This is a genomic window from Pseudomonas sp. Eth.TT006 (assembly GCF_054456575.1).
Genome location: NZ_JBTJEN010000006.1, coordinates 169,299 through 284,641, shown reverse-complemented (window position 1 = coordinate 284,641; position 115,343 = coordinate 169,299). Strand labels below are relative to the sequence as shown.

The following is a 115,343-nucleotide window of genomic DNA, read 5'->3' as shown; positions in this document are numbered from 1 at the left end:
TCTCACGCAAGAGGTAACACAAATACTCATGCGACACGCAAACATATCATCAACTCAAGTTTATTACAGGCTAGATATCGAAATAGCAAAAACCGAGTTAGAAAAAGGACAAAAAATACTTGCTGACTCCATACCTGATTTTTGCCAGGAAGCCTCACACTTACTGGGCAACGACAGATATGACCATTAAATCATACAAAGCTCCTATTTCAGGCAGAGTCACGTTCTTAAATACCGACACTCAAAACGTCGCTCTATTAGGCGATATTAGAAAGGATGAACTAACGGAGTTCGTCCACTTATACGAAGAAAAAAGAATAAGTGAATTTTGGCATGAGTTCATCCTCCAAATCGCACCTAGCGGAGATAAGTTAATCGGATTTGAGAGCCACGAAAGAACTCCCACTAGCGGCGCATCAAGCGGGCCGCGTTATCTTAAGACTGAATTCCTGCAAAACATACTAAACAGCACTTCAAGGGGAAAAAAATTACTTGCAGAGATGGCGAACATCAGCGTCAACCAGCAAAAGCAATTACTTACTACCAACATGCCCAAATCAAGAAACGAATTACTTAAGACCGTAAGACATATTAAAGGAGTTCTCGCACATAGCTTCTTGGACATTCTCAACAACAGCGTCTCCGCTGAGGATTTCATAAATAAAGTTTCATCAACCCTGACCAGCTCCAACAAAACCAATAGATCACACTACAGATGCTTCGAACTACTGACTTTCCTCTGGGACAATAATATTGTTCTTTTCCCTCCTGACTTGCGCCAATGGGTCAATAACAACAAATGGTTACTACTTTGCGACTCAGCCTACTGCGAGAATAAGCAGAACATAGCAAAATCGATATATATGCCTCCTGAAGCTCTAGGATATGCCGACAAAAGCTTATCTTTCGCCATAACAGCTTTGGCCTGCTCAAGCATTCGACTTCCAGAGGACATTAATCCTGATTTAGTTTACGACTTTGAAAACATTGTAGAAGCAAATCTTCGCGCCTTTTACTCTTCCGACTCTAAAGGCAGGTCATTGGTCAGCGATACAGGACGCCTTAGAACAACGACCCTTGCTTTTTTGAAAATGTATAATCGCCTAAACCCTGGAGCAGAGGTGGAGTTGGAGCGGAAAACAAGGAAGAGTCGGTGGGGTGATAACAGGAGCAGGACAGATGGGAATTTTTTATGGCTTTCTGAAGATCACCCTGAACTAACAGAGTGGGCTAAAACCTTTCACTTATTTACCAAGTCCCGAACGACTGCAAGGGTATCCACAGTCATAGATGTTCTTAACTATCTCGGTGATTTTCTTTGCACTCTTGAATCTCCGCCTTTGGCTCCTTGGCTGACTGACAGGCGCACTCACATTTACGACGCAACTCTCATCAACAATAATACGTATTTTGAATATTTACTAAAACAATCTACGAGCACAAAACGCAGCAACAGAAATATTTCCACCTTAAGGGGGTATTTTTCTTGGGTTCGGGACTATCTTGATGCAACTAATCGTCAGGACTTGAGCTTATTTCCAGAGCCGATTCTTTTGTCCGACTCCCTTGGAAAGCAAACGGCACCTGCCAAGACACATAGAGACTCGCTCCCACCCTACATTATCAACGAAATGAAGGGAGCACTGATCGAAAATGACTTCGAATTTCCTAAAACTTATGGCAGATCCCTAGCTCACGTTCTCGATAACGAAACAGGATACCATGTCAGAGTTTTCTATCCCGGCTTAGCCATTTGCATGTACACACTTTTGGACACGCCTATCAGGAGCCATCAAGCACGCTGGTTAGACTCAGGTCAGCTAGATGAATTTATATATAACCCTTCAAAAGAAAAATACGAGGTAAATACTAGCAAGTTCGCTATACACAGCCGAAACGAAGCAGTACTGCGCATGCAGAAAGATGGTCTGCGAGCTGAAGAAAGTTTGGTCATGTGGATAAACACCAACAAAACTGGTGCTTATGACAAGGCCAATAATGGCTATATCATACCTTATGTATCTCCAAAACTTTCAAAACTACTTCAAACCCAGCGCGAATGGCAGATACGTTATCTAGCGGAACCTGCCGAACCTATTTCCTATCGAATCTATCAAGATGATGTTCGTGAGCTCAGCAGGCAAAAAATAGTCGCTGGCCCAGATGTTTGCCCACTTTTTCGAGACCCTGGAAGAGCCGATTCTCGCCTTCCGCTTGACTACCAGAAGCTTGCCAGATTTTACTCAAAATTACTTGAAAAAACTCAGCAGCGAATATACTCAAAGTATGGGCAGCAGCTGAAACTTGTTTCAAAAGATGAAGACGGGAAACTCAAATGGGTTGTCGACCTTCACTCTCTCAGGGTGAGCGGAATAACCAATCTAATTGAAGCTGGCGTCCCACTAGAAGTTGTTCAAATGTTTGTAGTCGGCCACCAAGTTCTAGTCTCTACATTGCATTATCTAAAGTATTCTCCAGCAAAGCTAAGACAGTTTCTAGAGATAGCTCATGAACGAATGATTAACGACCAGGATTTTGTCGGCTCCGAAATTTTTGCCCAGTCACTTGAAGAGCTTGCTCCATTTTTGTTGACCCCAGAAGGCCCTGGCTTAGGGGCTGGCATTGATGCGTTGATGCTCGGTGATGGAATTTGGACGATCAATCCAGATGGAATCTGCCCAGGAACATCATGTAGCACGGGAGGAGTGCTTGAGGTGCCCGCGCAAAATAAATACGGGCCCGTACCCGGGGGTCAGCGTTGTGGTCTGTGTAGATACTGGGTTACGGGCCCTGCGCATATTCTTGGCCAAATCACGACTGTGAATAACTTGGCCTATGTTATCCGAAAGAAAGGACAAGAAGTCGCCAAGCTCAACGACCAATGTCTCGATGCGGAAGACAAGGGAGAGCAGAAGGAAGCTCGCCGTCTGCGTGATCGTGTGGATTTGCTCAATAGAGAATTGGAAATCGACATCAACGAATGGGCATCTCGGTATCAATTTGCTCAGCAATCTTTACTAATATTACAGGACTACATCGAAGCCAAGAGTAAAATCATTGCCACTGACAAGAACGTCCCTATTCCATTTCTTACTAGAAGTGACGCGCTTGAGTTGAAAATCACCATGCAGCAATCTCACGAATTTGCACTTCTCGACCAGATAACCCAGATGAGCAAATTCACTACGGGATTTTCCAATAGGGAAGCGGAGATCGACAAGCATCAAATATTGTCAAAGATGATGGTCGCCAATGGCATTCAGCCATTCTTGCTGACACTAAATGAAGCGCAAGCACACGAAGCCGGCAACCTCTTGTCTTCTCTAATTCTTCAGAAAGTTGACTCAAGCTGTCTTAATGACGTGCTGACTGGAACTAAACCGCTCAGTGAGTTTCCAGCTCTAGATAACGTTATTCAGAGACTTGCTCTGGAGGCCTCCTCTGAGAAATCCCTTCAAAAAGATAATTTGAATCAAATTGCACAACTATTGGACGAAAAAAATGTAGATGTTACCTCTTCAGGCGAACAACAGGGTGAGGACGAGGAATTGTTCGGATGACTACTCATGAGACCCTAGAAGCACTGTATGCCCACTTGATTGAGGGCTCCTCAAACCCTAGGCAGAAGGAGTCACTGGCACGCATCAAGAAGGCCGCTGACTATCTAGAAGAACAGCGTATGAAAATTTCACCCACAGCTATTGAGCGGTATTGTATTGATAGAGATTGGGGTGGGCCCAAGGCACAATCCATACGAAACTCTCAAGCGCTAAGCCACTACGTCAAAGCCCGAACTTCCGGCCAGACACTGCGGATCCAGAAACGAGTTGGAGACAAAAAGCCTCTCATTCCAGACGAGACTATCCGTGCATATGTCCAACTGCTGGAGGATGAGAGAGATCAGGCTATTGCCAGCCGCGTCAGAATCGAGGCGGGCCTACGTAAGCTGCCCGGCATACCCATCGATGAGCTAATCCGAGTAGGGTTTGGTGGGGTGCCGAATCCAAACGCAATGCCCGAACCTCAAATACACATCCCACCTGCAGCACGAGAAGCAATCGCTATTCTATTCAACGAAGTCGCATTGAATAACGTAGGGCTACAACTACATAAGGATCGGGTTCGCCAGAATGTCACTTTGAACGTCTTGCTGCATAAACACCATATGGTCGCGTTACGCTCGTTGATTTTATCGCCAGGTGTCAACAGTGATGCGATCGAAGCCGAAGAAACGATTTTCCCCAAAGGTGACTAAATGGCGAACTCCCAAGAAAACCTTGAGATTTTCCAAGCTTGGGTGTCTTCCAAAAGCCCTGAGGATTTCCAGTCAATCGTTCACCGGGGCGCACTGTCCAGAACTGAAATTGCTATCCAGTGCGGATTCGCTAAATCCGTTCTGGCTCAGAACCCCAGGATTAAACGCCTACTTGTAGAGCTGGAAGATCGTCTCCGTTCCGAGGGTGTACTACCTATCAAATCGGGGATACACGGAGCGGGTAACGGGCCAGATGTTCAGACTGGAACAAACCATCACCAACACCCCACGGCTTCAAGCGAAAACACCAATCTTGAGCCCACGTACACTTCAAATGGCGGCGGACAGGAGCCCACATCCCGCAAACTCGAAACAATTGTGCGCCGCCTCCAATCCGAAAACGCCAGTCAGCGTGCGGAGATCCAGGAGCTCCGACGACAACTAGCGAAACTGTCGGCGATACAGGAAGCCCTCGCCACGACCGGCAGGCTCCCTCGATGAACGCCAAGCCCTTCGTTCAAAGACGCATCCGAGTACTTTCAATCCGAAGCGTCAACCCGCTCGGCCATGGCGGCTACATTTTCTACGGCGCCGCCATCAATCAGGACGGGAGCACACAGAACAACGAGCACTACGTGGTTTCCGTTCCAAACCGCCTGCACATCACCACATCGGTGGAGGTTGGCCAGTGGTGGGACGTGACGGGCACACCCAGCAGTTATGTCCGCGAACACAACGGCTTCAAAATCCCGGAGCGACAGATCGATGCTCAAGACGTCAGGCTCGTTCTGCCCAGCGGACACCACATCGTTACCCTACTTGCTCATGGCGATCGATTCGCAGGAATCGGCATTTCTAAAGCGACTCGGCTGTGGGAGCACTTTGGTGAGCAGCTGTATGAACTGCTGAAGAAAGGTCGCGTTGATCTCATATCTTCCGTCCAAGGGGTCAGCGAAGCTGCCGCCTCTGCCCTCATTAGCGGATGGAAAAGCTATGGCGATTGCAGCATCGTCCAACTGCTGCACTCCCATGGCATCCCGCGCATGGTCACCGAGAATGCGCTGAGCCACTTCGAAGATAAGCTCGAAGAAGCACTACGTGACGATCCTTATCGCCTCCTGTCCTTCTGTGGTTCCTGGCGTAGCGTCGACTCGCTTGCCAGGGGCCATTACCGTATTGCGACAGATGACGAGCGCCGAGTAAGCGGCGCCGTAGAGGAAGTGCTTTACCGACTGTTCAATGAAGGTCATACAGCGCCGCCCGAGTATTTGGTATCGCAGCGCCTGCACCTTCTTCTGAACGAAGGCGGTGAATCATCGTCCATGTCCACAGAGTTTGCTCTGCTTCAGGCTCAACAGAGCGGCAGGTTGCTGCGCGTCCAAGGGGGCAGCCAATTGCAGCAGATGGGTGCCTGGGTAATGGAGTCCTCTATCGCACGCGTAATCGCTGAGCGCCTAGAGTCCACCCTCTTCGACCTGTTCCTGCCGCAACCTTCTGCACAAGCTTCCGATTGCACCGACAACTACCGAGACTCCCTGGACAACGACACACAAAACCGCCAGGACATCCAGCTCACTGATGAGCAACACCACGCGATTCAGACGATCGTGCACCATCGCATGGCGCTGATCAGTGGGGGCGCCGGCGTGGGGAAGACGACGTTACTCAAAGCTCTCTATCGTCATTTCGATGCAGCCGGTATCAGTGTGATTCAAGCTTCCATCGCTGGTCGCGCGGCGCAGCGAATGAAGGAAGCAACCCAACGGCCAGCCCGTACCCTGGCAAGCCTTCTGTACTCAAAGTCGCTGCAATTGACCGATGAGAAAAGCATTATCGTCATTGATGAAGCGAGCATGGTGGATGTCATCACCATGTACCGACTTTGCCTGGCCCTGCCGGATGGGGTTGGATTGTTGTTGGTAGGGGATCCTGATCAGCTCATGCCCGTGGGGCCAGGCTTGGTGTTCCATGATCTGGTGAATGACCCAAGGATTCCCCACGCTCGTCTGACTCAAATCATGCGACACGGCAATGACATCGCTGGGTTCGCCCAATCGATTCGCCAGGGGATCTGGCCTCACATCAGCCGGGAAGAAACAAGCACGGTCGCCTTTCTATCAGCCCCCTCGCTCGCGACCTCGTTCAACCAAGCCAACAACAACCTCCACCAACGCATCGCTAACGACATTGTCCGGTTGTTCATGAAGGCCCCGCAGTCCACGCAAATCCTGTGCTCTCTGCGCAATGGTGTGTTGGGGGTCAAGTTGCTCAACCTTGCATGCCAGGAAGCAATGGGCGCGAAAGCTCAAAGGCTGCGCGTTTGGAGCGCTGATGAAGAGAGTAATGTCGACACTGGCTTCAGACTGGGTGACCCCGTTGTATGCACAAAGAATCTGTGGGGTATAGGGATACTGAATGGCTCTCTGGGACACATCAGCGAGATTGAGGAACGACCTCGCAGGTTGCTGGATGAAAATGGCATCACCATAGGATTCGCCATTGCCTGGGTAGAGTGGGACGATGGAGAAAAGCGGCCCATCACCACTGAGCTTTTGCCATTTCTAGAGCTGGCGTATGCCCTGACCGTTCACAAGGCTCAAGGCTCACAATGGCCTATCGTGATCGTACCGATAACAGCAAGCAGGCTGCTGGATCGGAGCCTGCTCTACACCGCCGTCACTCGGGCTCAACACCAGCTACTTTTGCTAGGCGATGAACCCGCAGCGCGCATGGCCGTAAGTCGTCCCCCTAAGTCAAAGCGACGCCACACGGCCCTACGCCATCATCTCTCAGCGGAACAAACACTGCCCACCACACATCCGTCGTTACCACCTCAACCATAGTTCGGTAGGAATGCTCGAACCTACCCCGATATCCCGCGCAAACCGCTGGAAGCCCACGCCATGCTCCTTTGCAAATTGGTGGACGTAGTCTGAATTGAACTCAGTTTGATAGGCGATGAAATCGTATTTGGAAATGGTGTTTTGGGTGTAGTTGATCAGGTAGTAGCTCATCTTCAGCGAACATTGATCAGGCAAGTCATTGGAGAGCTGCATCGTGAGACCAATACCACCGTAGAGATGCATAGCTATCACTGCGGATAGCCTTCCGGTCGATGTCTGGCCGTAGGAGATGTTCACGCAATGGTGTCCCTCTGGCACGCTACCGAAAGTTTCAGCCTTAGTCTTTTCATCCAGGAAATTAGTGCGATGAGCTTCTGACTTCCCAAAAATGAAAGCTTTTACAGCATCCAGATCAGGATGCCTGGCCGCGTCCAAGCCGGCGTCTTTCGCCAAGAAATTGATCCCGATCTTTGCGACAACGCGATCGCAATCAGACGGCCACCCAAGGCATGTAGTGGACACGATGGGTTGCTGTATCGCTTGGTCTTGAGCGTTTTCTGCCTGCGCCACGATCCCAGGCAGCGTGCGCCGGATACTACCGAGTACCCCACTTATGGCTTGAGTAGACTTCGCCTTGATGGCCACCTGCTTGCCGGTTCGCTGATACAAGCATGCATCAGCATCGACCTTCTGGTTGATAGTCGCTTCGATCCAGATAACATCTTTTGGGGGCTTTTCGGCACCCTCCCTGGAGATGAAGTGATAGGCCTTTCCGTTAAAGCGATAACGAGAAACGAAAAATTTGTTTCGGGTGTTCGAGTTGTTTTTCTCTATGAGCTTCAACTCGTCTTTTGAAAGCAAAGCAGTTGCCCGCTTCAGAAAGCTGAGCAGGGCGTCTTTGGTGGGAGACGTGGTAGTAATCGTTTCGCCCAAAACAAAGATTTGAGGCAACACCTGCGCGTTGAAACCAGCCACGTACGCGGCCTCAAGAAGTCGCCCCTCCTCATCCAAAATATGGGACTCAACAGGATCAAACGTTGGGGGCTCACCATCACGATTTTTTGCTTGGTGAATGACCCGAGCGAGTCCTACTACCGACCGACGCTGAAAGGTGCTCTCAATCCCAGAAAATCCGTTATTGCAGTCACCACAAACACCGGCCTTGAGTAAATATCGGGAGTCATCCCCACCGAGTCCTGCCGGGAAAATGTGCTCATCTGTGAAATATTTGGGTTGATCGCAGTAAATGCATTTTTCTTCAAGTTCACTCATCAATCGGCAACCTTTTCGTCCTGATTAGAATGGCTGGAGCGATACAGCCTGCTCCCTTAGTCGCAACTGTTACCGGTTGCCGATGCTCATTCGCCGCCAATAAACTAGCTAATTGCTCGTCTAGCAGGTATGAATATTTCCGCGAGTCCCGCATCGAGCATGACGTTGAGCAAAGGTTGGCAGGACACAAACCGGCTGCCCTTACAACGCGGTCACTTGTTCAGGCTGACAATTCACTTTTGAAGGATCATCAATGATGCCGGCGTTACACCTGTTCATCGACACCAACATTTTCCTCAATTTCTACTCTTTTCCAGACGACAAGCTCGAAATTCTTGATGAACTCATCGAACTCACAGCACCGGGGCAGATGACTGTTCACCTACCTAAACAAGTCGAGAATGAGCTCAAACGCAACCGGGAGTCGAAACTGCAATTTGCAATGTCTGATTTCAAGAAGGCCCAGATTCAGACTGCCATACCACACCATATGCGCGGAACTGAAGCTGCAAGACAGTTCGACGAAGCGGTAAAGAGCGCGGAGCAGGCTAAGAAAGTCCTGATTGCGAATGCGACATCTCTCGCGTTACGTAACGAATTGGAGGTCGACCAGAAGCTCGCTCGGTTATTCGAAAAAGCCTCCCGCCACCCTGAAGACGATGCGCTGTACCAGAAAGCCCTCGTACGAATGAACAAAGGGAATCCACCTGGAAAAGCGCAGAGCATTGGAGATAGATATATCTGGGAAACGCTGCTTGCCCGCGTTCCGGACGGCGATCTGTTCATCATTTCGAAAGATGGCGACTATGCATCTCCACTGTCAATGGACAAAACCAGCCGCCCTCTCGCGTACCTCGCTGACGAATGGACTGAAACGAAGGGTGGCGGCAGCTTGACCATTTTCAGAACAATCAACGACGTCGTGGGCTATTACAAAAATCTTCAGACTCAACCTGATGCTGAGGATCTCCTACCTGCCGAAGTCCAGGAAGCTCCGCAGGCCCCGGAAGTGGTACAAGAAGAGCAAAGACCTATCCCTGAAGCACCTGCGCGTGAGATCGAAAATGTAGTAGCGCAACGGGAGGTTGTCCCTGCAGTACCACGGGACGAGGTTGAGGTCGCGATTATGGACTTGGTGGACAGTGGAGCCTTCTCCACCACCCACGATGCGGTCGCGAACTTGAATAGATATCTCCCGCACCTGACCAAACAGGATGCCGAACGGCTATTTCAAGCCGCCAGCGACAACAGCCAGATTCGGTGGATCCTCTCTGACGAAGACGTCAATGACCTCTATCTATCACTGGTCACTCGCTGGGTCACCGAAGTGGATCGGGAGCTTGCGGACAGCATCATCGACTTACTAGGGTTGTCTCCCGAGACGCCAGAGGAAGAGTCGACAGAGTGAAGTCGCGAGCTCCGGTCTATGAGCGCTGACTTGCCGTTACACTCAGAAAGCGAGATATCATGTAGCCATTACCAATACCCAGCAAGGATGGCTGGGTAGGCGCCTAACTGGGCGTCCCACTTCATCTGAAGAGCCGATGGCAAGCAAGGAGCACCACCGTGAAATCTCAAGTCAGAATCATCGACTCGACGCAGTTGCAAAGCGCCAACCCAGATCTTGCAGATCCTGTCGGTTATCGAAAAAGCGGGCTCAGTTTGAATCACATAGTGGGTTGCCCACTCGATTGCAGCTACTGCGTGCGCCACCTTTACGGAAATTTCGACCAGCGTACGCCGCAGGCGCTGATGAGCGACGAAGATGCCTTCCAGCGATTCATCACTCACCGATATTTCCAGGCTCACATCACGCCTATTCAGCTGTTCAATCGGGCCACCGACCCGATGCTGCCCGAGGTCAAACCTCACACCCACAAACTGCTAAGACTACTGGATGAGGCCGGCCTGACCAACAACGTGCTGGTGATCACGCGATGGCGTGTATCTCAGGACGACTGCGAGCGCTTCAACACACTCAGAAACATCAAGCTGACGGTACTCGTCACCTACTCGGGAATTGATGACGCCAAGGTCGAGCCCATCAAATCGTCGATCGCTGCCAACAGCCTTAAAATGCTCTACCGCCATGCCGAGCGCTATAAAGTGGTGCTGTACTGGCGCCCTATTGTTCCAGGGCTGAACGACTCCTCAGAGCACATAAAAAAAGCCGCGACACTGGCCAATCATGCCCATGCAACCGTATTCAGCGGGCTGTTCTATCGCAAGGAAATAGCCGAGTTTTACCAAAGCCAAGGAATCCCTGAACCGTACAAAATGACGGCCAGGCGAAAGCTTCTTCCTCTGGAGGATGAGCAGAGGTTGCTCAGGTTGTACGGGGAACAGAACCAAGCAACACCAATCTTCCACAAAACCTCTTGTGGAGTCGCCTTTGCACATCAGATACCCGATTACAATGGACACTTCGGCATTACCGAATTGTGCGACACCTGCCCAACCGCCCAGTACTCCATCTGCAAGTCGGCCTGGAAAAAACCTGATCAACAGGTTCTGAATCGAATGTGCTACGAATTGGGTGCTGTCGGCGACCCGCAGGTGAACGACCGTGCAATTGTCGTTCGTGGTCTGGATGAACAGCGTCGCTACTATCTGCAGCATTCTCTAGGCTTTCAGGTACATGACGCTGACAAACCCCATCACTACGCGCGCCATGGCCGTGCCGAGGCGACAAGGAATCTCTGATGCAGAACACAGACTTCGCATGGCCCCCTGAATCCATCATCATTGTCGACGTGGAAGGCAATGGGCATACGCCGCCCGACCTGGTCGAAGTGGGGATTTCCCCTTTTCCAGCCGTGGAAAACAGCGAGACTTTATCTTGGCTGATCAAACCTGCCAACCGGATTACCTGGCAGGCTCAGCGCATCCATGGCATTAAAAATGCGGAGTTGGAAAATTGCCCGTCCTGGGCAGAAATCATGGGCGAGGTTGGACAAAAGCTTCAGAACCGATGGTTCGTCGCCCACAATGCTTCGGTCGACTATGGCGTGATGAAACGTCATTTGCCCGGGTGGTCTCCAGTGGGGGTCATCGACACGCTTAAACTTGCGCGCCACGTTTACCCTAACGCCAAGAGCCATCGCCTTGAATCATTACTCATCGAAACAGGGCTGCGCGATAAGGTCGCCGACCAACTCCATCGCGCTGCTGATGATGCTTACGCGACAGCCTTGTTACTCGATCATCTCATTGAAAAGTCAACTGCCAGAACTTGGCAGGACATCTGCAAAATTGCGCAGCTCAAAACGCAAACAGAAGATCAGTCGCCGCCACCGGAGCAAGGAAACCTATGGTGAAGCCTGTTCTCGTCGGTGTCACAGGCACCCACTCCACTGGAAAATCCACATTTTGTGATGAACTGAAAGTAACGCTTGAGTGCAAAGGTATCTGTGTTGCCACCATCCCCTCGTTTGGGAAGCTGGCAGTACAACAAGGTATCCCGCTGCTCACTCAACATACCTACGATTCCACAATGTGGTTTATTGACCGTACTCTCGAAGCGCAACGCACAGCCGTTAAAAATGCTGAAGTGATACTGGTCGATCGTCCGATCATGGATGCTGTGGCGTACTGGAATGCCGCCATCGAACATCGAGGTACACCTGCACCCGCACATCAAGTCGATGCGATTAGTGCGCTGCTCTCCCGCCAGCTTCCCGACTACACCACAATCGTTGCAACCAGGCTCGACAGTTCCATCGCTCTTGGCCCTGGGCGCGATACCGATTTGGCATTCAGGCAGTCAGTCGACACCCATCTGCATCAGCTTCTGAGCTGCTTCCAGATCCAGCATCAAATGCTTTTTCCGCACGTGCGAGAAGCCCTTCTCAATACCTTGCATAACGACATTCTTCACGCGTTGGGGCGATCATGACTATTTCCCGTACAGGGCTATTGGCAGGAAAGCAGATACGGCGCCTGGGCTTCGGCACAATGAGGCTCACGGGCCCAGGCACATGGGGCCCACCTGCATCCGAATCTGCAGCCATTCAGCTCCTGCGCAAGGCCGTGGATTTAGGTGTGCAACACATCGACACCGCCGACGCATATGGGCCAAATGTGGCCGAGGGACTCATTCGCAAAGCGCTATTCCCTTATGCAGATGACTTGGTCATTGCTACCAAAGGGGGCTTCACTCGCCAAGGCCCGAACCGGTGGACACCATGCGGGTTCCCAGCGTATTTACGCCAGTGCGTTGAACTGAGTCTGAGGGAGCTCAACGTCGAAGCAATAGACCTGTACTACCTGCATCGTGTCGACCCGAACTTTCCTTTGGCTGACCAAGTCGGGGAACTTGAACAAATGCGCCGGGAAGGAAAGATCAAAGCTTTAGGCCTTTCAAAAGTCGATATCCCCCAGCTCAAGCAGGCGATGACGATTGCTCCGATCTCAGCTGTACAAAATTCATTTAGCATTCTGGATCAGCAGTCCGAGAGCGTTATCAATTGGTGCGAACAGAACGAGATAGCGTTCGTTCCATACGCCCCCTTGGGCGCTGGAAAGTATTTTGATACCAGCAGGATGTCAGACGATCCCTCCTCGGCAACGCACGCTTTGAAATGGCTTTTGGACTACTCGCCGGTTATGTTCCCAATTCCAGGGACATCCAGAATCGAGCATCTGGTGGAAAATCTCAGATCGGATATCGAGAGCTAATGCCGCCGCGTTCCCATCATATGTACGCAGCACCCACCTGGCCCACGTGCCAAACGGACAGGATCCTGCCATCAGGCGCATCGGCACTGTAGGTACTCATTGAAGGAGATTTGCTTTGAGTAACCGTATCGCCCCCTTCACTTCGCAGCACCTAGAAGCTGCCTGTCGCGTTCTCGCTGATACCGATCGCGGCTTGAGTGGCACTCAAATTGGGTATCTCCTGCAGGACATTCGTGTACCGGACATTGATTCCAGCAACACGAAGTGGAAACGCCTGTTTAATGCTTTGGCGCAAATGCAGAACCAACACCAAGTTGGCAACCATCTCATCCTTTTCATTAACCGCGCGATGAATCCAGTGAGTTACACACGAGATCGTGCGGCTTTCACTTGGCGTCGGGATGAGCTCAATGTTGTTCTCGCCCTCGCTGGATTCTACGTACGCGATGACGGACGAGTTGGCAGTGTGGATAAGGCAACCACCCTGGACATGGCTCGCGCCCGTGTAGGCCGACTCAAGGCTGCTCTTGAGGCCCGAGCCGTGCATGAAGAGGTACTGAACTATTGTCGGGCTGAACTGCTGACCGAAAACTACTTCCATGCAGTTTTTGAAGCTACCAAGGGGATCGCAGAAAGGATTCGCAGCCTGTCAGGATTGAATGGTGATGGTGCTGACCTGGTAACGAAGGCATTCCTTGGACAGAGCCCGATGTTGGCCTTAGGGCCCTTGATCACTGAATCTGAGAAAAGTGAACAAAAGGGATTCGCGAATCTGCTGATCGGGCTGTTCGGAGCAGTGCGTAATCCTTTGGCCCATGCGACAAAAATAAACTGGCCCATGTCTGAGCAGGACGCCTTGGACATCCTCACGATGGTGTCGCTGATGCATCGCAAGCTCGATGTCACTCGAAAGGTAACCTCATGAATCTGTATGCCACACAGGCAAACCTGATTGATTGTCGGAACACGCTGGCTGGCAGACTACATTGAGCTAAAAAAATATCAGCGGCCATCGACTGAGTAAGCGATTTACAGTTTCTGAATTCCGGACTGTCCAATACCCACAAACATACGGCCAACCCTGTCTACACTCAAACTGTCAAAATCACGAATAATCCCGTTCTGGAAGCTTATCGCCAGCTTAAATCTTGGAGGTAACCATCATGGCGCAGCTTAGCGAGTTGCTGATGGACGAATCCCCTTACAAGCGGCATCGGGAAACACTACTCAGTGGGCGTTCCCCTACCGCCTGCTGCTTGCAGGAGTTTGCGATTTCCATGTTCGCCAGCTACCGCTTTAAGTTCAGCTCTAGCTGTCTTCGTATATTCAATGCTGAGCAGTTAGGTATTTTTGAGGACATGGCCGCTTCATTCCAACGACATGGTCACAACGACCCAGACTTCGTTGACGTCTGCCAGAAAATAATTGCAAAAAGGACGAAGGCGGCGCAGGACAATCTCGCGCTGCTCATGAGTTATCAGGCTTTACAAAAAAGCGGCCTACCTCTAAGTGAGTACCTGGTACCGCTGAAAACCTACCGAATGCAGCACAGGGTGAATCGAGAGAAGGGCTACATCGATACAGATCATCTGACGCACCCCTCTATCGATTCCGAAGCTGATCTTGGTAGCTGGTACTTCGAAATACTGTAGGGCGGAATGGGGCAATCGGTCATAAGATGTCCGAAGCGCGAAGCACTGACTACCAGACCATCAACTACCACTATGTCGCGTGAAAACTGGGTGCGACCTATCCGTATGAACAAGGAATGTGCATGGGCATCAAGATGAGCTCCGCCTGTGATCAGAACAAGCAAGAGTGGGAAGCCGATACCTACCAAAAAGGTTTGGGCGCCGAACCTCTACAATGTAAGCATTGCGGTACACACGTCACCCATAATCCCCCGCACACCAGGGAGATGCACGATAAGTCGGTCTTCGTACAGGGGTATTTCCGTTTGTTGCCCAAAGGCGCACACGCTGCAAACTGCCCTTTCGGTGTAGATGAAGAGATCAACAAGATCGCGAAGACATCTGAAGGGTTGATCGAGAGCATCCAGCAGGACAAATACCGGATGCGGCTGGTGATGATCAAGGAAGCCCTAGAGGGGGCAGGTGCCCCGAAGAACCCGGGCGGAGGGGACAGAGCAAAAACGGGCAGGACTTATACCTCCAATCCCGGGCTACTGCCGGCCTACATCAACTCGGCCAACCGAGCCTTGAAACTCCGAACGCTCTGCGCGAGTAACCAGGATATCGAACAGCATCTGGAGCTGGTCTTCGAAGGGAATGTGAAGGTCGCTTGGAACCAGTTTTACTTTGAGTCGGAAAAGCATATGGCCGGTTTTCATGCCGTTTCACAGAACACCGTACAGCACCCCATCGCCATCCAAGGGCAAGTAAGTAGTGTGCGCTGCGAGATCAAGGGAAAACCGAACTCGAACGTAATCAACCTTCAGATGAACAAATTCCGTCAGGATCCTGAAGACCCTGAGAACGGTATAGGCCTGGAGGTGAGTATCTGGTCACCCCAATCCGCATGGTTTAAAGGCATCAAAAGTGGGGATGAGATCGTGGTGCTTGGCATGTGGAAACCAACCACTCTCCCTCCAGAAACGACACAACGAGAAGGTCGCTACAAGACGCTTACCAAACGTCGTCTGAGCTTAAATTTGGTACTGAAAGCACAGATCACCAAGGTACGGGGAGACTAACCTTCATACTCCTCCACCAATGATCTAAATCCACCCTCGCTTTACCCTTGATTGGTCAGCTCCACCGCAACCCCTTAAAACAAGAGGCTGCGGTGCGTTGATTGAACGTAAGTCGCCCCGTGATGCCATCACAAGTCAAGTTGCGCTTGGTGTCATGAGTGATCCGCCGATCATCCATATCATATTTCCAAAATTGACCAGCCAGCCTGCTCAATGGCGGCTCTTCTCTTGACTTCAGTCTTCCCCTCTCCCAGCGAGCTTTTGCGCATGGCTAAACACAGCATGTGTGTTGGCCGGGTCATCCCGACGTACATGAGCATCATGTTCTTTTTCGCGCTCTCGTTGGGACGCTTCGCAGCTGAGGCCTTACCCTCAAGCCATGGCAGAAGCCTGTTAACAAAGTGGGTGCGATTGAAGGTTTCGAGAATCAGCGTGGCAGAATGGGTTTTGCCTTTCTCGGCATGGATGGAGGACAATCGAATGTGAACATTGTCATTCCCTTCTTCAAATTTGTACGTATTGAGAAGTGCGCCTCCATTGTCGCCAGGATCTGCCGCAACGGGAGCAGGTGTCCATTCAAGGTAGGGATGAGCCTCAGCTGCAGCCAACGCTGAATCTGATCCCGTCATCTCCGCTACCAGCTCCAAAAGTGTGGGTGCCACATTCGAATCCCATACAGTTTTCGTTAGCTCAACCGAGTCGAAGAGGAGTCTTTGGAGGCATTCTCGGTAGAGAACAACCAAATCTGGCCTTCCGATCATCAATTGCTCGATCCATTGGTGATTGCGCGACCGGGCAGGAGTAAATTCTTTTGGAAATGCCAGTCGTACCAATGTGAGCAGACAGACCGCAACCAACTCCACGCCTGACGCCGCCGTCGCATCGCGCTCCAGATATCGGCGCGCAATATGCGCCCCCTCTGAGAACGTACGCGGCTTGAAGGACGCCTTATTCACTCCTGACTGATACGAAGGCCAGTAATGTTCCACAGCCTTGGGGTAATGCTCCGGCTTGAAACCTTCAAGCCGATGAACCGCACCCAGCGCGAAGACATCGGACTTGCGGACATCCACTGGCAGATGCTTGATCAGTAGGCGCCCATAGGCATCCAGTACCTGGCTGGCGTCGTGATCTGGAAACACAATGACTGTATTGGGAATGGGCTGGTTGGCTACGTCTTGACGCAGGCCTATCAAACCTCCGGTAATGGGCAGATAAGCGAATGGGTTTGCAATTGACGCAATCGCCTGGCTGAACCTGAAGCTGCTCGCGATTTCCATCGAGCACGCCACATCAGGGAAGGGCTCGGGAAGCTCGACCTTTTCCTCAAAGATCTCTTGGTTTGGATCTCCCACTCGGATGACACAAACATCCGGATCCCAGCGTGGAAATACCCTGCAGAGGATATTGGCTTGTTCATGTCGGGTGTCCTGCATCTCATCAACCAGAATGCAAGGGAAGCGCACGCGCAATGCGGTGGCTACCGCTGGCTCTTCATCAAGCAGAGCGTTGGCCAGGACAAACACCTCATCGAAGCAAAAGTGCCCCGTCTTTGCCGCATGGCTGAGAGCCTTGGATACGCTTTTGTAGGTTGCCGTGTGGGATGCAAAGTGAAATTCTCGGCCAGCGAGGGGATTGTCGAAGTCGACAGTCTTTATGCGCAGCTTCTCTATATTGAGACGTGCAGACTCAAACGCCGTCCTCATGACTCTGTATTCCCAAGGTGCCAGCGCTTTCCTGCGAGCGTTATGCGTTGCCTCATCATCAATCGCAGTCAGTGTGATGCCCTTCGACCGTAGCCATGGCGAGGCCAGGAATCGTGCAGTGAAACCGTGGATTGTGTCGATGTAGTGCGGATAACGAAGCAGGCGTTGCCCTACGTCCGAACCGCCAAGGCGCCGCTCGATTTCTTCACGAGCAGCATTGGTGTGTGATAGGACGCAGATACCCTGGGTTCGGCTTTTCCAGTGGCGTGCAAGTATCGCCAGTTTGGCGACCACAAGTGTGGTCTTCCCGCTTCCAGGGCAGGCAGAAACGTCCAGCGTGCTCATGGACTTCAGGAAGCTGCGGCGTGGCTCGTCCAATGCTTGCAGTCCCATGAGTTCGACGACCCATTCGACGTCATCATCAGTTATCGGAGAGATGAGCTGGTTGAGGTTCATTCCTTACTCTCCTCCATGGGCGTCGTGGAGCCAGGTTCGGCGACAACACCTGCGAGGATTGCAGCTGTGGTGCTTGCTACAGCAGGTATCGCTGAACCACTTGTTGCGTACTCGATGGCGTGAATCACGTATTCGGGCAACACGCCACGCAAGGTAGCAACGTCCAAGGTGCGATCAACGAATCGCTGCTCGATGAGATCGATCAGATGTTGTGCTGCAATGGCTTTGGAGGCTCTTTTGAACATTTTGTAGACCGAAGAGCATTGGGCTTCCTTGGTGGAATGCGTGGCCTCTATCGTTTTGAAAGCAGCATCCGCATCGGCCAGCAAAGTGGTTTTGGTCGCCTTTTTCTGGTCAATTTTCTCCTCGTTAATTGCAAGGTACGCAGCCGCATGCACCTCACGAGCGAGGCCTGCGAAAGCTAGGTCATATTCGAGAGTCCAATGATCCGCGACGAAGGTACGTACACATTGACCATCGCTTTCAGTGCGTTTCTTCCGATGCTCTTCCAAGGCTGCTTCCTGGTCTGCAGGCGTGCTTCCAAAATCACGAACTGCTCTCCATCGCCGCTTCGAAATGTTGCCCCACTTGGGGTCAGTGGGCCCCGTTACTAATTCATGTATTTCAGCGGCACAATCTGGCATGACATCCATGTCAGTGATGCACGCTGTTGGGATCGTTATCTCGCCGTTCGAGGGATCTCGGCGTTGCATGATTTTCGAGTAGCGTCTAAGCCCAACTCCGCCGACGTTGATAACGGACACGCCATGCTTTGTGAGATCTTTACCGAGCCTACGGGCGAGCGCTGGCAGAAGTATCGCTTCGGCATCTCCCTCCACCACCAGGAGACCTTTCGCGAAGAATAATCCGGCCTTCGTGACATCCAGGAAACGACTCAAAAACCTGTAGTCATCGGCGCCGAGACAAGTCTGATCTTCGGCAAGAGAAAACGCCTGTCCTCGGTGCATTATCACGAGATTTTGAATCGGAATCTTGGAGCTCAAGTTAGGGCTATGGGTGGTTAAGATCACCTGAACTGGCCTTAGCCCATCGCCAGGCTTCGCTGCTTTCTCAAGAAACTCCATTAACTGCAGTTGACGCTGTGGATGCAAATGGGCCTCCGGTTCCTCCACTAGAAGCAAAGGTAATCCGTCTGGCTCCTTACCAAGCAGTAGCAGCTCACAGGCCATGAACAACACGTTATTGGAGCCCAGGCCATAGACGCCACGAGACTGTCCCGACGCATGATCGAGCAAGCCAAGTTCAAGACGCTCAAGGATCTGCTTGAGTCTCGCTGCCTCCGTGCCCCCTTCCCCGAAACTAATACGACTTGTAAGTGGCTGGCCAGCGAGAGATAGAGGTGCCAGATAGTTATTGTTGATGGCCTGTTCGGCACTGACGATAGCGCTGTGCTTGTTCACCAGGTGACGCATGTAATCACCCATACCCGCGATGCTCAGTGTTTCTGCATCCAGAGTGGTGGCTGGCGGAGTTGCTGTGTCGAAGTCGTTGCCGGCATCGATATTGGGGAAGCTGCTCAGTACTTGGGATAACCGGGAATTACGCCCTGGTGACATCTCACGCTCTGCGTCCCGCAATGGCTTCAGGTACGCAGAGGCGAGTAGTTGCCGTACGCCCGCATCCAAGGATAGGCCTTCCCCTTTTTCTCCAGAACGAACACTGATGTCCGCCCACCTGCGAGTGAGATTGAAGCCATGCACACGCTTGGCTGACCAATGAATGTGCAGCCGCCCAATCTTGTTTTTGTAAGTTACATATTCTGCGAAAGCGCCCAGCTCAGCTTTGCTCAAGCCATCCAGAGTGCACATCAGTGTGATCGTGTCAGCCTGAGAGCCGCTATCATCGATATGAAAGTCTTCGAGTTGCAGCTTCAGGTATTCGGCATCACGAGTTTGGAGCACATAACGGATCGCATCGATAACGGCTGTCTTGCCTGCATCGTTTTCCCCTACCAGCGCAGTCACACCTTCGTTGAAGCTAATTTTCAGCCCATGCCCGGCGTGGCCAAACTGTCGAAAATTTTCAATCGTTAAGGCAGATAGGTACACAACGTCGCTCCCTGATGCGTATGTCGAGACAGGGATCGGCGTCTTGGCCATTCACGCCACTACGAGACTCATCCCTGAAAACTGATAACTGTATGACATGATCTTGCGTGGGAAACCAGTCCTGCTCAGAAACGTAAATCGAGGTGAGCGGCAATGGCCGCAAGCTTGGTCAGAGTGCGGCGCAGGGTGAGGTGAACCTCACCTTCAGCCCCCTTACAGCGCTATGACAAAACAGGACTCTTGTGAGCTAAGCCCTGACGGACTTTCACCTCATAGCATCTCGGTCTACCCAACAGACTGATCGTGGTGTTAGCTGTGTGGTGCCCTCCTTGAATTGCCAATTGCGTCTCCAAGAAGCGAAATGCTAGTCTCCCGGCCCAATGGTACTCGGTAGGTGCCTGCCGTCCACACGGGCGAAGCTTCAGCACTATCGTGATAGTTGATACACCTAACCTGATTCCATTCAGGTGACCTTGTAGTGGACGCCAGGCCCAGCCCTACGGGAGCTGAATATGCATCAGATTACCTCCACCGAAATCAAGCAGGTCAAACGCCTGGCCAGGCAGCTTGAATGCACTTCCCCTCACTTGAAACACGGTCAACGTCTAGACATGGCCGCCACCCAAGTCTTGGGCACCCGGAACTACCATGAAGCAACCCGCTTATACGAAAAGTGGATCATGCTCCATGTCCACACACCAGAAGACAGGTTGGCAGTCAGCAAGTGCAACTACTGTGGGTTCAGCTTCGCGGCAGATCTAAAAGAAGATCGCCAAGAGCACTGCGAACGGCATGAACAATTTCATGATGCCTGTGAGGCCTTGGACTACCACCCCGGCACTCATGTACAGCAAGAAATCATGAAGCGTGACGGGCACGAACTGGCCACATACGGCCAGACCATCGACGAGCGAATCAAAGGTGTCCTTCAACTGCTGCGGGGTTGGTTTGATCGCTCTCTGGCAAACGCTATTTATGGTAACTACTGGCGTAAGCATCCAACATTCGAAATCTACATGGCCATGGCTTTAGATATCCTAGGAGACAGGTACGCTGAGCTTCGGTTAACGTTGGCGACTCGCTATGGGCACATTCCCGGCGTAATAGAATCAACAAGCAATTGGTACCCGAAGAGCTGCTGATCATAACGAAAGGGTTTACTCGCAGTGAGTAGGCCCTGCTCTATCAAACATGGACAAACGCCCTACCGCCGATGGAAAAACGAGCGTGTATCGGTACCTCACGAGGGCCAGGCATGAATTATGTTGAGTTGATTCAGCGTCAAGCTGAGATGGTCTTTGGCAACAAAGAGAAAGCCGACACCTGGCTAAACCAGCCGAAAACCATCTTCGGCGGAAGCACACCTTCTCAAGCCGCTCATAGTGACGCGGGGTACGATCTCGTTAGGGCTGAACTTGAGCGAATCAGCCAAGGCTATGCCTGCTAGCTACCAAGCCCGGCTTTCCCGATACCTCCCGTCATACTCCTTCAAAGCTGATAAACCCGCCTGTCTATCAATCGAATATTCAGCAAACTATAGAGTGTAATTGCACCTCTTTTTTGAAGGCAAAGTGCCACTAAACATCAGCGATCAGACTCCGTAGCGTATGGCTGACATAGGGCTCGTACGTCCAAGCACGCTGACGGAACGGCGACTCATAAACCCGAGACCCAATCTGAAGAAGGAACCGATAGCGAGATGTTTGAAAGCCTACGCCGCAAGAAAAATGTGAACACTCTCAGTGGAATAAATTACAAGGAATTACCGGGCTACGGAGTGCCATCCGTTGATGACTTGCGGTTTGAAGCTATCGAATTCGAAAAGTCCATTATTAACTATGTCCACCGAAAGTCCGGGGCAGCCCCCCAAAAGCCACTCGGATACATCGTCCAGAAAATGCTGGGGGATTACCCCCTGCTTCCTGAAATTCCAGAGCATTGGTCTGCGTTTGTAGAAGAAGCCAAGAAGCTGAAAGACCTGAGGAATAACGTCGTCCACTCTGATTTCGTCGGACTTCCGCCTCTTGAAGCGCTTTACAAAAAATTCAAGAAAGCAAATGAAGTTTTGAGGCCCTTCAGGATTTGTAGTGCAGGAGGAGATAGGTTCACTGATATCCGGTGGCGTGGTGACACCCTGCTGCTGAAAATCGATGAGCATCGATATGAACTGGAAGTGGATGACATCAAAAACCTGATGATAAAGCTTCATCCTGCAAGCAGAGGTCAGGTGCACTTCCTCAAGGGCAAGCTCGTCGTCAGCAAGGTACTCGATTACCACTACGAAAAGATCACCTATTTCATCGAGAGCTATGACCCATTTGAACTGGATCTTGAAGAGTCAATGGTTCTTGAAGATTTGCTGGGATGCCTCCTGGGACAGCATTTTCACGCCAGTAAGTAGCTCAAATGCTCAAGGGTGGTAAGGAGGACAGGTCGGCCAGGGTTCAAGCATTCAGTGGGATTGAACCCTGGCCGACGCCCTCAGCTCCAATCGCGCACGAAGCCGCTATAACCTAGCGGCTCGTCGCTCACACTCGCTGTTTCCACTTCGAAACCAGAGCTTATTCCGGAGCCCCTCAGATCCCAGGTCACGCCAACGGGTTACGCGTGCAATCACGCATTTCAGCCATGTAGGTGCAGACCAGCATGAAGGCAGTCTGACAACTGTAGGGCTTAAGCATCTTCGGCATTTCTGCGAGAAGTGCAGTGCGCTCGACTCTGACTTCTGCATGGCCAGCAACATAGTCCATACGCAGGAACTGGGATTGTCCATCGTCTGCGTTGGTAGCGATGGAGAACAGTGCCGCCAGGTATGTCATCGCCTTGGTATCTATTGAGCGAAATGTTTGAGTTAGCTGTGCTTGATTCGCTTGCACCCCGAGCGCCAAATCTACACCTGCATTTCTCAATGCCTCTCGAAATGCCTTGTAAACCGGTACCTTTCCGTAGGTTTCTCCAGGAACGCTGATTTTTATGTTTTTACGCGTGAGGCGCAGGTGATTCAGTATCACTGCAGCTATCGCGACGTAGTGTGACACTTGGTTTTGCTCAAAATACTCGGCTCGCTTGGCGTCCATTGCTCCGATTTCGAACGGGCAGTGCTTGAGCCCGTAAAGCCAGATCAGACATTCAGCCTCAGCTATTAGACTGGCAGGAAGACGACCGGAATAGGCGTCGAATGCACGAGCCACTTTTTCAGGGATGTCTTCTCGCGACGTTGAAAGATCTAGCTTCCCAAGCTCGGGAGGAAGATCGCCTAAAACGGCTTTGTTGAGCTCATGGGTTTCCTTCCAATAAGAGCTTTCGGCATCAAGAAAGAAATCCTTTAGCAACCGAACGCGAGCCATATCTTTCTCTGCGTCAGGAGGGGTTAACTCCAACATCGAGATAAAAACATCTCTGGCAACATGAACAGACTCTGTCGCGCCGAACTCGGGCGAAACATCCATTGGCCAGAAATTATAGCCATTTACGGGGTGCACGCGGTCGTGCTGTTGATTCGATGCGACTAAAATCTCACGCTGATGCGCCAGGATAAAGTCGGAGGCGTACTTAGACATCAGCGCAGTGAGCTTCTCAAAATGCCCTCCCTCGAACTTCTCTCCCTCTGCGTTTGCTAGCAATGGCTGAGCTGAGTTCAATCGAGCGGCGGGGATACCACCTTTGAGTAAGGATATGTAGTACCGAAACAGCTCAATTTTTTCTTTCTGAGCCAAGCTGCCGGGTGCACTAGAGCCCAAAATTGCGCTCATTGTAGGTTTTGATCGGCTAACAATCGTGCGCCATTTGTTATTGCGCATGGACATTTTCCGCGCCAAAACCAGGAGTTTGGCCTGTTCGTACTGGAACAACTCTGCCTTGTTTTCCTCGTCCGGAAAGTCTGTGCCCAATATTTGATGGGGCTCAATGCAGTAGGTTGCCAGCAGGTCTTTCAATGGCTCATAAATCTTCTCCGAGACCTTGAACTTCCCCTCAATATAGGTAGCAAAATCTTCCTTGCTGAACGGTTCCAATGGCTCGATCGTGTCGACCGGAAGTGCCGGTTCATATCGCGCTTCGTCGCTTAATGGGTTCTGTTGCGCATTCATTTTATTCGTCCTTGTGCTCAATGAGCCGCACCTTTGAACTCATCAGCGCAGGATCACCGGCGAGTCGACCGAAGCCCGCGTTCGCCCTCATCTGCGAAAAAATCGGACTGCCCTGCTGCAGTTGATCAAGAATCTCGAACTGATCTGCTGCTGCCCTCACAGCCATGGGTGCTGATAGCTGATGGGTATGCAGTAGCCGTTGGGCCATCAGTCCAATGAGTTGCAGATCGCCGACCTCTTGGCGAAGCTGTGTGAAGTGATACATCTGCCGGCCTGGTGTAAATACGATATTGTTGCTCACGATCTGCTCCTTTGAGATACGTTCGTCATGTGTTGGACGATACCGAAACGCCTCTTTGGGTCACAGGATCGAATCTTACAAATCTAGGCACTCCCCAGCGGAGGGGATTACACGCGCCGTACGACATTTCGCGGTGCGACTGAAGACGTGCCCACAGCGGCTGGAGCCCCATCAATAGCTTTAGACTATCAAGATACAAAAACCCTATAGGTAGATACGTCATATCCAAAAGTGTAAGATTCGATCCGTAGGCGCTTGGAAGACATCCTCAGCAGGTTATGAGTACCACTGAAGATCCAAGGGCAATGAGAAACATTGAAAAAGCCACTCCTAAAGGGTGGCTTTTTTTTTCGCTGAAAAATCTGAAGCAAATAATCGACTAAAAACCTCAGCGACGGCCTACGGTGTAGGGTAGAAAACACCAATTACTTGCCCTTCGTGCATCAGCTCCATCGGTTGACGATCCTTCAATATCAGTTTTGCCCCCCAAGACTTCGTCAAGCTGCTCATCCGGAAGGTTTGAGTTGTCTCACCTCGCTTGTAGCGATCAAGCCCCTTCTGGGTCATCAAAAAGCAGGTCTTCAAGTGAAGCTCCGTGCCCCGATGATCAAGCGCGCGATCGGGTGACAACCAGTGCAACAGCTGCACCGTCCTGTCATAAAACATCTGCAAGCGATCAAGCGCTTCTACCTCATTCGTAGGCGCAGTGAATTCTATCCTTGGCGTTGAGCCTCGGGTGTTGCGTACCTCTTCGTCGATGTTTCTGATTTTCCAAAGCGGTTCAAAATGGGCTACCCGATTTCGTATATCTCTAACCCGATTTAGACGCTCATAGACCTGCCCAACATTCCTGGAGCTTTTCCAGTGATTAGCATTGGCGGCATACCTATGTTTAGGAAAAATCTGGGGAATCAAGATAGTCCAGGGCAGTTGCAGATCCAAAAGTGGCGCCCAGAATCCGAGCGTCATGTTTGAAACCACCTGGTTAGCAGTTGGCATCACCGCTTTTGGCGTAGAGACACGCTGATTCGTCTGAGGATTGAAACGGCTATCGTGGGTCAGATCCTGCACTTTTTTGAGACTTTTACCTCTTAACCCTACGTGGTTGTACCAGTCATTGGAATCGGGGGTTCCCACAAATGCCGCCCCTTGAACACCCGAGACATGTTGACTCAGGTAGTAGTGAAATTTGTTGCGCAGCGTGATCTCTACGTTACCGATCAGGCGCATGAAATTCGTCGAAAGGACTTCATTCCAGCAATAAATCCCATAGAGCTCCTGGTCAGACGCTGGGGAAAAAAACTGGCGATATGAAGACAGCCGCGCAGGCGACAAGGCATCCAAAGAGTTGATGAGGTTTACAGGCGTTGGCGTATACATTCATTGTCCACTACGGTTCGCTGCCGCTTTTATGATTTCGACCTTAAAGGTGACCTGTACAAGGTCTTCTTTACAGAATGCGGGGCAAGCCCTTTGACCGAGCCGACCCAATTCAAATCGAACGCGCCATTGAAACCTCATTCCTTTTCCAATTCAAAGGAAAACTCATTAGAAAATTACATGCGTTGAACTGGTGAAAATCAAAACGAGACTCGTGCAAGGCCCCATACTCGCGGGTCAATCGACAGTGCAGAGCGCCCAGCAATCAGCACTCCGCTGTAATCAACTGCTAGTACAGTTCGAAGCTGCCAGCATCCTTTCCACTCGTTTACACGGGGAACCTCGACTCGATCGCCCTCGCGGACTGTGCCCGACTATCGCACCATCCATAGAGATTTTTTCCCCTCAAACGACGAGAAAGCAGATCCTACGACAAGCAGGAACGACGCTTCAGTCGTGCCTGCCGGTAGTCAGGGCTAATCAAGAGCCACAGCAAGAAACAGAAGCACAGAGAACCTAATACATCCATGCTGAACTGATCAGCTTGAAAAGCTCCTGTCCGCTCCATCTGCTGAAGCTCCCAGTCAAGTGATCCCCCAATGTAAATCATTGCAATCACTACGGCCCACTGAGCGATGTAGACTGAGCGGAAGATATTCAGAATTCGTTTTCGAAGCTTGATGAACCAATGCTGGCGCAGCCAGGTTTTTTGGAAGGGCACCTTTTTCGATAACGCTGAAATGACCGCTACAAGAAAAACAAAAAGTGCCACTGCCGACATCGCCCCCAGCAAGTGCTCTATGAGGCTCTGCTGCCCAAGGCCTAGCTGCCTGAACAAATCACTGAGCTCAACATTCAAACGAAATCGACTCACGAGTGCTAGCAAACCGGCCCCTATACCTACGAACCCAGCAAAAGCAAAAAGCTTGATCGGAAATCCTGATCGCCCCATATCTTCCCCCCTTCATAATCCTGATTTTTTGTGGAGTGCATTTGCATCAGTGCGGATTTCAAAAAATCACTGCCCTTCTCGCAATGCGCTTCGAGCAGAATGATGCGTCCACCTAGAGCTTTGTGCGAGCGATTCGCGTGTATTTTCTACTGAGTCTCTCCTCAGTACTTCCTGGTGCCTGGGATATCGATTTAACTGGATCAAGAAGATGCACTGACAACACTGGTGTGCCCGCATCACTTTTGTTCGCATCAGAGCTAGGGCAAACAGACAGTGCAGCCAGTGAGTGGAACCCTTGCCTAGTCCAGCTAGACTTACATTTTTATATCCCAGGGGAAGACAATGATAAACGAGTCACCCTACATCACTCACCGAGATATCTTACTCCACGGCATGTACGGCACTGCTTATCTCTTGCAGGAGTTCATCCTGCATCAACTAAACCCCTATCGTTATCATTCTGACATCGATCAGCGCAACGGTGGATTCGACCGTCGTCATCAGCAGATCTACGAGGACTTGAAGCGGGCGGGCCCGAAGTCAGCTGGCTTCAATGAGGTTGCGAAGATAATTGAATCCCGTAGCCTTCAACAGGCTCAATCCAATCGTGAACATCTTCGTTGCCTGCTAGAAATGCGGCCCGAGGATTACCCTCATGAGCCAGGGGAAAACCAGTTGCAGAGTTATCGCAACGACGTCGAGAACCAAATGCGGTACCACCGGGAATATGTGGCCTTAGGTTACATTGACGAGCAGGCATCCAGTTCAGCAGACCAGCGTAGACTGGTAGATGGCACTTGGCCATTGTCTGCCCTCAAGCACCGAGACCTTTCGGGACGAACGTACCTCAGCGCCTTGATATCCGTTGTGAGTACGGGCGCACTTGAGAACCTGCTAAACCTCTAACAGGCAACCATTGGGATGCTTGCGGCGACAGCGAACCTGTTTCTGTTTCTGGTTAAAAACTCCCCATGCTTAGGCAGCTTCAGCGAGCTTGGCAAGCTCGACGCAAATGCCTCGGTTTTATATTCAATAAAAAGGGCCCTCTCAGGCCCTTTCATTATTCACCCTGTATTAACGGGTTAACCAGGACTCAACGGTCGAGGAACCGTGTTCTGCCTTCCACCCTTTGAGAGTTTTATGGTTGCCGCCTTTGGTTTCCACGACCTCACCGGTATGCGGGTTCTTGTAGACCTTGACCTGACGTGGCTTGCGCGAGCCCGCTTTGGCATCAGCAACAGCTGCCCGGCGACCCGCCTGAGGGTCGAGCAGGTTGATGACGTCTTTCAGAGTGCAGCCATACTCGCCCAGCAAAGCGCGTAGCTTGGTCTCAAATTCGATTTCTTTCTTCAACCCAGCATCACCTTTCAGTGCTTCGAGCGCCTGAAGCTGTTCAGCCAAGTGTTTTTCGAGTTGGCGAAACTCCGCAAGTTTTGACATGGATAACCTCTATTGAGTCACAGGTTCCCAACAATATAATAACGTAGCTCGCGTTACTAGAGCCCACCCGACCAACACTTCAATGCACTTTTTGGAAGCACAGCGAAATTCAAATTTTCGTGGACAAAACTAATCCGTATAGCTAGCGTTTAAACCAACATGGATACGTCATGCAGGATTGAGGTGAAATTTATGTTACAGACCGCGTATTTGATTCTAGAAACCACAATGATTACTGTGAGATGCTCGATCACAATAAAAACCTAAGTACACCCAACCTCAGTGAATACGAAGACTAAAGATCGCATAAAAAATCCGCCACCGCAGTAGGTTTTAACTAAAAAACCATTAGAAAAATTTTTAACTGAAACCATAAATTGAAGGCATGACAAATGAGTGATTTTGAGCCACTATTAAATTTCGGCGCCCTATCTATCGATAGCAATATATTACGCGGTCAGCGGTACAACTTCGACGGCGGAATATTAAAGCAGCTTGAGCAATTCAGCGGGACTATCATCCCGATCATTCAGCCAGAAGTTGTTCACAGGGAAGGTATTAAATACTTAACCGAGGAAATCAACCAAAATGTAAAATCAGTAAAAAGCAGCTTTCGATCATTAGCAAAATACATTCAAAGCCCAACCCCCCTCGACTCTTTTTTTGAACAGCTCAATACACAAAACTCTGCAAACACTTTAGCCACAGAACATCTGCATAGATTCTATTCAAAAATCAACTGCGAGGTAATTCCATCATCACCAGTGAGCGTCGATGAACTGATGGATCTTTACTTCAAGACTTTGCCACCTTTCGAAAACAAGGCAGAGAAAAAGAATGAGTTCCCCGATGCCGTGGCATTACTCTCTTTAGAACACTGGGCAAGAACCAATGACAAACCAATGTTGGTCGTAAGTAAGGACAAAGGCTGGCATGCTTACGCAAAAAATTCTAGTTGGCTACGTGTGGTAAGCGAGTTACCACACGCACTTTCCTTGTTTCAACCACATACTAAAATCAATAAGATCATTGACCGCTTACGTAGAGACGGCGCGTTTGACATGAGTGGCGAACTTTACGACAAAATAAAATCAGCGCTGGCTAACGCAACAGCTGACATGAAGCCAGAAATACAAGCGAGTTCATTTTTAAACTATGACTATGACGATGTACAACTGGAATACCTTGATCATCAGTTAGCCGTTTCTGGCGAACCACACAAGATTCTTGTTAACATTGTCTCCATCGAAGATGACATAGCCGTGATTGGGATAAAGGCCTTGGTATCCCTGATCGCAACCGCATCATTTAATTTCTCTCAATACGACTCTATTGACAAGGATTACATAAGCTTGGGAGGTGTAGTTGCTTCTGTCACCAGCGAATTTGAAACTGATGTCTTGATACATTTTAGAGGGGATTGGTCTGATCATGAGAAAAAAGTCACACACGGAGATATTGAAGTAATCGGCGAGCTGGAGGTATTGGATTTTGGTCACCTGCAACCAGATTATTCAAATGATCGAGAAGAGGAACATCTGTGGGAGTGGGAACAGTATAAAAGAAGCATAGAATAGCTAATAGGGCAGCCTGTTCAACTATCCTGCTGTAATTGAAACCCGGCTTAAAAATGCGATCCACTGCCTCCCTGGCTGCTTTTGTCGTCAGCCGGACATCGTCGGTAGGGTAGGCTTCTACATATGCGCGAGTGGCACTGATCACGATGATATCAAGTTCGATAGCACCATGGTGGGTCTCAGTGCGGGAATTGGTTTTGGCTATGGCAGGTATTCCGGCGACAAGCAGGCAACTCAATAGCCTATGTTCGTGCATGCACCTTCCTGGTGGGCAGCCGCGAGCACAGTATTCCTTAGGGCTTCAGCTGTCGTGCCTGCCGTAGGGCGACCGCTCACATCGAACGTGATCGGCTTGATGGCGAATGGGGATCCTGGTGAAAGAACTCTGAGCAATGGATCCTTATCAATATCCTTCGGCCAAGATGACATCTTGAAGATCTTCGCCTCCGAACAGACCATACGAAGAGGTGAGCCTTCGGCTGATCGGGGGGTTACTGGATCGAAACCATCAACAGGAACCTCGTCTTCATATACGAATGCGACGTACCAGGAGTCTCTATGCGAGGCGACGCTAGGCGTTGAATGCAGCTCGAATCGGATGGGTATGTCCGTGTCCTTCGGCAGTTGAACGAGCGCTGGTGTATTTGAGTCCATGTAACCGAAATCTGTTTCCTGTGAAAGCACAACCCAAACTCGTCGAGCGTCACGAAGACCACTGTTTCTTAACGTGATGGTGACTGCGTACACCTTCACCGTTTGATCTGAATAGTAGGTATCTGGCCTTTGCGAACTCAGAGACGTCTCCCCTGAAAGAACTGAAATCGAGGGACGACCCAGCGCTATTTGATCGACATAGATTTTCTGAGCGAAGGCCTGAGAAGCCTTTGCAACGCTGTTCGCACTCTCCGCCGCTTCCCACGTGAACCAGGCCGCTACCGCCGAAGCCACCGTGGCAATGTACGTGAACCCACCCAGAAAGCCCAATTTGCATGCAAGACGCCATACGGCCCGAAAAGAATCAAGAATACCTTCCCACAGCAGCTGCAGATTCCACAAAATGTCCACCTGAACGCCTTATCAATTAGTCCCGTCACGGTATCGGCCAAGGGCTCATCGGCATGAGCTCAAGGACCCTTCCACAGGTTCGCTCCCCTGGGAGTGAAAAATAATGGTTAACGACGCACTCTTCTGACGAACAATCCAAGGACTGGAACTGCATCATGATCAATCTCAACGCACACAACGTATGATTTCGACGCCGCCAATGAACTGCTTAAGAACAGCTGGCACGCGGATCGAACCGTCAGCCTGCTGATAGTTCTCCAGTACCGCCACCAGCGTACGACCGACTGTCAAGCCGGAACCGTTCAAGGTGTGCACCAGTTCCGGCTTGCCGGTTTCCGAGTTGCGCCAACGCGTTTGCATGCGGCGGGTTTGGAAGTCGCCACAGTTGGAGCACGAGGAGATTTTGCGGTATTTGTCCTGGCTCGGAATCCATACTTCCAGGTCATAACTCTTGAATGCGCTGAAGCCCAAGTCGCCGGTGCACAGCGCCAGGATGCGGTAAGGCAGGCCCAGCAGCTGCAGGACTCTCTCGGCGTTGGCAGTTAAGCTTTCCAGCGCCTCCATCGACTTCGACGGCTCGACGATCTGAACCAATTCGACCGTGTCGAATTGGTTCAGGCGGAGTATGGCAAGGGTGTCGCGGCCCGCCGCACCGGCTTCGCTACGGAAGCACGGGGTATGGGCAACAAACTTGAGAGGCAGCTGTTCTGCATCGAGAATCTGCCCTGCCGCCAAGTTGGCCAACGGGACTTCGGACGTAGGGATTAGGTAAAGATCGTCCTCACCTTCACGGGCGATCTTGAACAGATCTTCCTCGAACGTCGGCAGTTGACCGGTGCCTTGCAGCGCCGGGGCCCGCACCAGCAACGGGGTGTAGACCTCTTCGTATCCGTGCTTACTAATGTGTAGGTTGATCATGAACTGCGCCAGGGCGCGGTGCAGACGGGCAATCGGGCCACGGAGTAAAGTGAAGCGCGCGCCGGACAGCTTGGCGGCGGTTTCGAAGTCCACCCAACCGAACTTCTCGCCAAGCGCGGAGTGGTCTTTGATCTCAAAATCGAAGATTCGTGGAGCGCCCCATCGCCGCATTTCGACGTTACCGTCTTCGTCTTTGCCGACCGACACGGACTCGTGCGGCAGGTTCGGGATGCCGAGCAGGATCGAGTCCAGTTCGCTTTGTATTGCGTCGAGCTCGACTTTACCCGCGCTCAATTCGACCGCCATGCGCTCGACGTCCGCCATCAGCGCCGCAACGTTCTCGCCGCGCAGCTTGGCCTGACCGATGGATTTGGAGCGCGCATTACGTTCAGCCTGCAGCGCTTCTGCGTGGGTCTGGACGATTTTGCGCTGTTCTTCCAGAGCTACGATGCGCACGACATCTAGAATAAAGCCACGGGATGCCAGGCGATCCGCCACTTCCTGAAGGTTGCTACGTAACAGTTTAGGATCGAGCATATCGTTATCTCGCAGTGGTTAGTGCACGTCGCTTCGCATATGGCTGGATTGTTCGATGATTCAAACCTGATGTGAAACCGAGATCAGTTACCAGAAACAACCCTAGTTTGGTCAAGGCATCCATCTTCGTGGCGTCATGGACGTGTGCGTAATCCTGTGGCGTCCACGTCACAATTTCCGCCCGTAACACCTCCAAAGATCAAAATGGCATGGTGGTCACGGCATCGAGCATTCCGACGCGTTTGTTGCTCCACCGATCGACGTCGTTCAGGCGAAGAAAGTAGGCGTTGATATCTGGCGCATAAACCATTTCGGCATGAGCGCTCAGGCATAAAAACTCCCTCAGAAGTTGTGGAGCTGCCCCCTTTCCACGCACAGCCTCAACCGCTTGTATGTAGCGGCTGGCACACAAGAGGAGCTCGTTGCGTGGATCAAACATTCACGATGTCGAAGTGAGTAATGGGGAAGAATCTGGAGAGCGGTTCGCGAACCGAAGACACAGAAAGGCAGTTAAGATCAACGGGCTTTGCTGTATACATCCAGCGCTTGCCAAGCCGGCACGCTCACATGTTTACGAGCACCACGCCCAGCGAGGATGTACAGCGCATCTTCGCTTTCAAAAAAACATCCGTTGAAGTCTTTTTGAAATCCAGTGATGAAAATGTCCCGTGCTGCAATTCGGCCTTCGCTGTCGAATACTGCGTCGTGGACGAGCAGAACTGAAGGTTGCAGGCCTCGTTTTCTGACTTCCCTCTCTTCGAATTCAGGGAGCAAGATGTCCATGAGCATCCAGTTCCGGACGATACAAAACCGCTGCTCCGCAAACTCCTCCTGAGCCAATTTGATCAGCTCTTCATCACCTAGTCGCGCCCCCCCTATCATCCTTGCCGGGCCATAAAGTACATCTTCAATCAATTCGGTTTGCACACTGCTGCCTAGTTCTATGGAAATTTAAAGCTGCACGAAAGTCATCCAGGAGTCTGCAAGTGCTACATCGTTAGCTGCGCCTGCGGATCAAAAAGCCTGGCTTCGTCAGTGGATCATGTTGATCTCCGGCCTGGCGCCATTCTCATGCCACCAATGACAGATGACATAACAACTGCGGTTGAACGTCTCGCAAAGCTGATATCCCCGAAGCTCATACACTCTTTCGACAAGCGACGTACGGATTGTCTTCCCATCCGCAAAACGCCCTCTCGTTTCAGAAAAAACGACTCCAGTCATACATGGAAGCTGATATTCAGCGCAGCATAGGTACCCACTAATCGGCACACCGAAATCAATTTTCTGTGCATCCAGTACACATTGTGGAAGCCCCATTTTTTTGCCTTTTTTTGCCTGCAAACGCCATCAAATTTCAATAGTGAAATCCGGGATGAAGCCCGTGTCCTCCCGGGGATAACCTCTTGGATTTGAGATAAGTCGGCACCCATCCAGCTCGATATCCACTGAACGATGCGTATGGCCAAAAATCCAAACGTCCCCCTGCGGCAGAAGCGAGTGCCATCGATTTCTATAAGCCGCGTTCAGATGGCCATCGTGCTTGTTGCCTGCAACTTCCGGGATCGGACAATGGTGTGCCACACGACGGCTTTACCCTCGAAGAGTTTGGCGAGTTCATCGCTCAGAAACTCAAACGCAATCCGGTTTCGCTCAATCACATCTGCTGGGCGTAGCCGGCGAAATCTCTCTCCCGTACTAATCACCTGGAAGTCATTCATCCATTGACCACATGTCTTCGTCGCTGCACATCCGAGAAAATTTGGATTTTCATGTCGATCGCCAATCAAAAAATGCCGGCTTGGAAATAGTGAAAAAAAAGCGTGACTGCCCATATATGCGGGCCACGGCACATGCAAAACGCTTGCCCCTCGGATTAGATATATATTGAACTGACATTCCCTTTAGCGAGAATTGATCCAGTGGCTTACGGCGCAATCTTTGTGATGGTGCGCTTTCCTACTCCCTCGCTTTCGCCTGGGTGTGGAGATCTACGTAAACCCGAGTCGTTCGATGCGTATGACTATAAGCATTTGCATCGAACAACGCAATCCCGACATATCGTTCCGTTTAACAGGAACACCTGAATGTCGCTTCGCACCGCGTTTGCAGCAGCCTTGCAGTTTTTGAGAGCGCATCGAAAACTCTCGCAACAGGACATTGCAAAGCTTACTGACCAATCTCACATCAGCCGCCTTGAAGCCGGCACTAGGTCTGCGACCCTTGAAGTCAGCCAAGAGCTTGCCGAAGCACTTCAGGTAGACCCCCTGTCTTTTCTGACCATTGTCTACGCTGCGCAGCGCGGACAGTCCCCTCGTGCAATCCTCAGCAGCATTCAGGCCGACCTTGAGTCATCCGGACTTCTGGATGCCACAATTCCAACGACCCCCGCGCCCGTTGTGCATCCGGTTGTAGCGGATGCGGCTGAACTGAAATTCAAGATCATCAAAATGATGGACGAGGGGCTTACGCAAGCTGAGGTTGCTCGGCGTCTGAAGATTGCAAAGTCGACAGTTACCAGGCATCTGAAAAAGGCGGACAAAGAGTAGTTCGTTGGCAGATCAAGTGCTGGGCAGGCCGTCAACAACGTCCAGTTTTGACCGGAACCCAATCGTCTACCCGCAACTGAAAGCCCCCCATCCCTGCCATCCATTTTGCCGAAAATTGAACCCGCCTAACTGATCAACTTTGCCCTATCAGTTCGGTACACATACTCCGTCGTAGCGCTTACGCTGTTAAGATCCGTACGCCAAAGAGTCTGCTGTCAGCTTTCAGCGTCCTGGCTGAAGCTGTAGCGTTTTTCCGTCTACGTTCTGTGACATCGACGAAGATTAGGCATGCAACTTGTCCTTACCCACATCGTTCCGTCCAGTGACTCACCAGGTCTGTAAGTACATATGAGCAATCCATTCTCGTCGGGCCCCCGCCTGCTAGAGCCATCTGGAGATCCAAAGAGGCAGGCCGTAGATGCCCTTCGGGGATACGCGTATCAGCTCTATGTCAGCGCACTGGCGTGGATACGCTTGAATTCAAATGAGCGGCTTTATCTTGAGGTTGCCGAAGATTATGCGATCGCGGCTGAGGATTCTCTGAAGGGCGTCCAAGTCAAGGACACCTTCGGATCCGGAAGTATCACGATCAACTCCCAGGACGTACGGGACGCCCTGGACAACTTTGTCGACTTGGTCGAGCGTAATCCGGATACCCGAGTCACCCTTCGCTTTCTCTCCACCTCACCTATTGGCCGCGAGCGAGAAATCAGCCATCGGGTAAATGGCCTGGCAGTACTCGAATATTGGCAGCAAGCAGCACGCAACGCAGAGGTGAAACCACTACGTGATGCGATATTGAGAGCCGATATTTCTGACCGCGTGAGATCGTTTGTTGAAGCCCGTAGCGATGAAGAGCTACGAGTGGATTTACTGCAGAAGATATCTTGGGACTGCGGCGAGCCTGGACTCGCGGATGTGAAGCTGGAGTTGTCGTCTGCACTCGTATCGTATGGCAGTGACCGCCTTCGACTCCTTCCAAGTGATTCAGACCCCTTAACAGCCGTAGTGCTGCAGTCAGTTTTGGACTGTGTTCTTAGTACTGAACCGAAGACACGGTATGTGGATTCCGCCGCACTTCTGCATCTATGCGCAGATGCGGGTCGTACTTCACTGCCCAACAGCATGCTTGAAAGCTTCATGGCCCAGCAGTCGGGCCAGCAACCGTTGCAAGGGATAGCAGTGCCGTCGGTATTGGAAAGTTTGGACGACGTGCCAATGCCCACGCTGCTCTTGCCGCGCCATGACGTTGTCCAATCTGTAAGCAAAACGCTTGAGTCAACCTCAGTTGCGATCCTTTCCGCCGGTACTGGCATGGGTAAATCAGTCGTGGCCAGACTCTCCGCACGAGCCAGCGGCGGTAAATGGATGATGGTTGATCTGCGCGACGTGGCTGCAGAGGAGTGTGAGTTTCGGCTGAACAAGGCGCTGGGAGAGGCAGCTACAACGCCGCTGGCTGGCATCATCCTGGACGACCTCAACGAATTGAACGTATCGAAGGTTGCTGCGGCTCTTGCTCGGCTGCTCCGAAGTCTCAAAAGGCATAATTCGGCCTGCATCGTAACTTGCTACAAGGAGTTGTCATCGAGCGTACTTGAAAAGCTCGGGCTGGATGCTGGAGCAAGCCTTCGAATCCCCTCACTAAGTCAGCCGGAGGTTGCCTACCTCGTACAAATGAACGGAGGAGACGCCACTCAATGGACGTCATTTGTGCATTACGCAGGCGGGAACGGGCACCCACAGTTGGTTAGGGTTGTGCTCGCTGGACTGAAGCAAAGGGGGTGGCCAATCACTGATATTGGTGAGCCCACCAAAACCGAAATTGGTGCGGACATTGAGGAGGAGCGCGGGGCGATCCGACGTAACTTGATGAATGCTCTCGACACCGAGCCCAGGAATTTTTTGTATCGAGCAAGCTTGGCACTGGGCCGCTTCAAACGACAGATCGCATTGCAGCTGGGAGAAGTCGAACCTCGGATCCACTCTGCCGGCGATTATTTGGACATTTTGATAGGCCCTTGGATCGATAATCTTGGCTCTGGAATGTTGAGAGTATCCCCACTGATTGCAAACGCGGGCGAAAGCGCACTACTTCCCAGCGAGCAGGCCGCAGTTCATCGAATGTTTGCTGAGAGTCTTTTTCAAACAGGAAAGCTCGATGTGACAACTGTGGACGATTTGTTCATTCATAGTATTAAGGGAAAAAGTGAAGCGATTTTAATTCAGCTAGGCGGAGCGCTACTGAAAGCAAGACACGAAGAACTTAAGATCATCGCAGAGTGGTTCCCTAGCCTACGCTTTGCCCCTCTTGATTCGCTAATTGTCCCAAAAGACCCCGCAAAAGCAATCCTATTCAGGTTGAATCAATTTGCTATTGCCGCATCTCTTAATGACAAAACCTCACATCCGCTAAATGTGTGGAAAACTCTCGAATCCGAGATCAAGGCGTCTGATCCTCAAGGTGAGGATATGTTTCATACGATGGCTATGGGCAAAGCATTATGCCTCGTCAACCTCCCCGCAATACTTCCAGACTGGTTTAGTCTGCTGCGCAAATTTCGCGCATCCCTTACAAAAAAAATGCAGCTAACACCCGCCTTTGGCACAGCTAATCAACACAGTGGATTGTTTATTTCGCAGGCAATACACATTGGTAGCGTCAATGCCCAGTTGAGCCTATTTGAAGAGCTGCACCATCTAAACCGAGACGAACGTGAGGAATACCTTGAGTTTGCCCTCGAAACACGTGAGGGAACTGCCGCCCTGGTAAATGGCCCATGGCTTGAAGAAGTTCGTTCCGGCAAAGTCGATGGTCACAGCGCCTGCGAAGCGCACCTGAAGATGGCCGAGTTCACCCGTAGCTGGGGACACTCACAGCTCACCATTTTGCTCCTGGTCGCGGCGAGCATCATGCTCGATGAGTACTCAGCTGATCCGCACAGCGCGCTTGAACTAATCAAACAGGCAGAGGCTGAGTTCGGAACTGGTATAGATCTAGCCAGAGCACGATCAAAGATCTATCTCCGGCAGCGCAAGCACCATGACGTAATATCCATAGTGCGAGATATCGACTCTCAACTAGGTGAGCTCGAACCATTAGAGCGAATGTTTTTGCGTAGAGAGACAGCTATCAGCTTCGCTGAGACAGGCGACTGGAAGGCAGCGGCGTCCCAATTCTCGCAAGCCCACACAGATGCGTTGGCCGTGGCCAGTCAATCCTTCAACGCCATCGCACTAGGATTGAAAGCCGACTCTGCGCTTGCGTTTTACAGAGCCGGAGACCTCAACGCGGCTATCGAAATATATCGAGAAGTTCTTCAGCAGCTACCCGATATTGATTCTGAGGATTCACTACAGGCAGCCTACTGCAGCCGTGTTATTCGTCATGGACTGCTGTGGCTCCACGTGCAAGTCATCGGCGCGGAGAACCAACCCTTCATCAGCGGCGAACCCGCGTTCATGATCGCCGGAATGTGCAGTAACCCCAATCCACCTGAGGACATCGTAGATCTTCCACGAGCCAATTTAGACGCCACCTGGTACCTTTTTGCTACACCAGAGTCTGAGGCTGTGGGGCCGACACAGGCGCTCCACCGCTTAGAAACGAGATTAAACGGGAGGACTGCTCCAACCTTCGAGTTAACGTTCAGGTCTTACATCCTCAACAACTCTATAAAGAATCTGGTAGCAAATGGATTTGCCGATCAGCTTCATCGTTGGCTGGATTTTGTGGCGCATGCCTTCAATGGGGAAAAGTCCCAAATATCCGAAGTTCCTGTGTATGCCGTCGTGCCAAGAACTTCGAAAAATAATCTTCAGGCGGAACGGCTGGTAAGCTTACAGAAATCTGCAATCTACACTTTCGGCGTTTCTGCAGCACTATCCGGTAATATTTCAGCGTTAAAAGATTTGCGCGCAGACTTTGAAAATCATTTCAGCCTACATCACGCAGTCACTTGGATTGACAAAATGCTCGCGCCTGACCCTGACGATTTTGACTACAACCTTGCAGACTCAATTCATACAGTTCTTACACGACCTGAACTTTTTGTAACTCAATTATTTGGGGCAACACTACGTTTTTTGGAAGTGGCGATCCAGTCCGAATTCCGAGCTGCGCTGGAGGCACCGCTCACTCGGTGGAGCCATGAAAAGTGGAAACAACAAATTGAATCTAAATTAGCTTTCAACCGCGCCGACATCGTCATTCCGAACATTCAGTTATCGCTGCGACTCTCAGGAGTTGCAAGCGTCGCTGCTATAATATTAGCGGCTGAGCCAGGGATGCCCATCCAACTAAACTCGAAATTTCGCGATTTACTCACGAAAGTACTGGAAAATCCACCAGACACTTATTGACGACACTCAACAACTTACACACATGGATTGCATGTTAGTTAAGACATGCAATCCGTTGAGCGCTGGAAAGCCAAACTAAATGCCAGTTATCTTTTCCACAAGCCTGTAAATTTACCCATCTAACATAATTTAACCTCAAAACCTAAACCATCTAAGCAACGCTGACTAAACCACCTCTCTAGTATTTCAGGCACATATTGAAAATCCTCCAAAAACTGACACCCGAGTAGATCGCACTACTTTTAAAGTCTTGTCACGGAGGTAAAGTCATGCTTAGCAGGCACAAGAATTTAACTCAGGTTGTGGATATGATTCACAGGCTATGCCCCCCATAACTCCTGCACACCAGATAGTACACGCCACGCTTGCACCTGGAGCTTACTGAATGTTTGGGTGCAAAAAGGCGCTGCACCAGAACATTTGGAAGCGCTTCAACTGGAGCATGATCTGGCTTTGTGAGGCATTTTGTGTTTCGTGTGAACCGCTGGATAGTCGGCCTGCGTATGATGCCGGCCAGCACATTTGATGCCCTCGCCCTGCGTCTTTTCTTCCGCATTCTTCAGCTCTTTTATGGCTAGTTTTTTTGCGCTCGGAGCGCTGGCTGACGAACTATTTTGGTGGCGTTGAGGCTCCCGTCCGCGGGGTGTTCGGGTGCAGTTGGTAGGCTGACGCAGCAGCGGAATGCTTGAGGTGCGCGCCTCCAAATAGTTGGTCAACTATTCATACCCCCCTCACTCACTCACACGCAGGGTAATAGTTGGATTTTGGGGGGCATAACGATTGGCTGCATCCAGTCGCAAAGCTGTCACACCAACAAATGCCCGACCGGCGTCGCCACTCAGGACACTCTGCGCCAGCGCGCTCTGGTCGTCCCGGACAAGGCGCAACGGGTCTACAACTTCCACCGCAACACGCTCAAGGCGCTCGCGGAAATGCTCGCCGCGGCCGGTCTTGAGCATCCATCGCAACTGTCGGCCAAGCACCTGGTGCGACGCATGTCGGCGACCGAGATCAAACTGTTCTCGCAACTGCATGTGTTTCTGAAACCGGGGGAATTGCTCACCGGAGATGTGAACGGCGAGTTCTATTCGCGGATGTGGCAGATGGCGCGGGCGGACAGTTTTGAGCCGCAGGAAGTGGTGGCGGCCTGAAAACAGACGGGCGCCCCAGCAGGTAGATTTGGCTCTCGCCATCGAAATCATGCATTAACATACGGACAGGCGCAGCGGGCTCTTCAGGTCATGCGCCTTATTTACAATCTTTCGCACCGCTTGTTCTGTATAGCGCGAGCGAAGTTTCCTTAAATCTTGTCAACTCCACTTCCATGACACTTAAACGATCAGAGTACTCGGAAACCTGATCCACATCTATTACATAAAAGCAAGGCGACAATGTCCCTGCTTTCAGCTTGGCAATCAAGCTTTCATATTCCGCTACTTGAATCGAAGAACCCAGAATTTTCAAATAAGCCGAATAAATGGACCCTCCATAAACCGGAACATTTTCAGCTTGCTCAATCAGCTTCTTCACGGGAGACCGTAAATCATGCTCCATACGCAGTTTGCTATAGTCAGGATCCATAGAATAAAAAAATATCGACATTAAACAAACATACGACAACAACAAGCCCCGAACCAAGTCGTCACGCACCCTACTAAACCCGTAAGATACCATGATTAATATCATCGGCACGAAGACCGTCATATTCCTGAAGGATAGAATTGGCGTAAAACACAATGAACGAATCCACGCCACGGTAAATCCGAAGAACCACCAGAGCAATAGAATTTTCAAAGAGTCTCGTTTATCTGGCAAGGCAGATAGCGTGACCAGAGCAAGAATCAGGAACGTTCCGCAAATCACTGCCATTGAAGGGTTTCCAAACAGCAGGACAAAAAAATCTATTAAAAATAGCTCGTCCGGCTTTTGTATCCATGTATCACGACGTTGGAGATTGAGCAGCACATAAGACAAAACAGGAATTAACGAGCAGCAAACCAAGAACGCTGCCCCCACTCCTGCGGCAAGCAAACGCTTATCGACGCCCGAACGGATCGAAAAATAAAACAACAGCATGAACTGAGTCATTACTGGAAAAAATCCGAAATAATGAGTATTGAGCAACAACGATGCAAAAATCGCATAAATGAGAACCGCCAAAGTATTCTTTAGTTCGATCAACCGCAAGAACACAACAAATGACATGACAACCAAAAAAACCAGAAGACTGTAGGATCTTGTATCCCTAGCCAACGTAATTAAAACAAAATTTACCGCAGCCAACAGCGCTGCAATTGTGCCAACGCGCTCATTGAATAGTTTTTTCCCCAAGCAATATATCGCCGGAACAAGAGCAACGCCAAAAACGACCGAAAGCACTCGGCCCGCCCGCTCCCCGTAACCAACAAGATGATAAAAAGACCAGAGTAAAAGCTGATAAAATGGCGGATGAACGTCTTCAACCGTAAAATGAAAAACCTCACTTAAGCTATGACTTGGATCACTTACTGCCACACTAAAAACCTCGTCATACCACAAACTTCTTTCAAATAAATCATAGCCACGCAAAGCCGCTCCGAGGGCTACAGCAAGTAGCAGCAGGCTATATTTTTTTAACAACTTTTTATTATTGTTTAAAAACATGAACGATCTCCGCTGATCAAAATTAGCCACCGAGTGTGCAACCTCTACTGCTTGTTACAGGCAAGAACCATTGCGCCTAATCCCACCGCCAACCATAACGTCACCAGCCGCAACAAAACCGTCGCTGCAACGGCTCCCGGCAACTCGACACCGCCCGACACCAGCAAAGCCACCATCACCGCCTCTGCGCTGCCCAACCCGCCAGGCATGAAACTCAACGCCCCCGCCAACATGGCAGCCGCGTAAACGAATATCGCAAAAGTCAGGTCTACGGCTGCGCCCATAGCACTCAAAATCCAGTAAAACGCCAGCGCCTCAAGCCCCCAGGCCAACAGCCCCAACAGCGTCGCGCCCATCAGGCGGTATGGGGTATGACATCTGCGCGACTGGTGCAATACCTCAACGGCATGGCGCAGCAGTCGGGGCAGCCAGCCGTGCTTCTGATCCACATACCGATCAAGGGCATTGGCAAAGCCGGGACTGGACGCCAGCCGCAGACAGCAAACCAGTAACACCAGACAAGCAAGGCTCATCGATAGCCATTCGGGATGCGCACTCAAGCCTACAAGCGCCAACGCAAACATCGCGAGCAAGTCCGAAAGACGCTCACTGAACAACGCGGCAAAACTGTGCGCGTAAGGCATATCCCAACGCTTGAGCAACACCCCGCGCAACGCTTCACCGGCCTTGCCGGGAGTGGTGGTCAGGGCGAATCCTGCCAGATAGATTTTCAGACTTGGCCACCAGGGCAATGGATGGCGCAGGGCATTGAGGTAGATCTGCCAACGCAAAAAGCGCAGGCCATAGCCGCACAGCACCAATCCGAGAATCTGCCCGCTCTGCCACCAGCCCACTCGACTGACGGCCGCGCTCACGGCCGTCCAGCCACCCCACAGTGAAACAGCCAGATACGCGAGAGCGGAGCACACCACTGACCCGATCAGGATCCGGTAACGCCAACCGGATAGCATCGGCAGCCGATTCAGAGGTTCAGCCTCTTGAACAGCGGCCGCGGTATGGCCCGAATCATCCACATGATCCACGCCCAGTATCCCGGCACGTACAGCAGCGTCGCCTTGCGTTCGATGCCGGCAACCATTCGACGAGCGACCCTGTCCGGTTGCGCGACCAGCAGCGCCGGGATCTGCAACCCTTGGGTCATCGGTGTATCAACAAAGCCGGGTTTTATGGTGATGACATGCACACCGGACTTGAACAGGCGTGCATGCAAGCCTTCGCAAAATGTGGAAACCGCCGCCTTGGCCGCTCCATACAGGTAATTGGACGCCCGCCCGCGATCACCGGCAACTGAGGACATGACCGCCAGCGTACCGCCGTGCTGAGCACCCATTTGATTAGCCAGCAACGTCAACAGCGCAATCAACGAGCTGGCGTTGTTGGCAAAGGCATTCATGGCAGCGTCGACGCTTTGTTCGCACTCGTGTTGATTCGGCAAAGTGCCGTACGCGATCAGACAGATATCCAGCGTTTGCAACGTCGCCAGGCTTTGTTCAAGCATGACCGGGTGCGCCGCGACATCGGTGGCATCCATCACGTACGGGGTGACCGTTCTCGCCCCACGGATCTGCAGGTCAGCGCAGATTTCCTGCAGTTTGTGCCGGTCTCTCGCGACCAGGAAAAACTCGCTCCCCTGCTCCGCCCATAGCCTTGCGCACGCCACGGCGATGGCCGATGTAGCACCCACCACAAGTATTTTTCTCATCGGATGACTCGCTGCCAGAAACGGGAAATCAGGGCAGGATCGCGCATTGCTTCCAGCTGCTCCCATGCGGGATAGGCGCGGCGAAAATCACTGCCGCTCATGTGCGCATCCTTGGCCGGGTACAAGCGGCCACCGGCCTCATGGACGATGGCATCAAGGCGCGGCAGGAGTTTTTTTGTCAGGGCGCTGTTCTGTGGAAAATCCAGTGCCAGCGAGGTGCCCGACATCGGGAATGACAGCCAACCCACCGACGGGATGTCGCCACAACGCTTGAGTACGGCGAGGAACGAACCGGTGCCACTGCGCGCGATGGACTTGAGCAGATCGGCCAACGCCGCCTCTGCCACCGTCGTCGGCAATACACACTGAAACTGCTGAAAGCCTTTGCGTCCGTAGATGCGGTTCCAGTGCTCGATTCGATCCAGCGGATAGAAAAACGGGCTGTAGGCGACCGTCCGGGATTGTCTGTTGACGGATTGACGTCGCCAGTAATGCCAATTGAACAGTTTCAAAGTGACAGGATTGATCAGCGGCAGCGGAGACCGGATCGGTATGGACAGTGAATGCGGCAACGCAGCCGCACGCGGCCCCGTTTCGCAATGGTCGCCAACCGTGAAGACACCACGCCCTTGCGCGCGGCCTTTAGCCAGACAATCGATCCACGCGACGCTGTATTCGTGCACGGCATCCATTTCAGCGGACAGGGCAAAAAACTCATTCAGACAGTCAAAACGCACCTGTGTCGTGTCGATCAGGCTGGACTGGATTCTGCGAAGACGGATGCTGACCCAGGTGATGACACCCGTCAGACCCAGTCCCCCAATCGTGGCGGCGAACCATTGGGGGTTTTCCACAGAAGAGCAGACCATCGGCGGCTGCATGGATCGGAGCAGGCCGAAACTCTTCACCGAATGAGCAAACGTACCGCAACGATGATGATTCTTGCCGTGCACATCGTTGGCCACTGCCCCGCCCAGCGTCACATGTCGTGTTCCGGGCGTGACCTGTAAAAACCAGCCGTGTGGGATCGCCAGTTGCAGAATCTCACCCAGGGTCACGCCCGCTTCGGCGCAAATCTCACCGTTTTCCCAGTCAACTTCGATAAAGCGATTCAGAGGGCGTAATTGCAACACATGTCCACTGCCAGCCAGACAACTGTCGCCATAACTGCGGCCATTGCCGAACGGCAATGTTGTGCAATGGGCCTCGCTGACTCGCTGCATCAGCGGCCCGACATCGGTTTGCCAATGACAGGGATGGCCGCTCTGCGGGGCAACGGGGTAATTGCCCCAGGAGCTCAGTGAGGTGCTCATGTGGCGAACCAGAAAATCAGGCAAAACACAGCGCCCATCGCCAGACTCAAGCGATCACGCAATGCGAACACCACGGGGTCGTCATGCATTCGCCCGCGGTGGGTGAGCAGCCAGATCCGGGTCATCCAGAGCAACAGCACGGGGCAGGCAAGCCAGATCCATCGAGGATGGGCGTACAGCGCAGTGGTCGCTATGTCATGGATATAAAGTGCCAACACCATGACGGCGAGATAACCGGATGCAGCACCCAATGAGGAGAGCATTGCCAGATCGGCAGGAAAGTAATCGCGGCCACCGGTTTTTCCGGTAATGCCGCTATGCAGCGCCACCAGCAGTTCGGCATAGCGCTTGACTAACGCCAGGCTCAAAAACATGAACATGGAGAACGCCAGCATCCAGCCCGTCAACTCCAGTTCGAACGCGGCGCCACCAGCAATGATGCGCAAGGTATAAAGCAGAGCCAGGGCAATCACGTCGAGTGCCATCAGCCGCTTCAACACCAGCGAATAAGCGAGAGTCAGTGCGTAATAACAGGCGAGTACCACGACGAACTGACGAGGAAGCCAAATCCAGGCGCCCAGGAAAGACACCAGCAAAAGCCAGGGGAAAAGTACCAGTCCCGTTCGGATCGATAACGTCCCACTGGCGAAGGGCCGGTTGCGTTTGCTGGGATGCCTGCGATCATCGGCGAGATCAAGCAGGTCGTTCAGGACATAGACACCCGACGCGCATAAGCCGAAAAACACGAATGCCAGCACTCCGTGCCACAGCGACTGCAGATTGGCCAACTGGTGCGCGGCAAGCAGGGGAACAAGAATCAGGGCGTTCTTGACCCATTGATGAATGCGCAAGGCTTTGTACAGATGGCTGATACTCTTGGCGTCGTGGCGGACAACCTGGACAACATTGCCCAAATGCCGAGCGGCACGTTCAACACCCGGTAAAGGATTGACGATGTAAGCCTGACGGGCTGAATGCCAGATCGGCAGATCGTCAAACGCGTTACCGACGTAATCGAATCCTCGTTCGCCATAGGACGCCACCAGAACGTCTCGTTTACACGTTCCCGACAGGTTGCGCTCAAGTGTCGTACCGAGCACCTCATCAAACACCTGCAGATGCTCGGCAATACGTACTGCCAGTGAATGATGGCTGGCCGTGGCCAGGACAATTTTCCGGCCGCAATTGCGCTGCGTTTCGATCATCCAGAGCACATCGGGATCGTAAGGCAAGGTGGTGACGTCGATGTCAGTCGCTTGTGCCAAGCGTTCTTTGAGGTACGCCTTGCCATGACGCAGCCAGGCTAAAGGTTTCAGACACTGCAAAGGATTGTTGCGAAAAAAGGACACGGCGCATTCGAACAAAAGATCGGACTTGAGCAACGTTCCGTCCAGATCAACCACAAAGGGCGTCGAGGCCGCACAGGATACGGTCGCCGGCGTGAAATCAGGCAGTGACACATTCATGATTGAGGCCCGCGAAACAGCACAAACCGGAAAAAACAGTGCCCTGCCAGCAAATGGACCAGGGTAAATACGCCCACGGTCAACAAGCCCGGCAGGTTGCGTGCGTCGGCGAACACCCCCACGGCAAAACTGAAAGCGCCCATCACACCGATAAACAGCAGATAAATGCCCACCGATGTCCGACTGTCGAAGGTGTACAGCATGTTCACGTAAAAGGAGAACGCCGCGGCGACGCAAAACCCGGCGAAGTTGCTGGCGGCCTGAGGCAGGCCGACGGCGCAGCAGAGGACGAAAAAAATCTGCCAGTGGATCAATCCATCGGCGATGCCAGTCACTAACAACGCAGAGGCTCCCCTCATCCTGTGCTCCTTGCCTTCGCTTGTTTGCCGAGTTTTCAAGCTAGGGCATGGTGGGGGACCGGTCTACTGTCAGAAATTACAGGTGCACGGTTGTTTCGGACCAACGGCAGGTTCGATTTACCAGTGTCGGGATGCGTTTTCAGGCGGTTCGTGCGTGACGATAAAAGCGTAATCACCGACCACATAGATGCGGTAATACAGACTGTCCACCAGCGGTGCATAGCCCAGATCAGCCATCCGGGTGGCATTGCCTCGCTCATCCTCGAACACCACATTGGTAATACCCGTCCACGACAGACTCTCCGGCAGCATGAAATAGTCGACGTTCAACAAGTATTTCAACACCGGCAACTGTTTGAACGAGCCCCCCGCGCTCACCAGCCAGCGGCTGGAAAAACTGGGGACTGATAGATAGATCAACTTCGCCTTTCTCAGTTCGGGGTGAGCGGCGATGTCATAAGTAAGGCTGTACAGAGCTGCGCTGTCGAATGTCTTCCGCATCGTCAGCACTCGACCATAGGCAAAAGACAAAGAGAGCATGGCCATCAGCGGAATGACCAGCAGCAATGGGAGCCGACGGTGACAAGGAGCCAGTGCCAGATGGGCGAGATAAAACAGCCACACCAACAAAACACCGAAGCCCATCAGCGTACGTGCCCCCACGTCGTATTCGCGGATCAACAATGTGATACCGGGTATCAACAGGATCAACGCTGGCAGCGTCAACAAGCCGACCAGACTCATGACACCGAAACGGCTACGCGATGGCTGCTGCTCGAATATCTCTCGACCTAAACGCATGCCACCAATTGCGGCACACAGCACCAGCGCGATGAATAACCAGAGGTATCCCCCCTGAAACAGCAGTGCGACTTTCTCCAGCACCTTGACAAGGGTGGAGCCGATTTCCGGAAAAGCGCTCAGCGACAGATTGATCAACTCTTCATGGTCCGAATCCATCAGCGGATACGCGGTGACGGCGTAGATAAGCAACCCCGACGTCAGTTGTATGACCTTCCAACCGAGTATTCGAAGTATGTCGGCCCATGCAGCCGGCCGATGGATTGCACGAAGCAACTCCATACAACACAAACCCAGGAATACGTTCAGGCTGATCTGATACAGACCGGTAGCCAGTGCAATCAGTACGCTCGGCACAAGCCATCTTTGCACCCGGGATGAAGCATCAAAGGTGATCGCGTAGATCACCGCTACCAGACTCAGAAGCATCGTCGGTCCATCGTATTGATAGGACAGGTTCTGTAACAAGAACGGGTTGTAGCAGAGTGGTAATGGCACCAGACAGCTGACGAGGGTTGGCTCGGAAAAGTAATGAACGGTCAGACGCGCCAAGGCCAGACTCATCGCCACAATCGAGACCAACAGAGGCAAAGGAAAAATGTTCGGAGCAGCGCCGGTGAACGTTAGCGCCTGATACAGCCAGTCGGCAAACAACCGTCCCCTTTCAAACAAGGCATTTTCAGCGGCTAAAGCGCGCCAATTGTCATCCATGTATGAGAGATCGGAGAGAATCAGTGGCAGGACATACAACAAGTTCGCGATCAGGAAAAACACCAACACTTGTCGAGGACGGAGTTCGTGATCGAAAAATTCGCCAGTCTTCACGTTCCGGTACCTGCCTGTTATCACTTGTTTGAACGGGTAATTGGAATCAGCACCTTGCAAAGGTGAATACCCACTGACGCTGCAAACTTAAGTGACGCTAACCGACGGGTCTACTGTAAGAACTAACAGGTGCGCGTCACCCTGATGCAGAAACCCCGGCCATTGGACCGGGGTTTCGGACATTTCAGGTGCCAGGCTTACGAAACCGAACGCACCTCACCCTGCGATTCACCGGTCGGCTGCAACTTGAACACGTAGAACAACACGGTCAGCAGCACCAGAAACGCCGGCCCGACGTACAGCGCCACGCGGGTGTCCGGGAAGTACGCCATCAGACCCACCACCAGCAGCAGAAATGCCAGGGCGAAGTACGAACTGAGCGGGTACAGCCACATCTTGTATTTCAGCCCGGCGCGTTCGCTGGCGCTCAGGCCTTTGCGGAATTTCAGTTGCGCCAGCAGGATCATCACCCAGGTCCAGATCGCGCCGAAGGTGGCGATCGAGGTGACCCAGACGAAGACTTTCTCCGGCACCAGATAGTTGAGCAGCACGCCAATCAGCAAGGCGAAGATCGACAACAGCAACGCCCGACGCGGCACGCCGTTGGAGGTTTTGGCGAAACCGGCCGGCGCCTGGCCGTTCTGCGCCAGGCTGTAGAGCATGCGCCCGGTGCTGAAGATGCCGCCGTTGCACGACGACAACGCGGCAGTGATCACCACAAAGTTGATGATGCCGGCGGCGGTCTTGATCCCCAGGCGTTCGAAGGTCATCACGAAGGGACTGCCCTGAGTGCCGATTTCGTTCCACGGGTAGATCGACAGGATCACGAACAGCGCGCCGACGTAGAACAGCAGAATGCGCCAGAACACCGAGCCGATCGCGTTCGGGATGGTCTTCTGCGGGTTACGCGCCTCACCGGCGGTCAGGCCGATCATCTCCACGCCGAGGTAGGCGAACATCACCATCTGCAGCGACATCAGCACGCCGGTCACGCCGTTGGGCATGAAGCCGCCGTGAGCCCACAGATTGGAAATCCCCAGCGCTACGCCGTCGTTGCCGAAACCGAAAGCGATGATGCCGACACCGCCGATGACCATGGCGATGATGGTGACGATCTTGATCAGGGCGAACCAGAATTCGAATTCACCGAAGGCTTTTACCGCGATCAGGTTGATCGAGCCCATGCTGACCAGCGCCGCGAGAGCCCAGATCCAGCGCGGCACGTCGGGGAACCAGATGCCCATGTACACCGCCACCGCGGTGATTTCCGCAACGCAGGTCACCAGCCACAGGAACCAGTAGTTCCAGCCGGTGAGAAAACCCGCCAGCGGGCCGAGGTAGTCCTGGGCGTAACGGCTGAACGAGCCGGCCACCGGATTGTGCACGGCCATTTCACCGAGGGCGCGCATGATCACCAGGATCGCCAGACCGCCGAGAATATAAGACAGCATGATCGCCGGGCCGGCCATTTCGATGGCCTTGGCCGAGCCGAGGAACAGACCGACACCGATACAGGCACCGAGCGCCATCAGGCGAATATGCCGTTCACCGAGTTCGCGTTTGAGCGAACCGCCCTGGGCGGTTTCGCCATGCGGCAGATGATTGCCAGAAGACATGGGGGACAACCTCATCTTGTTATTGGATATGACCACCGAGTGTCGGGCGTCGGCCGGGTGGGCCTTCACCTTGAGGAAACCGCATCGGCTTTGTGGGCAGATACGTTGCGCAGGACAGGCCGGCGAAATCGGCGGGACGTGCAGTATAAAAAGCTTGTGACAGGGGTTTTCACTCTATAACCCCCAACATTTAGCGGGAAGTCTCGGTAAAAAGCCGGTTTACGGAGCGGCATTACCTGGACTCCGCAGGATTTTTCCCCACTAAAAAGGCCGGCGAGTATTGCACAGCATTGGTGCACCGTCATGCCCCTGCGTTGGTGGTATTGCTTGCGGGGAAGGCTCTATTCCAAGCCTCTACAAAATCGCTTCTAAGGATCGGGCGTAGTCTGAGCAACTGTGGTGAGGGGATTTATCCCCGATGGCCTGCGCAGCAGGCCCAAGCTCTGCAAAGGCTATAGCTCAGAGAAAATTCCCACGACATTTACAGATCCCAGTCAAGCCACCGACCGCTAATCTTGAGACCTCGATCAGTGAACGCAAGGAAGCGTAAGTGCCAGTCAAACCCAATACCTACCGCCTTCGCCTGGGCCGACATTCGGAAACCGGCCGGGCCTATTTCATTACTTCAGTTGTTTATGAGCGCCAACCCGTATTTTCCGACTGGCGTATAGGCCGCTTGTTGGTCGCAGAATTTCGTCAGGCGCATGAGCAAGGTCTGGTGGAGTCCATTGCCTGGGTGGTCATGCCCGACCACTTTCATTGGTTGATGCAGCTGAACAGCGACAATCTTGGCGCTGTGATAGGCGCAGTAAAGGCGCGCTGCACCCAAGCTGTTAACAGGAAAACCGGTCGTCGCGGTCGATTGTGGCAAACCGGTTACCATGACCGCGCCATACGTGATGATGAGGATTTGAAACCTTTTGCCCGTTACATCATCGCCAATCCGTTACGAGCCGGATTGGTGGAGCGGATTGGCGACTATCCTCTGTGGGACGCCTGCTGGCTTTAGGACTCATAGATTGTGAGGGGAATTATCTGTGGAGATTTATCTGTGGCGAGGGGATTTATCCCCGATGGGACGCGGAGCGTCCCCAAACCTCAATACCCAATTGAAAAGCCTGGGCCTGCTGCGCAGGCCATCGGGGATAAATCCCCTCACCACAGATAAACCCCATTACCACAGATAAACCCCATTACCACAGATAAATCCCGTCACCACAGATAAATCCCCTTGCCCCAGCGAAATCCCCTCGCCACAGGTACAGACCTCACCCCAGATAAAACCTGCTCATAACTGCCAGTGACCGCAGATTTGTCCAGAAGGCTTCCCCGCACATTTTTTTCCCCATCACCAACCACCGACTAAGCTTCAGTCAAGTCCGATCAATCTGCGTGAATGGATCAATCGACTATGGGCGCTTTGTGGCAATCCGATTCGAGTAAAGCCGTGGTTCCGACTGAACGTGTGGATCAAGCGCCTGTTCCTGAAAAACCCCGTCGCAACCGGCATGGGTGGAAGGCTTTCTTTTTATTGTTGGTGATCATCGCCATTGTCGTCGGGCTGGCCGCGATGAAGGAGATGCGCACCTCGCGTTTTCAGGCGCGGGAACTTAGCCAATACGCCGCGTCGCTGAAGTACGAACTGCAACCGGGACCCAGTGAGGCGATTCGTTATCCGGGCAACGGGCCGTTCGATCTGCGCCTGGGTTACAGCTCGCTGGATGAGTTTCTGCCACGTCTGCTCAAGCGCAATTACGTGATTACCGAGCAGACGCGCTTTTCCGCCGCTTTGCTCGGCTACACCGACAAGGGCCTGTTCGTGCCCTATTCCGAGAAGATCCAGGCCGGGCTGTCGATCACCGACTGCCGCGCCGCGCCGCTGTACCAGTATCAATACCCGCAACAGTTGTACTCGAGCTTCGCGGCGATTCCGCCGGTGGTGGTCAACAGCCTGCTGTTCATCGAGAACCGCTTCCTGCTCGACCCCAAGCAACCGATGGCCAACCCGGCGGTGGACTGGCCGCGTTTCGGCATGGCCGCGTGGTCGCAGGTCGCCAAGCTACTGCACCTGCCGGGGCAATCGGCCGGCGGCAGCACACTGGCGACGCAACTGGAAAAGTATCGGCATTCGCCCGACGGGCTGACGGTGTCCGGTGGCGAGAAGATTCGCCAGATGATTTCCGCCAGCGTGCGCGCCTATCAGGCCGGGCCGCAAACCCTGGAAGCACGGCAGAACATCATTCGTGACTACCTCAACAGCGTACCGTTGTCAGCCGTGCCGGGGCATGGCGAAGTGCATGGCATGGCCGAAGGTTTGCGGGTCTGGTACGGCGCCGATTTCAATCAGGCCAACGCCACCCTCGCCAGCCCAGCGACCGACCCCGCCACCATGGCCGCCAAGGGCATGGCCCTGCGCGAAATGCTCTCGCTGATGATCGCCCAGCGCCGCCCGTCGCATTACCTGACCAAGGGCCGCGAAGAACTCGCCGAGCTCACCGACAGCCATTTGCGCCTGCTCAAGCAGGGTGGCGTGATCGACGCCGGCCTGGCCGATGCCGCCCTCGCCAGCAAGGTCAGCTACCGCGACTGGCAGACCCAGCCAACCCTTCAGCCGATCGAAACCAACAAAGGCATCAGTGTCGCGCGCAGTCGCCTGGCGTCGATGCTCAATCGTCCGCTGTACGACCTCGACCGCCTCGACCTTTCCGCCACCAGCACCCTGCAGGGTGACCTGCAGAATCAGGCTACCGCTTACCTGAAAAAACTCGCCGACCCGGCCTATGCCGGGGAAATCGGCCTGATTGGCGAACGTCTGCTGACGCCCACCAGCACCACCCAGGTGCGCTACAGCTTCACCCTGTTCGAGCTGACCCCGGACGGTTCCCGCGTGCGGGTGCAGACCGACAGCACCGACCAGCCGTTCGACATCAACGAGGGCAGCAAACTCGAGCTGGGCTCGACCGCAAAGATGCGCGTGCTCACCACTTACTTGCAAATCATTGCCGAGCTGCACGACAAATACGCCGGCATGAGCGTGCCGGAACTAAAGAAAGTCGAGGTCCCGGATCAGGATCGCCTGAGCCAGTGGGTCATCGATTATCTGATCCAGAACAAGGATCGCGACCTGTCGAAACTGCTCGGCGCGGCGCTGGATCGCAAATACTCCGCCAGCCCCGGCGAGGCGTTTTTCACCGGGGGCGGCCTGCACGTGTTCCACAACTTTCGCAAGGAAGATAACGGCCGCCTGCCGACCCTGCGCGATGCCCTGCGCGAGTCGATCAACCTGCCATTCATTCGCCTGATGCGCGATGTGGTGCGCTACGTCACCTACTCCGGCCCCACCAGCAGCGCCGAATTGCTCAAGGACGACCGTGACCCGCGACGGCAGGAATACCTGGCCAGTTTTGCTGATCGCGAGGGCACTTCGTTCCTGCTCAAGTTCTGGAAAAAGTACAAGAACAAGGACACTCAGGCGCGCCTCGACACCTTCCTCGACGGCATGCGCCCGACGCCGATCCGCATGGCTGCCGTGCACCGCTACCTGCTGCCGAATGCCAGTCAGGAAGACTTCAACAGCTTCGTTCGCGCGCACCTCAAGGGCGCCAAGCTCAACGAAAAACTCACCGACGAGCGCCTGATCCGGCTGTACGACGCCTACGGCCCGGGCACTTACGATTTGCCGGATCAGGGCTTTATCGCCAAGGTCCACCCGCTGGACCTGTGGCTGATGGGCTACCTGCTGCATAACCCGGACGCCAGCTTCACCCAGATCGTCAAGGCCAGTCAGTTCGAGCGCCAGGAGGTCTACAGCTGGCTGTTCAAGAGCAAGCACAAAGGGGCGCGCGACAGCCGCATCCGCACCATGCTCGAGATCGAAGCGTTCCTCGAAATTCACCAGCGCTGGCAGAAAGTCGGCTATCCGTTCGATCATCTGGTGCCGTCGCTGGCCACCGCTATCGGCAGCTCCGGCGACCGTCCCGCCGCGCTGGCCGAGTTGATCGGCACCATCCTCAACGACGGCGTGCGCCTGCCGACCCTGCGCATCGACAGCCTGCACTTCGCCGCCGGCACACCGTATGAAACGCGTCTGACCAACGACCCGCATGTCGGCAAACGAGTGATGCCGGCGGAAGTCGCCAGAGCCATGCGCGAGGCCCTGTCACAAGTGGTGGACTCGGGCACCGCCAAACGGGTCTCCGGCAGTTTCAAGACAGCCGACGGCACACCGTTGGTGATGGGCGGCAAAACCGGTACCGGCGACAACCGCATCGAAGCCATCGGTTCCGGTGGACGGATCCTCAGTTCCAAGTCGATCAACCGCACCGCGACGTTTGTGTTCTACATCGGCGACAACCATTTCGGCACACTCACCGCGTACGTGCCGGGACGCTCGGCCGAGAATTTCAAATTTACCTCGGCGCTGCCGGTGCAGGTGCTCAAGGGCATGGCGCCGATCCTCTCGCCCTATTTGCAACCGGGCACCGACACCCTGTGTCACAGCCCGCAGACCACGGCGCAACGTTGAGCCTGATTGACGCTATTCACGCAGCGCAAGGCTGGCGGTGGTAGCCCGGTGTTTTTCACTTTTGAATGTTGAAAGGGTTGAGCCGCCAAGACGGATTTACCGTCTGGTTTTTTGCGCTTTTTCTGCACCCGCGCCCTGCCTAGGCTGATCGTCCACTTTTGATCAACGGACGATCAGTTCATGAAGCCGCACACCGACACGACGTCAGCGCCCGTCACCAGTATTCACCACGAAGTCATTCGCAACGCACTCCCCGCCTGGCTGAGCAGCACGACATTACCCAGGGTAAAAGCCCTGAAAGCGCTGAAACCGCGTCTGCCCATAGGTCATCAGCACGCCGCGCCGGCGCAGCGTAAGGCCTTGCATCAGGCGCTCCAAGGGCACTGGCTGGCGCAGAACAATCTCGACCGGGCACTGGCCGGCGTTCTCGACGTGCAGGCCTTCGCCAAACCGTTGCTCGAACAGGCGCTGAAAAAACAGTTCGGGCTGCAACTGGATGTGCAGCTCACCTGGCTACACCTGTACACCCCCACTCCGACCTCGTGGTGGACGCATGACTTCAAGGCCGGCCTGCGCAGCCGCAGCGTGTCGTTGCTGGATGCGGCATTGCACAACTTCGTCGCTGGCGAAACCTTTCACGCCGACTCTGAATTCATTTCCCGTCCCGACGCCCAAGGGCACTATTCGGTCAAGCCGCTCAAGTCGCGCATCAGCCTCGAACAATTCAAGACCCTGTGCCGCGAGCTCGACCTCGGGGCGCTGTATGACCGTCACCTGAAACAGCACCTGATGCCCGAGGACGCCGAGGCCCGCGATACCCTGCGCCAGCATGTCACCTTCAGTCAGAAGGCCGCGCTCAGGGTCGCCGCGCACATGGCGCGAATGAGCAACGACATCGATCAGGGCGCTTTTGAGGTGATCCACAAGCTGATTGCCGGACACGCCCACCTGAACTGGAACGGCCAGGCGGTGGACTGTTACAACCTGAGCATGATGGACGCCAGCCTGACCGGCATTGTGCTGATTGCGCCGAAGGCCTTCTCGTACGACAAACCGGCGCCGCTGATTGCCTACGTACCGCATGATCCGCAATATCCGCTCAAGCAATACGCCAGCTCGCTGGACTTCATGGCCCGCCTCACCCGGCAATTGCGTGAGGACGCCTCAGGCCAATACCAGCGTTTCTTCAGTCAGTTTGTCGACCAGCGCCAGCGCGGGCATTTTTTTTCCAACCTCAATGATCGGCTCAGCCAGATAAAGTGGCGTCCCGCCCCGGCGGGGTCGAACCTGCCGAGCTGGCGCGAAACACCGGTCGACACGCCCCATCTGCAATTTGCTCTGTCGCCCATTCAGGAGGATCGCCAGACGCGCTTCGTTGCCGATCGCTGGGAGTATTTCTACCAGCAGAAATTCAACAAGATCTTCAATGATGCCAGAGAGATCGCCATTTCCACCGAATACGCCGATCGCATGGCTCGCTGGGCCTGGTGGGACAATCTGGAAAAAATCCTCTCCGATCTGCTGACCGTCACCGTGATGGTTGTGGCCCCGTTCGTGCCGGTTCTCGGAGAATTGCTGCTGGCGTACACCGCTTACCAATTGCTCGACGGTGTATTCGAGGGCGTGGTGGATCTGGCTGAAGGTCGCCTGGCCGAAGCCGGAGAGCAGGCGCTCGGGGTACTGGAAAATGTCGTGCAAATGGCAGTCTTCGCAGGGGCGACGGGTGTTGCTCAGGCCGTCGGTCTCAGGCTTTCGCCTTTTGTCGAAAACATGCGACCGGTGCAACTGGCGAACGGCGAGACCCGCCTGTGGAACCCGGATCTGACGCCCTATCGGCTGGCCGATCAAGCCCTACCCGCCACTGCCCGCGCCGATGCCCAAGGCCTGTATGCGCTGGGTGACAAGCAAAACCTGCGACTGGATCAGCACCTGTACGAAGTCGCACAGGACCCGCTAGGCGGCGAGCACCGTATCCGCCATCCGCAACGTCCCGAGGCCTATGCACCCCGCCTCAAACACAACGCTCAAGGTGCCTGGGTCTGTGAGACGGAAAACCCGCGCGAGTGGCAAGAGGCGCAACTGCTGCGACGGATCAGCCACCGCACCGAAGGCTTCAGCGATGCCCGGTTGCAACAGGTGCGCAAGCTCAGCGGTACCGACGAAAACGTCCTGCGCCGCGTGCACGTGGAAAACGCCCCGCCGCCGCCACTGCTGATCGATACCCTCGAGCGTCTGGGCCAACAGCCGCCCGTCGCGACCACCACCGCACCATCGCCTGAAGCCCGGCAACTGATGCTCGATTGCCCGCCGTTGACCGCCGCTCTGGCAGAACGGGTCATCGGCGTCGCCAGCCCCATGGAATTGCAGCACATCACCCAAAGCCACCGTGTGCCCTTGCGCCTGAGAACCACCGCGCGCGAACTGGCGTTCGAGCTGCAATCGGTCAGGGCCGCGCAAGGGCTGGAGTCGGCGGCGTTGAGCAATATCGACAGCGAGCGTCTGATGCTCGGCGCCTTGCGTCAATACAGCGCGGTGTTCGGCGATTTACGCATCGAAATCCGCGAGGCAACATTCACTGGCGAGCTGCGTTGCAGTGCCGGTGCAGACTCGGCACCCCGTCTTCGCGTGCTGGTACGCGTCGCCACCGACCATTATCGCGTGTGCGACGGTGAGGGCCAGACGCTGCATGAGTCCGCCGGCTTGTACGAAGCGATTCTGCACGCCACGCAGCATGACGGTCAGAGCGCGCTGGGTTATCAAGTGACCGATGGCGAACGCTTCAAGCAGTGGGTCATCGCCAAAACCACCCCGCCCGCCGTGCGCCGCACCTTGCTCGCGCGCCCGCCGATTCGTCCAGTGGCGCAACCGCAAACGCTTTATCTGTTGCGCGGAGGAGCGCTGACCAAAAGCGGAGCGACTCTGCACGAACGCATCGAAGATCTGCATCCGCACTTCACCCCACGGGAGGTCAACGCCTACGCCGATGCGCTGATCGCCCAGGGCGGCGATCCGCTCAAGACCATTGAAACTCATGAAAACGAGCTGGACGAGATCCGCACCATCGTTCATCGCTGGCGTTATCAGCAACCTGGGCCGCAAGCCTTTCGCGAGTTTCGCGACGGCGGCGGGCTGCACATTTATGAACGCCTGCTGCAATGTTTCGAGCGCAAGAACGAGATTCTCGGCAACCGTGCCGATCCGACGTCGCTGGCACTGGATCTGTCGCGGGAAGCGGGACAGGATCAGGCCCCCATCGACCTGGAAACCTGGTGGTCAAAACGCCCGGAGCTGAAAAAGTACCTGGATAAGGTCACGGTGCTGAAGCTCGACAACACACGCTTTTCCGTGGAGTTGAACGGCTTGCTCAAGGACTTTGCGCATTTGCAGGAACTCAGCGCCAGAAACTGTCAGTTGCGGCGCCTGCCCAAACATATCCGCACATCGCTGCGTCAGCTCCAGCGTCTGCGCCTGAGTGACAACCGCATCGTGCTGGACGCCAGTGCCGTCGAATACCTGAGCCGGCTGACCTACCTGGAAGTGCTCAGGCTGGAAGACAATCCGCTGCAACGCTCTCCTGACCTGTCGCGGATGCCGCGCCTGAAAGTGGTGATCCTGAAAAATACCGGGTTGACCGCCTGGCCCGCCGGCACACTGGCCAGACCGCGCCCGCGCGGTTTTCTGCTCGACTTGCGCGGCAATCCGCTGACGAGCTTGCCGGACGTGGCGACCGGCTCCGACGGGCAATGGCTGGTGGCCCGCACGCGCCTGGACGTCGGGGCGCTCTCGGACATTGACAAGCTGCGCTACCAGAACCATCGCCGCGCGATGCAATTGCCTCCCGAACCCGACGTAAGCGCCAATAATGCCCTGGAGAATCGCGCCATCCTCTCGTCCTACGGCAACGATTACTGGGGCGATGTGCCGGGCTGGGGCGTAGACCGGGAAACCCCGTGGTCGGAGCTGATCAACGAAGCGCAGGCCGAGCCTTTCATCCGGACACTGCTCGACGTCCGTTCATTTGCCGACTATCGCGCCGGTGGCCAATTGCGCGATCAATTGATGCAGCGTGTCTGGCGCATGGTCGACGCGGTACACCTGGACACGGCCCTGCGGGAAAAACTGTTCACCATGGTGGTCACCCCGGTGGACTGCGCCGACGCCGGTGCGCAACTGTTCAATAACATGGGCATTCATGTGCTGGCCGCCGAAGCGTATGCCTACGCCACCAGTTCTGCCGAGCTGGAACTGAAACTGGTGACGCTGGCTAAAGGCGCGGCACGGCTTGCGCACGTCAACGAAATTGCCCGCGCTGATGTGGCCAGTCGGGGTGGCGATCCGGACGTCGTCGAGGTCTATCTGGCCTATCAGACCGGCCTGGCCACGCGCCTGAAACTGCCTTGGCAGACCGAAGGCATGCTTTACCGGGGCGTGTCGGGGGTCAGCAAAATGATGGTCGACCAGGCCTACGACACGGTACTGGCACTGGAGCAAGGCGATGGCCTGGTGGACAAGATGCTTGAGCAGGACTTCTGGCAGACCTGGCTGCAGGAACGGTATCCGGTGCGACTGCAAGCCAACACCCAGCGTTTTCATGCCTTGCATGAACAACTGGAAACCCTGGTCGAAACCCAGCGCAAATGGCTTGAAGCAACGTCCGGCGAACAACGCGACACCTTGCGTGAGCAATTGAGAGAGCTGACCCACGATCTACCGGTCCCGGACACCGTGGTGTTTGCCGATGAACCGATCAGCGATTCGATCTATAACCGCTTGCTGGTGGATATGGCCGATGAGGAAAAGGCCTTGTCGAGGAGCCTGACCCGCGCGGCGATGAATCGCGCCGGGCAGTAATCCGCGACCGACCTGACGGCGCGAAGGCCGCCGTCAGGTTCAGGCCATCGAGCTCAAACCTCCGAATCCCAGATCACGGTGACCCGGCCGCGATAGAACGGCCCGGCACCCGGTTCGAGCATGAAAGCCATCTGGTCTTGCGGCACCTCGAAATGCAGCACTCCCGGCCCCCGGTCAACATAAAACCCCGGTTGAAAATGCAGCGCCCGGGCCGCGCCCGTACGCAGGCGTGCGTGCCTGACCGGTTGACCGTCGAGGTCGGTGAGCCCGTTGGGCAGGCTGACACCTACACGCAGCTCCACATCGCGTCTGGAAACACGATCATCCAGCATACAGTCGTAAATGACCGTGCTGAACTCGCACTCCAGGTACATCTTGAACCGCGATGAGGCCGAGATATTGAAGCGCTGGTCACGCAGCAGTCGCGTCGGGTTTCGCCCGTTTTGCAACCAGCTCTGCCAACCGCCGACAGGAGTCAACTGAATGCGCTCGCCGCCGGGCGGGATATCGACTTTGAGCGTGTGCTGGACGTCGAGACTGAAGTTCATGTTCAGTATGGGACTGCTCGGCAACATGATGTCGCCAAAATCGAAATCCCCGTTGGGTCCCACAGTGTAAGTCAACGAGCCCGTGTAATGGCCCGTAAGCATCGTCAATGGATTCGGGGTTTCGAGTTCATAGGCAAAATCCAGATGCTCATATCGCAGCCACGGAACATTGAATTTCGCTTGTTTCGTACACGCCGCTTCCACCGGTGTCTTCCAGAAAAAACCATAGTAGTTGTTACCGTAGTAACCCACCCCGCTGTAGAGGCATGGCGGCGGAGTGTTGACCCAACTCGATCCCCACAACAGATTGTGCGCGACTCGATAATCCGCCGCGCCGCCAACCAGTTGCATGACATCGTCGGTGACATACCGGGACCCCACACCGACTATCCGTACCTTGACCACCTCCGTGGTTCCGGTGTCGTGACGTACCGACAATTCCCGCCATTGCGCCGGCACCTTGAACAGGGCTCCCTGACGCGGCGAGGTGTGGTTGGCGGAGATGGCTTGAACGGAGTCGAACTGAATGGGTACCTGCAGGCTGAATGTCTGGTTGTCGGTGCACTGCTCCGGGTACAGGGCGCAATAACCGCTCGGGGGTGTAGTGTTCTTGAACTGATTGAAGTTCGGCTTGGCGGGGTCGGGCTTGAACACTGCCGTGATTGGGACATCCTCTGCTTGCGCCGCCGGCAGCCACACGCCCATGAAAAACCATGCCCACGGACGCGCCGTTGAGACCGAAAAACCTGCAACGCTCATTTCTATCCCTCTGCGTTAACCCCGACCAACTCCCTGGCAGGGCTGAGAATCAAACTTGCCGTCGTCAGCGCGAAGCGCAATCAGGGTACGGCGGCATTGAAAACCAGATTGACGTTGCCGTGGTAAGTCCCGGGCCGGTAGCCCCCCGTCGGCATCAGCGGCTGTATCTCCAGAGGAAAACGCCCGCCCGCCATGGCCTGCTCCGCCGACACCACTTGCCGCGCTTTCGGCTCGTGGCCCAGCTCCTGTCCGTTGAAACTGACGCGCAAATAGATGTTCTGCTCCTCGCGCCCGTTGGACAAATACGCCTCGCTATCCAGCCGTGCCTCGATGGCACTGGTGTCGTGTTTAACGTCGAAGTTCTTGCGCAGCCCCTCCAGGCGTGACGTGTTGAGATTCCATGGCAGGGTCTGTTCAAGGTGAATCCAGTTCGACTCGGCGGGCAGTACGTAAAAGCCCAGCCGCGGTATATCCACTGCCACCTCGAAGATGTGTTCTTCGCGTGCGGCAAACGCCTGGGCAGTCATCAGCGTTATCACGCTCACACCGAGGGCGATGGTCGATTGCTTGATCATGTCAGCTACCTGTTGCATCAAGGAAAGCGCCGGGCCGGATCACAGGAGTCGGCCCGGACGGCGTTACTGGCTGGCGACGCGCAGGGCCTTTTTCTCGGCGCCTTCGACCAGATTGAAGCGGTATTCGCGCCCGGGTTTCTTCTCGAACTCGAAGGTCTTGCCCGCCAGGATGTGATGCTGGGTCACTGGTTCGCACTCGCTTTCGTTCTTGCGCGAACAGTTGCGAAACTCGTCGATCAGCACCACGGTGTTGCCGTTGTTGCGCACCCGGTAGACGTCGGGACTGTCATCGAGCACGCTGTCGAAACGGGTGTTTTCGGGGCGCACGAAAAACACCGTGCCGAACCCGGTCATCACGTTGACGCCGGCCGAGAGGGTCTCCTTGTAGGCCTCCCGTTCATCACTGGACACGGCGAATTCATCCTCTTTCTCCGGCACCACCGGCACGAAACGCACGCGGAAATAACGTTCCCGATCACGCTTGCCGAGCAACAGCAAACGCGTGCCCTGCATGCCGTTGGCCGGCACAATCAACCGCGCCGGGCTGGCCATCAGGCCATCGCGTCCGCTGCCATCGGCCTGCGTCACTACCGGTATTTCGCGGTAACTGCCATCGGCGTCGTAAATGATCTCCAGGATGCTCACCTTGACGAATGCGGTGCTGTCGCCGCTGTTGTAGACACGCTTGAGGTAAGTGCTTTTGTCGCTGTCCAGATAGTCGTACACCGTGCCGACATTGATCTGCGGCCCGGCCTGAATCGCCAGGGAAAACCCGCTCAAACCCAACAGTAAAGCCAGACGTTTCATACCCTCGAACCTCATGCCAGTAAACACACTACGGGCGCGCTGCTGCGATGCGCGCGCCATCAGATTTCCGAATCCCAGATCACCGTGACCTTGCCGGAGTACTGATTGGGCAGCCCTGGCAAAAACATCGTGTCGAAGTTCTGGAGTTCGAAGTGCAGGGTGCCCGGCTGGCGATCCACGTAGTGGCTCGGCCGGAACACCACGGCACCGGTTGAGGTCAGCAACTCCTGACGTCGCACCGGCAGGCCATGGGTATCGGTCAGGCCATCGGGCAGCGTGACGCTGACTTTCAATGGCACCTTCACTATCGTGGTCGTGTCGCTCAGGAAACAGTGCCGACCGTTGCTCAGAGAGCACTGGATGAACATCTTGAAACGCGAAGATGCGGAAATATGGAAGAGCTGGTCCCGGGACAACTGCACCGGTTTACGTCCGCTCTGCAGCCAGCGCTGCCAGCCACCGGGCGGCAGCAACTGGATGCGCTCGCCACCGGGCGGCAGCTCGACCTTGAGGGTGTGCTTAACGTCGAGGGTGAAATTCAGCGTGAGATCCGGATCGTTGGGGCTCATCACGTCGCCCATGTCGAAATCTCCGCCGGGGCCGACGCGATAACTCAGCGAGCCGGTATAGATGCCCGAGGACATTTTCAGCGGGTTGGGTGTTTTCAGTTCGTAGGCAAAGTCCAGATAGTCGTAGAACAGGGTCGGGATCAGAAACCGGGTGGTTTTGACGCAGGTGCCCACTGACGGGGTCTTCCAGAAAAATGCGTACCTGTGATCGCTGTAGAGCCCCACACCGCTATACTCGCAGAGCGGCGCCGCATACACCCAGCTGTGGCCGGGGCCGCCCCACAGATTCTGATGACCGAGCAGGCTCGTGGCGGCTCCCGTGAGGCGGGTGACCGGTTCGTCCAATACATATTGGGAGCCGAACCCGACAATGCGTATTTCAACGGTTTCGGTTTCGCCGGTCGCCGTGTTCGTCACCGTCAGCGGTTTCCATTGCGCGGGAACCAGGAACATCGCGCTGTTGCGCGCTGCATCGCCTGGCTGCATGGCGCGCACCGAGTCGAAACGCACCGGCAAGCGAATGCTGAACATGCCTTGCTGCTGACAATCCTGAGGCCGGTCAGCGCAATAGCCGCTGACCGGGGTCTTGTTAATGAACAGATTGCGATGCGGATAAGCCGGATCAGGCGAGAACGTCGCTCTGATTTCCTGAACGATCGCCTGCGCGGAACTGGCTGCAAAAACCGCGAGCAACCCCAGGCACAAGGCACTCCACCTCGGCTGCGGCGCAAAAAACTGCTTTTTCATATTTGCACTCCATTGAGGATCGACGGGACGGGCATTCAACCCGCCGATTGCCGGTGGTCAGCGACGTCCGCCAGGGTGTCCGGCGAGCAGCGCAAATCGCCGATCATCAACACGTCGTTTTCATTGCGATGGCGGTCGATATCGAGGCGGAACTGGCACAGCAAACGGTCGGCGTAACGCACCTGCAACGTCGGTGAGCCGGCATGCATTTCCATCGAGAAGAAGCCGTCGACTTCGCTGACCCCGCGACTGGCATGGTTGATCACGTGGTGGCCCTTGAGGGGGCGCCCTTGTGGGTCGAGCAGGCGTCCGAGCACGGTGAGGGTTTTCATCACCCGCACCTTGCGGTACTCGACGCCGCCCTTGTTCAAGTGATAACGGGTGCGCGCCGGCTCGATGTTCGCGGCAGGAACGTGATTGCCTTCGAAGTCGAAGCTCACCGAACTGTTCTTGTAGGCGGTCAGCGGAATGAAATTACGCCCCGGGCGCAACGCCGCGCTGCCACCGCTGAGGTCATCGGCGCGCAGTGCGATGCCTTCGATATCGGACTCGACATCGACGATCATTCCGGCGCCACGGCCCTGATGCTGACTGGTCAATGTCATCTGCTGCGCCCCCACAACGAGGGTGCTGTCGAGGTTCAGGCCACCGGTGAACTTGTTGCTGTAGGACGAGCGCTGGACAAAGCCATCGCCATTCACGATGTCCGTGCGAAAATTCGCCAGGCTCGACAGCCCCACGCCATAGGTATCAGTGAGCGCGGTTACCGATACGCTCTGCAGAATGTGATCCTGCCAGTCCTTGCGGTAACCGAACGAGGCGTTGTTGTCGCGACCGCCTTCACGCGCCGTGCGACTGCCGATACTGGCCGAATATTGTTCGCCGGGGCCGCCGAGCGCCATGTTGATACTCAGATCAACGCCGCGGTTGCGCGCATCACCGCTGCTGAAACTGCCGGGCCGGTCAAACAGCGACAGGCGCCAGTTGGCGTCACTGCCGAACAGCTCGGTGCGCTGCGTCCAGCCCAGATCGACGCCGACGCCTTCGACGTTGCCCTCGCTGTGGGATACCCGCGCGTTGAGCGAACTCTTGCGGCTGATCCGGTGATTGAGCGCCAGCGATGAGTTGCTGGTCTGCCCGGTGAATACGTTGCGCTGGCGCACACGGGTGCCATCGGGCAGCGTGTCGTAGAGGTTGGTGGTGTCGAGCCAGCTGCGGTTGTGGCTGACCACCAGGCTGCCGGAGCCATAGTTATAGAGGCCTTGCAGATCGGCGCCGGTGCCGTGGTCTTCGGTCTGATACAGGTTGGCGTACAGGCTGATGCTGTTGCCCAGCGTCCAGTCGATGGAACTGCCGTACTGCAGTTTTTCCCTGACCTGACGCGCGGACAGGCCGAGGATCACCCGAGGGTGCAGCAAGTAGTTGATCGAAGCGCCCGCCGTGGCATAACCGCTTTCCTGATCATCCCAGTTGCTCAGCAGTTTGCTTTCCTGGCCGGCGAACAGGTTGTAGCGCCAGCGCTCGTCGTGATTGCGCCAGTTGTTGGGCTTGTAGATCAGCTCCTGAGTGGTCGAGGTGATCTGACCATCCTCGATCAGCCGCACTTCCACTTCATAGATGCCGCCGGGCAAAGGCCGGGTATCGAGCGTCTGCAATCCGGCCGGCACCGATTGGGTATTGATCAGCAGGCCTTCGCGGTAGATTTCCACCGAAGCCTGACGGTTGGCGGTGACATAGACCGGGTAGACGCTGGGTTTCGGATTGTCGATGGCGAGGCTGTCCGAACTGCCCACCATCACGCCGACCGCCGTGTCCGGGCTGGTGCCAAACGAGCGCGGCTGGCGGGTCAGGCCTTCGGAATTGGGGGTGAAATACCCCAGGCGGAAAAAGTTGCCTTCAAGCTCACGCTGAGTGAACAGTTCATGCACGGCGTGATAGGTCTGGGTGTCCGGCCCGCCCAGCCGCGACAATTGCATGTTGAAGGTCTGGCTCCAGTTGCCCAGGCTGCCACTGGCCTCCAGACCGAAACGACCGCCCGTATCCTGATCCTGACCGCCGTTGAGATTGAGCTGGTTACGCACCATCAGACCGCTGCTGCCGGCCTCGGGCTGATCGTAGAAACGCTTGATGCCGCTGTCGCGTTCGGCATTCGCGGTGACGACCGACAGCAGCGAGTTCTCCAGGTTGTAATGCACCGCCAGCATCTGTTCCGGACACCGGTTTTCACACGCACCCAGCGCCACGCCGGGCTTGAGCACGTCAGTCCAGATTTCGCGCTCGCTGGCGCTGAAACGACTGTCACCGGTATCGGTGAATTCAAGCAGGGTCACCCGGTCATCGCGGGATAAAACAATCATCGCTTCACCCAGCGGTTGCTGGTCGAGTTCGACCCGGACCGCCAGTGGAACATCGAAAAAGTGCTCCTCGAACTCTGCCGGCAACCCTTTGGCCTGAGCCAACAAACCTCGCGGTGTATGACCACCGGATACGGGTGCGGCAAATGCACTGCTACATAACAGCAGCGCAAGCGCCGCCGCGATGGGCGTCATCGGGAACATGAATGAATACTCTGTTTGCAGATAAGTTGAATCCCGATCGGTAACTTTGAGGATTACCGATCGGTCACGTTACTTGAACAAGTAAGTGCTAACTAACGCCGGTCAATCTCAAGGCGTACCCACTGGCGGAACAGCATCGAACAACATCGTGACGGCGCCGGTATAATCACCGGCCGGTGGAACGGCGCCGACGGTTTTGATATTGATTGGTGCGCGATAGTTATCATTCGACTCGGCCTCGCCCACGACCAGTTGTGGCGTAGTCGAAAGTACCTTGTTGTTGAAGGACACTTGCAGCGCGACTTTGGTCGCGCCGGCAATCAGTTGCGGCACGCTCTCCAGGCTGGCGTGAACGGAACCGTTGTTGTTGCGCACATCAAAGAAACCATTGACCTCACGCATGGTGTTGCTGCCCGGCTGAAAGTCCATGCGCTGATCCTTGTTGACCAGATCCGCATCGGTCGGCACTACATAGAAACCGTTGGTGGGGACATGCGCCACCAACGAGATCGAGTGCCGGGCTTCACCCGCCGCAAATACGGCGGAAGAACCTAGAGCCAGCAGAGCCAGAGGAGCAGCAAAGGCGATCTTCTTGAACATCTTTCAGTACCTGTCTTATTTAAAGAGTTGAATCATCGAGGTTTCAGAACTTCACATAACGCTGAACTTCCAACGCCGGAACATGATCATTCAGCCGCTCTTGAAAGTAAGCAGGCAACTTCCCACAGCGCTGTAGCCGGACGTCCATCGGACCGGAAAGAAAAAACCTTAAAGTTTTGAAAAACAACCGAGACCCTGTCAGAGCCAGACTACAGCACGCCAACTAACTGACTTGGCGGGCCAGACAACAACGGTAACTTCCGTCAGAACAGTACGACAACGCCTTTATTTAAAGGTTGAAGTCTTACATTAGAGAGGTAGCACTAATCTGCGCCTTTCCCGCTCTTTTGAATACTCTGTTTTTCTGATGTTTTTTGCCCATCGGACGAGCGCCAGCTCGATCGGTTCAGGTTGCCACCGCTGGTCGGAGGGGCTTGCCAGCACGTAAAGATATATCTTAAGTTGTATCTAAACGTGAAAAAGAGAAGGAAAAATGAGAGACCATCATCCGCACCACCGAGAACACGGCGATGGCCGTGACGGTTTTGAAAAACGCCCTGGCCGCGAACGCGGTGGCCGTGGCCCACGGGTGTTCGCCCCTGGCGACCTGAAATTGCTGCTGTTGGCATTGATCGCCGATCAGCCCTGCCACGGCTATGACCTGATCCGCCAGATCGAAGGCATGTTCGACGGCGCCTACAGCCCCAGCCCCGGCGTGATCTATCCAACGCTGACCTTTCTGGAAGAAAGCGACTTGATCAGTGGTGATGCCCACGGCGGCAAAAAACGCTACAGCGTGACCGACGCCGGTCGTTTGTCCCTGAGTGAGCAAGCTGTCGCACTGGATGGCGTGCGCACCCGCATCGATGTCAGCAAGCGCTCGTTGCGCGGCCATGACCGGCCGCCGGAAATCCACGAAGCGGTGCACAACCTGCGTCATGCCTTGCAGCTGCACCACGGGCGCTGGAGCGCTGAAGAAATCCTGCGTGTGCGTGACCTGCTCAACGACACCGCCAAAGCCATCGTCGACGGCCCCGCCGTTCAACCTGCCACGGAGAAAGCCGAATGAGTGCAGTCGATAGCCAAACCATTCACCGTGTGATGCATGAAATCAAACGTCGCAAACTGGAAGTATTGCGCGTGGTCGACCTGACCCCGCGCATGCGCCGCATCACTCTCGGCGGGCCGGAGCTGGCCGGGTTCATCAGCCTGGGCAGCGACGATCACGTCAAACTGCTGTTCCCGCAGAATGCCGAGCAAAGCGCTGCGCTGGAAACCATGGAGCTCGGCGCCGGCAAAGGCGACACGCCGATGCCCGCGATGCGCGACTACACTCCGCGCCGTTACGACCTGGACAAACTCGAACTGGACATCGACTTCGTCCTGCACGGCGACGGCCCTGCCTCGACCTGGGCCGAACAGGCCAAATCCGGGCAGTTCCTGCACATCGGCGGGCCGCGCGGCTCAATGATCGTGCCGGACATCTTCGACAGCTACCTGCTGATCGGCGACGAGACCGCCCTGCCCGCCATCGCCCGGCGACTCGAAGGCCTGGCGGCCAATCGCAAGGCGCTGGTGGTGATCGAAGTGGAAAACGGTGCCGAGCAACAAGTGCTGGAAAGTGCGGCGCAGGTCAATGTGATCTGGGTGCTGCGCGAAGGCGGCAAGGACAACCTGCTGACCACCGTCAAACAGCTGCAGGTACCCAAGGGCAATCTGTATGCGTGGGTGGCGACCGAGACCAAGGTTTCACGGCAGATCCGCCGGGTGCTGATTGATGAGCATGGGCTGGATGAACAGTTGATCAAGGCTGTGGGCTACTGGCGTGCAGAAGGTACTCCCGAAGAGGAATGAGATTCCTCCCTGTGGGAGCGGGCTTGCTCGCGAATACGGTGGTTCATTCAAAAATGATGTTGACTGACCCGACGCTTTCGCGAGCAAGCCCGCTCCCACATGGGTTTCAATGCCACGCTGAGCGCCAACGATCCAGGCCAATCACCAGCAACCCGATCAACACAAACCCCACCAATATCCCCCCGGCATTGATGAACACCTGTGGATAACCCAGCGTCGCCACATCAATGAACGGATACGCATACGCGCCGAGCAGATGCCCGCGCAGCAAGGCGTAGATGAAATACACCAGCGGATAAATCAGCCACAGCGGCAGGTGCCACAGGCGCAATGTGCCCTTGGGCACGCAGCACCACCAGTAGCCGAGAAACAGCAGCGGCATCACGTCGTGGAGCAATTCGTCAGCGATAAACTGCCAGCCCTGCGGATGCCACAAATGTCGTAGCAAAACGCTGTAGGCCAGACCGACCAGCACAATGCTGACGGCTATCCCGCTGCTGACCCACGGTTGCAGAAACCAGCGCTGTGCAGCGGATTCGCGGCGGCTGACTGCGCAGGTCAGCACGCTCGCCACCAGGGTGTTGGTGATTACCGTGAAGTAACTGAAGAAACTCACCAGCCCGCCCAGCAAGCTGGCATCGACGCTCAGCCGCGCGAAGAAAATCAGGTACAGCTGAATGCTCAGTCCGACCCAGCCGAGACAGGCGATCAACGTCAGCAAGCGTCGCCGCGATACGGCGGCCATCTCAGAGCGGACGCTTGGTGCGCATCAGTTTTACGTACAAGCGCTCGACCTTCTCCCGCGCCCACGGGGTTTTACGCAGGAAGGTCAGGCTCGACTTGATGCTCGGATCGCTCTTGAAGCAGCGGATATCGATGCGCTCGGCCAACCCCGACCACTCGTAATGCGCCACCAGCGCATTGAGGATCTGTTCGAGGGTTACGCCATGCAGCGGATCGGGAGTGTGGTCGTTCATGCCAGGCCTTTGGACGGTGGAAAAATGCACAAGGCGCGCACCTTAGCCGAGGGGGGACTGCGGTGGAAGGGGTTCCTGCAAATGTAGATCAGCAGCAACAGATCGCAGCGCCTGCATTGGAATGCGACCCCCTCCAGGAGCTGCCGCAGGCTGCGATCTTTTGCCACTGTTACAGATTGCGAAAAGCTGCATGTCTGCAAAAGCCCTTTGTCTTTTTGTTACAGATCATTATCCTGCCGCCCTTCAGCTGAACCGCTTCACTGCCTGCGTCAAATTGAAGCGCTCGGTTTACCCCCAGAAAACATCAAAAAAAGACTGATCCATGCCTGACTTTTCCTTCTCCCGAGACAGCGCTATCTCAGCGTTGCGCCTGCTCGGCGGCTGCACCGCGCTCGGCCTCGCCAGCTATGCCCAAGCGGCTCCCGCCTTCGACAGCGACTCACCGTGGATGCTCGGTGACTGGAACGGCACGCGCACCGAACTCTCGGAAAAAGGCTACGACTTCAAACTCGATTACACCGGCGAAATGGGCAGCAACCTGCACGGCGGCTACGACCACGATCGCACCGCGCGCTACAGCGACCAGTTCGGCCTCGGCACGCACCTGGACCTGCAGAAGATCCTCGGCTGGGACGACGCCGAATTTCAACTGACCATCACCAAGCGCAGCGGCAACAACATCAGCAACGACCGGATCAACGATCCGCGCGTCGGCGGCTTCACCTCGGCACAGGAAGTCTGGGGCCGTGGCCAGACCACGCGCCTGACGCAGATGTGGTACCAGCAGAAATTCTTCGACCAGAAGCTCGACATCAAGCTCGGCCGCTTCGGCGAAGGCGAAGATTTCAACAGCTTCCCCTGCGACTTCCAGAACCTGGCGTTCTGCGGCTCGCAGGTCGGCAACTGGGTCGGTGGCATCTGGTACAACTGGCCGGTCAGCCAGTGGGCGCTGCGGGTCAAATATCACCTGACCCCGGAGCTGTACGCGCAGGTCGGCGCCTACGAGCAGAACCCGTCGAACCTCGATCACGGCAACGGCTTCAAACTCAGCGGCAGCGGCACCCAGGGCGCGGTGTTGCCGGTGGAGTTGGTGTGGACGCCAAAGCTCAACGGGCTGCCGGGCGAATACCGCGCCGGCTATTACTACAGCAGCGCCAAGGCCTCTGACGTCTATAAAGACCAGAACGGCCAGCCCGCCGCACTGAGCGGCGAAGCCTACCGCAGCGCGTCGAGCAAGCACGGCGTGTGGTTCGGCGCGCAACAGCAAGTCACCAGCCTGGCCAGCGATCATTCGCGCGGCCTGAGCGTGTTCGCCAACGCGACGATGCACGACAAGAAAACCAACGCGATCGACAACTACGTGCAGGCCGGCGTGGTCTACAAAGGCCCGTTCGACGCCCGCGCCAAGGACGACATCGGTTTCGCCCTGGCCCGCGTGCACGTCAACCCGGCCTTTCGCAAGAACGCCGAGGCGAGCAATCAGGCGCACGCGGTCTACGACTATGACGATCCCTCTTTCCTGCCGCCGCAGGACACCGAATACAGCGCCGAGCTCTATTACGGCGTGCATGTCGCCAACTGGCTGACCGTGCGCCCTAACCTGCAATACATCCGCCATCCCGGTGGCGTGAACAACGTCGACGACGCCCTGATCGGCGGGATCAAGATCCAGTCGTCGTTCTAAAAATCTACGCAAATCCCAAAGGTGGGAGCGGGCTTGCTCGCGAAGGCGGTGTGTCAGAAAACGGATGCATCGACTGACACGACGCTTTCGCGAGCAAGCCCGCTCCCACAGGGGATTTTATGAGTTTCGTCAGTTACACCGGTTTTATCTGAACCATCCCTGCGCCCAATCGTCATCTAAAGTGACTACAGCGCGGGACTACATAAACGTCACGGAGAATCACACTATGAGCACCGAAAGTGCTTCGAGTCGGGGCCGTCTGCTACCGAGCCTGCTCGGCATTCTGCTTCTACTGATGGGCCTGGCCATGCTGGCCGGGGGAGTCAAACTGAGCATGCTCGGTGGCTCGCTGTACTACCTGCTGGCCGGTATCGGCATCGCCCTGTCCGGCATCCTGATGCTGCTGCGTCGTCGCGCGGCGCTGGGCCTGTACGCCATCGTGCTGTTCGCCAGCACCGTCTGGGCGCTGTGGGAAGTCGGTCTGGACTGGTGGCAACTGGTGCCGCGTCTGGCGCTGTGGTTCGTCCTCGGCCTGGTGATGCTGCTGCCGTGGTTCCGCCGTCCGCTGTTGCTCAACGGCCCGGCGCCAATGGGCACCGGTGGCCTGACCGTCGCCGTGGTACTGGCCGGCGTCACCGCCCTGGCCAGCCTGTTCACCCATCCGGGCGAAACCTTTGGCGAGCTGGGCCGCGACACCGCGGACATGACCAGCACCGCGCCGCAGATGCCTGATGGCGACTGGCAAGCCTACGGCCGCAGCGAATTCGGTGACCGTTACTCGCCGCTGAAGCAGATCACCCCGGCCAACGTCGGCAAGCTGCAAGAAGCCTGGCGCATCCAGACCGGCGACCTGCCGACGGCCGATGACCCGGTCGAGCTGACCAACGAAAACACCCCGCTCAAAGCCAACGGCATGCTCTATGCCTGCACCGCGCACAGCAAAGTGCTGGCGCTGGACCCGGACACCGGCAAGGAAATCTGGCGTTTCGACCCGCAGATCAAGAGCCCGGTGGGCTTCAAGGGCTTCGCCCACATGACCTGCCGTGGCGTGTCGTACTACGACGAAGCCGCTTACGCCAAGTCTGAAAACCCTGCGTCGGCAGTAATCTCCGAAGCCGGCAAAGCCGTTGCTCAGGCCTGCCCGCGTCGCCTGTACCTGCCAACCGCAGATGCCCGTCTGATCGCACTGAACGCCGACACCGGCAAGATCTGCGAAGGCTTCGGCAAAAATGGCGTGGTTGACCTGACCCAAGGCATCGGCCCGTTCACCGCCGGTGGCTACTACTCCACCTCGCCTGCGGCGATTACCCGTGATCTGGTGATCATGGGCGGTCACGTCACCGACAACGAATCGACCAACGAGCCATCGGGCGTGATCCGCGCCTTCGACGTGCGCGACGGTCACCTGGTGTGGAACTGGGACAGCGACAAGCCAGACGCCACCGAGCCATTGGCGCCGGGTGAAACCTATAGCCGCAACTCGGCCAACATGTGGTCGCTGGCCAGCGTCGACGAAAAACTCGGCATGGTCTTCCTGCCACTGGGCAACCAGACCCCGGACCAGTGGGGCGCCGATCGCACTCCGGGCGCCGAGAAATTCAGCGCCGGCATCGTGGCGCTGGATCTGGCTACCGGTAAAGTGCGCTGGAACTACCAGTTCACGCATCACGACCTGTGGGACATGGACGTTGGCAGCCAGCCAACCCTGCTCGACATGAAAACCGCCGACGGCGTGAAACCGGCACTGATCGCTCCGACCAAACAGGGCAGCCTGTACGTCCTCGACCGTCGTGACGGCACACCGATCATTCCGATCCGCGAAATCCCGGTACCGCAAGGCGCCGTGAAAGGCGATCACACCGCACCGACCCAGGCCCGTTCGGACCTCAACCTGCTGGCCCCGGAACTGACCGAAAAAGCCATGTGGGGCGCCAGCCCGTTCGACCAGATGCTGTGCCGCATCCAGTTCAAGGAACTGCGCTACGAAGGCCAGTACACTCCACCGTCGGAACAGGGCAGCCTGATCTACCCGGGTAACGTTGGCGTGTTCAACTGGGGCGGCGTGTCGGTCGATCCGGTTCGCCAGATGCTGTTCACCAGCCCGAACTACATGGCTTTCGTCTCGAAAATGGTGCCACGCGAGAAAGTCGCCGCCGGCAGCAAGCGCGAGAGCGAAACCGCTGGCGTGCAACCGAACACCGGCGCGCCTTACGCGGTGATCATGCACCCGTTCATGTCGCCACTGGGCGTACCGTGCCAGGCCCCGGCCTGGGGCTACGTCGCCGGTATCGACCTGACCACCGGCAAAGTCGTGTGGAAACGCAAGAACGGCACCAGCCGCGACAGCTCGCCGATCCCGATCGGCTTCACCCTCGGCGTGCCAAGCATGGGCGGCTCGATTGTCACTGCGGGCGGCGTCGGCTTCCTCAGCGGCACCCTCGACCAGTACCTGCGCGCCTACGACGTGAATACCGGTAAGGAACTGTGGAAATCGCGCCTGCCTGCGGGTGGTCAAGCGACCCCGATGACCTACACCGGCAAGGACGGCAAGCAATACGTTCTGCTGGTGGTCGGTGGCCACGGCTCGCTGGGCACCAAAATGGGTGACTACGTGATTGCCTACAAATTGCCGGAATAAGTTTTACCGGCGGCAAATAAAAAGGCGATGTCCCGTGAGGGGCATCGCCTTTTTGTGCCCGCCGTTTCTGCATACACCTGAGAACCCTGTGGGAGCTGGCTTGCCAGCGATAGCGGTGGGCCAGACAGCAAATAGGCCGGCTGATAGACCGCCATCGCTGGCAAGCCAGCTCCCACAGTTTGAGATGTGCCGGGCTGTGGGAAATGTGCTCGTCCTACAAATACTGGTGACTGCACGAAGTTTTTCCCACAAGTCGCGTCGGTTGTGCCTCGGAAATGGGCTGGATAGGCTCTGAGGGTCGCTGCAAATTCAGCGAACGGGCGTCGCGGCCCGAGCAGTTCATTCGATTTGATGCATAATCGCCGGCCCAAACGGGAGCGCTCAGGTGCTTGTTGTTTGGTTTGATGGTGGCTGTGCGCGGGATACCCTCGGGTATGCCGAGATTGCCGAATGGCTCGGTCCGCGAACCTGCGTACAGCTGCCTCCCTTTTCGCGTCGCGGCGATCTGTGGCAGCTCCACTTCTCATTCGGAGTTTCACCATGATCAAACCCACCCCCAATCCGCCTGCAGCGGACGACACCACACCCTACGAATTCCCCGGCTCAAAAAGATTCCACGACGCCGCCGAACGAGCGCTGGACCACTACCTGAAACCCAACGCCCTGACCCTGCGCTTCCACAAGCCCAGCACCATGTTCCAGGTCGCCCCCGATCAAGACAACGAGAGCCTGCTGGTCCACGCCTGCGAATCGCTGGCCTCGGCGAGCATCATGGCCAGCGACATTGCCGCCTACGTGGATAGCCCGCAGCGACAGACGATTCTGGCGATCCAGCAAATCATCATGCTCGCCGAACTGGCAGTGAATCGCGTACTGGATAACCACGAACACCCCACCCAAAGCTGACACCGACCTGTAGGAGCTGCCGAAGACTGCGATCTATTGATCGGGATTTTTAAAATCAAAAGATCGCAGCCTTCGGCAGCTCCTACATTTGAAGCGAGTTCACCCGCCAGAGACAGGTCGGTTGACAGGCCATCATCGCGAGCAAGCCTGCTCCTGCAAAAACAAAAGCAAGATCAAAAGATCGCAGCCTTCGGCAGCTCCTACATTTGAAGCGAGTTCACCCGCCAGAGACAGGTCGGCTGGCAGACCATCATCGCGAGCAAGCCTGCTCCTGCAAAAACAAGAGCAAGATCAAAAGATCGCAGCCTTCGGCAGCTCCTACATTTGAAGCGAGTTCACCCGCCAGAGACAGGTCGGCTGGCAGACCATCATCGCGAGCAAGCCCGCTCCTGCAAACACAAGAGCAAGATCAAAAGATCGCAGCCTTCGGCAGCTCCTACAGGGGATGGGTTCAACCTGAAGAATCAGGTCGGCTGTCAGGCCGCCTTCGCGAGCAGGCTCACTCCTACCATTTTGATCTGCGTACAACCCACGCGGCAGAGCCGCCCCACTCAACAGGATGAGCGTTAGCTCGGCTGCAGCTCTTGATCTTGATCCACGGGCGACGTCGGGAGGCTGAGTGGAGGGATTGATCCGGGGGTGGGAGCGCAGCGACCGTTTGGCGAAGCCAAACACAGCGAGAGGAGGTGCAGCGAAGCAAACCGTAGACGCTGCGCCCGGATCGATCCCGCAGCGAAGCGACCCCGAGCCCCAGCGAGTGGGCCGGACGCAGGAGCAAGCGTTTTTTTGCTTACTTTTTTTAGGCGTTTGTAAAAAAAGTGAGTCGCCGTAAGGGCGAAACCGCCAGCAGCAACACCCGCAGAAACGGATATTCACCCAAAACCCAGGAGCATGGTCGGCCCAAAGGCCGCCAAGTCCAAAGCCAGCCTCCCTGTCAAAACCCTGAACACAAGCAGAAACACCCCCGACCATTGAAACCACCAAACCTGCGCCCCATCTAAGACCCATACCCCATTGCGCAGGTGCCCCAATGAGCGACCAGCAAGAATTCCCGGACAATCCCGACGATTACACCGCAGCCGAACACATCGAACACACTTCGTCCGGCAAGGGCCTCGCCCTGCCCGGCCAGAACCTGCCGGACAAGGTTTACGTCATCCCGATCCACAATCGCCCGTTCTTCCCGGCACAGGTGCTGCCGGTCATCGTCAACGAAGAACCGTGGGCCGAAACCCTGGATCTGGTGAGCAAATCCGAACACCACTCCCTGGCCCTGTTCTTCATGGACACGCCCCAGGAAGACCCGCGCCATTTCGACACCAAAGCCCTGCCGCAATACGGCACCCTGGTCAAGGTGCACCACGCCAGCCGCGAAAACGGCAAGCTGCAATTCGTCGCCCAGGGCCTGAGCCGCGTCCGCATCAAGACCTGGCTCAAGCACCATCGTCCGCCGTATCTGGTTGAAGTCGAATACCCGCACCAGCCGACCGAGCCGACCGACGAGGTCAAGGCCTACGGCATGGCGCTGATCAACGCGATCAAGGAACTGCTGCCGCTCAACCCGCTGTACAGCGAAGAGCTGAAGAACTACCTCAACCGCTTCAGCCCCAACGATCCCTCACCGCTGACCGACTTCGCCGCCGCCCTGACCTCGGCCACCGGCCCGGAGCTGCAGGAAGTGCTCGACTGCGTGCCGATGCTCAAGCGCATGGAAAAAGTCCTGCCGATGCTGCGCAAGGAAGTCGAAGTCGCGCGTCTGCAAAAAGAAATCTCTGCCGAGGTCAATCGCAAGATCGGCGAGCACCAGCGCGAGTTCTTCCTGAAAGAACAACTGAAGGTCATCCAGCAGGAACTGGGCCTGACCAAGGACGACCGCAGCGCCGACCTCGAACAGTTCGAGCAGCGCCTGGAAGGTAAAGTCCTGCCGGCGCAGGTGCAAAAACGCCTCGAGGAGGAAATGAACAAGCTGTCGATCCTCGAAACCGGCTCGCCAGAGTACGCGGTCACCCGCAACTACCTGGATTGGGCGACTTCGGTGCCGTGGGGCGTGTACGGCGAGGACAAACTCGACCTCAAGCACGCGCGCAAGGTGCTCGACAAACACCATGCCGGCCTCGAAGACATCAAGGACCGCATCCTCGAATTCCTCGCAGTCGGTGCCTATAAAGGCGAGATCAGCGGCTCCATCGTGTTGCTGGTCGGCCCGCCGGGCGTGGGTAAAACCAGCGTCGGCAAATCCATCGCCGAATCCCTCGGGCGGCCGTTCTACCGCTTCAGCCTGGGCGGCATGCGCGACGAAGCCGAGATCAAGGGCCACCGCCGCACCTACATCGGCGCGCAGCCGGGCAAACTGGTGCAGGCGTTGAAAGACGTCGAAGTGATGAACCCGGTGATCATGCTCGACGAGATCGACAAGATGGGCCAGAGCTACCAGGGCGACCCGGCCTCGGCGCTGCTGGAAACCCTGGACCCGGAACAGAACGTCGAATTCCTCGACCACTATCTGGACCTGCGCATGGACCTGTCGAAAGTCCTGTTCGTGTGCACCGCCAACACCCTCGATTCAATTCCCGGCCCGTTGCTGGACCGGATGGAAGTGATTCGCCTGTCGGGCTACATCACCGAAGAAAAAGTCGCCATCGCCAAGCGTCACTTATGGCCGAAACTGCTGGAAAAGGCCGGCGTATCCAAAGGCAGCCTGAGCATCAGCGACAGCGCGCTCAAGACCTTGATCGACGGTTACGCCCGTGAGGCCGGGGTGCGCCAGCTCGAGAAGCAAATGGGCAAACTGGTGCGCAAAGCGGTGATGAAACTGATCGAAGACCCGAAAGCGGTGATCAAGCTCGGGCCAAAAGACCTCGAAGCCTCACTGGGTCATCCGGTGTTCCGCAACGAGCAGGTGCTGTCCGGCACCGGGGTGATTACCGGTCTGGCCTGGACCAGCATGGGCGGCGCGACCCTGCCGATTGAAGCGACGCGAATTCACACGCTCAACCGTGGCTTCAAACTCACCGGGCAACTGGGCGATGTGATGAAGGAGTCGGCGGAGATCGCTTACAGCTACGTCAGCTCGCACCTGAAGGCATTTGGCGGCGATCCGAAATTTTTCGACGAAGCTTTCGTTCACCTGCACGTACCGGAAGGCGCAACCCCGAAAGACGGCCCAAGCGCCGGCGTGACCATGGCCAGTGCCCTGCTCTCGCTCGCCCGCAACCAGCCGCCGAAAAAAGGCGTGGCGATGACCGGCGAACTGACCCTGACCGGGCATGTGCTGCCGATTGGCGGGGTGCGCGAGAAGGTGATCGCGGCGCGGCGGCAGAAGATCTTCGAGTTGATCTTGCCGGAACCGAACCGGGGCAACTTTGAGGAATTGCCGGATTATTTGAAGGAAGGCATTACGGTGCATTTCGCCAAGAAGTTTGCGGATGTGGCGAAGGTGTTGTTCTGATCATCCTGTAGTGCCTGAAGTACAGCTATCGCTGGCAAGCCAGCTCCCACAGTGTCCAATGTGTTCACAAATCCTGTGTTCACCACAAAACTCTGTGGGAGCTGGCTTGCTAGCGAAGGCGTCAGTGCTGAATGCCCGACCGTCACACTTTGTCTCATCTTCAGTTATGCTCGCCGTTCGTCGTGAACACCGGAGCTGCTGTCTTTATGTCCCCCACTCGCCTGTTTGTCCCCCTCGCCCTCTCTCTGCTGGCCGCCTGCGCCTCGCAACCGAACCAGAACGTGACCGTGGAACAACAGAGCGAATGCCCGGTGCGCCTAACCAAGGGGCAGAACCTGATAGTGATGCTGCCAAGCAATCCCACCACCGGCTATCGCTGGGCCATTCAGGATTCTGCTGGCGGCGTGTTGCACGCACTGAGCCCAGAGGTTTACAGCAGCCCGAAAGATTCCGGCATGGTCGGCGCGGGTGGTTTTTCAACTTGGCGCTTCCAGGCTTTCGCAACGGGGACAGGCCGTTTGCGTCTGACTTCGCAGCAGCCGTGGGAACCGGAAGTTGAACCGGCAGAAACCTTCGACTGCGCCATTTCGGTGAACTGATCGTGGGCTGGCTGATTCTGGCACTGATGGGCGCGGTGACGTTCCTCTACGGCGTCAGCACCCATGCTGCGCTGCTGTGCCTGTTGGTCAAACCGTTGCCCGTTCTCGCGCTGCTCGGCTGGCTGCATGACGCGCCGCCGAGTGAGTATCGGCGCTGGATCAGTCTGGGGCTGATTTTCTCTGTGTTCGGTGACGTGTTGCTGGCGTGGCCGGGGGATCTGTTTGTGTTTGGCCTCGGTGCGTTTCTGCTGGCGCATCTGGCGTACCTCAAGGCTTACCTCAGCGATTGCAAACGTCTGGCGCTCCTGCCGCTGGTGCTCGCGCTCGGTGTAGGCGCGGTGCTATTGGGGATTTTGATTTCCAGTGGATTGGGGCCGTTACTGGTGCCAGTGATTGTCTATGGCACGGCGATCAGCGCCATGCTCTGGCGCGCCCTCGCCCGCCTCGGCAGCGATGTGCCCCGGCGTTCAGCGTTACTGGCGGCAGCGGGTGCGGTGGCGTTCGTGTTCTCGGACAGCGTGATCGGTATCGACCGCTTCGTCGCGCCGTTTCAGGCTGCGCCGTACGTGATCATCCTCAGTTACTGGCTGGGTCAGTGGGGTATTGCCGCCTCGGCCTTTTCCCCAAAACACCGCTAATCCGTGTAGTGAGGGGATTTATCCCCGATGGACTGCGAAGCAGGCCTCAAATAGACAATCCGCGTACAGCAAGTGAACCGCCAGCACCGGTACTACGACTGCTGCGCAGCCGATCGGGGATAAATCCCCTCGCCACAGTTGTGCATTCCACACGGGCGGGCGGCGGTTTATCAGACAACCCAAGCATCCCCGCGCCCTTTTGGCTAAAATGCCGGCCTTTTCCACCGACACCGCCGGAACCGCCGTGAGCAAAGAACCCGATCGCATTTTCGCCCAGCCGATGGCCCAGGTGCCTGACTTCGCCTTTAACGAGGACGTGGTGCGGGTGTTTCCGGACATGATCAAGCGTTCGGTGCCGGGTTACCCGACCATCGTGGAAAACCTCGGCGTGCTCGCCGCGCAGTTCGCCCAGCCGAGCAGCGTGCTGTACGACCTCGGCGCTTCGCTCGGTGCGGTGACCCAGGCCCTGCGTCGTCACGTGCGCACCGACGGTTGCCGGGTGATCGCTGTGGATAACTCGGCGGCGATGGTCGAGCGCTGCCGCGAATACCTCAACGGTCAGGATTCGATGTTTCAGGAGTTGCTGCCGGTCGAGGTGATCGAAGGCGACATCCTCGCCCTCGAGTTCAAACCGGCCTCGGTGGTAGCGCTGAATTTCACCCTGCAATTTATCGCCCCCGAGCAGCGCACCGCGTTGCTGTCGCGCATTCACCAATCGCTGCTGCCCGGCGGTGCGCTGATTCTGTCGGAGAAGCTGCGCTTCAACGATGCTGAAGAGCACGCGCTGCTCACCGATCTGCACGTCGCGTTCAAACGCGCCAACGGCTACAGCGAACTGGAAATTGCCCAGAAGCGCAGCGCCATCGAAAACGTCATGAAGCCCGACAGCCTCGAAGAACACCGCGAACGCCTGCTGGCCGCCGGGTTCTCGAAAGTCGTGCCGTGGTTCCAGTGTCTTAACTTTGCCTCGTTGATTGCCTTGCCATGATTGATCTGTCCCCCCTCGCCCGCCGTCTGGCCGGTACCCCGCTGGCCGACTGGGCCAACACCCTGCAAGTGCAACTCGACAAGAAAATGGAGAAGGGCCACGGCGATCTGGAGCGCTGGCAAAGTGCGCTGGACGCGTTGCCGAAGCTGCAGCCGAGTGAGATCGATCTGCTCAATGGCCTGAAACTCGACACCGACTGCGACGACGCCACCCGCGCGCAGATGCGTACCGCGCTGATGGGCCTGTCGCCGTGGCGCAAAGGCCCGTTCGATCTGTTCGGCGTGCACGTCGATACCGAATGGCGCTCGGACTGGAAGTGGTCGCGGGTCGCTCCGCATCTGGATCTGAAGGGCAAACGCATCCTCGACGTTGGTTGTGGCAATGGCTACTACATGTGGCGCATGCTCGGCGCCGGGGCCGACAGCGTGATCGGCGTCGATCCGAACTGGCTGTTCTTCTGCCAGTTCCAGGCGGTGCAGCGTTACCTGTCCGAGCCGAACGCCTGGCACCTGCCATTCCCGTTCGAAGACCTGCCGCCGAACCTCGAAGGTTTCGACACGGTGTTCTCCATGGGCGTGTTCTACCACCGTCGCTCACCGATCGAGCATTTGCTGGCGCTCAAGGACTGCCTGGTCAAGGGTGGCGAACTGGTGCTGGAAACACTGGTGGTTGAGGGCGACAAGCATCAGGTGCTGGTGCCGGAGGACCGTTACGCGCAGATGCGCAACGTGTGGTTCCTGCCGTCGGTGCCGGCGCTGGAGTTGTGGCTGCGCCGCGCAGGTTTCAGCGATGTTCGTTGCGTAGATGTGAGCACGACGACGGTCGAAGAACAGCGCAGTACCGAGTGGATGAAGTATCAGTCGTTGAGTGATTTCCTCGATCCGCAAGATCACAGCAAGACGATCGAAGGGCTGCCGGCGCCGATGCGCGCCGTAATCGTCGCGAAGAAATAACCCCAATCTCCAGAAAAAGGAGATCCCCTGTGGGAGCGGGCTTGCTCGCGAAGGCGATGTGTCAGGTACATCAATGTCGACTGGCACCCCTCTTCGCGAGCAAGCCCGCTCCCACATTTGTTTGGTTTTTACTCAACGGGTTTCGCGCGCCGCGCCCTGAAAAACCCGGTCAGCACCGCCCCACATTCCTCCGCCAGCACCCCGCCTTCATACAGCACCCGGTGATTCAAAAAGCCCTGAGTAAAGAACTGCCCCTGACTCTGCACAATCCCGGCTTTCGGCTCCAGCGCGCCATACACCACCCGAGCAACCCGCGAATGCACGATCAGCCCGGCGCACATGCTGCACGGCTCCAGCGTCACATACAGCGTGCTGCCCGGCAGGCGGTAGTTATCAACGGCCTGGGCGGCGGCACGGATCGCGACCATTTCCGCATGAGCACTCGGGTCGCTGGTGCTGATCGGGCAATTGAAGCCACGCCCGATGATCTCGCCATCCTGCACCAGCACCGCGCCCACCGGCACCTCGCCGAGGGCTGCGCCTTGTGCAGCAAGGGCCAGGGCTTCACGCATGAAGTCACGGTCGCGGCTGCGGTCGATGATCGCCGCCGGGCGAATCTGGCGCATCACTTCACCTCGATGGCGGCCATCAGGCCGGTTTCCATGTGGTCGATCACATGACAATGGAACATCCATACTCCCGGGTTATCCGCCACCAGCGCCACTTGCGCGCGCTCGTTCTTGCCCAGCAGATAGGTGTCGGTGAAGTACGGGATGATCTTGTGCCGGTTCGACGCAATCACCTTGAAACTCATGCCGTGCAGGTGGATCGGGTGCTGGTACTGGGTCATGTTCTTCAGTTCGAAGATGTAACTCTGACCCAGTTTCAGGCTGGCAATCGGCCGATCGGCGCAGGTCTTGTCGGTGATGTCCCAGGCCTTGCCGTTGATCTGCCACAGGCTCGGTGGCTTGCCGTTATCGACGTTGACCGACACCGAACCGACCCATTCGAAATTGAAGTTGAGTTTCTCCGCATTTGCCAGATCCGGCTCGGCCACCGGGTTCGCGGGTAGCGCTTTCGGCCAGTCGGTGGGTGCATCGTCGTTGGCCACCGAGCGCAGGGTGCCGAGGCGCACCGGGCCGTTACGCAGCGACAGCTCTTCACCGGCCGGCGGCGCCTTGATCGCCAGACAGATGCGCATGCCCGGACCGAGCCAGTATTCCTTGCCCAACGGGCGTGGTTCGACCGGGTTGCCGTCCAGCGCGTAAATCTGCGCTTCGACGCCGGGAATGTTGATGCGATAGGTCAGAGTGTTGTCGAGGTTGAGCAGGCGCACCCGAGTGATCTGACCCGCCGGCAACTCGATCACCGGCGCAGGCACGCCATTGATGGTCGACAGCCGCCCCGCCGTACCACCACGGGCCGCTTCGCGCGGGATGCTGAACTCGACGAAATTGCCCTCGTCGTCGATGTGCCAGTTCTTCAGGCTCAAGGTCTTTTCATACTTGAAACCGGTCGGCTCGCGCTCTTCGACGATCAACGGCCCGACCAGCCCGCGCCCCAGCTCTTCGCTGCTGCTGACGTGAGGGTGATACCAGTAGCTGCCGGCGTCCGGCACGCGGAATTTGTAATCGAAGTATTCGCCGGGCAATACCGGCAGCTGCGAGACGTACGGCACGCCGTCCATTTCCAGCGGCAGGCGGATGCCGTGCCAGTGAATCGTGGTGGCGACCGGCAGGTGGTTGATGAAGCGCACCCGCAGCCATTCGCCCTGACGCACACGCAATTCGGTGCCCGGCGCCGACGGGCCGAATGCCCAGGCCTCGGTCTTGTGCCCCGGCACCAATTCCACGTCCAGCGGCGCGGCGATCAGCTCGTAGTCATGCCCGGCATCGGCATCAGCCATCTTGCCCAGCCAGTAACGCGATGCACCTCCCGCTCCCACGCCAACGACAACAAGACCGGCCAGGCCACCGAGGATTTGGCGACGGGTAAAGGACATGAACTCAACTACCTCACGTGTCTGCGGCGGGCCTGGACGCCCGCAAAAGGCGAATACGATACACCTGCAACTGCGAAACAGTAAGGGCGGCGCGGCGGATGGCCGCAGATCATGCCCCTCGCACACTTGCGGGCGCGAGAGGTAGTAAATAGGTAGTGCATACGCTTGATGGCTTCGGGTCATGCTCACTGCCCGTTTCTCAAGGACCGAGAAGACATGACCACCCGCGAAAACCACTCGCTGCCCAATGCCGGCGACAAAGCCGCACTCAGGGCAATTGCCACCCGCATCATTCAAACCTGCCCGAGCCTGCAGGACTGCGCGCACCAGGTCGCCAGTGATCTGTTGATAAAACAGGGCATCACCGGCCACGACCCCGACCACATTTATTTCCATCGCTTCGAGGCGGCGCAGAGCAGCTCGAAGAGCTTTACCGGCTGGGAGCATGTCCATGCCACACCCACATCGTCGATGACCCTGACCCAACTGGTCATCCAGCGTTTTCGCACTAATGACCAGGACAACGCCGACCTGCTGGATGTCTACGCCGGCTTCTATTCGGTCGGGCCCGAGACGCGCACGTTCAATGAAACCAACGAAATACGCCTGCACGGCAACGATGTGCTGAAAAGCTTCTGGAGCACCGACTTCAGTGCCCTGTACGACCAGACGCTGACAGCGTTCTGGCGCGACTCCGGCGGCGACTTTCGCACCCTCGCCAAGTGCAATTTTCTGCTCAGTGCGGTGCAGGCACGAGACAAACGCCAGTTGAGCGATGAGGATTTCCGTTTCGTCACCGAGGCGACGATTGGCCCCATCACCTGGCCCGTCAGCCTGGCGTCGCTGCAGACGGAACACACCGGCAGCGACCGTCTCCGGGTGCTGGACATCGCCGGCTACAGAGCCAACAACATTCTGCGCTTCATCGCCCCGATGGGCCGACACATCCTTTATCTGCCAGGAGAGGCCGACGCGTTCCAGGTATTGGAAACAGCGACAGACCTGCACTACTGGGTCCTGCAGCGGATGAACAAGGAAGATGCGCGCCAGGCCTTCATGACGCATTTTTCCCTGGCGGACCGGCAAACCATTACCGCCGGTATCACCGACCTGATGAACCGTCTCGTCAAGACCTGGGGTCAGTACGATCATCATCTGATCAATCAGACCGACAGGCTCATCGACGGCGACGCTTTCACTTGGCTGCGCGGCTCGACCAAAAGCGCAATGTTCGCCGAAGCCGAACTGTCACTGACCGCCAATGGCGACATACGCAAAAAACTGTGGATCGGCTATCTCAGCGCCGGGGTGAGGCTTCTCGCACCGATGGCCGTTGTCGGCTGGCCGGTGGCCTTGCCGGTGATCGGCGCCAGCATTGCCAGCATGGGCCTGAACATTGATCAGGCGGTCAACGGCAAAACGGCTGGCGAGCGCAAAGCCGGCATCCTCGGCGCGGTTCTGGCCGGTATTGATGTGTTGTTCAATCTGGCGGTGCTCAAGGGGCCGGGCTCGCTGCAGGAGATCGGCCCGGAAGTCGAGCTTGCCGAAGCGAGTGAAATGGCTGATCTGAAACAGTCCGCCGCATCCGCCTCACGCGCCAAGCCCTCCGCGTCGCCAACCGGAACAGTGCTTGAACCTTCGATCAACCAGCCAGCGAAGGCCGCAGTGCCTGAGTCGTTCAAAATTGACCTGGTGCTGAAGGACAGCTGGCTGAACAACGCACCGGGAAAATTCAAAGGTATTTACCAGCTCGAATCGAATCCGTCGTCAGCGATCAAGCTCAATGGCGATGCTTATTACGTCCGCTATGAGTCCGACATCAATGGTCATGGCCGTTGGGTAATTATCGATCCGGCCAATCCTCACGCGTACTCCGGGACGATTCCGGTTCGCCTGAACGTTGCCGGACGCTGGGAAGTTGCTCCGCGCCTGGGATTGAGGGGGGGCATGCTTGCGTCATCTTCCAGTACCGCTGGCAAACCCGTGGTGGAAGAATGGACACGCCGGCCGGGCTTGCACACTGCGGGGATTGAAGACGCCGAGATGCGAGCCTGGGCACTTGGCGGGCCGGACAGACGCGCGCAGTACCGAAGAATCGTGACCATCGGCTCAGTCGATGTGCGCAGTGTGCTCACGTCTGACGTGCACCCCCCCGAACCTTTACGCATCGGCTCTGTTGCGTTGCCCCCTGAGCTCACAGAGGAGTTGAGCGAGTTCGATCTGGCTCAGGAAGATGACCGTGACCAGTTGGTCGCTTATGCCAGGGCCTACTACCGACTCAATCCGCCACTGCCCCGCGTGGCAGCTCCTGTGACAAGTCCGATTGAAACCACTGCCGACCTGCTGGACAACGTGTTTGCCGAAAAAACCGGCTTGGTGATCGGCGAAAATTCCGGCGCTGTCGGCAGCAAACAGTTCCTGATCGAAAACATGCAGGGATTGGCGCAACGCGGCGTTAAAACCCTGTATTTGCAGAAACTGTTGGCCAATGTCAATCAGCTCGATCTGGACGCTTTTGCTCGCACCGGAGAGATGCCGCAAGAGTTGGAAGATTACCTGAAACGCCTGGATTTCATCGGCGGTAATGATCCCGAAGGCCGGTTCAATCTGCTGAACCTGGTGAAGGCCGCCAATGCCCGACAGATCCGGGTTCAAGCCATCGACATGTCCACCACCTTCAACGTCGGCAAGGACGCCGACTGGGAAGCGGACTACCGCATGGCCAGAAGTTTTTTTGCCAGCGAGATCATCGTCGCCAATGAGCAAATGAAAGGCCCGGCCCCTTGGGTCGCGCTGGTGGATCATGAAAACATGGCCACCTTCCGCGACTATCAGGGCATCAGCGAACAGACCGGCGCAGCCAGTCTGCGTATCGAAGACGTCCCCCCTGGACAGACACAGAAAATCGATGCCGACCCTGGGTTGTTGATGGAGTATGTAGATGCCCCTCACTCCCCTGCTCACGAACCTTGGCCAGAAGGTAATATCGGCGAAGTTCGTAGCCTGATCCAGGGTGATTGGCGTTTGCAGTCCGACACCGTATGGGCCAATCGCAGTCCGCAGGACTTGCATGCGTTACTGTCAGAGCCCTGCATGTTCACCTTCCAGCGCTACCGCAACAATGTGCTGGTGGTTTACCGCAATGCCCAGGGACACATGGCTGACAGCGTGCTGCGCCCGACGCCGGAGGGCCGGATCAATCTGGAAATCCCCATGCGTCCGGACCATGACACCCTGACCGTCGACAATCTCGATGAATTGAGAGAAGCCTTGATCGAAAGAGGCATGACGCCAAAGGGCTGGCCGCCGGTTGCAACCACCCTGGACACGCTGGCGTCGGATCTGACTTCAGCGCTGCCTGACGCCGGACAGGCAGTCATTCCACAAAACTGGCAAGCCAATGAATTGCTGGACGCTCTGACTCCAGAGGCGACACCCGGGAAATTCCAGGGCATCTATAGACTCGAGGCAAACCCGTCCACAGCGATCATGCTCAACGACTGTGCCTATTACGTGCGCTACGAGCCCGATCCCAACGGTGGCGGCACTTGGGCGATCATCGATCCTGAACAGCCGAACGCCTTTTCCGGCGCCATGCCCGTGCGCTTGAATGAACGAGGTGAATGGGAACTCACGCCACGGGGCGGGCTGAAAGGCGGCGGCAATATCCATCCGGGGCGCTCACGAAATCAGGCGTCCGGCCCTTCGCGAACCTCGGCGCAGCCTTTGCCGCAACAAGCGAGAACCCTTCCCTCGGTTCCCACCACGCCAGCGTCCCGTCCGGGCCACACACCCGTTCAGTACGACACCCCATACCGACCAAGCCTCAGAAGAGTGGCATTCGGCAGGCGCGAATACCTCATCAAGATGGTTCGTCAGCCAGATGGCAACATGCAGGGAACGACCGCCTTTGACGAATATGTCGCCGCCAGGCGCACGAACCTGCTGAAGGATGCACGCCAGTTCTTTTCCGAAGAAGACTTGAGCCGTTTACTACCGGAGCGCCCCGACCTGACACGCGTGCGGGATTCGAAATCGAGCCAGCAACTGATTCAAACAGTGTTCGAGGCAGCACCGGGCCTGGTGATCGGTGAGAGTCAGGATCGCATTGCCAGCATGCATTTCCTGATCGAGAACATGCCGACCTTCGCGGCGCAAAAGGTCAAGACCCTGTATTTCCATCGTCTGCTCAATGATTTCAATCAGGTAGATCTCGATCAATTTTTCAGAACGGGAGAAATGCCCGGCGATCTCGAATTCTACCTGCAAAGAATGCAAAGCGATCCCGCGGCGCACTTCACGCCGCTGGAAGTGATCCGCGCCGCACAGCGCAACGGTATTCGGGTACAGGCCACCGACTGCATGGCCAGTTACCGTTTCCCCGGCTCGCCGATGCCCGACATGCATGAACAAGCCGTAAAGACCTATCTGACCCACACCATCATGAAAGCGGACCAGGCCCTGAATGGCGCCGGCAAATGGCTGGTGCTGACCGATCAGGAGAACACCAATACCTTCCGCGGCATGCCGGGCATCAGCGAAATGCAGGGCGGAGTCGGTTTGCGGATCGAAGAGGTGCTGCCAGAGCAGCAACTGGTGATCGAAACGGATCGCGGGATCACTGTCGGCCGGGGTTTCTCCACTCAGGTCGAAACCACTACGGAGAACTTCAATACCCTGTTCGCGGATATGAGCCTTGAGGTGCCGACGCCGCTGTCAAGTCGAACCCCGGCCGAACTCGAACAGATGCTGTTCCGTCAGGGCATGTACACCTTCGAAAAAACCGAGGATCAATGGACACTGATCCACCGCGGCAGAGACGGCCAGATCGCCCGCACACCGGTCGATCGCACCTTCGGCGGTGAATACATGATCAACCGCCCCGCCTGGACGGAAGTGCATCGTGTGCCCTACGCCAGCATCCTCGATCTGTCCTGGGCACTGAGCCGCATGGGCATGAAGATGGAGGGACGAATGCCGGTATAAGTCGTTCAGCACGGCATAACGCAAAAAGCCCCCGATCTTGCGATCGGGGGCTTTGTTTTAGCTTGGGGGATTGCGTTTTGACTCAGAGAGTCGAAACGGTTATTCCCACTCAATCGTCGCCGGCGGCTTGCTCGACACGTCGTAAGTGACGCGGGAAATGCCTTCGATTTCATTGATGATGCGGCCGGATACGGTTTCCAGCAGTTCGTAAGGCAGGTGTGCCCAACGCGCGGTCATGAAATCGATGGTTTCCACGGCACGCAGGGCCACGACCCAGGCGTAACGACGGCCATCGCCGACCACGCCAACCGATTTCACTGGCTGGAACACCACGAAAGCCTGGCTGACCTTGTGGTACCAGTCGGCCTTGCGCAGTTCTTCGATGAAGATGTGGTCGGCACGACGCAGCAGGTCGGCGTATTCCTTCTTCACCTCGCCGAGGATGCGCACGCCCAGACCCGGGCCCGGGAACGGGTGACGGTAGACCATGTCGTACGGCAGTCCGAGTTCCAGACCCAGACGACGGACTTCATCCTTGAACAGTTCGCGCAGTGGCTCGACCAGTTTCAGGTTCATCTCTTCCGGCAGACCGCCCACGTTGTGGTGCGACTTGATCACGTGAGCCTTGCCGCTTTTCGCGCCAGCCGACTCGATCACGTCCGGGTAGATGGTGCCCTGAGCCAGGTACTTGATGTTGTCCAGCTTGCAGGATTCGGCATCGAACACGTCGATGAAGGTGCGGCCGATGATCTTGCGCTTCTTCTCCGGGTCAGCTTCGCCGGCCAGGTTGTTGAGGAACTGCTCCTCGGCGTTGGCGCGGATCACCTTGACGCCCATGTTCTCGGCGAACATGGCCATCACTTGCTCGCCTTCGTGCAGGCGCAGCAGGCCGTTGTCGACGAAAACGCAGGTCAGCTGATCGCCAATGGCCTTGTGCAGCAGCGCGGCAACCACCGAGGAGTCAACGCCGCCGGACAGGCCCAGCAGCACGTTGTCGCTGCCGACCTGGGCGCGGATGTTGGCGATGGCGTCTTCAGCGATCTTCGACGGGGTCCACAGGGCTTCACAGCCGCAGATGTCCAGCACGAAGCGCGACAGGATGCGACCGCCCTGCTTGGTGTGGGTCACTTCCGGGTGGAACTGCACGCCGTAGTAAGCGCGCTCGTCGTTGAACATGCCGGCGATCGGGCAGCTTGGGGTGCTGGCGAGGATGTGGAAATCTTCCGGCATCTTGGTGACCTTGTCACCGTGGCTCATCCACACGTCGAGACCGAACAGGCCATCGGCGTCGATGTGATCTTCGATGCCGTCGAGCAGGCGGCTCTTGCCGACCACGTCTACGCGGGCATAACCGAATTCACGCAGCTCGGAACCTTCAACCTTGCCGCCCAGTTGCTCGGCCATGGTCTGCATGCCGTAGCAGATGCCGAACACCGGCACGCCCAGATCGAACACCGCCTGTGGGCAGCGCGGGCTGTTGGCTTCGTGTACGGACTCGGGGCCGCCGGCGAGGATGACGCCTTTAGGCGCGAATTCGCGGATCGCATCCTCGTCCATGTCGAACGGGTGCAGTTCGCAGTACACACCGATCTCGCGCACGCGGCGGGCGATCAGTTGGGTGTATTGCGAACCGAAGTCGAGGATCAGGATGCGGTGAGCGTGAATGTCGAGGGACATGGGAGAGAACTCAAAAAGCAGTTGCTAGCTTCAAGCTGCAAGCTGCAAGTAATCGGAAGCTGCGCGGTAGCTGCACTAACGCAGCCCCGCTTGCAGCTTATAACTTGTGGCTCAAAGCTGTCGGCGTCAGCCGACCCGATAGTTTGGCGCTTCCTTGGTGATCTGCACGTCGTGAACGTGGGATTCGGCCATACCGGCACCGGTGATCCGCACGAACTCAGGCTTGGTACGCATTTCTTCGATGTTTGCGCTGCCGGTGTACCCCATCGAGGAACGCAGACCGCCCATCAGCTGATGGATGATCGCGGTCAGGGTGCCTTTGTACGGCACACGGCCTTCGATACCTTCCGGAACCAGTTTCTCGGCGCCTGCCGAGGAGTCCTGGAAGTAACGGTCGGACGAGCCTTGCGCCTGGGACATGGCACCCAGCGAACCCATGCCGCGATAGGCCTTGTACGAACGGCCCTGGAACAGTTCGATTTCGCCCGGCGCTTCTTCAGTACCGGCGAACATCGAGCCCATCATCACGCAGGACGCACCAGCGACGATGGCCTTGGACAGGTCACCGGAGAAGCGGATGCCGCCGTCCGCGATCAGCGGAACGCCGGTGCCCTCAAGGGCAGCGGCGACGTTGGCGATGGCGCTGATTTGCGGAACGCCGACACCGGCGACGATACGCGTGGTGCAGATCGAGCCAGGGCCGATACCGACCTTGACCGCATCGGCGCCGGCTTCGGCCAGCGCCTTGGCGGCTGCGCCGGTGGCGATGTTGCCGCCGATCACCTGCACTTCAGGGAAGTTCTCTTTGACCCAGCGAACGCGGTCGATCACGCCTTTGGAGTGACCGTGCGCGGTGTCGACCACCACCACGTCCACACCGGCATTGACCAGCGCAGCAACGCGGTCACCGGTGTCTTTACCGGTACCGACAGCGGCGCCAACACGCAGACGACCTTGATCGTCCTTGCTGGCCAGCGGATAGGCTTTGGCTTTTTCGATGTCGTTGACGGTCATCATGCCTTTGAGGGCAAACTTGTCGTCGACGATCAGCACGCGCTCGATGCGGTGCTTGTGCAGCAGTTCGCGTACGTCGTTCTTGTCGGCGCCTTCCTTGACCGTGACCAGACGCTCTTTAGGCGTCATCACTTCACGGACAGTGGCTTCCAGACGATTTTCGAAACGCACGTCACGGGAGGTGACGATGCCGACCAGGTCGCCATCGTGCAGTACCGGAACGCCGGAAATGTTGTGCAGACGGGTCAGTTCGAACAGATCACGTACCGTGGCATCAGCCTCGATCGTGATGGGATCCTTGACCACACCGGCTTCGAACTTCTTGACCTTGCGCACTTCGGCAGCTTGCTGCTCGATGGTCATGTTCTTGTGGATAATGCCGATGCCACCTTCCTGAGCCATGGCGATTGCCAGACGGGCTTCAGTCACGGTGTCCATTGCAGCAGAAACCAGAGGAATATTCAGTTCGATGCCACGGGTAAGGCGGGTCTTGAGACTGACTTCGTTAGGAAGCACCTCGGAATAACCAGGCACTAGGAGAATGTCGTCGAATGTCAGAGCTTCTTGGCTGATACGCAGCATCGCGGGGGCTCCCGAGCGGGAAAATGGAAGCGCGCCATTATAGTCAGACACCCCCTGCTGTTCAATGTAAAACTCAGCTTAATTGATGTACGGAAAACCCTGCTTTCTGTAGGAGCTGCCGCAGGCTGCGATCTTTTGATGTTGTTTTTACAGGCAAGATCAAAAGATCGCAGCCTGCGGCAGCTCCTACAGTGGTCAGAGTTCGACTTTCACCCAGCTGACAGGCTGGTCGAGCCAATCGGCGAACTCGTCGATAAAGCTCTGTTTGAACCCGGCTTCCAGCCAGTTGTTGAAGATAAAGCCGAGGTTGGAAAACGCGCATTCCTGCAGAAACAGGAAGCCGTTGATGTCGTCTTCATGCCCGCATTCCGGGCAAGTGAAGTTGTCGGTGCGCCCGGGCATCCAGTCTTCCAGGCTTTCGAACAGCGCTTCGCCGACTTCACGGCGGCACTCGGCGCACCCGGCTTCTTCGAGAAAGCCTTTGGCCGGGGTGTAGATGCAGCGCTTGGTGACAATCTCCAGACCGTTGATCGGTTCACCAAATGGCAACGCTTGCGGATGCAGAACCACAGCGCGCGCACCATCGGCAATTGCGTAAGCCATGCGATTGCCGGTGCGGCCACAGGTGCTCAGCTCTTCCTTGATGATGTTCTTGCGCACCAGCCAGCGCACAATCGCCCGCGCCCGGGGTTCGTGGACCGGCAGGGTGGAGATTTTCGGGACGATGATGCTTTGCGAGTTCATGGAAAGTCCTGCGGTATGGCTTCTGACGCCTTCGCGAGCAAGCTCGCTCCCACAGGGTTCTCTGGTGACACAACATGTGTGACCACCGAGTCCCCTGTGGGAGCGGGCTTGCCCGCGAAGGCGCCCTAAAGGCCGGCAGCTTAATCCCTGACAGAATGCGGTCAAGTGCTCACGCCATACTAATAATGTAGCGCCCGATCAAGGCAACCCCGCTCGCCAGCACCAGCCACGTCACCAGTCGCACAAACGCCTCGCGCGACATACGCATGGTCAAGTGGCGCCCGATCCACAGCCCCAGCGCCATCGCCGGCAACAGACAAACCGCCAGCATCAACAAGGGTAGTTCGGCATACACGCCCGCGACGGCGAACAGACTCAAACGCACCACCGTGCTGCAACTGATCAGCGCACTTTGCGTGGCTCGGGCCGCATCCTTGGGCAGCCGACTGTTGAGATAAATCGCATACAAAAAGCCGCCACTGCCAAATAGCGCACCGAACAATCCACCTACCGTGCCCATCGGCACCGCCCACGCTGCCGACAATTGCGCTGGCCGCGCCTTCACCCACAGGCTGTAAACCGCATAAGCGCTGATGAACAGCCCCATCAACAGCAGCAACAGATCGGACTTGAGGTTGAGCAGGAAAATCACCCCCAACGTGCAGCCCAGCGCCATGCACGGCAGCAGCCGCAACAACTCCGGTTTGGCCACGTCCCGCCGCGACGGCAGCAGGTTGCCGAATGCCGCGACGAAATCCAGCAGCACCAGCAACGGCACGATTTTCGACAGCGGCATGAACAGAATCAGAATCGGCCCGGCTACCAGCGCCGTACCGAATCCGGCGATGCCGAAAACGATGTAGGCCAGCGCAATGCCCAGACCGATCACCGCCCAGCCGCCCGCGCCCCACGACCACTCGCTTAACAACCCCAGCACACTCATCAATTCGCTTCCTTAATAAGCCTGAGATGACTTTAGCCAGCGCCAAGCGTTGCGACTAATATGTTCAACGCCGCCCACTCATCTCGAAAAGGCATACCAGGTGCTCTCAACCCGTCAACTGCGCTACTTTGTGGAAATCGCCGAATGCGGCAGTTTCAGTGCCGCCGCGGAACGTCTGTTCATCGCGCAGTCGGCGCTGAGTCGGCAGATCAAGGACATGGAAACCCGTCTGCAAACGCCACTGTTCGAACGCACCGCACGTCAGCCCCGGCTCACGGCGGCTGGCGAAGCGTTTCTGCCGCGGGCCAGAAACCTGCTCAATGAATTGAATAAAGCCAGCGCGATGGCGACCGAAGTCGGCAACGGCCAACGGGGCACGTTGCGCCTGAGCCATTCCAGTACCGTGTCGATCAGCGGCCATTTACTAGCTCGGATAGGCACGTATCTGCAGCAGCAGAATGGCGTGTCGCTGGACATCGGCAAGCTGTCTTCAGAGGCGCAGCTTGAAGAACTGGCTGAGGGCCGTCTCGACATTGGCCTGTTGCGTCTGCCCGTGTTGCGCCAGCGTGAAGGCATTCAACTGCTGCCGTTATTCACCGAACGCCTGCTGTTGGCGGTGCCGAACGCACATCGCCTGGCCACTTCGGCAGCTGTCGAACTGGCACAATTGAAGGACGAAGCGTTTATCTCGATCCCGCATCCACAGCGTGGCGGGCTCAGCTATCTGTGCGCCGAGCTGTGCATGCGTCAGGGCTTTTTCCCCAAAGCCGCGCGGGTGATGTCGCGCAAGACCACGCAGTTGCAACTGATCCAGGCCGGATTCGGCATCGCCCTGCTGCCCGAATCGATGCAGGACATTGCGCCCGATGGCGTGAGTTTCCTGCCGCTGAGCGATGCCGACTGCCAAAGCACAGTCACCCTCGCCTACCGCCAAAACCCGACGCCATTGATTCAACACTTTATCCAGACCTTCACCAACATCCCCTGTGGGAGCGGGCTTGCTCACGAAAGCGGTGTGACAGACGATTCAGATAGCGACTGACACGGCGCCTTCGCGAGCAAGCCCGCTCCCACAAGGGAATTGTGGTGATTCATGGAGATTGATCAGCAAATGCCCTTAAACTGCGCCCCATGATTAAAGATCCCTTTTCAAGGCTCGGCCTTGACCGTGAAGTCCTGACCGTCAGCCAGCTCAACGGCCGTGCGCGGGTGTTGCTGGAAGACGTGTTCAGCAATATCTGGGTCGAAGGCGAAATCTCCAACCTCGCTCGTCCGGCGTCCGGCCACGTATATTTCACCCTCAAGGACAGCGGCGCGCAGGTGCGTTGCGCGCTGTTTCGCAACAATGCGGCGCGGGTGCGGCAGGCGCTGAAGGACGGTCTGGCGGTGAAGGTCCGCGGCAAGGTTTCGCTGTTCGAAGGCCGTGGCGACTATCAGCTGATTCTCGACACGGTGGAACCGGCCGGCGATGGCGCGCTGCGTCTGGCGTTCGATGCGCTCAAGGAAAAGCTCAGCGCCGAAGGCCTGTTCAGTGCCGAGCGCAAAGTGCCGCTGCCGGCGCATCCACAGCGCATTGGCATCATCAGTTCGCCGACTGGCGCGGTGATTCGCGACATCATCAGCGTGTTCCGCCGCCGGGCGCCGCAGGTGCAACTGACGCTGATCCCGACTGCCGTGCAAGGCCGCGAAGCCACGGCGCAGATCGTCCGCGCACTGAAACTGGCGGACGCCCGTGGCTTTGACGCATTGATCCTCGCCCGGGGCGGCGGCTCGCTGGAAGACCTCTGGTGCTTCAACGAAGAAGCCGTGGCCCGTGCAGTCGATGCCTGCGTCACGCCGATCGTCAGCGCCGTCGGGCATGAAACCGATGTGTCGATCAGTGACTTTGTCGCCGACGTCCGCGCGCCAACCCCTTCCGCCGCGGCCGAATTGCTCGCCCCGGATTCGAGTCACCTGATCCGTCAGGTCGAAAGCCTGCATCGTCGTCTGGTGATGCGCATGCGCGACCGTTTGATGCGCGATCGTCTGCGCCTGGAAGGTATGGCGCGCCGTCTGCGTCATCCCGGCGAGCGTCTGCGTCAGCAGGCTCAGCGTCTGGATGACCTCGACATGCGCATGCGCCGCGCCTTCGAGCGTCAGCTCAATACCCGTCGCGAACGCCTGATCCGTCTGGAAACCCGCCTCGCCGGGCAACATCCGGGACGCCAACTGGCGATGCTGCGTCAGCGCCTGGACAGCCTTGCCGAGCGTTTGCCGCGAGCCATGCGTGAAGGCCTGAAAAGCCGTCGCCTGCAATTGCACAGTCAGATGCAGACGCTGCATGTGGTCAGCCCGCTAGCGACCCTCGGCCGTGGCTACAGCATTCTGTTGGATGAGCGCGGCCATGCGATCCGCAACGCCGCGCAAACCCATACCGGACAGCGCCTCAAGGCCAGGCTCGGCGAAGGCGAACTGCAAGTGCGCGTCGAGGACAACCACCTGACGCCTGTCACCCTTTCTTTACTGGACTGATCCATGCCGCGTTTTTTCGCTCCGCTATTGTTGCTGTGCCTGACCACCTTCAACGCCCATGCCGACAGCTACATTACCCGCCTGCTGAACAAACCGGTGCCGGGCGGCGTCGCAGTGGTTGATCTGGGCAGCGCCGCGCAAGCGCCGAAAGCCACCTATCAGGGCAAACCGGTGCTGGTGGTCAAGGAACAGAACAACTGGCTGGCGATTGTCGGTGTGCCGCTGACGGTCAAACCCGGCAGCCAGCAGATCAGCAGCGGCGGACGCAATCTGCCGTTCACGGTCGGCAACAAGAAATACCCGGAACAACACATCACCCTGAAAAACACCCAGCAGGTCAACCCGAACCCGGCCAACCTCAAGCGCATCGAGGGCGAACTGGCCGAGCAGATCAAGGCGTACCGCAGCTTCAGCCCGAACACCCCGAGCAACCTGCTGCTGGACAAACCGGTCAACGGGCCGCTGTCGAGCAAGTTCGGTGTCCGCCGCTTCTTTAATGGCGAGGAACGCAACCCTCACGCCGGCCTCGACTTCGCGGTGCCGGCCGGTACGCCGATCAAGACTCCGGCAGCGGGCAAGGTGATTCTGACCGGCAACTACTTCTTCAATGGCAACACGGTGTTCGTCGACCATGGGCAAGGCTTTATCAGCATGTTCTGCCACATGTCGAAAATCGATGTGAAGGTCGGCGATCAACTGGCCCGAGGTGCGGTGGTCGGCAAAGTTGGTTCGACCGGCCGCGCGACCGGGCCGCACATGCACTGGAACATCAGCCTGAACGATGCGCGGGTGGATCCGGCGATCTTTATTGGCGCGTTTCAGCCTTAAGACAGTTGATGGGCTAATGGCCCCTTCGCGAGCAAGCCCGCTCCCACAGTAATCAGCGTCGTGCACAAATCTTGTGTACACCCTGGAAACCTGTGGGAGCGAGCTTGCTCGCGAAGGCGGCCTATAAAGCACATTCATTTACTGAATTGCTACAAACCTCAATTGCGCCCCAATCAAACCCCGCGCAAAAATCCGAAAGATCGCATACCAAAAGCACAATAAAATCTCGCAAAACCGCGCTTTTCGGGTATTCCTCTCAATTTTTTTCGACTGCTTGCCATCCTTTCCCCTCGCGGTTAGGGTTGAAGCCATGAAAACCTCTCACACCCTTATTCAGCTTCGCCAGCACCGCAGTCTGTGCCTCGTCAGCGCACGACTGCCGGGCTGAATCGCTGCGCCTCGTCCCACGCTTTTCCAAGAACTTTTGTTCCACCGGCAGGCCGCCTCTTTTCGGCCCAGACAATAAGGAATTTCCCGATGAGCATGCTCAAAGACCCGTCTTCGAAATACCGCGCGTTTCCCGTCATCAACTTGCCGGATCGCACCTGGCCGTCGAAAACCATCGACGCCGCGCCGATCTGGTGCAGCTCCGACTTGCGTGATGGCAACCAGTCGCTGATCGAGCCGATGGACGCGGTGAAAAAGCTGCGCTTCTGGAAAACGCTGGTGCAAGTCGGCGTGAAGGAAATCGAAGCCTCGTTCCCGGCCGCTTCGCAAACCGACTTCGACTTCGTGCGCACCCTGATCGAAGAAGGCCACATCCCGGACGACACCACCATTCAGGTGCTGACCCAGGGCCGTGAAGACCTGATCGAGCGCACTTTCGAATCCCTGCGCGGGGCGAAGAAAGCCATCGTGCACCTGTACAACGCCACCTCGCCGTCTTTCCGGCGCATCGTCTTCAACCAGGACAAGGACGGCATCAAGGCCATCGCGGTCAACGCGGCCAAGTTGTTCGTCAAATACGCAGCGATGCAGCCGGACACCGAGTGGACCTTCGAATATTCGCCGGAAACCTTCAGCGCCACCGAGCTGGAGTTTGCCAAGGAAGTCTGTGACGCGGTGATCGAGGTCTGGAACCCGACGCCTGAGCACAAGATGATCCTCAACCTGCCGGCCACCGTTGAATGCGCAACGCCGAACGTCTACGCCGACCAGATCGAATGGTTCGGCCGCAACATCAACCGTCGTGACAGCGTGATCATCAGCCTGCACACACACAACGACCGTGGCACCGGCGTCGCCGCCACCGAGCTGGGCCTGATGGCTGGCGCGGATCGCGTCGAAGGTTGCCTGTTCGGCAACGGCGAGCGTACCGGTAACGTCGACCTGGTCACCGTGGCCCTGAACATGTACACCCAGGGTGTCGACCCTGAGCTGGACTTCTCCGACATCGACGGCGTGCGCAAAGTCGTCGAAGAGTGCAACCAGATTCAGGTGCACCCGCGTCACCCGTACGTCGGCGACCTGGTTCACACCGCGTTCTCCGGCTCGCACCAGGACGCGATCCGCAAGGGCTTCGCCCAGCAGAAACCCGACACCCTGTGGGAAGTGCCGTACCTGCCGATCGACCCGGCCGACATCGGTCGCAGCTACGAGGCGGTAATCCGCGTCAACAGCCAGTCGGGCAAGGGCGGTATCGCTTACCTGCTGGAGCAGGAATACGGCATCAGTCTGCCGCGTCGCATGCAGATCGAGTTCAGCCAGGTCGTGCAGCGTGAAACCGATCGTCTGGGCCTGGAGATGACTGCCAAGCAGATCCATTCGTTGTTGATCAGCGAATACCTGCAAGCCAACACCCCGTACGCGCTGGTCAGCCATCGCCTGCAGGAAGAAAACGGCAACAGCGCCGTCGAAGTGGAAGTGGCGAGCAAGGGTCAGGGCGAAACCAATCTGCACTGGCGCGGCAAGGGCAACGGTGCGCTGGAAGCCCTGGTGGCCGGCCTGCCGATCCCGGTGGAAATCATGGACTACAACGAACACGCCATCGGCGCCGGGACCAACGCCAAGGCAGCGGCGTACATCGAGCTGCGGGTGAACGGTGAGCGTGCGGTGCACGGCGTCGGCATCGACGAAAACATCACCACTGCCAGCTTCAAGGCGTTGTTCAGTGCGCTGAACCGCTCGTTGAGCCAGCCTGAGGCGAAAGCGGCTTAAGCCTCCGTTGAAATGCAAAAGGCCCCGGAGTGCGAACTCCGGGGCCTTTTTTAAGATCAAAAGATCGCAGCCTTCGGCAGCTCCTACAGGATGTACGCCGTCCCAGTGTAGGAGCTGCCGCAGGCTGCGATCTTTTGCTTTTCAGGTGAACTCAAAGGTATCGGCATCCAGATTCGCCGGAAAACGCTCGCGATACGCCGCCAGTGGCGCCGCTTCCAGCACCACCTTGAACACCCCGTCCGCCTCCCCCGCTGCCAGCAGCGTCTCGCCCTGGAAGTCCAGAACCTGACTGTCACCGGTATAGGCGAAGCCCTTGCCGTCGGTGCCAATGCGATTCACCGCCGCCACATAGCACAGGTTTTCGATGGCCCGTGCCGGCAGCAGACGGTTCCAGTGCAAGCGCCGCGCGCCCGGCCAGTTGGCGGTGTACAGCAGCAGATCGGTGTCCTGGGCATCACGGCTCCACACCGGGAAGCGCAGGTCGTAGCAAATCAGCGGGCGGATCCGCCAGCCCTTGAGTTCGAACTGCACCTGACGCTCGCCGGGGGTGTAGTGATTGTGCTCGCCAGCCATGCGGAACAGGTGGCGCTTGTCGTAATGCCAGACCTCGCCGTCCGGGCGCGCCCACAACAAACGGTTGCGATGGCTGCCATCCGCCGCCTGAATGATCACGCTGCCGGTGATCACCGCATTCAGCTTCGCCGCCTGCGCTCTCAACCATTTACTGGTCGGGCCGTTTTCGGCTTCGGCGAGGGTCTCGGACTCCATGGAGAAGCCGGTGGTGAACATCTCCGGCAAGATGATCAGATCTGCGCCTCGGGCCTGCTCCAGCAACAGCTCGAAGTGCTCAAGGTTGGCCTGACGATCATGCCAGGCCAGGCTGGTCTGGATCAGCGCCAGATTGAGATCGGGCAACGCACTCAGATCACGCATAGTTTTGCCGCTGCCTCGCGCAGCGTCTCCTCGCGTTTGGCAAAGCACAGACGCACCAGGCGCTGGCCTGCGGGTGGATTCTGATAGAACACCGACACCGGGATGCTCGCCACGCCGTGTTCACGGGTCATCCACAGCGCCATCTCGACGTCGCTCAAGTCGGGCCGAATCTGCGAGTAATCGACCAGTTGGAAGTAGGTGCCGGTGACGCGGGTGAAGGTGAAGCGCGACTGCGCCAACAGATCGCAGAACAGGTCGCGCTTGGCCTGATAGAAACCCGGCAGTTCTTCAACGTGCTCCGGATGCTCGGCCATGTAATCGGCCAAGGCGTATTGCAGCGGCGTGACACCGCAGAAACTGACGTACTGGTGCACCTTGCGCAGCTCGGCGGTCAGCGCCGGCGGAGCGACCACGTAACCGGTCTTCCAGCCGGTGACGTGATAGGTCTTGCCGAACGAGCTGACCACGAAGGCGCGCTGATACAGCTCTTCATGGGCCAGCACGCTGACGTGCGGGACGCCGTCGAATACCAGATGTTCGTAGACTTCATCGCTGATCAGGTAGATGTCGCGACCACGGATCAACGCCGCCAGTTGATCCAGCTCGGCGCGGCTGATCAATGCGCCGCTCGGGTTGTGCGGGGTGTTGATGACGATCATTTTCGTGCGCGGACTCAGGGCCGCGGCGAGCTGGTCGAAATCGATGGAGAAATCGTTAGGGTTCAGTTGCACATGCACGCAACGACCGCCCGCCAACTCGGTGGCTGGCGCGTAGCTGTCGTAGCACGGATCGAACACGATCACTTCGTCGCCACTGTGGATAACTGCCTGAATCGCGCAGAAGATTGCCTGGGTCGCGCCCGGCGTCACCGTCACTTCACTGTCGGCATCGACCTTCACCCCATAACTACGGGCGATTTTCGCCGCGATCTGTTCGCGCAGGGCCGGCAGGCCGGTCATGGGCGAATACTGGTTATGGCCGCTGGCGATGTGCCGACCGACCGCGTCACGCAGGGATTGCGGACCGTCGAAATCAGGAAAACCCTGGGACAGGTTGATGGCTCCGGTCTGCGCCGCGAGCTGAGACATCTGCGTGAAAATAGTGATGCCGACATTCGGCAGCTTACTGGTGATCATCGGTAGCCCCTTGCAGGTGAGCTGCAAGTTTCAAGCGGCAAGCGGCAAGATTCAAGCGGCAAGTTACGAGTTCCAAGCTAAATTCACCGCCCACAAAAAAGGACTCCATACGGAGCCCTCTTTGTTTTTACTTGAAGCTTGCAGCTCACAGCTTGAAGCTGTTTTTTACTTCTTGTCGCGGCGCTTCTTGCTGGCTTTCTTGTTGTGCGACATCAAGCGACGCTTCTTGTTGACCTGGCGGTCGGTCAGTGTGTTCTTGTTGCCTTCGTACGGGTTCTCTCCGCCCTTGAACTCGATGCGGATCGGCGTACCGACCAGCTTGAGCACACGGCGGTAAGTGTTCTCCAGATAGCGCACGTACGACTTCGGCACTTTCTCGATCTGGTTACCGTGGATCACGATGATCGGCGGGTTCGCACCACCCAGGTGAGCGTAACGCAGCTTGATCCGGCGGCTGTTGACCATCGGCGGCTGGTGTTCGCTGACCGCGTCTTCGAGAATCTGCGTCAGACGGCTGGTCGGCCAGCGGGTGACCGCGGACTTGAACGAGTTCTGCACCGAAGCGTAGAGGTTGCCCACGCCAGTACCGTGCAATGCCGAGATAAAGTGGATGTCGGCGTAATCAACGAAGAACAACCGACGCTGCAGCTCGACTTTGACGAAGTCGCGCTCGCTTGGCGTCATGCCGTCCCATTTGTTGATCGCGATCACCAGCGCACGACCGGATTCGATCGCGAAGCCCAGCAGGTTGAGGTCGTGATCGACCACACCTTCGCGGGCGTCCATCACGAAGATCACCACGTTGGCGTCTTTGATCGCCTGCAGGGTTTTGACCACGGAGAATTTTTCGACTTCTTCGTGGATCTTGCCGCGCTTGCGCACACCGGCGGTGTCGATCAGCGTGTACTTCTCGTCGTTACGTTCGAACGGGATGTAAATACTGTCGCGGGTGGTGCCGGGCTGGTCATAGACGATTACCCGGTCTTCACCGAGCATGCGGTTGACCAGGGTCGACTTGCCAACGTTCGGGCGGCCGATGATGGCGATCTTGATCCCGTCTTTTTCGCTCGGGCCAGGAATGCGCTTGGCTTCCTCGCCTTCGGCGACGATCTCTTCCTCTTCGCCTTCCTGCGGCTCGTCTTCGTCACGCGGGAATTCGCTCAGTGCCGCTTCCAGCAACTGAGTGATACCACGGCCGTGAGCACCGGCGATCGGGATCGCGTGGCCCATGCCCAGCGGGGCGAATTCGGCGCGGGCCATTTCCGGGTCGATGTTGTCGACCTTGTTGGCAACCACGTGAGAACGCTTGTTACGCTTGCGCAAGTGCTCGGCGATCATCTGGTCGGCGGCGGTGAAACCGGCCTTGGCATCTACCAGGAACAGCACCACATCTGCTTCTTCGATGGCCAGCAGCGACTGCTCGGCCATTTTTTCGTCCATACCGTGTTCGTCACCGGAGATACCGCCGGTGTCGATCAGAATGTAGGAACGCCCTTGCCATTTGGCCTCACCGTACTGGCGATCACGGGTCAGACCGGACAAGTCGCCGACGATAGCGTCGCGCGTCCTGGTCAGGCGGTTGAACAAGGTGGACTTGCCGACGTTCGGTCGGCCCACCAGGGCGATTACGGGAACCATGCGGCTCTCCACTTCGTTATTTCAGAAAATACAAAAGCCGCTGCGAGGCAGCGGCTGGTGCTCGGGGCAACACTGTGGGAGCGGGCCTGCTCGCGAAAAACCGTAGCAGCACCGCGTTTATTCAGCCTGTACGCGTCATCGTTGACGCCCTTCGCGAGCAAGCTCGCTCCCACAAGTGAGGCTGCCTGGGGGTGTTAACCCCAAGCATAGTTGTTACTTGATGGTCAGGGCTTCCAGTTTGCCGCTGTTGCCATACACATAGATCGTGTTGCCCACCACCAGCGGACGGGCACGCAGGCCGTCACTGTCGATACGCTCACGACCTACAAAACGACCGTCCACCTGGCTCAGCAGGTGCAGGTAACCTTCCATGTCACCAACGGCGACGTAGCTGGAAAACACTTCCGGTGCCGACAGTTGACGGCGGGCCAGCGAGTCGTTGCTCCATAGCGCGGTGGTGGAACGCTCGTCGACGCCTTCAACGGTGCCCGAAGACAGGCTTACGTAAACACTGCCGAAACCTTGAGCAACACCGGCGTAGCTCGACGCATCGCGCTGCCAGAGTTGACGACCGCTCTGCAGATCGAGTGCCGCAACACGGCCCTGATAGCTGGCGACGTACAGGGTTTCGCCGGACAGCAGCAGACCGCCGTCGATGTCGACCACGCGCTCCAGTTCCGAACGACCGGTTGGAATCGCGACCCGTTGCTCCCACACCGGCACGCCGTTGGAAATGTCCAGGGCAACCACTTTACCGGTCGACAGACCCGCCACCGCGAGGCGGTTGGTCACGACTGGCGCGCTGGTGCCGCGCAGGGTCAGTACCGCAGGGGTGCTGTCGTAGGTCCAGCGACGGTTGCCGGTGGCAGCGTCGAGGCCGATCAGACGATCGTCCTGAGTCTGCACCACCACCACGTCACCGTTGTTGGCCGGTGGCGCGAGGACTTCGCTGGATACCCGGGCGCGCCACTTCTCTTCACCGTTGATGGCGTCGAGGGCAACGATTTCACCCTTGAGGGTACCGATCGTGACCAGACCGTAACCCACGCCCACGGCGCCGGAGACAGGCAGTTCCAGATCCTTTTTCCACTTCACGTCGCCATTGCTGCGATCCATGGCCATCAGCACGCCGGTCACGTCGGCTGCGTAGATGGTGTCACCATCGATCGCCGGTACCAGCATGTTGTAGGTTTCGCCCTGACCGTCACCGATCGAACGGCTCCACTGCTTTTGCAGGACCACTTCTTCTTTGAAGTCGGTCAGCTCGGCCGGTGGCAGTTCTTTTTTGCTGTTGCTGCTGCAACCCGCGGCCAGAATGGCCAGAGCCAGCAATGCTGCATGCTTCCAACGGATCACGTCACGCATCCCCTTTGGCCAGGTCGTCGAGCTTGATTTGAAGGCCGCCGACTGCCGCTTCATCCGACAGTGCCGCCTTGGCTTTTTGATACGCCGCGTTCGCTTCGTCAGTGCGGCCCAGCTGTACCAGCAGGTCGCCCTTGAGTTCTTCGCGAGTGGCCAGGAACGCCTTGTCGGCATCGCCGTCGAGCAGTTTCAGGGCTTCATCGGCCTTGTTCTGCGCGCCCAGCACCTGCGCCAGACGCTGACGGGCGATTTCGCCCAGCGCCGGGTTGGCCGGTTTGGCAACGATGGCCTTCAGTTCGGTCGCGGCGTCGTCCAGCTTGCCGCTGTCGACTGCCACTTTGGCCACGAACAGGCTGCCGTATTGTGCGTACGCGCTGCCGCCGAATTCGCTGTTGAGCTTGCCGGCCAGATCCGCAACGCGCGCGGCGTCAGGCTTGCCATCCGGGGTCAGCGTGGTTTCCAGCAATTGCTGGTAGAGCACCGAGGCGCCTTGCGACTGGTTGCTCTGATACTTGTGAAAAGCCTGCCAGCCGAACACGATGACCAGCGCCAACAGGCCGCCGGTGACCAGAGGTTTGCCGTTGCGTGTCCACCAGTCCTTCAAATCCGCCAACTGTTCGTCTTCGGTACTCGACACCCCAATACTCCTTAATCGCTAAATCGGCTGTTTGGACAGCTTCAACCCTGCACGACGCAGGTGGCCAGGTGAGCGGCAAGCGCATCCCAGGCAATGCTTTGTTGTTCGCCCTGGCCACGCAGGGGTTTGAAACCTACCACTTGCTGGGCCATTTCGTCGTCACCCAGGATCAGTGCGTACAACGCACCGCTCTTGTCGGCTTTCTTGAACTGGCTTTTGAAGCTGCCGGCGCCGGCATTGACTTGCAGGCGCAGGTTTGGAAGCTGGTCACGCACGCGCTCGGCCAAGGCCAGACCGGCCAGTTCGGCCTGCTCGCCAAAGGCGCAGAGATAGACGTCGACCTGACGGGAGATTTCTTCCGGGACCTGCTCCAGGGTTTCGAGCATCAACACCAGACGTTCGATGCCCATGGCGAAACCCACGCCGGTGGTCGGCTTGCCGCCCATCTGCTCGACCAGACCGTCGTAACGACCGCCCGCGCAGACGGTGCCCTGGGCGCCGAGCTTGTCGGTGACCCATTCGAATACGGTTTTGCTGTAGTAGTCGAGGCCGCGCACCAGTTTCGGGTTGAGCACGTAAGGAATACCAACGGCATCCAGACGCGCCTTCAGACCTTCGAAGTGGGCACGGGACTCGTCGTCCAGGTAGTCGGCCATTTTCGGCGCATCGACCAGTACCGCCTGAGTGTCGGCATTTTTCGTGTCGAGCACGCGCAGCGGGTTGGTTTTCAGGCGACGCTGGCTGTCTTCGTCGAGCTTGTCGTGGTGCGCCGAGAGGAACTCGACCAGCGCGTCACGATAGCGGCCACGGGATTCGCTGGTGCCCAGGCTGTTGAGCTCGAGCTTGACCGCATCACGGATCCCCAGCTCGCCCCACAGGCGCCAGGTCAGGATGATCAGCTCGGCGTCGATGTCCGGACCGTCGAGATTGAACACTTCCAGACCGATCTGGTGGAACTGGCGATAACGGCCTTTCTGCGGACGCTCGTGGCGGAACATCGGGCCGATGTACCAGAGTTTCTGCACCTGGCCACCGCCAGTGATGCCGTGCTCGAGCACCGCACGCACACACGCCGCGGTACCTTCCGGACGCAGGGTCAGGGAGTCGCCGTTGCGGTCTTCGAAGGTGTACATCTCTTTTTCGACGATGTCGGTCACTTCACCGATCGAGCGCTTGAACAGCTCGGTGAATTCGACGATCGGCATGCGGATCTGTTTGTAACCGTAGTTATCCAGCAGACGCGCGACAGTGCCTTCGAGATAGCGCCACAGCGGCGTCTGTTCGGGCAGGATGTCGTTCATGCCACGAATGGCTTGCAGAGACTTGCTCACGTTAAATCCTTAAATTCGTTCGGCGCTTCAGTCAGGTCAGCCGCGTGCGATAACCGCTGCGTCAGCTTCGACCTTCTCGGCCGCTTTCTCGCGGATCAGCTTTTCCAGCTCGTCCACCAGATTGTCATTCGTCAGTTTCTGCGACGGCTTGCCGTCGATGTAAATCAGGTTTGGCGTGCCGCCGGTCAAGCCGATATGGGCTTCCTTGGCTTCGCCGGGGCCGTTGACCACGCAACCGATCACCGCGACATCCAGCGGCACCAGCAGGTCTTCAAGGCGCCCTTCCAGCTCGTTCATGGTCTTGACCACATCGAAGTTCTGCCGCGAGCAGCTCGGGCAGGCGATGAAGTTGATGCCACGGGAACGCAGATGCAAAGACTTGAGAATGTCGTAACCGACCTTCACTTCCTCGACCGGGTCGGCCGCCAGCGAGATGCGGATAGTATCGCCAATCCCCTCGGCGAGCAGCATACCTAGGCCTACGGCGGATTTCACTGTGCCCGAACGCAATCCACCGGCTTCAGTGATGCCCAGGTGCAGCGGCTGAACGATTTCCTTCGCCAGCAGACGGTAGGCTTCGACGGCCATGAACACGTCGGAGGCTTTCACGCTGACCTTGAAGTCCTGGAAATTCAGGCGTTCAAGGTGCTCGACGTGACGCAGCGCGGACTCGACCAGCGCCGCCGGGGTCGGCTCGCCGTACTTCTTCTGCAGGTCTTTTTCCAGGGAACCGGCGTTGACACCGATGCGGATCGGGATCCCGCGGTCACGGGCAGCATCGACCACGGCGCGCACACGGTCTTCGCGACCGATGTTGCCCGGGTTGATGCGCAGGCAGTCCACACCCAGTTCGGCGACGCGCAGAGCAATCTTGTAGTCGAAGTGGATGTCGGCAACCAGCGGCACCTTGACCAGTTGCTTGATCTTGCCGAACGCCTCGGCGGCGTCCATGTCCGGCACCGAAACGCGAACGATGTCGACCCCGGCCGCTTCCAGACGATTGATCTGGGCCACGGTGGCGGCCACATCATTGGTGTCGCTGTTGGTCATGCTCTGCACAGCGATAGGCGCATCGCCGCCGACAGGCACGTTACCGACCCAGATCTTGCGCGAAACGCGACGTTTGATTGGAGATTCGCCGTGCATGACTTATTGACCCAACTTCAGGCGAGCAGTCTCGCCACTGGTGAACGGAGCGATATCGACCGGCTGGCCGTTGTAGCTGACCTGTGCGGCGCGGGCCACACCCAGGCGTACCGCCAGTGGCGGCTTGCCGGAAACCGAAACATTGTCGCCTTTGTGCTTCAGGCCGCTGAACAGCACTTTGCCGCGACCGTCGGTGACCTGCGCCCAGCAATCGGCGGTGAACTGCAGTTGGACCTGGCCGTCGCCGGCGGCCGGAGCGGCCGCTTCAACCGTAGGCGCCGGGGTAGCTGCGACAACCGGAGCAGTAACGGTCGGAGCTGGAGTCGCCGGAACATTCGGTGCCGGTGTAGCCGGATTGGCGACTACCGGGGCCGGGGTATGAACCGGCGCAGTCGGCGCTACAACAGGTGCGGCGGGAGCCGTGGCCGGAGCGGCAGGCTCGGCGCCGGTCGATTCGGCGGCGGTTTCCGACTGTGGCAGTGCCAGCGCGGTCGAACCCTCGCTCTGACCTTCAGCCACGGCCTGATCTTCCGGCTCGTCGATCGGGTGAATCTGCGTAGTGCCGTCGGCGCCTTCGACTTCAACGTGCTCCGGGGCCAGTGTGGTCAGATCCTTGGTACGCAGCGAGGTCTGATCCTGCCACCAGACGAAACCGCCGCCGATGACCGCGATCAGCAACAACAGGCTGACAATACGCAAAATGGTGTGGGAAACCCGCACCGGCTCTTCGATGCGGCCCAGCGCATGCACGTTGCTGCCCTGGGAATCGGTGCCGGTGGACTGATCGAATTGCTGAACCAGGACGGTCTGGTCCATGCCGAGCAACTTGGCATAGGCGCGAATGTAACCGCGAGCGAAGGTATGCCCCGGCAACTTGTCGAAAGCGCCGGCTTCAAGATTGCTCAGGGAAGTCACGGTGAGGTTGAGCTTGAGGGCCACTTCGGCCAGCGACCAGCCATTGCTTTCGCGGGCCTGGCGCAAGGTCTCACCGGGATTAACGCGAGTCGCTGCTACAACTTCGGGATGCGCCGCTTTCATCATTGCTCCGACAGGTATTGCTGATATTCCGGCGTACCGGGATAGAGTCGTTTTAGTTGCAGGCCGTAACTGGCGGCCTTGTCGCGATCTTCAAACACTTTTGCCAGCCGAACGCCGAGCAATAGACTACGTGCATTTTGCTCGGATAGCAGGCTGAAACGGTCGTAATAGTCACGCGCGGGCACATAATGCCTGTCTTCGAAGGACAACTCAGCCATTTCCAGCAAGGCACGCGGTTGTTGCCGGTTCAGCCGCAGGGCTTTTTCCAGTTGCTGCTGCGCCAGATCCCGCTGCCCAAGCTTCGCCGCAGTCATGCCGAGGTTCTCGAACACCCGCGAACGCTCAGGATACAGGGTATCGGCGGCCGCCTGTTCAAAACGCTCGTAGGCTTCCTTGTAACGCTGTTCTTCGTAGAGAAAACTGCCGTAATTGTTGAGGATACGTGCATCGGCGGGGCGGGAGGACAAGGCTTTGCGAAAGTGCTCGTCGGCCAGTTTCGGCTCCATTTCGGCCTGAAAGACCAGGGCCAGAGCGGCGTTGGCGTCGGGATCGGACCCGTCCAGTTCCAGCGCCTTCTTCAGCGGCACCTTGGCGCGCTCGGTCATCCCTTGCTGCAGGTAGCCCAGCCCCAGCTGCACGTAGGCAGCCCGCGCTTCATCACGGCCCTTGCTGGTCTTCATCGGGTTGTAGTCACCCGACAGGACACAACCAGCACACAGGCTGGCCATCAGCAACAGCAGCGCAAAGCGCAGGGACATAGAGATCCTCTCTTAGTTAGTGTTCGCGGCGTTCTGTGCCAGATCGCTGTCGGCGCTCAACTCGCGCACGGCGATGTAACGTTCACTGCGACGGGTGCGATCCAGCACCTGCCCTACCAATTGACCGCATGCAGCGTCGATGTCTTCACCACGGGTGGTGCGCACAGTGACGTTGAAACCGGCCTGATGCAACTGATCCTGGAACCGGCGGATGGCGTTGTTGCTCGGCCGCTCGTACCCGGAATGCGGGAACGGGTTGAACGGTATCAGGTTGATCTTGCACGGAATGTCTTTCAGCAGCTCGATCATTTCCACCGCGTGCTCAAGCTTGTCGTTGACGTCCTTGAGCAAGGTGTACTCGATGGTCAGCACACGTTTTTCGCCAAGGGCGGACATGTAGCGCTGGCACGACTCGAGCAGCATCTTAAGCGGATATTTCTTGTTGATCGGCACCAATTGGTTACGCAATGCGTCATTCGGTGCATGCAGCGACAACGCCAGGGAGACGTCGATGTGCTTGGCCAGCTCATCGATCATCGGTACCACGCCGGAGGTCGACAGGGTCACACGGCGCTTGGAAATGCCGTAGCCCAGGTCATCCATCATCAGGTGCATGGCCGCAATGACGTTGTCGAAGTTCAGCAGCGGTTCGCCCATGCCCATCATCACCACGTTGGTGATGGCGCGGTCGATGGTGGCGGGAACACTGCCGAAAGATTTGTTGGCAATCCACACCTGACCGATGACTTCGGCGGCGGTGAGGTTGCTGTTGAAGCCTTGCTTGCCGGTGGAGCAGAAACTGCAGTCCAGGGCACAGCCTGCCTGGGACGAAACGCACAGAGTGCCGCGTTTGCCCTGGGGAATGTACACGGTCTCGACACAGCTGCCGGACGCCACGCGCACCACCCACTTACGGGTGCCGTCGCTGGAAATGTCCTCGCTGACCACTTCGGGACCACGGACCTCAGCAATGGCCTTGAGCTTGTCGCGCAAGGCCTTGCTGACGTTCGTCATGGCGTCGAAATCATCGACGCCAAAGTGGTGAATCCATTTCATTACCTGACCGGCACGGAAACGCTTCTCCCCGATCGAGTCGAAGAATTTTTCCATTTCCGGCTGGGTCAGACCCAGCAGGTTGGTTTTAACAGTCGATGTAGTCATGGATTCACCTTCACTCTCAAGCCAATGCTTAGCGAGTGGTTACTTCAGTAGCTGCGAAGAAGTACGAGATTTCACGAGCAGCTGCGGCTTCGGAGTCCGAACCGTGAACAGCGTTGGCGTCGATGGAATCAGCGAAGTCAGCGCGGATGGTGCCGGCAGCAGCTTCTTTAGGGTTGGTAGCGCCCATCAGCTCACGGTTCAGAGCGATAGCGTTTTCGCCTTCCAGAACCTGAACGACAACCGGACCGGAGATCATGAAAGCAACCAGGTCACCGAAGAAGCCGCGCTCTTTGTGCTCAGCGTAGAAGCCTTCGGCTTCGGCTTTGGACAGTTGCTTCAGTTTCGAAGCTACAACGCGCAGGCCGGCTTTTTCGAAACGAGTGGTGATCTCGCCGATGACGTTTTTTGCAACTGCGTCAGGCTTGATGATGGAGAAAGTACGTTGAACAGCCATGGTGTAACTCCAGAAACAGTAATTTGCGAAAAATTAAACCCGCGAATTATACGCGGGTTCTTGGGTATTGCCTAACCTGCGAGACGATCAGTCCAATTCTTTGGCCCAGAGCTCCTGAACCGCTTCCAGCACCTTCTCGCCAACGCGGCCAGAAGTCTTATCGAAGTCAGGCAGTTCCTCGATCATATGCTGCAGACGGACGAAACCGACAGAATACGGATCGAGCCCCTCGTGGGCTTCGGCCAGCTCTTCTGCAATGCGTTGAACATCATTCCAACCGTAGCTCATGACAGTCTTACCAGTCAGTGCGGCGCTTCGGCCGCATGGTTAAGCGAATATTTCGGAATCTCGACGGTGATGTCTTCTTCACCGACGATCGCCTGACAGGCCAGGCGCGATTGCGCTTCCAGACCCCAGGCGCGATCGAGGAAGTCCTCTTCCAGCTCGTCCGCCTCTTCCAGCGAGTCAAACCCTTCGCGGATGATGCAGTGGCAAGTGGTGCAGGCGCAGACGCCGCCACAGGCACTTTCCATCTCGATGTGGTGTTCGTGAGCCAGATCGAGAATCGAGGTGCCGGGCTCAGCCTCGACCACCATGCCCTCAGGGCAGAACTTCTCGTGGGGCAGAAAAATGACCTGCGGCATCAGATATCCTCGATTTCATTCAGGTTGCGCCCCGACAGCGCGGCTTTCACCGTCTGATCCATGCGGCGGGCAGCAAAAGCATCGGTCACTTGCGACAGACGCTTGGTCTGCTGCTCGATGGCGTAACCATCGGTGCCTTTCATCAGTTCAGCGAGTTCCTGCACCTGCAGTTCGATGACCATGCGTTCTTCGGCGTCGAGCAAGCGCTCGCCATCGGCTTCCAGAGCGCCCTGCACCGCTTCGATCAGGCGCTGGGCATCGACTTGCTGTTCGCGCAAAACACGGGCGACCTTGTCGTCGTTGGCGTGCTGGAACGAATCTTTCAGCATCTTGGCGATTTCGCCGTCGGTCAGGCCATAGGACGGCTTGACCTGAATGCTCGCCTCAACGCCCGAACCCAGTTCACGGGCAGACACGCTGAGCAGGCCGTCGGCATCGACCTGGAAGGTCACGCGAATCTTCGCCGCGCCGGCCACCATCGCTGGAATGCCACGCAGTTCGAAGCGTGCCAGAGAGCGGCAATCGCTGATCAGCTCGCGCTCACCCTGCAACACATGGATCGCCATGGCCGACTGGCCATCTTTATAAGTAGTGAAGTCCTGGGCGCGAGCAACCGGGATGGTGGTGTTGCGCGGAATCACCTTCTCCATCAGCCCGCCCATGGTTTCCAACCCCAGGGACAGCGGAATCACGTCGAGCAGCAGCAATTCACCGCCATCGCGCTTGTTGCCAGCCAGTGTATCGGCCTGGATCGCAGCCCCGATGGCCACCACTTGATCCGGGTCGATTTCGGTCAATGGCTGGCGACCGAAGGCTTCAGCCACTGCTTCGCGAACGCGCGGCACACGAGTCGAACCGCCAACCATGACCACGGCGTGCACGTCTTCCAGCTCGATCCCGGAATCACGCACCGCACGGCGGCAGGCTTTCAGGCTGCGCGCGACCATCGGCTCGATCAGCGCATCGAAGGCTTCGCGGGTCAGCTGCGCGTTCCAGTCACCGTAGGCAACTTCAACGCTAGCGGCATTGGTCAGGGCTTCTTTGGCCGCGCAAGCGGTTTGCAGCAGATTACGCTGTGCGCCCGGATCGAGGTCAGCGGACAAGCCCGCACTCTCGATGATCCAGCCGGCAATCGCGTGGTCGAAGTCGTCGCCACCCAGCGCGCTGTCGCCGCCGGTCGCCAGCACTTCGAACACACCGCCGGTCAGGCGCAGAATCGAAATATCGAAAGTACCGCCGCCCAAGTCATAGATCGCGACCAGGCCTTCGGCGTGTTGATCCAGACCGTAAGCCACAGCGGCCGCAGTCGGCTCGTTGAGCAGGCGCAGCACATTGAGACCGGCGAGTTTCGCCGCGTCCTTGGTGGCCTGGCGCTGAGCATCATCGAAATACGCCGGCACGGTGATCACCGCGCCGACCAGCTCACCGCCCAACGTCGCTTCAGCACGCTGACGCAGCACCTTGAGGATATCGGCAGAGACTTCGACCGGGCTTTTCGGGCCTTGTACGGTATCGATGAACGGCATGTGCGATTCGCCGCCGACAAAGCGGTACGGCAGTTGCTCGCCCAATTGCTTGACGTCGGACAGACCACGACCCATCAGGCGCTTGACCGACAGCACGGTGTTCAACGGATCGGAGGACGCGGCCAGTTTGGCCGACTCGCCCACCTCGACGCGATCGGCGTGATAACGCACGGCGGACGGCAGAATGACCTGCCCGTCAGCGTCGGCCAGCGGCTCGGAAAGACCACTGCGCAACGCAGCGACCAGCGAATTGGTAGTGCCCAAGTCGATCCCCACAGCCAGACGACGCTGGTGCGGTTGAGGACTTTGGCCGGGTTCGGCGATCTGCAGTAGGGCCATCGTGATCAGGACTTATCTGTATATCAGGCGTGCGACCGGAGCGGCACTGGGTTAATCGTCGAGGCGCTCTTCTAACTGGCGCACTTCGTAGGTGAGCTTGTCGAGAAACTGCATGCGCCGCATCAGGCGTTCGGCCTGCTCGCGTTGCGCTGCGTCATCCCAACAGGCTGCGAAGCTTTCGTTGAGTTCTTCCTGAGCCGCTTTCAAGCGCCGCTTGAATACCGCGACACCGTCGAGATCGGCGCTGTCCTGGAGGTCTTCGAGCTCTTCGCGCCACTGCATCTGCTGCAGAAGAAACTCGGGATCATGGACCGTAACTTCCATCGGCACTTCATGCCCGCTGACTTTCAGCAGGTAGCGTGCACGCTGGGCCGGGCTCTTGAGCGTCTGGTAGGCGTCGTTGAGCCGCGCAGACTGCTCGAGTGCCGCCCGCTGCTCACGCTCGGAAGCGTCGGCAAAGCGGTCAGGATGAACGCCGCGCGCCAACTCTCGGTAGCGCGTGGCCAACTGCTCGAGATCCAGACGAAAGCTCGGTTGCAGCTCGAATAAAGCGAAATGACAAGGAATACCCACGACAAGCCTCAGATGTTGAAGCTTTCGCCGCAGCCACATTCACCGCGTACGTTGGGGTTGTTGAACTTGAAGCCTTCGTTCAACCCTTCCTTGACGAAATCGAGCTCGGTGCCGTCCAGGTAGGCAAGGCTTTTCGGGTCGATGATCACTTTCTCGCCGTGACTTTCGAACACCTGATCCTCTGCCACCACCTCGTCGACAAACTCCAGCACGTAGGCAAGGCCGGAACAGCCCGTGGTGCGAACACCCAGACGAATCCCTTCACCTTTGCCGCGCCCGTCGAGGGAGCGTCGCACGTGTCGAGCAGCCGCTTCTGTCATGCTGATAGCCATCGTTGACTCCTTACTCGTCGCCCAATGCTTAGATCAAGCCTTTCTTCTGCTTGTAGTCGCGAACGGCCGCCTTGATGGCGTCTTCTGCGAGTACCGAGCAGTGGATTTTCACTGGCGGCAGGGCCAGTTCTTCGGCCAGCTGAGTGTTCTTGATGGTCTCGGCTTCGTCCAGGGTCTTGCCCTTCATCCACTCGGTGGCGAGGGAGCTGGAAGCGATGGCCGAACCGCAGCCGTAGGTCTTGAACTTGGCGTCTTCGATAACGCCCTGATCGTTGACCTTGATTTGCAGACGCATCACGTCGCCGCACGCCGGAGCGCCGACCATGCCGGTGCCGACATCCGGGTCTTCCGCGTTCATCTTGCCGACGTTGCGCGGGTTTTCGTAGTGGTCGATGACCTTTTCACTGTAAGCCATGGTGCTTAATCCTCACTCATCAGAGAGTCGCTCTTTGAACCCCGCAACCTTGGGCGCGGGGCCGGTTCGCGGCGACTTGAAATCAGTGTGCCGCCCACTCGATTTTCGAAATGTCGACACCGTCTTTGTACATATCCCACAGCGGCGACAGAGCGCGCAGCTTGGTAACGGCCTCGCAGACTTTCTGCGCGGCGTAGTCGATTTCTTCTTCGGTGGTGAAACGGCCGAAGGTGAAACGGATCGAGCTGTGTGCCAGTTCGTCGTTGCGGCCCAGTGCGCGCAGTACGTACGAAGGCTCAAGGGACGCCGAGGTGCAGGCCGAACCGGACGATACCGCCAGATCCTTGAGCGCCATGATCAGCGACTCACCTTCAACGTAGTTGAAGCTCAGGTTCAGGTTGTGCGGAACGCGGGCGGTCAGGCTGCCGTTGACGTACAGCTCTTCCAGGTGCTCGACCTGTTTGTAGAAACGGTCGCTCAGGGCCTTGATGCGCACGTTCTCGGCAGCCATGTCTTCCTTGGCTACACGGAACGCTTCGCCCATGCCGACGATCTGGTGAGTCGCCAGGGTGCCGGAACGCATGCCGCGCTCGTGGCCGCCGCCGTGCATGGTCGCTTCGATGCGCACACGCGGCTTGCGGCTGACGTACAGCGCGCCGATGCCTTTAGGGCCGTAGGTCTTGTGAGCAGAGAACGACATCATGTCGACTTTCAGTTTTTGCAGATCGATTTCGACCTTGCCGGTGGACTGAGCAGCGTCGACGTGGAACAGAACGCCCTTGGCACGCAGCAGTTCGCCGATGGCAGCGATGTCGTTGACGGTGCCGATCTCGTTGTTCACGTGCATCACGGAGACCAGGATGGTGTCTTCGCGCAGTGCAGCTTCGATCATCGCCGGGGTGATCAGACCATCTTCTGTCGGATCGAGGTAGGTCACTTCGAAACCTTCACGCTCCAGTTGGCGCATAGTGTCGAGAACGGCCTTGTGTTCGATCTTGCTGGTGATCAGGTGCTTGCCCTTGGAGCCGTAGAAATGCGCCGCACCCTTGATTGCCAGGTTGTCGGATTCGGTGGCACCGGACGTCCAGACGATTTCACGCGGGTCGGCGTTGACCAGATCGGCCACCTGACGACGGGCGTTTTCCACCGATTCTTCAGCTTTCCAGCCGAACACGTGGGAACGGGACGCCGGGTTACCGAAGTTTCCGTCGACCAGCAGGCATTCACTCATCTTTTGCGCAACGCGCGGATCGACCGGGGTGGTCGCAGAGTAATCAAGGTAAATCGGCAATTTCATGGACTATCTCCTAAATCAGGCTGGCTGGCGTGCCGCTAGCTCTTTGGCTGTC

The 115,343-nt window shown here is 56.7% G+C and carries 91 protein-coding genes and 1 pseudogene (2 of these 92 cut by a window edge); 39 read left to right on the top strand and 53 right to left on the bottom strand.

The window, feature by feature from the left end:
• The 5 genes in view from ACXR0M_RS12530 to ACXR0M_RS12510 are tightly spaced (each overlapping or abutting the next) and all read left to right on the top strand, a layout consistent with a single transcriptional unit that may run on beyond the window.
• Positions 1-190: the 3' end of a tyrosine-type recombinase/integrase gene (locus ACXR0M_RS12530; protein ID WP_458832165.1), read on the top strand. Its footprint begins 464 nt before the window's first position; only the last 190 of its 654 coding nucleotides appear in the window; its start codon lies off the left edge, out of view; its stop codon occupies positions 188-190.
• Entirely contained in the window at positions 120-3,560 is a 3,441-nt protein-coding gene (locus ACXR0M_RS12525; RefSeq protein ID WP_458832164.1) for a VPA1269 family protein, read from the top strand. Before ACXR0M_RS12530 ends, ACXR0M_RS12525 begins: the two co-directional genes overlap by 71 nt.
• Entirely contained in the window at positions 3,557-4,255 is a 699-nt protein-coding gene (locus ACXR0M_RS12520) for a hypothetical protein (RefSeq protein ID WP_458832163.1), read from the top strand. Before ACXR0M_RS12525 ends, ACXR0M_RS12520 begins: the two co-directional genes overlap by 4 nt.
• A complete protein-coding gene (locus ACXR0M_RS12515) occupies positions 4,256-4,756 on the top strand; it encodes a VPA1267 family protein (RefSeq protein WP_458832162.1) in 501 nt (166 codons plus the stop codon).
• Entirely contained in the window at positions 4,753-7,098 is a 2,346-nt protein-coding gene (locus tag ACXR0M_RS12510) for an ATP-dependent DNA helicase (RefSeq protein ID WP_458832161.1), read from the top strand. Before ACXR0M_RS12515 ends, ACXR0M_RS12510 begins: the two co-directional genes overlap by 4 nt.
• Here the strand turns inward: ACXR0M_RS12510 and ACXR0M_RS12505 are convergent.
• Positions 7,081-8,370, bottom strand: coding sequence for a hypothetical protein (locus ACXR0M_RS12505; RefSeq protein ID WP_458832160.1), 1,290 nt, complete (start codon positions 8,368-8,370; stop codon positions 7,081-7,083). The genes ACXR0M_RS12510 and ACXR0M_RS12505 overlap by 18 nt on opposite strands.
• 253 nt (positions 8,371-8,623) lie before the next feature.
• Between ACXR0M_RS12505 and ACXR0M_RS12500 the strand changes: the two genes are divergently transcribed.
• The 8 genes from ACXR0M_RS12500 (at position 8,624) to ACXR0M_RS12465 (ending at position 15,760) form a co-directional block, all read left to right on the top strand.
• Positions 8,624-9,778 carry a PIN domain-containing protein gene (locus ACXR0M_RS12500; protein ID WP_458832159.1) on the top strand — a complete coding sequence of 385 codons (1,155 nt, stop codon included), beginning with the start codon at positions 8,624-8,626 and terminating at the stop codon, positions 9,776-9,778.
• Positions 9,779-9,936: 158 nt separating this feature from the next.
• A complete protein-coding gene (locus ACXR0M_RS12495; RefSeq protein ID WP_458832158.1) occupies positions 9,937-11,073 on the top strand; it encodes a radical SAM protein in 1,137 nt (378 codons plus the stop codon).
• The gene (locus tag ACXR0M_RS12490; RefSeq protein WP_458832157.1) at positions 11,073-11,687 is read left to right on the top strand and encodes a 3'-5' exonuclease; all 615 of its coding nucleotides are present in this window, start codon (positions 11,073-11,075) and stop codon (positions 11,685-11,687) included. The genes ACXR0M_RS12495 and ACXR0M_RS12490 overlap by 1 nt, the downstream gene beginning before the upstream one ends.
• Positions 11,684-12,265, top strand: coding sequence for an AAA family ATPase (locus tag ACXR0M_RS12485; protein WP_458832156.1), 582 nt, complete (start codon positions 11,684-11,686; stop codon positions 12,263-12,265). The genes ACXR0M_RS12490 and ACXR0M_RS12485 overlap by 4 nt, the downstream gene beginning before the upstream one ends.
• Positions 12,262-13,047, top strand: a complete 786-nt coding sequence (locus ACXR0M_RS12480; RefSeq protein WP_458832155.1) for an aldo/keto reductase — start codon at positions 12,262-12,264, stop codon at positions 13,045-13,047. Before ACXR0M_RS12485 ends, ACXR0M_RS12480 begins: the two co-directional genes overlap by 4 nt.
• 115 nt (positions 13,048-13,162) lie before the next feature.
• Positions 13,163-13,972: a TIGR02391 family protein gene (locus ACXR0M_RS12475; protein WP_458832154.1), complete on the top strand. Its 810-nt coding sequence runs from the start codon at positions 13,163-13,165 to the stop codon at positions 13,970-13,972.
• A 238-nt stretch (positions 13,973-14,210) separates the two neighbouring features.
• Complete coding sequence (locus ACXR0M_RS12470; protein ID WP_458832153.1) at positions 14,211-14,699, top strand: hypothetical protein; 489 nt, start codon at positions 14,211-14,213, stop codon at positions 14,697-14,699.
• 122 nt (positions 14,700-14,821) lie between these two features.
• Positions 14,822-15,760, top strand: a complete 939-nt coding sequence (locus ACXR0M_RS12465; RefSeq protein ID WP_458832152.1) for a hypothetical protein — start codon at positions 14,822-14,824, stop codon at positions 15,758-15,760.
• 179 nt (positions 15,761-15,939) lie between these two features.
• On the opposite strand, the gene ACXR0M_RS12460 is transcribed toward ACXR0M_RS12465, so the two are convergent.
• Together ACXR0M_RS12460 and ACXR0M_RS12455 are read right to left on the bottom strand one after the other, a co-directional pair.
• Positions 15,940-17,922, bottom strand: coding sequence for a UvrD-helicase domain-containing protein (locus ACXR0M_RS12460; protein ID WP_458832151.1), 1,983 nt, complete (start codon positions 17,920-17,922; stop codon positions 15,940-15,942).
• Positions 17,919-20,042: an ATP-dependent nuclease gene (locus ACXR0M_RS12455; protein WP_458832150.1), complete on the bottom strand. Its 2,124-nt coding sequence runs from the start codon at positions 20,040-20,042 to the stop codon at positions 17,919-17,921. Before ACXR0M_RS12455 ends, ACXR0M_RS12460 begins: the two co-directional genes overlap by 4 nt.
• Positions 20,043-20,503: 461 nt before the next feature.
• Between ACXR0M_RS12455 and ACXR0M_RS12450 the strand changes: the two genes are divergently transcribed.
• The 3 genes from ACXR0M_RS12450 to ACXR0M_RS12440 all read left to right on the top strand — a co-directional run bounded on the left by ACXR0M_RS12450 (position 20,504) and on the right by ACXR0M_RS12440 (position 22,392).
• Positions 20,504-21,133: a hypothetical protein gene (locus ACXR0M_RS12450; RefSeq protein ID WP_458832149.1), complete on the top strand. Its 630-nt coding sequence runs from the start codon at positions 20,504-20,506 to the stop codon at positions 21,131-21,133.
• A 113-nt stretch (positions 21,134-21,246) separates the two neighbouring features.
• A complete protein-coding gene (locus ACXR0M_RS12445) occupies positions 21,247-21,438 on the top strand; it encodes an antitoxin Xre/MbcA/ParS toxin-binding domain-containing protein (protein WP_458832148.1) in 192 nt (63 codons plus the stop codon).
• A gap of 252 nt (positions 21,439-21,690) precedes the next feature.
• The gene (locus ACXR0M_RS12440) at positions 21,691-22,392 is read left to right on the top strand and encodes a hypothetical protein (protein ID WP_458832147.1); all 702 of its coding nucleotides are present in this window, start codon (positions 21,691-21,693) and stop codon (positions 22,390-22,392) included.
• A gap of 187 nt (positions 22,393-22,579) precedes the next feature.
• Here ACXR0M_RS12440 and ACXR0M_RS12435 read toward each other — a convergent pair whose 3' ends face one another.
• From ACXR0M_RS12435 to ACXR0M_RS12420, 4 genes are all read right to left on the bottom strand, one after another.
• Positions 22,580-24,079 (bottom strand): hypothetical protein, encoded by a 1,500-nt coding sequence (locus tag ACXR0M_RS12435; RefSeq protein WP_458832146.1) that lies wholly within the window; start codon positions 24,077-24,079, stop codon positions 22,580-22,582.
• 1 nt (position 24,080) lies between these two features.
• Entirely contained in the window at positions 24,081-24,380 is a 300-nt protein-coding gene (locus ACXR0M_RS12430) for a hypothetical protein (protein ID WP_458832145.1), read from the bottom strand.
• A 399-nt stretch (positions 24,381-24,779) separates the two neighbouring features.
• Positions 24,780-25,760 carry an Abi family protein gene (locus ACXR0M_RS12425; protein WP_458832144.1) on the bottom strand — a complete coding sequence of 327 codons (981 nt, stop codon included), beginning with the start codon at positions 25,758-25,760 and terminating at the stop codon, positions 24,780-24,782.
• Positions 25,761-26,187: 427 nt separating this feature from the next.
• Positions 26,188-26,712 (bottom strand): hypothetical protein, encoded by a 525-nt coding sequence (locus tag ACXR0M_RS12420; RefSeq protein ID WP_458832143.1) that lies wholly within the window; start codon positions 26,710-26,712, stop codon positions 26,188-26,190.
• Positions 26,713-27,054: 342 nt separating this feature from the next.
• On the opposite strand from ACXR0M_RS12420, the gene ACXR0M_RS12415 reads away from it, so the two are divergent.
• A complete protein-coding gene (locus ACXR0M_RS12415) occupies positions 27,055-27,618 on the top strand; it encodes a hypothetical protein (RefSeq protein ID WP_458832142.1) in 564 nt (187 codons plus the stop codon).
• 168 nt (positions 27,619-27,786) lie between these two features.
• On the opposite strand, the gene ACXR0M_RS12410 is transcribed toward ACXR0M_RS12415, so the two are convergent.
• On the bottom strand, positions 27,787-28,152 hold the full coding sequence (locus ACXR0M_RS12410) for a histone-like nucleoid-structuring protein, MvaT/MvaU family (RefSeq protein ID WP_458832141.1): 366 nt from the start codon (positions 28,150-28,152) through the stop codon (positions 27,787-27,789).
• A 392-nt stretch (positions 28,153-28,544) separates the two neighbouring features.
• Between ACXR0M_RS12410 and ACXR0M_RS12405 the strand changes: the two genes are divergently transcribed.
• The gene (locus tag ACXR0M_RS12405; RefSeq protein ID WP_458832140.1) at positions 28,545-29,729 is read left to right on the top strand and encodes a PIN domain-containing protein; all 1,185 of its coding nucleotides are present in this window, start codon (positions 28,545-28,547) and stop codon (positions 29,727-29,729) included.
• 234 nt (positions 29,730-29,963) lie between these two features.
• Here ACXR0M_RS12405 and ACXR0M_RS12400 read toward each other — a convergent pair whose 3' ends face one another.
• From ACXR0M_RS12400 to ACXR0M_RS12385, 4 genes are all read right to left on the bottom strand, one after another.
• Entirely contained in the window at positions 29,964-30,794 is an 831-nt protein-coding gene (locus ACXR0M_RS12400; RefSeq protein WP_458832139.1) for a hypothetical protein, read from the bottom strand.
• A gap of 165 nt (positions 30,795-30,959) precedes the next feature.
• Complete coding sequence (serS, locus tag ACXR0M_RS12395; RefSeq protein ID WP_458832138.1) at positions 30,960-32,249, bottom strand: serine--tRNA ligase; 1,290 nt, start codon at positions 32,247-32,249, stop codon at positions 30,960-30,962.
• 199 nt (positions 32,250-32,448) lie between these two features.
• Positions 32,449-32,688 (bottom strand): hypothetical protein, encoded by a 240-nt coding sequence (locus ACXR0M_RS12390; RefSeq protein ID WP_458832137.1) that lies wholly within the window; start codon positions 32,686-32,688, stop codon positions 32,449-32,451.
• A gap of 77 nt (positions 32,689-32,765) precedes the next feature.
• Positions 32,766-33,176, bottom strand: a complete 411-nt coding sequence (locus tag ACXR0M_RS12385) for a DUF6957 family protein (RefSeq protein ID WP_458832136.1) — start codon at positions 33,174-33,176, stop codon at positions 32,766-32,768.
• Positions 33,177-34,336: 1,160 nt separating this feature from the next.
• Here ACXR0M_RS12385 and ACXR0M_RS12380 point away from each other — a divergent pair.
• The 3 genes and pseudogenes from ACXR0M_RS12380 to ACXR0M_RS12370 all read left to right on the top strand — a co-directional run.
• Positions 34,337-34,798, top strand: a complete 462-nt coding sequence (locus tag ACXR0M_RS12380; protein ID WP_458832135.1) for a helix-turn-helix domain-containing protein — start codon at positions 34,337-34,339, stop codon at positions 34,796-34,798.
• Positions 34,799-35,272: 474 nt separating this feature from the next.
• Entirely contained in the window at positions 35,273-39,157 is a 3,885-nt protein-coding gene (locus ACXR0M_RS12375; protein WP_458832134.1) for a tetratricopeptide repeat protein, read from the top strand.
• A gap of 779 nt (positions 39,158-39,936) precedes the next feature.
• Positions 39,937-40,308: pseudogene (locus tag ACXR0M_RS12370) on the top strand (glutamate synthase-related protein); the annotation flags it as partial.
• Between the two features lie 97 nt (positions 40,309-40,405).
• On the opposite strand, the gene ACXR0M_RS12365 reads toward ACXR0M_RS12370, so the two are convergent.
• The 8 genes from ACXR0M_RS12365 to ACXR0M_RS12330 form a co-directional block, all read right to left on the bottom strand.
• Positions 40,406-41,800 carry a glycosyltransferase family 39 protein gene (locus tag ACXR0M_RS12365; protein ID WP_458832133.1) on the bottom strand — a complete coding sequence of 465 codons (1,395 nt, stop codon included), beginning with the start codon at positions 41,798-41,800 and terminating at the stop codon, positions 40,406-40,408.
• Positions 41,801-41,844: 44 nt separating this feature from the next.
• A complete protein-coding gene (locus tag ACXR0M_RS12360; protein ID WP_458832209.1) occupies positions 41,845-42,786 on the bottom strand; it encodes a lysylphosphatidylglycerol synthase transmembrane domain-containing protein in 942 nt (313 codons plus the stop codon).
• Positions 42,783-43,523, bottom strand: a complete 741-nt coding sequence (locus ACXR0M_RS12355; protein WP_458832132.1) for an SDR family oxidoreductase — start codon at positions 43,521-43,523, stop codon at positions 42,783-42,785. The genes ACXR0M_RS12360 and ACXR0M_RS12355 overlap by 4 nt, the downstream gene beginning before the upstream one ends.
• Positions 43,520-44,836, bottom strand: a complete 1,317-nt coding sequence (locus tag ACXR0M_RS12350; RefSeq protein ID WP_458832131.1) for an FAD-binding oxidoreductase — start codon at positions 44,834-44,836, stop codon at positions 43,520-43,522. Before ACXR0M_RS12350 ends, ACXR0M_RS12355 begins: the two co-directional genes overlap by 4 nt.
• Positions 44,833-46,302, bottom strand: a complete 1,470-nt coding sequence (locus tag ACXR0M_RS12345; RefSeq protein ID WP_458832130.1) for a UbiA family prenyltransferase — start codon at positions 46,300-46,302, stop codon at positions 44,833-44,835. Before ACXR0M_RS12345 ends, ACXR0M_RS12350 begins: the two co-directional genes overlap by 4 nt.
• Positions 46,299-46,661: a GtrA domain-containing protein gene (locus ACXR0M_RS12340; RefSeq protein WP_458832129.1), complete on the bottom strand. Its 363-nt coding sequence runs from the start codon at positions 46,659-46,661 to the stop codon at positions 46,299-46,301. Before ACXR0M_RS12340 ends, ACXR0M_RS12345 begins: the two co-directional genes overlap by 4 nt.
• A 117-nt stretch (positions 46,662-46,778) precedes the next feature.
• Entirely contained in the window at positions 46,779-48,287 is a 1,509-nt protein-coding gene (locus ACXR0M_RS12335; protein ID WP_458832128.1) for a glucosyltransferase domain-containing protein, read from the bottom strand.
• 197 nt (positions 48,288-48,484) lie between these two features.
• Positions 48,485-49,903, bottom strand: a complete 1,419-nt coding sequence (locus ACXR0M_RS12330; RefSeq protein WP_458832127.1) for an amino acid permease — start codon at positions 49,901-49,903, stop codon at positions 48,485-48,487.
• 550 nt (positions 49,904-50,453) lie between these two features.
• Here ACXR0M_RS12330 and ACXR0M_RS12325 point away from each other — a divergent pair.
• From ACXR0M_RS12325 to ACXR0M_RS12315, 3 genes are all read left to right on the top strand, one after another.
• Complete coding sequence (locus tag ACXR0M_RS12325) at positions 50,454-50,912, top strand: REP-associated tyrosine transposase (RefSeq protein WP_458832126.1); 459 nt, start codon at positions 50,454-50,456, stop codon at positions 50,910-50,912.
• Between the two features lie 402 nt (positions 50,913-51,314).
• Positions 51,315-54,428, top strand: coding sequence for a transglycosylase domain-containing protein (locus tag ACXR0M_RS12320; protein WP_458832125.1), 3,114 nt, complete (start codon positions 51,315-51,317; stop codon positions 54,426-54,428).
• Between the two features lie 180 nt (positions 54,429-54,608).
• Positions 54,609-59,279 carry a dermonecrotic toxin domain-containing protein gene (locus ACXR0M_RS12315; RefSeq protein WP_458832124.1) on the top strand — a complete coding sequence of 1,557 codons (4,671 nt, stop codon included), beginning with the start codon at positions 54,609-54,611 and terminating at the stop codon, positions 59,277-59,279.
• Between the two features lie 53 nt (positions 59,280-59,332).
• On the opposite strand, the gene ACXR0M_RS12310 is transcribed toward ACXR0M_RS12315, so the two are convergent.
• From ACXR0M_RS12310 to ACXR0M_RS12285, 6 genes are all read right to left on the bottom strand, one after another.
• Positions 59,333-60,586, bottom strand: coding sequence for a hypothetical protein (locus ACXR0M_RS12310; protein ID WP_458832123.1), 1,254 nt, complete (start codon positions 60,584-60,586; stop codon positions 59,333-59,335).
• Between the two features lie 80 nt (positions 60,587-60,666).
• Positions 60,667-61,161, bottom strand: a complete 495-nt coding sequence (locus ACXR0M_RS12305; RefSeq protein WP_458832208.1) for a CS1 type fimbrial major subunit — start codon at positions 61,159-61,161, stop codon at positions 60,667-60,669.
• Between the two features lie 63 nt (positions 61,162-61,224).
• Complete coding sequence (locus ACXR0M_RS12300; RefSeq protein ID WP_458832122.1) at positions 61,225-61,968, bottom strand: molecular chaperone; 744 nt, start codon at positions 61,966-61,968, stop codon at positions 61,225-61,227.
• Between the two features lie 59 nt (positions 61,969-62,027).
• A complete protein-coding gene (locus tag ACXR0M_RS12295) occupies positions 62,028-63,284 on the bottom strand; it encodes a hypothetical protein (protein WP_458832121.1) in 1,257 nt (418 codons plus the stop codon).
• A gap of 35 nt (positions 63,285-63,319) precedes the next feature.
• Positions 63,320-65,842, bottom strand: a complete 2,523-nt coding sequence (locus ACXR0M_RS12290; RefSeq protein WP_458832120.1) for a CS1-pili formation C-terminal domain-containing protein — start codon at positions 65,840-65,842, stop codon at positions 63,320-63,322.
• A 108-nt stretch (positions 65,843-65,950) separates the two neighbouring features.
• Complete coding sequence (locus ACXR0M_RS12285) at positions 65,951-66,442, bottom strand: CS1 type fimbrial major subunit (protein ID WP_458832119.1); 492 nt, start codon at positions 66,440-66,442, stop codon at positions 65,951-65,953.
• Between the two features lie 493 nt (positions 66,443-66,935).
• Between ACXR0M_RS12285 and ACXR0M_RS12280 the strand changes: the two genes are divergently transcribed.
• Positions 66,936-67,511: a PadR family transcriptional regulator gene (locus ACXR0M_RS12280; protein WP_458832118.1), complete on the top strand. Its 576-nt coding sequence runs from the start codon at positions 66,936-66,938 to the stop codon at positions 67,509-67,511.
• A complete protein-coding gene (locus ACXR0M_RS12275) occupies positions 67,508-68,296 on the top strand; it encodes a siderophore-interacting protein (RefSeq protein WP_458832117.1) in 789 nt (262 codons plus the stop codon). The genes ACXR0M_RS12280 and ACXR0M_RS12275 overlap by 4 nt, the downstream gene beginning before the upstream one ends.
• A 106-nt stretch (positions 68,297-68,402) precedes the next feature.
• Here the strand turns inward: ACXR0M_RS12275 and ACXR0M_RS12270 are convergent, their stop codons facing one another.
• Complete coding sequence (locus ACXR0M_RS12270) at positions 68,403-69,041, bottom strand: Pr6Pr family membrane protein (RefSeq protein WP_458832116.1); 639 nt, start codon at positions 69,039-69,041, stop codon at positions 68,403-68,405.
• A 1-nt stretch (position 69,042) separates the two neighbouring features.
• Complete coding sequence (locus ACXR0M_RS12265; RefSeq protein WP_003227831.1) at positions 69,043-69,273, bottom strand: VF530 family protein; 231 nt, start codon at positions 69,271-69,273, stop codon at positions 69,043-69,045.
• A 322-nt stretch (positions 69,274-69,595) separates the two neighbouring features.
• On the opposite strand from ACXR0M_RS12265, the gene ACXR0M_RS12260 reads away from it, so the two are divergent.
• The 8 genes from ACXR0M_RS12260 to cmoB all read left to right on the top strand — a co-directional run bounded on the left by ACXR0M_RS12260 (position 69,596) and on the right by cmoB (position 81,127).
• The gene (locus ACXR0M_RS12260; protein ID WP_458832115.1) at positions 69,596-70,957 is read left to right on the top strand and encodes a carbohydrate porin; all 1,362 of its coding nucleotides are present in this window, start codon (positions 69,596-69,598) and stop codon (positions 70,955-70,957) included.
• 226 nt (positions 70,958-71,183) lie between these two features.
• A complete protein-coding gene (locus tag ACXR0M_RS12255; RefSeq protein ID WP_458832114.1) occupies positions 71,184-73,595 on the top strand; it encodes a glucose/quinate/shikimate family membrane-bound PQQ-dependent dehydrogenase in 2,412 nt (803 codons plus the stop codon).
• A gap of 540 nt (positions 73,596-74,135) precedes the next feature.
• Positions 74,136-74,501 (top strand): DUF6124 family protein, encoded by a 366-nt coding sequence (locus ACXR0M_RS12250; RefSeq protein ID WP_458832113.1) that lies wholly within the window; start codon positions 74,136-74,138, stop codon positions 74,499-74,501.
• A gap of 1,030 nt (positions 74,502-75,531) precedes the next feature.
• Positions 75,532-77,949 (top strand): endopeptidase La, encoded by a 2,418-nt coding sequence (lon, locus tag ACXR0M_RS12245; protein ID WP_458832112.1) that lies wholly within the window; start codon positions 75,532-75,534, stop codon positions 77,947-77,949.
• A gap of 206 nt (positions 77,950-78,155) precedes the next feature.
• Complete coding sequence (locus ACXR0M_RS12240) at positions 78,156-78,548, top strand: protease inhibitor I42 family protein (RefSeq protein WP_458832207.1); 393 nt, start codon at positions 78,156-78,158, stop codon at positions 78,546-78,548.
• 2 nt (positions 78,549-78,550) lie between these two features.
• Entirely contained in the window at positions 78,551-79,186 is a 636-nt protein-coding gene (locus ACXR0M_RS12235; RefSeq protein ID WP_458832111.1) for a lysoplasmalogenase, read from the top strand.
• A 208-nt stretch (positions 79,187-79,394) separates the two neighbouring features.
• Positions 79,395-80,174 (top strand): carboxy-S-adenosyl-L-methionine synthase CmoA, encoded by a 780-nt coding sequence (cmoA, locus tag ACXR0M_RS12230; protein ID WP_458832110.1) that lies wholly within the window; start codon positions 79,395-79,397, stop codon positions 80,172-80,174.
• Complete coding sequence (gene cmoB / locus ACXR0M_RS12225) at positions 80,171-81,127, top strand: tRNA 5-methoxyuridine(34)/uridine 5-oxyacetic acid(34) synthase CmoB (RefSeq protein ID WP_458832109.1); 957 nt, start codon at positions 80,171-80,173, stop codon at positions 81,125-81,127. The genes cmoA and cmoB overlap by 4 nt, the downstream gene beginning before the upstream one ends.
• Positions 81,128-81,255: 128 nt before the next feature.
• On the opposite strand, the gene tadA is transcribed toward cmoB, so the two are convergent.
• Positions 81,256-81,753 (bottom strand): tRNA adenosine(34) deaminase TadA, encoded by a 498-nt coding sequence (tadA, locus tag ACXR0M_RS12220; RefSeq protein WP_458832108.1) that lies wholly within the window; start codon positions 81,751-81,753, stop codon positions 81,256-81,258.
• On the bottom strand, positions 81,753-83,129 hold the full coding sequence (locus ACXR0M_RS12215; protein WP_458832107.1) for a multicopper oxidase family protein: 1,377 nt from the start codon (positions 83,127-83,129) through the stop codon (positions 81,753-81,755). The genes tadA and ACXR0M_RS12215 overlap by 1 nt, the downstream gene beginning before the upstream one ends.
• A gap of 216 nt (positions 83,130-83,345) precedes the next feature.
• Between ACXR0M_RS12215 and ACXR0M_RS12210 the strand changes: the two genes are divergently transcribed.
• Positions 83,346-88,115: a dermonecrotic toxin domain-containing protein gene (locus ACXR0M_RS12210; RefSeq protein WP_458832106.1), complete on the top strand. Its 4,770-nt coding sequence runs from the start codon at positions 83,346-83,348 to the stop codon at positions 88,113-88,115.
• Between the two features lie 99 nt (positions 88,116-88,214).
• On the opposite strand, the gene guaA is transcribed toward ACXR0M_RS12210, so the two are convergent.
• The 4 genes from guaA to ACXR0M_RS12190 form a co-directional block, all read right to left on the bottom strand.
• Entirely contained in the window at positions 88,215-89,792 is a 1,578-nt protein-coding gene (gene guaA, locus ACXR0M_RS12205) for a glutamine-hydrolyzing GMP synthase (RefSeq protein WP_458832105.1), read from the bottom strand.
• Between the two features lie 126 nt (positions 89,793-89,918).
• Entirely contained in the window at positions 89,919-91,388 is a 1,470-nt protein-coding gene (gene guaB, locus ACXR0M_RS12200; protein WP_458832104.1) for an IMP dehydrogenase, read from the bottom strand.
• A 195-nt stretch (positions 91,389-91,583) separates the two neighbouring features.
• Complete coding sequence (locus tag ACXR0M_RS12195) at positions 91,584-92,132, bottom strand: sugar ABC transporter ATPase (RefSeq protein ID WP_458832103.1); 549 nt, start codon at positions 92,130-92,132, stop codon at positions 91,584-91,586.
• 169 nt (positions 92,133-92,301) lie between these two features.
• Positions 92,302-93,075: a sulfite exporter TauE/SafE family protein gene (locus ACXR0M_RS12190; protein ID WP_458832102.1), complete on the bottom strand. Its 774-nt coding sequence runs from the start codon at positions 93,073-93,075 to the stop codon at positions 92,302-92,304.
• Between the two features lie 100 nt (positions 93,076-93,175).
• On the opposite strand from ACXR0M_RS12190, the gene ACXR0M_RS12185 reads away from it, so the two are divergent.
• The 4 genes from ACXR0M_RS12185 (at position 93,176) to leuA (ending at position 98,571) form a co-directional block, all read left to right on the top strand.
• Positions 93,176-94,117, top strand: a complete 942-nt coding sequence (locus tag ACXR0M_RS12185; RefSeq protein ID WP_458832101.1) for a LysR family transcriptional regulator — start codon at positions 93,176-93,178, stop codon at positions 94,115-94,117.
• Between the two features lie 89 nt (positions 94,118-94,206).
• Entirely contained in the window at positions 94,207-95,586 is a 1,380-nt protein-coding gene (gene xseA / locus ACXR0M_RS12180) for an exodeoxyribonuclease VII large subunit (protein ID WP_458832100.1), read from the top strand.
• Between the two features lie 3 nt (positions 95,587-95,589).
• Entirely contained in the window at positions 95,590-96,414 is an 825-nt protein-coding gene (locus tag ACXR0M_RS12175; protein ID WP_007964447.1) for a peptidoglycan DD-metalloendopeptidase family protein, read from the top strand.
• Between the two features lie 477 nt (positions 96,415-96,891).
• On the top strand, positions 96,892-98,571 hold the full coding sequence (gene leuA, locus ACXR0M_RS12170) for a 2-isopropylmalate synthase (protein WP_027612129.1): 1,680 nt from the start codon (positions 96,892-96,894) through the stop codon (positions 98,569-98,571).
• Between the two features lie 141 nt (positions 98,572-98,712).
• Here leuA and ACXR0M_RS12165 read toward each other — a convergent pair whose 3' ends face one another.
• The 19 genes from ACXR0M_RS12165 to iscR form a co-directional block, all read right to left on the bottom strand.
• Complete coding sequence (locus tag ACXR0M_RS12165; protein WP_458832099.1) at positions 98,713-99,504, bottom strand: amidohydrolase; 792 nt, start codon at positions 99,502-99,504, stop codon at positions 98,713-98,715.
• Entirely contained in the window at positions 99,492-100,640 is a 1,149-nt protein-coding gene (locus ACXR0M_RS12160; RefSeq protein WP_458832098.1) for a pyridoxal phosphate-dependent aminotransferase, read from the bottom strand. The genes ACXR0M_RS12165 and ACXR0M_RS12160 overlap by 13 nt, the downstream gene beginning before the upstream one ends.
• Before the next feature lie 165 nt (positions 100,641-100,805).
• Positions 100,806-102,278, bottom strand: a complete 1,473-nt coding sequence (gene der / locus ACXR0M_RS12155; protein ID WP_458832097.1) for a ribosome biogenesis GTPase Der — start codon at positions 102,276-102,278, stop codon at positions 100,806-100,808.
• Positions 102,279-102,491: 213 nt separating this feature from the next.
• Positions 102,492-103,643: an outer membrane protein assembly factor BamB gene (gene bamB / locus ACXR0M_RS12150; protein WP_458832096.1), complete on the bottom strand. Its 1,152-nt coding sequence runs from the start codon at positions 103,641-103,643 to the stop codon at positions 102,492-102,494.
• Positions 103,636-104,277, bottom strand: a complete 642-nt coding sequence (locus ACXR0M_RS12145; protein WP_458832095.1) for a YfgM family protein — start codon at positions 104,275-104,277, stop codon at positions 103,636-103,638. The genes bamB and ACXR0M_RS12145 overlap by 8 nt, the downstream gene beginning before the upstream one ends.
• Before the next feature lie 41 nt (positions 104,278-104,318).
• Complete coding sequence (gene hisS / locus ACXR0M_RS12140; RefSeq protein ID WP_458832094.1) at positions 104,319-105,608, bottom strand: histidine--tRNA ligase; 1,290 nt, start codon at positions 105,606-105,608, stop codon at positions 104,319-104,321.
• A 36-nt stretch (positions 105,609-105,644) separates the two neighbouring features.
• The gene (gene ispG, locus ACXR0M_RS12135; RefSeq protein ID WP_025109215.1) at positions 105,645-106,754 is read right to left on the bottom strand and encodes a flavodoxin-dependent (E)-4-hydroxy-3-methylbut-2-enyl-diphosphate synthase; all 1,110 of its coding nucleotides are present in this window, start codon (positions 106,752-106,754) and stop codon (positions 105,645-105,647) included.
• Between the two features lie 3 nt (positions 106,755-106,757).
• The gene (locus ACXR0M_RS12130) at positions 106,758-107,792 is read right to left on the bottom strand and encodes a RodZ domain-containing protein (RefSeq protein WP_458832093.1); all 1,035 of its coding nucleotides are present in this window, start codon (positions 107,790-107,792) and stop codon (positions 106,758-106,760) included.
• A complete protein-coding gene (gene pilW, locus ACXR0M_RS12125; protein ID WP_458832092.1) occupies positions 107,792-108,550 on the bottom strand; it encodes a type IV pilus biogenesis/stability protein PilW in 759 nt (252 codons plus the stop codon). The genes ACXR0M_RS12130 and pilW overlap by 1 nt, the downstream gene beginning before the upstream one ends.
• A 12-nt stretch (positions 108,551-108,562) precedes the next feature.
• A complete protein-coding gene (gene rlmN, locus ACXR0M_RS12120; protein WP_458832091.1) occupies positions 108,563-109,711 on the bottom strand; it encodes a 23S rRNA (adenine(2503)-C(2))-methyltransferase RlmN in 1,149 nt (382 codons plus the stop codon).
• 28 nt (positions 109,712-109,739) lie between these two features.
• A complete protein-coding gene (ndk, locus tag ACXR0M_RS12115) occupies positions 109,740-110,165 on the bottom strand; it encodes a nucleoside-diphosphate kinase (protein ID WP_250606273.1) in 426 nt (141 codons plus the stop codon).
• Between the two features lie 87 nt (positions 110,166-110,252).
• Positions 110,253-110,453 (bottom strand): Fe-S cluster assembly protein IscX, encoded by a 201-nt coding sequence (iscX, locus tag ACXR0M_RS12110; RefSeq protein ID WP_346608784.1) that lies wholly within the window; start codon positions 110,451-110,453, stop codon positions 110,253-110,255.
• A 14-nt stretch (positions 110,454-110,467) separates the two neighbouring features.
• Positions 110,468-110,809, bottom strand: a complete 342-nt coding sequence (gene fdx / locus ACXR0M_RS12105; RefSeq protein WP_003227897.1) for an ISC system 2Fe-2S type ferredoxin — start codon at positions 110,807-110,809, stop codon at positions 110,468-110,470.
• Positions 110,809-112,674: a Fe-S protein assembly chaperone HscA gene (gene hscA / locus ACXR0M_RS12100; RefSeq protein ID WP_458832090.1), complete on the bottom strand. Its 1,866-nt coding sequence runs from the start codon at positions 112,672-112,674 to the stop codon at positions 110,809-110,811. The genes fdx and hscA overlap by 1 nt, the downstream gene beginning before the upstream one ends.
• 51 nt (positions 112,675-112,725) lie before the next feature.
• Positions 112,726-113,247 carry a co-chaperone HscB gene (hscB, locus tag ACXR0M_RS12095; protein ID WP_458832089.1) on the bottom strand — a complete coding sequence of 174 codons (522 nt, stop codon included), beginning with the start codon at positions 113,245-113,247 and terminating at the stop codon, positions 112,726-112,728.
• 8 nt (positions 113,248-113,255) lie between these two features.
• Positions 113,256-113,579 carry an iron-sulfur cluster assembly protein IscA gene (gene iscA / locus ACXR0M_RS12090; RefSeq protein WP_003227904.1) on the bottom strand — a complete coding sequence of 108 codons (324 nt, stop codon included), beginning with the start codon at positions 113,577-113,579 and terminating at the stop codon, positions 113,256-113,258.
• A gap of 28 nt (positions 113,580-113,607) precedes the next feature.
• Positions 113,608-113,994 (bottom strand): Fe-S cluster assembly scaffold IscU, encoded by a 387-nt coding sequence (iscU, locus tag ACXR0M_RS12085; protein WP_003227907.1) that lies wholly within the window; start codon positions 113,992-113,994, stop codon positions 113,608-113,610.
• An 82-nt stretch (positions 113,995-114,076) separates the two neighbouring features.
• Positions 114,077-115,291 (bottom strand): IscS subfamily cysteine desulfurase, encoded by a 1,215-nt coding sequence (locus ACXR0M_RS12080; protein WP_458832088.1) that lies wholly within the window; start codon positions 115,289-115,291, stop codon positions 114,077-114,079.
• A gap of 50 nt (positions 115,292-115,341) precedes the next feature.
• A protein-coding gene (gene iscR / locus ACXR0M_RS12075) for a Fe-S cluster assembly transcriptional regulator IscR (protein WP_007956690.1) crosses the window boundary here: on the bottom strand, positions 115,342-115,343 show a 2-nt sliver of it. The gene runs 490 nt beyond the window's last position; only 2 of the gene's 492 nt are visible here; its start codon lies off the right edge, out of view — the gene reads right to left on this strand; its stop codon straddles the right edge of the window (only 2 of its three bases are visible, at positions 115,342-115,343).

Coding starts and splice junctions, on each gene's coding strand:
- ACXR0M_RS12520 (WP_458832163.1), top strand. CDS start 3,557: ATGACTACTCATGAGACCCTAGAAGCACTGTATGCCCACTTGATTGAG.
- ACXR0M_RS12515 (WP_458832162.1), top strand. CDS start 4,256: ATGGCGAACTCCCAAGAAAACCTTGAGATTTTCCAAGCTTGGGTGTCT.
- ACXR0M_RS12510 (WP_458832161.1), top strand. CDS start 4,753: ATGAACGCCAAGCCCTTCGTTCAAAGACGCATCCGAGTACTTTCAATC.
- ACXR0M_RS12505 (WP_458832160.1), bottom strand. CDS start 8,370: ATGAGTGAACTTGAAGAAAAATGCATTTACTGCGATCAACCCAAATAT.
- ACXR0M_RS12500 (WP_458832159.1), top strand. CDS start 8,624: ATGATGCCGGCGTTACACCTGTTCATCGACACCAACATTTTCCTCAAT.
- ACXR0M_RS12490 (WP_458832157.1), top strand. CDS start 11,073: ATGCAGAACACAGACTTCGCATGGCCCCCTGAATCCATCATCATTGTC.
- ACXR0M_RS12480 (WP_458832155.1), top strand. CDS start 12,262: ATGACTATTTCCCGTACAGGGCTATTGGCAGGAAAGCAGATACGGCGC.
- ACXR0M_RS12470 (WP_458832153.1), top strand. CDS start 14,211: ATGGCGCAGCTTAGCGAGTTGCTGATGGACGAATCCCCTTACAAGCGG.
- ACXR0M_RS12465 (WP_458832152.1), top strand. CDS start 14,822: ATGGGCATCAAGATGAGCTCCGCCTGTGATCAGAACAAGCAAGAGTGG.
- ACXR0M_RS12460 (WP_458832151.1), bottom strand. CDS start 17,922: ATGAACCTCAACCAGCTCATCTCTCCGATAACTGATGATGACGTCGAA.
- ACXR0M_RS12455 (WP_458832150.1), bottom strand. CDS start 20,042: ATGGCCAAGACGCCGATCCCTGTCTCGACATACGCATCAGGGAGCGAC.
- ACXR0M_RS12450 (WP_458832149.1), top strand. CDS start 20,504: ATGCATCAGATTACCTCCACCGAAATCAAGCAGGTCAAACGCCTGGCC.
- ACXR0M_RS12445 (WP_458832148.1), top strand. CDS start 21,247: ATGAATTATGTTGAGTTGATTCAGCGTCAAGCTGAGATGGTCTTTGGC.
- ACXR0M_RS12440 (WP_458832147.1), top strand. CDS start 21,691: ATGTTTGAAAGCCTACGCCGCAAGAAAAATGTGAACACTCTCAGTGGA.
- ACXR0M_RS12435 (WP_458832146.1), bottom strand. CDS start 24,079: ATGAATGCGCAACAGAACCCATTAAGCGACGAAGCGCGATATGAACCG.
- ACXR0M_RS12425 (WP_458832144.1), bottom strand. CDS start 25,760: ATGTATACGCCAACGCCTGTAAACCTCATCAACTCTTTGGATGCCTTG.
- ACXR0M_RS12420 (WP_458832143.1), bottom strand. CDS start 26,712: ATGGGGCGATCAGGATTTCCGATCAAGCTTTTTGCTTTTGCTGGGTTC.
- ACXR0M_RS12415 (WP_458832142.1), top strand. CDS start 27,055: ATGATAAACGAGTCACCCTACATCACTCACCGAGATATCTTACTCCAC.
- ACXR0M_RS12410 (WP_458832141.1), bottom strand. CDS start 28,152: ATGTCAAAACTTGCGGAGTTTCGCCAACTCGAAAAACACTTGGCTGAA.
- ACXR0M_RS12405 (WP_458832140.1), top strand. CDS start 28,545: ATGAGTGATTTTGAGCCACTATTAAATTTCGGCGCCCTATCTATCGAT.
- serS (WP_458832138.1), bottom strand. CDS start 32,249: ATGCTCGATCCTAAACTGTTACGTAGCAACCTTCAGGAAGTGGCGGAT.
- ACXR0M_RS12390 (WP_458832137.1), bottom strand. CDS start 32,688: ATGTTTGATCCACGCAACGAGCTCCTCTTGTGTGCCAGCCGCTACATA.
- ACXR0M_RS12380 (WP_458832135.1), top strand. CDS start 34,337: ATGTCGCTTCGCACCGCGTTTGCAGCAGCCTTGCAGTTTTTGAGAGCG.
- ACXR0M_RS12365 (WP_458832133.1), bottom strand. CDS start 41,800: ATGTTTTTAAACAATAATAAAAAGTTGTTAAAAAAATATAGCCTGCTG.
- ACXR0M_RS12355 (WP_458832132.1), bottom strand. CDS start 43,523: ATGAGAAAAATACTTGTGGTGGGTGCTACATCGGCCATCGCCGTGGCG.
- ACXR0M_RS12350 (WP_458832131.1), bottom strand. CDS start 44,836: ATGAGCACCTCACTGAGCTCCTGGGGCAATTACCCCGTTGCCCCGCAG.
- ACXR0M_RS12345 (WP_458832130.1), bottom strand. CDS start 46,302: ATGAATGTGTCACTGCCTGATTTCACGCCGGCGACCGTATCCTGTGCG.
- ACXR0M_RS12340 (WP_458832129.1), bottom strand. CDS start 46,661: ATGAGGGGAGCCTCTGCGTTGTTAGTGACTGGCATCGCCGATGGATTG.
- ACXR0M_RS12330 (WP_458832127.1), bottom strand. CDS start 49,903: ATGTCTTCTGGCAATCATCTGCCGCATGGCGAAACCGCCCAGGGCGGT.
- ACXR0M_RS12320 (WP_458832125.1), top strand. CDS start 51,315: ATGGGCGCTTTGTGGCAATCCGATTCGAGTAAAGCCGTGGTTCCGACT.
- ACXR0M_RS12315 (WP_458832124.1), top strand. CDS start 54,609: ATGAAGCCGCACACCGACACGACGTCAGCGCCCGTCACCAGTATTCAC.
- ACXR0M_RS12310 (WP_458832123.1), bottom strand. CDS start 60,586: ATGAGCGTTGCAGGTTTTTCGGTCTCAACGGCGCGTCCGTGGGCATGG.
- ACXR0M_RS12305 (WP_458832208.1), bottom strand. CDS start 61,161: ATGATCAAGCAATCGACCATCGCCCTCGGTGTGAGCGTGATAACGCTG.
- ACXR0M_RS12300 (WP_458832122.1), bottom strand. CDS start 61,968: ATGAAACGTCTGGCTTTACTGTTGGGTTTGAGCGGGTTTTCCCTGGCG.
- ACXR0M_RS12295 (WP_458832121.1), bottom strand. CDS start 63,284: ATGAAAAAGCAGTTTTTTGCGCCGCAGCCGAGGTGGAGTGCCTTGTGC.
- ACXR0M_RS12290 (WP_458832120.1), bottom strand. CDS start 65,842: ATGTTCCCGATGACGCCCATCGCGGCGGCGCTTGCGCTGCTGTTATGT.
- ACXR0M_RS12285 (WP_458832119.1), bottom strand. CDS start 66,442: ATGTTCAAGAAGATCGCCTTTGCTGCTCCTCTGGCTCTGCTGGCTCTA.
- ACXR0M_RS12280 (WP_458832118.1), top strand. CDS start 66,936: ATGAGAGACCATCATCCGCACCACCGAGAACACGGCGATGGCCGTGAC.
- ACXR0M_RS12275 (WP_458832117.1), top strand. CDS start 67,508: ATGAGTGCAGTCGATAGCCAAACCATTCACCGTGTGATGCATGAAATC.
- ACXR0M_RS12270 (WP_458832116.1), bottom strand. CDS start 69,041: ATGGCCGCCGTATCGCGGCGACGCTTGCTGACGTTGATCGCCTGTCTC.
- ACXR0M_RS12265 (WP_003227831.1), bottom strand. CDS start 69,273: ATGAACGACCACACTCCCGATCCGCTGCATGGCGTAACCCTCGAACAG.
- ACXR0M_RS12260 (WP_458832115.1), top strand. CDS start 69,596: ATGCCTGACTTTTCCTTCTCCCGAGACAGCGCTATCTCAGCGTTGCGC.
- ACXR0M_RS12255 (WP_458832114.1), top strand. CDS start 71,184: ATGAGCACCGAAAGTGCTTCGAGTCGGGGCCGTCTGCTACCGAGCCTG.
- ACXR0M_RS12250 (WP_458832113.1), top strand. CDS start 74,136: ATGATCAAACCCACCCCCAATCCGCCTGCAGCGGACGACACCACACCC.
- lon (WP_458832112.1), top strand. CDS start 75,532: ATGAGCGACCAGCAAGAATTCCCGGACAATCCCGACGATTACACCGCA.
- ACXR0M_RS12240 (WP_458832207.1), top strand. CDS start 78,156: ATGTCCCCCACTCGCCTGTTTGTCCCCCTCGCCCTCTCTCTGCTGGCC.
- cmoA (WP_458832110.1), top strand. CDS start 79,395: ATGCCGGCCTTTTCCACCGACACCGCCGGAACCGCCGTGAGCAAAGAA.
- cmoB (WP_458832109.1), top strand. CDS start 80,171: ATGATTGATCTGTCCCCCCTCGCCCGCCGTCTGGCCGGTACCCCGCTG.
- tadA (WP_458832108.1), bottom strand. CDS start 81,753: ATGCGCCAGATTCGCCCGGCGGCGATCATCGACCGCAGCCGCGACCGT.
- ACXR0M_RS12215 (WP_458832107.1), bottom strand. CDS start 83,129: ATGTCCTTTACCCGTCGCCAAATCCTCGGTGGCCTGGCCGGTCTTGTT.
- ACXR0M_RS12210 (WP_458832106.1), top strand. CDS start 83,346: ATGACCACCCGCGAAAACCACTCGCTGCCCAATGCCGGCGACAAAGCC.
- guaA (WP_458832105.1), bottom strand. CDS start 89,792: ATGTCCCTCGACATTCACGCTCACCGCATCCTGATCCTCGACTTCGGT.
- guaB (WP_458832104.1), bottom strand. CDS start 91,388: ATGCTGCGTATCAGCCAAGAAGCTCTGACATTCGACGACATTCTCCTA.
- ACXR0M_RS12195 (WP_458832103.1), bottom strand. CDS start 92,132: ATGAACTCGCAAAGCATCATCGTCCCGAAAATCTCCACCCTGCCGGTC.
- ACXR0M_RS12190 (WP_458832102.1), bottom strand. CDS start 93,075: ATGAGTGTGCTGGGGTTGTTAAGCGAGTGGTCGTGGGGCGCGGGCGGC.
- xseA (WP_458832100.1), top strand. CDS start 94,207: ATGATTAAAGATCCCTTTTCAAGGCTCGGCCTTGACCGTGAAGTCCTG.
- ACXR0M_RS12175 (WP_007964447.1), top strand. CDS start 95,590: ATGCCGCGTTTTTTCGCTCCGCTATTGTTGCTGTGCCTGACCACCTTC.
- leuA (WP_027612129.1), top strand. CDS start 96,892: ATGAGCATGCTCAAAGACCCGTCTTCGAAATACCGCGCGTTTCCCGTC.
- ACXR0M_RS12165 (WP_458832099.1), bottom strand. CDS start 99,504: ATGCGTGATCTGAGTGCGTTGCCCGATCTCAATCTGGCGCTGATCCAG.
- ACXR0M_RS12160 (WP_458832098.1), bottom strand. CDS start 100,640: ATGATCACCAGTAAGCTGCCGAATGTCGGCATCACTATTTTCACGCAG.
- der (WP_458832097.1), bottom strand. CDS start 102,278: ATGGTTCCCGTAATCGCCCTGGTGGGCCGACCGAACGTCGGCAAGTCC.
- bamB (WP_458832096.1), bottom strand. CDS start 103,643: ATGCGTGACGTGATCCGTTGGAAGCATGCAGCATTGCTGGCTCTGGCC.
- ispG (WP_025109215.1), bottom strand. CDS start 106,754: ATGCACGGCGAATCTCCAATCAAACGTCGCGTTTCGCGCAAGATCTGG.
- ACXR0M_RS12130 (WP_458832093.1), bottom strand. CDS start 107,792: ATGAAAGCGGCGCATCCCGAAGTTGTAGCAGCGACTCGCGTTAATCCC.
- pilW (WP_458832092.1), bottom strand. CDS start 108,550: ATGTCCCTGCGCTTTGCGCTGCTGTTGCTGATGGCCAGCCTGTGTGCT.
- rlmN (WP_458832091.1), bottom strand. CDS start 109,711: ATGACTACATCGACTGTTAAAACCAACCTGCTGGGTCTGACCCAGCCG.
- ndk (WP_250606273.1), bottom strand. CDS start 110,165: ATGGCTGTTCAACGTACTTTCTCCATCATCAAGCCTGACGCAGTTGCA.
- iscX (WP_346608784.1), bottom strand. CDS start 110,453: ATGAGCTACGGTTGGAATGATGTTCAACGCATTGCAGAAGAGCTGGCC.
- fdx (WP_003227897.1), bottom strand. CDS start 110,809: ATGCCGCAGGTCATTTTTCTGCCCCACGAGAAGTTCTGCCCTGAGGGC.
- hscA (WP_458832090.1), bottom strand. CDS start 112,674: ATGGCCCTACTGCAGATCGCCGAACCCGGCCAAAGTCCTCAACCGCAC.
- iscA (WP_003227904.1), bottom strand. CDS start 113,579: ATGGCTATCAGCATGACAGAAGCGGCTGCTCGACACGTGCGACGCTCC.
- iscU (WP_003227907.1), bottom strand. CDS start 113,994: ATGGCTTACAGTGAAAAGGTCATCGACCACTACGAAAACCCGCGCAAC.
- ACXR0M_RS12080 (WP_458832088.1), bottom strand. CDS start 115,291: ATGAAATTGCCGATTTACCTTGATTACTCTGCGACCACCCCGGTCGAT.